General features: G+C 68.0%; 112 protein-coding genes (1 of these 112 running past the window's edge). 60 read left to right on the forward strand and 52 right to left on the reverse strand.

What is annotated here, in order from left to right; translation table 11 throughout:
• From ACJMKX_RS11965 to ACJMKX_RS11975, 3 genes are all read left to right on the forward strand, one after another.
• A protein-coding gene (locus tag ACJMKX_RS11965) for a BrnT family toxin (RefSeq protein WP_405225488.1) crosses the window boundary here: on the forward strand, positions 1-306 show its 3' portion. It extends 3 nt beyond the left edge of the window; the window shows 306 of its 309 coding nt (coding positions 4-309); its start codon lies beyond the left edge, outside the window; its stop codon occupies positions 304-306.
• Positions 303-593: a helix-turn-helix domain-containing protein gene (locus ACJMKX_RS11970; protein WP_405225491.1), complete on the forward strand. Its 291-nt coding sequence runs from the start codon at positions 303-305 to the stop codon at positions 591-593. Before ACJMKX_RS11965 ends, ACJMKX_RS11970 begins: the two co-directional genes overlap by 4 nt.
• Before the next feature lie 91 nt (positions 594-684).
• Entirely contained in the window at positions 685-1089 is a 405-nt protein-coding gene (locus ACJMKX_RS11975; protein ID WP_405225493.1) for a DUF3052 domain-containing protein, read from the forward strand.
• 18 nt (positions 1090-1107) lie between these two features.
• On the opposite strand, the gene ACJMKX_RS17980 is transcribed toward ACJMKX_RS11975, so the two are convergent.
• Entirely contained in the window at positions 1108-1545 is a 438-nt protein-coding gene (locus ACJMKX_RS17980) for a helix-turn-helix domain-containing protein (RefSeq protein ID WP_452233334.1), read from the reverse strand.
• Between the two features lie 372 nt (positions 1546-1917).
• Positions 1918-4152, reverse strand: coding sequence for a tetratricopeptide repeat protein (locus ACJMKX_RS11985; protein WP_405225498.1), 2235 nt, complete (start codon positions 4150-4152; stop codon positions 1918-1920).
• A gap of 179 nt (positions 4153-4331) precedes the next feature.
• Between ACJMKX_RS11985 and ACJMKX_RS11990 the strand changes: the two genes are divergently transcribed.
• Positions 4332-5117, forward strand: a complete 786-nt coding sequence (locus ACJMKX_RS11990) for a type 1 glutamine amidotransferase domain-containing protein (RefSeq protein ID WP_405225501.1) — start codon at positions 4332-4334, stop codon at positions 5115-5117.
• 217 nt (positions 5118-5334) lie between these two features.
• Here ACJMKX_RS11990 and ACJMKX_RS11995 read toward each other — a convergent pair whose 3' ends face one another.
• The gene (locus ACJMKX_RS11995; RefSeq protein ID WP_405225503.1) at positions 5335-6033 is read right to left on the reverse strand and encodes a hypothetical protein; all 699 of its coding nucleotides are present in this window, start codon (positions 6031-6033) and stop codon (positions 5335-5337) included.
• A gap of 315 nt (positions 6034-6348) precedes the next feature.
• Between ACJMKX_RS11995 and ACJMKX_RS12000 the strand changes: the two genes are divergently transcribed.
• The gene (locus ACJMKX_RS12000) at positions 6349-6471 is read left to right on the forward strand and encodes a hypothetical protein (protein WP_405225506.1); all 123 of its coding nucleotides are present in this window, start codon (positions 6349-6351) and stop codon (positions 6469-6471) included.
• 18 nt (positions 6472-6489) lie between these two features.
• Here ACJMKX_RS12000 and ACJMKX_RS12005 read toward each other — a convergent pair whose 3' ends face one another.
• Positions 6490-8337, reverse strand: a complete 1848-nt coding sequence (locus ACJMKX_RS12005; RefSeq protein ID WP_405225508.1) for a sigma 54-interacting transcriptional regulator — start codon at positions 8335-8337, stop codon at positions 6490-6492.
• A 182-nt stretch (positions 8338-8519) separates the two neighbouring features.
• Here ACJMKX_RS12005 and ACJMKX_RS12010 point away from each other — a divergent pair, with 182 nt between their 5' ends.
• From ACJMKX_RS12010 to ACJMKX_RS12020, 3 genes are read left to right on the forward strand one after another with little or no spacing between them, the layout of a single operon-like run.
• Positions 8520-8942 carry a nuclear transport factor 2 family protein gene (locus ACJMKX_RS12010; RefSeq protein ID WP_405225511.1) on the forward strand — a complete coding sequence of 141 codons (423 nt, stop codon included), beginning with the start codon at positions 8520-8522 and terminating at the stop codon, positions 8940-8942.
• 32 nt (positions 8943-8974) lie between these two features.
• Positions 8975-9730: a cysteine hydrolase gene (locus ACJMKX_RS12015; protein WP_405225514.1), complete on the forward strand. Its 756-nt coding sequence runs from the start codon at positions 8975-8977 to the stop codon at positions 9728-9730.
• 44 nt (positions 9731-9774) lie between these two features.
• Positions 9775-10260, forward strand: a complete 486-nt coding sequence (locus ACJMKX_RS12020) for a YHS domain-containing (seleno)protein (RefSeq protein WP_405225517.1) — start codon at positions 9775-9777, stop codon at positions 10258-10260.
• A 54-nt stretch (positions 10261-10314) separates the two neighbouring features.
• On the opposite strand, the gene ACJMKX_RS12025 is transcribed toward ACJMKX_RS12020, so the two are convergent.
• Together ACJMKX_RS12025 and ACJMKX_RS12030 are read right to left on the reverse strand one after the other, a co-directional pair.
• Positions 10315-11385 (reverse strand): PepSY-associated TM helix domain-containing protein, encoded by a 1071-nt coding sequence (locus ACJMKX_RS12025; RefSeq protein WP_405225520.1) that lies wholly within the window; start codon positions 11383-11385, stop codon positions 10315-10317.
• Positions 11386-11445: 60 nt separating this feature from the next.
• Positions 11446-13476 carry a TonB-dependent receptor gene (locus ACJMKX_RS12030; protein ID WP_405225522.1) on the reverse strand — a complete coding sequence of 677 codons (2031 nt, stop codon included), beginning with the start codon at positions 13474-13476 and terminating at the stop codon, positions 11446-11448.
• A 440-nt stretch (positions 13477-13916) separates the two neighbouring features.
• Between ACJMKX_RS12030 and ACJMKX_RS12035 the strand changes: the two genes are divergently transcribed.
• The 4 genes from ACJMKX_RS12035 to ACJMKX_RS12050 all read left to right on the forward strand — a co-directional run bounded on the left by ACJMKX_RS12035 (position 13917) and on the right by ACJMKX_RS12050 (position 16013).
• Entirely contained in the window at positions 13917-14216 is a 300-nt protein-coding gene (locus tag ACJMKX_RS12035) for a putative quinol monooxygenase (protein ID WP_405225525.1), read from the forward strand.
• Positions 14217-14583: 367 nt separating this feature from the next.
• Entirely contained in the window at positions 14584-15267 is a 684-nt protein-coding gene (gene gph, locus ACJMKX_RS12040) for a phosphoglycolate phosphatase (protein ID WP_405226638.1), read from the forward strand.
• 46 nt (positions 15268-15313) lie between these two features.
• The gene (locus tag ACJMKX_RS12045) at positions 15314-15703 is read left to right on the forward strand and encodes an MAPEG family protein (RefSeq protein WP_405225528.1); all 390 of its coding nucleotides are present in this window, start codon (positions 15314-15316) and stop codon (positions 15701-15703) included.
• Positions 15704-15719: 16 nt separating this feature from the next.
• The gene (locus ACJMKX_RS12050) at positions 15720-16013 is read left to right on the forward strand and encodes a hypothetical protein (protein WP_405225531.1); all 294 of its coding nucleotides are present in this window, start codon (positions 15720-15722) and stop codon (positions 16011-16013) included.
• Positions 16014-16025: 12 nt separating this feature from the next.
• Here the strand turns inward: ACJMKX_RS12050 and ACJMKX_RS12055 are convergent, their stop codons facing one another.
• From ACJMKX_RS12055 to ACJMKX_RS12070, 4 genes are all read right to left on the reverse strand, one after another.
• A complete protein-coding gene (locus ACJMKX_RS12055) occupies positions 16026-16595 on the reverse strand; it encodes an NnrU family protein (RefSeq protein WP_405225534.1) in 570 nt (189 codons plus the stop codon).
• Between the two features lie 94 nt (positions 16596-16689).
• Entirely contained in the window at positions 16690-16881 is a 192-nt protein-coding gene (locus tag ACJMKX_RS12060; RefSeq protein WP_405225537.1) for a YgaP family membrane protein, read from the reverse strand.
• A gap of 129 nt (positions 16882-17010) precedes the next feature.
• Positions 17011-17691 (reverse strand): Crp/Fnr family transcriptional regulator, encoded by a 681-nt coding sequence (locus tag ACJMKX_RS12065; protein ID WP_405225540.1) that lies wholly within the window; start codon positions 17689-17691, stop codon positions 17011-17013.
• A 36-nt stretch (positions 17692-17727) separates the two neighbouring features.
• Positions 17728-18060 carry a hypothetical protein gene (locus ACJMKX_RS12070; RefSeq protein ID WP_405225543.1) on the reverse strand — a complete coding sequence of 111 codons (333 nt, stop codon included), beginning with the start codon at positions 18058-18060 and terminating at the stop codon, positions 17728-17730.
• Between the two features lie 142 nt (positions 18061-18202).
• On the opposite strand from ACJMKX_RS12070, the gene ACJMKX_RS12075 reads away from it, so the two are divergent.
• The 5 genes from ACJMKX_RS12075 (at position 18203) to yaaA (ending at position 20817) form a co-directional block, all read left to right on the forward strand.
• Positions 18203-18781, forward strand: a complete 579-nt coding sequence (locus tag ACJMKX_RS12075) for a gamma-glutamylcyclotransferase family protein (RefSeq protein ID WP_405225546.1) — start codon at positions 18203-18205, stop codon at positions 18779-18781.
• Between the two features lie 2 nt (positions 18782-18783).
• The gene (locus tag ACJMKX_RS12080) at positions 18784-19104 is read left to right on the forward strand and encodes a heavy metal-binding domain-containing protein (protein WP_405225549.1); all 321 of its coding nucleotides are present in this window, start codon (positions 18784-18786) and stop codon (positions 19102-19104) included.
• A gap of 206 nt (positions 19105-19310) precedes the next feature.
• Positions 19311-19574 carry an RNA recognition motif domain-containing protein gene (locus tag ACJMKX_RS12085; RefSeq protein WP_405225552.1) on the forward strand — a complete coding sequence of 88 codons (264 nt, stop codon included), beginning with the start codon at positions 19311-19313 and terminating at the stop codon, positions 19572-19574.
• 23 nt (positions 19575-19597) lie between these two features.
• Positions 19598-19870 carry an MliC family protein gene (locus ACJMKX_RS12090; protein WP_405226641.1) on the forward strand — a complete coding sequence of 91 codons (273 nt, stop codon included), beginning with the start codon at positions 19598-19600 and terminating at the stop codon, positions 19868-19870.
• A gap of 170 nt (positions 19871-20040) precedes the next feature.
• Positions 20041-20817, forward strand: coding sequence for a peroxide stress protein YaaA (gene yaaA, locus ACJMKX_RS12095; protein WP_405225555.1), 777 nt, complete (start codon positions 20041-20043; stop codon positions 20815-20817).
• A gap of 36 nt (positions 20818-20853) precedes the next feature.
• Here the strand turns inward: yaaA and ACJMKX_RS12100 are convergent, their stop codons facing one another.
• The 3 genes from ACJMKX_RS12100 to ACJMKX_RS12110 all read right to left on the reverse strand — a co-directional run bounded on the left by ACJMKX_RS12100 (position 20854) and on the right by ACJMKX_RS12110 (position 24867).
• Positions 20854-21966: a hypothetical protein gene (locus ACJMKX_RS12100; RefSeq protein ID WP_405225558.1), complete on the reverse strand. Its 1113-nt coding sequence runs from the start codon at positions 21964-21966 to the stop codon at positions 20854-20856.
• Between the two features lie 112 nt (positions 21967-22078).
• Positions 22079-22846: an exodeoxyribonuclease III gene (gene xth / locus ACJMKX_RS12105; protein ID WP_405225561.1), complete on the reverse strand. Its 768-nt coding sequence runs from the start codon at positions 22844-22846 to the stop codon at positions 22079-22081.
• On the reverse strand, positions 22843-24867 hold the full coding sequence (locus ACJMKX_RS12110; protein WP_405225563.1) for a M3 family metallopeptidase: 2025 nt from the start codon (positions 24865-24867) through the stop codon (positions 22843-22845). The genes xth and ACJMKX_RS12110 overlap by 4 nt, the downstream gene beginning before the upstream one ends.
• A 111-nt stretch (positions 24868-24978) precedes the next feature.
• Here ACJMKX_RS12110 and gorA point away from each other — a divergent pair, with 111 nt between their 5' ends.
• Positions 24979-26352 (forward strand): glutathione-disulfide reductase, encoded by a 1374-nt coding sequence (gorA, locus tag ACJMKX_RS12115; protein ID WP_405225566.1) that lies wholly within the window; start codon positions 24979-24981, stop codon positions 26350-26352.
• 3 nt (positions 26353-26355) lie between these two features.
• Here the strand turns inward: gorA and aroE are convergent, their stop codons facing one another.
• Together aroE and hemB are read right to left on the reverse strand one after the other, a co-directional pair.
• Positions 26356-27186, reverse strand: a complete 831-nt coding sequence (gene aroE, locus ACJMKX_RS12120; RefSeq protein ID WP_405225568.1) for a shikimate dehydrogenase — start codon at positions 27184-27186, stop codon at positions 26356-26358.
• Positions 27187-27245: 59 nt separating this feature from the next.
• Positions 27246-28256 (reverse strand): porphobilinogen synthase, encoded by a 1011-nt coding sequence (gene hemB, locus ACJMKX_RS12125; RefSeq protein WP_405225571.1) that lies wholly within the window; start codon positions 28254-28256, stop codon positions 27246-27248.
• Between the two features lie 113 nt (positions 28257-28369).
• Between hemB and ACJMKX_RS12130 the strand changes: the two genes are divergently transcribed.
• The 4 genes from ACJMKX_RS12130 (at position 28370) to ACJMKX_RS12145 (ending at position 30882) form a co-directional block, all read left to right on the forward strand.
• Positions 28370-28894, forward strand: coding sequence for a sigma-70 family RNA polymerase sigma factor (locus ACJMKX_RS12130; RefSeq protein WP_405225574.1), 525 nt, complete (start codon positions 28370-28372; stop codon positions 28892-28894).
• A 16-nt stretch (positions 28895-28910) separates the two neighbouring features.
• Positions 28911-29675, forward strand: coding sequence for a DUF3379 family protein (locus tag ACJMKX_RS12135; RefSeq protein ID WP_405225576.1), 765 nt, complete (start codon positions 28911-28913; stop codon positions 29673-29675).
• 95 nt (positions 29676-29770) lie between these two features.
• Positions 29771-30154 (forward strand): hypothetical protein, encoded by a 384-nt coding sequence (locus tag ACJMKX_RS12140; protein ID WP_405225578.1) that lies wholly within the window; start codon positions 29771-29773, stop codon positions 30152-30154.
• Positions 30155-30294: 140 nt separating this feature from the next.
• Positions 30295-30882, forward strand: a complete 588-nt coding sequence (locus ACJMKX_RS12145; RefSeq protein ID WP_405225581.1) for a DNA-3-methyladenine glycosylase I — start codon at positions 30295-30297, stop codon at positions 30880-30882.
• Positions 30883-30929: 47 nt separating this feature from the next.
• On the opposite strand, the gene ACJMKX_RS12150 is transcribed toward ACJMKX_RS12145, so the two are convergent.
• The 7 genes from ACJMKX_RS12150 to ACJMKX_RS12180 form a co-directional block, all read right to left on the reverse strand.
• The gene (locus ACJMKX_RS12150; protein WP_405225583.1) at positions 30930-34130 is read right to left on the reverse strand and encodes a S8 family serine peptidase; all 3201 of its coding nucleotides are present in this window, start codon (positions 34128-34130) and stop codon (positions 30930-30932) included.
• Between the two features lie 130 nt (positions 34131-34260).
• Entirely contained in the window at positions 34261-34692 is a 432-nt protein-coding gene (locus tag ACJMKX_RS12155) for a VOC family protein (RefSeq protein ID WP_405225586.1), read from the reverse strand.
• Entirely contained in the window at positions 34689-35612 is a 924-nt protein-coding gene (hemF, locus tag ACJMKX_RS12160; protein WP_405226643.1) for an oxygen-dependent coproporphyrinogen oxidase, read from the reverse strand. The genes ACJMKX_RS12155 and hemF overlap by 4 nt, the downstream gene beginning before the upstream one ends.
• A gap of 85 nt (positions 35613-35697) precedes the next feature.
• Positions 35698-38166: a DNA topoisomerase I gene (locus ACJMKX_RS12165; protein WP_405225588.1), complete on the reverse strand. Its 2469-nt coding sequence runs from the start codon at positions 38164-38166 to the stop codon at positions 35698-35700.
• 122 nt (positions 38167-38288) lie between these two features.
• Entirely contained in the window at positions 38289-38765 is a 477-nt protein-coding gene (locus ACJMKX_RS12170) for a DUF494 family protein (protein WP_405225591.1), read from the reverse strand.
• A complete protein-coding gene (gene dprA / locus ACJMKX_RS12175; protein ID WP_405225594.1) occupies positions 38762-39901 on the reverse strand; it encodes a DNA-processing protein DprA in 1140 nt (379 codons plus the stop codon). The genes ACJMKX_RS12170 and dprA overlap by 4 nt, the downstream gene beginning before the upstream one ends.
• Before the next feature lie 78 nt (positions 39902-39979).
• A complete protein-coding gene (locus ACJMKX_RS12180) occupies positions 39980-41182 on the reverse strand; it encodes a LysM peptidoglycan-binding domain-containing protein (protein ID WP_405225597.1) in 1203 nt (400 codons plus the stop codon).
• A 254-nt stretch (positions 41183-41436) separates the two neighbouring features.
• Here ACJMKX_RS12180 and def point away from each other — a divergent pair, with 254 nt between their 5' ends.
• From def to ACJMKX_RS12210, 6 genes are read left to right on the forward strand one after another with little or no spacing between them, the layout of a single operon-like run.
• On the forward strand, positions 41437-41973 hold the full coding sequence (def, locus tag ACJMKX_RS12185; RefSeq protein WP_405225599.1) for a peptide deformylase: 537 nt from the start codon (positions 41437-41439) through the stop codon (positions 41971-41973).
• 17 nt (positions 41974-41990) lie between these two features.
• Complete coding sequence (gene fmt / locus ACJMKX_RS12190; protein ID WP_405225602.1) at positions 41991-42977, forward strand: methionyl-tRNA formyltransferase; 987 nt, start codon at positions 41991-41993, stop codon at positions 42975-42977.
• Positions 42970-44304, forward strand: coding sequence for a 16S rRNA (cytosine(967)-C(5))-methyltransferase RsmB (rsmB, locus tag ACJMKX_RS12195; protein ID WP_405225605.1), 1335 nt, complete (start codon positions 42970-42972; stop codon positions 44302-44304). Before fmt ends, rsmB begins: the two co-directional genes overlap by 8 nt.
• Positions 44301-44894, forward strand: a complete 594-nt coding sequence (locus ACJMKX_RS12200) for a DUF4390 domain-containing protein (protein WP_405225608.1) — start codon at positions 44301-44303, stop codon at positions 44892-44894. The genes rsmB and ACJMKX_RS12200 overlap by 4 nt, the downstream gene beginning before the upstream one ends.
• A complete protein-coding gene (locus ACJMKX_RS12205; protein WP_405225611.1) occupies positions 44876-47116 on the forward strand; it encodes a sensor histidine kinase in 2241 nt (746 codons plus the stop codon). The genes ACJMKX_RS12200 and ACJMKX_RS12205 overlap by 19 nt, the downstream gene beginning before the upstream one ends.
• Positions 47113-48486 (forward strand): sigma-54-dependent transcriptional regulator, encoded by a 1374-nt coding sequence (locus ACJMKX_RS12210; RefSeq protein WP_405225614.1) that lies wholly within the window; start codon positions 47113-47115, stop codon positions 48484-48486. The genes ACJMKX_RS12205 and ACJMKX_RS12210 overlap by 4 nt, the downstream gene beginning before the upstream one ends.
• A 3-nt stretch (positions 48487-48489) precedes the next feature.
• Here ACJMKX_RS12210 and ACJMKX_RS12215 read toward each other — a convergent pair whose 3' ends face one another.
• The 5 genes from ACJMKX_RS12215 to ACJMKX_RS12235 form a co-directional block, all read right to left on the reverse strand.
• On the reverse strand, positions 48490-49041 hold the full coding sequence (locus tag ACJMKX_RS12215; RefSeq protein WP_405225617.1) for an NADPH-dependent FMN reductase: 552 nt from the start codon (positions 49039-49041) through the stop codon (positions 48490-48492).
• Complete coding sequence (locus tag ACJMKX_RS12220) at positions 49029-50264, reverse strand: CapA family protein (protein WP_405225620.1); 1236 nt, start codon at positions 50262-50264, stop codon at positions 49029-49031. Before ACJMKX_RS12220 ends, ACJMKX_RS12215 begins: the two co-directional genes overlap by 13 nt.
• Positions 50261-50851 (reverse strand): SPOR domain-containing protein, encoded by a 591-nt coding sequence (locus ACJMKX_RS12225; RefSeq protein WP_405225622.1) that lies wholly within the window; start codon positions 50849-50851, stop codon positions 50261-50263. Before ACJMKX_RS12225 ends, ACJMKX_RS12220 begins: the two co-directional genes overlap by 4 nt.
• Positions 50852-50853: 2 nt before the next feature.
• Entirely contained in the window at positions 50854-52602 is a 1749-nt protein-coding gene (gene argS, locus ACJMKX_RS12230) for an arginine--tRNA ligase (protein WP_405225625.1), read from the reverse strand.
• A 78-nt stretch (positions 52603-52680) separates the two neighbouring features.
• Positions 52681-54927, reverse strand: coding sequence for a primosomal protein N' (locus ACJMKX_RS12235; RefSeq protein WP_405225628.1), 2247 nt, complete (start codon positions 54925-54927; stop codon positions 52681-52683).
• 323 nt (positions 54928-55250) lie between these two features.
• On the opposite strand from ACJMKX_RS12235, the gene ACJMKX_RS12240 reads away from it, so the two are divergent.
• The 7 genes from ACJMKX_RS12240 to ACJMKX_RS12270 all read left to right on the forward strand — a co-directional run bounded on the left by ACJMKX_RS12240 (position 55251) and on the right by ACJMKX_RS12270 (position 59775).
• Entirely contained in the window at positions 55251-55913 is a 663-nt protein-coding gene (locus ACJMKX_RS12240) for an RNA polymerase sigma factor (protein ID WP_405225630.1), read from the forward strand.
• The gene (locus tag ACJMKX_RS12245) at positions 55910-56362 is read left to right on the forward strand and encodes a hypothetical protein (RefSeq protein ID WP_405225633.1); all 453 of its coding nucleotides are present in this window, start codon (positions 55910-55912) and stop codon (positions 56360-56362) included. The genes ACJMKX_RS12240 and ACJMKX_RS12245 overlap by 4 nt, the downstream gene beginning before the upstream one ends.
• Positions 56355-56681, forward strand: coding sequence for a hypothetical protein (locus ACJMKX_RS12250; RefSeq protein WP_405225636.1), 327 nt, complete (start codon positions 56355-56357; stop codon positions 56679-56681). The genes ACJMKX_RS12245 and ACJMKX_RS12250 overlap by 8 nt, the downstream gene beginning before the upstream one ends.
• Positions 56665-57204, forward strand: a complete 540-nt coding sequence (locus ACJMKX_RS12255; RefSeq protein WP_405225639.1) for a DUF3106 domain-containing protein — start codon at positions 56665-56667, stop codon at positions 57202-57204. Before ACJMKX_RS12250 ends, ACJMKX_RS12255 begins: the two co-directional genes overlap by 17 nt.
• A gap of 140 nt (positions 57205-57344) precedes the next feature.
• Positions 57345-57992, forward strand: coding sequence for an HNH endonuclease (locus ACJMKX_RS12260; protein ID WP_405225642.1), 648 nt, complete (start codon positions 57345-57347; stop codon positions 57990-57992).
• A 16-nt stretch (positions 57993-58008) separates the two neighbouring features.
• Positions 58009-58902, forward strand: a complete 894-nt coding sequence (locus tag ACJMKX_RS12265) for a 5'-3' exonuclease (protein WP_405225645.1) — start codon at positions 58009-58011, stop codon at positions 58900-58902.
• A gap of 3 nt (positions 58903-58905) precedes the next feature.
• The gene (locus ACJMKX_RS12270) at positions 58906-59775 is read left to right on the forward strand and encodes a fructosamine kinase family protein (RefSeq protein ID WP_405225648.1); all 870 of its coding nucleotides are present in this window, start codon (positions 58906-58908) and stop codon (positions 59773-59775) included.
• 25 nt (positions 59776-59800) lie between these two features.
• On the opposite strand, the gene ACJMKX_RS12275 is transcribed toward ACJMKX_RS12270, so the two are convergent.
• Positions 59801-60520: a VOC family protein gene (locus ACJMKX_RS12275; protein WP_405225651.1), complete on the reverse strand. Its 720-nt coding sequence runs from the start codon at positions 60518-60520 to the stop codon at positions 59801-59803.
• A 2-nt stretch (positions 60521-60522) separates the two neighbouring features.
• A complete protein-coding gene (gene hemH, locus ACJMKX_RS12280; RefSeq protein WP_405225654.1) occupies positions 60523-61623 on the reverse strand; it encodes a ferrochelatase in 1101 nt (366 codons plus the stop codon).
• Between the two features lie 137 nt (positions 61624-61760).
• Between hemH and ACJMKX_RS12285 the strand changes: the two genes are divergently transcribed.
• Genes ACJMKX_RS12285 through ACJMKX_RS12295 form a run of 3 tightly spaced genes read left to right on the forward strand, consistent with a single transcriptional unit; the run spans position 61761 to position 63912 of the window.
• The gene (locus tag ACJMKX_RS12285; RefSeq protein WP_405225657.1) at positions 61761-62234 is read left to right on the forward strand and encodes a hypothetical protein; all 474 of its coding nucleotides are present in this window, start codon (positions 61761-61763) and stop codon (positions 62232-62234) included.
• The gene (locus ACJMKX_RS12290; protein ID WP_405225659.1) at positions 62197-62754 is read left to right on the forward strand and encodes a DUF427 domain-containing protein; all 558 of its coding nucleotides are present in this window, start codon (positions 62197-62199) and stop codon (positions 62752-62754) included. Before ACJMKX_RS12285 ends, ACJMKX_RS12290 begins: the two co-directional genes overlap by 38 nt.
• 18 nt (positions 62755-62772) lie before the next feature.
• Complete coding sequence (locus ACJMKX_RS12295) at positions 62773-63912, forward strand: epoxide hydrolase family protein (protein WP_405225662.1); 1140 nt, start codon at positions 62773-62775, stop codon at positions 63910-63912.
• Between the two features lie 12 nt (positions 63913-63924).
• Here the strand turns inward: ACJMKX_RS12295 and ACJMKX_RS12300 are convergent, their stop codons facing one another.
• Together ACJMKX_RS12300 and ACJMKX_RS12305 are read right to left on the reverse strand one after the other, a co-directional pair.
• Positions 63925-65655 carry an alanine/glycine:cation symporter family protein gene (locus ACJMKX_RS12300; protein ID WP_405225665.1) on the reverse strand — a complete coding sequence of 577 codons (1731 nt, stop codon included), beginning with the start codon at positions 65653-65655 and terminating at the stop codon, positions 63925-63927.
• 183 nt (positions 65656-65838) lie between these two features.
• Positions 65839-67125, reverse strand: a complete 1287-nt coding sequence (locus tag ACJMKX_RS12305) for an acetyl-CoA C-acetyltransferase (RefSeq protein ID WP_405225668.1) — start codon at positions 67123-67125, stop codon at positions 65839-65841.
• Between the two features lie 164 nt (positions 67126-67289).
• On the opposite strand from ACJMKX_RS12305, the gene ACJMKX_RS12310 reads away from it, so the two are divergent.
• Positions 67290-68666: an MATE family efflux transporter gene (locus ACJMKX_RS12310; protein WP_405225670.1), complete on the forward strand. Its 1377-nt coding sequence runs from the start codon at positions 67290-67292 to the stop codon at positions 68664-68666.
• Between the two features lie 416 nt (positions 68667-69082).
• Here the strand turns inward: ACJMKX_RS12310 and ACJMKX_RS12315 are convergent, their stop codons facing one another.
• Positions 69083-69721 carry a DUF924 family protein gene (locus ACJMKX_RS12315; protein ID WP_405225673.1) on the reverse strand — a complete coding sequence of 213 codons (639 nt, stop codon included), beginning with the start codon at positions 69719-69721 and terminating at the stop codon, positions 69083-69085.
• On the opposite strand from ACJMKX_RS12315, the gene ACJMKX_RS12320 reads away from it, so the two are divergent.
• The 5 genes from ACJMKX_RS12320 to ACJMKX_RS12340 all read left to right on the forward strand — a co-directional run bounded on the left by ACJMKX_RS12320 (position 69687) and on the right by ACJMKX_RS12340 (position 77538).
• Positions 69687-70232 (forward strand): hypothetical protein, encoded by a 546-nt coding sequence (locus ACJMKX_RS12320; protein ID WP_405225676.1) that lies wholly within the window; start codon positions 69687-69689, stop codon positions 70230-70232. The genes ACJMKX_RS12315 and ACJMKX_RS12320 overlap by 35 nt on opposite strands.
• 85 nt (positions 70233-70317) lie before the next feature.
• Positions 70318-70674, forward strand: coding sequence for a hypothetical protein (locus tag ACJMKX_RS12325; protein WP_405225679.1), 357 nt, complete (start codon positions 70318-70320; stop codon positions 70672-70674).
• 73 nt (positions 70675-70747) lie between these two features.
• Positions 70748-71248, forward strand: a complete 501-nt coding sequence (locus ACJMKX_RS12330; RefSeq protein ID WP_405225682.1) for an LEA type 2 family protein — start codon at positions 70748-70750, stop codon at positions 71246-71248.
• Between the two features lie 400 nt (positions 71249-71648).
• On the forward strand, positions 71649-76118 hold the full coding sequence (gene gltB / locus ACJMKX_RS12335) for a glutamate synthase large subunit (protein WP_405225685.1): 4470 nt from the start codon (positions 71649-71651) through the stop codon (positions 76116-76118).
• A 10-nt stretch (positions 76119-76128) separates the two neighbouring features.
• On the forward strand, positions 76129-77538 hold the full coding sequence (locus tag ACJMKX_RS12340; protein WP_405225688.1) for an FAD-dependent oxidoreductase: 1410 nt from the start codon (positions 76129-76131) through the stop codon (positions 77536-77538).
• Here the strand turns inward: ACJMKX_RS12340 and ACJMKX_RS12345 are convergent.
• Together ACJMKX_RS12345 and pdsR are read right to left on the reverse strand one after the other, a co-directional pair.
• Positions 77520-79496 carry an ATP-binding protein gene (locus tag ACJMKX_RS12345; protein ID WP_405225691.1) on the reverse strand — a complete coding sequence of 659 codons (1977 nt, stop codon included), beginning with the start codon at positions 79494-79496 and terminating at the stop codon, positions 77520-77522. The two genes, ACJMKX_RS12340 and ACJMKX_RS12345, sit on opposite strands and share 19 nt — an antisense overlap.
• Before the next feature lie 36 nt (positions 79497-79532).
• Positions 79533-80222 carry a proteobacterial dedicated sortase system response regulator gene (pdsR, locus tag ACJMKX_RS12350; RefSeq protein WP_405225694.1) on the reverse strand — a complete coding sequence of 230 codons (690 nt, stop codon included), beginning with the start codon at positions 80220-80222 and terminating at the stop codon, positions 79533-79535.
• A gap of 184 nt (positions 80223-80406) precedes the next feature.
• Here pdsR and ACJMKX_RS12355 point away from each other — a divergent pair, with 184 nt between their 5' ends.
• Together ACJMKX_RS12355 and ACJMKX_RS12360 are read left to right on the forward strand one after the other, a co-directional pair.
• Positions 80407-82539, forward strand: a complete 2133-nt coding sequence (locus tag ACJMKX_RS12355; RefSeq protein WP_405225697.1) for a marine proteobacterial sortase target protein — start codon at positions 80407-80409, stop codon at positions 82537-82539.
• The gene (locus tag ACJMKX_RS12360) at positions 82529-83131 is read left to right on the forward strand and encodes a class GN sortase (protein WP_405225700.1); all 603 of its coding nucleotides are present in this window, start codon (positions 82529-82531) and stop codon (positions 83129-83131) included. Before ACJMKX_RS12355 ends, ACJMKX_RS12360 begins: the two co-directional genes overlap by 11 nt.
• On the opposite strand, the gene ACJMKX_RS12365 is transcribed toward ACJMKX_RS12360, so the two are convergent.
• Together ACJMKX_RS12365 and ACJMKX_RS12370 are read right to left on the reverse strand one after the other, a co-directional pair.
• On the reverse strand, positions 83073-83615 hold the full coding sequence (locus ACJMKX_RS12365; protein WP_405225703.1) for an NUDIX domain-containing protein: 543 nt from the start codon (positions 83613-83615) through the stop codon (positions 83073-83075). The genes ACJMKX_RS12360 and ACJMKX_RS12365 overlap by 59 nt on opposite strands.
• Positions 83612-84058 carry an SRPBCC family protein gene (locus tag ACJMKX_RS12370; protein ID WP_405225706.1) on the reverse strand — a complete coding sequence of 149 codons (447 nt, stop codon included), beginning with the start codon at positions 84056-84058 and terminating at the stop codon, positions 83612-83614. The genes ACJMKX_RS12365 and ACJMKX_RS12370 overlap by 4 nt, the downstream gene beginning before the upstream one ends.
• A 233-nt stretch (positions 84059-84291) precedes the next feature.
• Here ACJMKX_RS12370 and ACJMKX_RS12375 point away from each other — a divergent pair, with 233 nt between their 5' ends.
• Entirely contained in the window at positions 84292-85656 is a 1365-nt protein-coding gene (locus ACJMKX_RS12375; RefSeq protein WP_405225709.1) for an MATE family efflux transporter, read from the forward strand.
• Positions 85657-85669: 13 nt separating this feature from the next.
• On the opposite strand, the gene ACJMKX_RS12380 is transcribed toward ACJMKX_RS12375, so the two are convergent.
• From ACJMKX_RS12380 to ACJMKX_RS12390, 3 genes are all read right to left on the reverse strand, one after another.
• Complete coding sequence (locus ACJMKX_RS12380) at positions 85670-87064, reverse strand: MATE family efflux transporter (RefSeq protein ID WP_405225712.1); 1395 nt, start codon at positions 87062-87064, stop codon at positions 85670-85672.
• On the reverse strand, positions 87054-88154 hold the full coding sequence (locus tag ACJMKX_RS12385; RefSeq protein WP_405226646.1) for an acyl-CoA dehydrogenase family protein: 1101 nt from the start codon (positions 88152-88154) through the stop codon (positions 87054-87056). The genes ACJMKX_RS12380 and ACJMKX_RS12385 overlap by 11 nt, the downstream gene beginning before the upstream one ends.
• Before the next feature lie 199 nt (positions 88155-88353).
• Positions 88354-88821 (reverse strand): Mpo1 family 2-hydroxy fatty acid dioxygenase, encoded by a 468-nt coding sequence (locus ACJMKX_RS12390; RefSeq protein ID WP_405225715.1) that lies wholly within the window; start codon positions 88819-88821, stop codon positions 88354-88356.
• Between the two features lie 198 nt (positions 88822-89019).
• Here ACJMKX_RS12390 and ACJMKX_RS12395 point away from each other — a divergent pair, with 198 nt between their 5' ends.
• Complete coding sequence (locus tag ACJMKX_RS12395; RefSeq protein ID WP_405225718.1) at positions 89020-89694, forward strand: OmpA family protein; 675 nt, start codon at positions 89020-89022, stop codon at positions 89692-89694.
• Between the two features lie 4 nt (positions 89695-89698).
• Positions 89699-90058 carry a DUF3465 domain-containing protein gene (locus ACJMKX_RS12400; protein WP_405225721.1) on the forward strand — a complete coding sequence of 120 codons (360 nt, stop codon included), beginning with the start codon at positions 89699-89701 and terminating at the stop codon, positions 90056-90058.
• 10 nt (positions 90059-90068) lie between these two features.
• Here the strand turns inward: ACJMKX_RS12400 and rpoH are convergent, their stop codons facing one another.
• The gene (gene rpoH, locus ACJMKX_RS12405) at positions 90069-90914 is read right to left on the reverse strand and encodes an RNA polymerase sigma factor RpoH (RefSeq protein ID WP_405225723.1); all 846 of its coding nucleotides are present in this window, start codon (positions 90912-90914) and stop codon (positions 90069-90071) included.
• A 272-nt stretch (positions 90915-91186) separates the two neighbouring features.
• Here rpoH and ACJMKX_RS12410 point away from each other — a divergent pair, with 272 nt between their 5' ends.
• Positions 91187-91804: a TetR/AcrR family transcriptional regulator gene (locus ACJMKX_RS12410; RefSeq protein ID WP_405225724.1), complete on the forward strand. Its 618-nt coding sequence runs from the start codon at positions 91187-91189 to the stop codon at positions 91802-91804.
• On the opposite strand, the gene ftsX is transcribed toward ACJMKX_RS12410, so the two are convergent.
• Genes ftsX through ftsY form a run of 3 tightly spaced genes read right to left on the reverse strand, consistent with a single transcriptional unit; the run spans position 91777 to position 94383 of the window.
• Positions 91777-92721 (reverse strand): permease-like cell division protein FtsX, encoded by a 945-nt coding sequence (gene ftsX, locus ACJMKX_RS12415; protein WP_405225726.1) that lies wholly within the window; start codon positions 92719-92721, stop codon positions 91777-91779. The two genes, ACJMKX_RS12410 and ftsX, sit on opposite strands and share 28 nt — an antisense overlap.
• Positions 92705-93424, reverse strand: coding sequence for a cell division ATP-binding protein FtsE (ftsE, locus tag ACJMKX_RS12420; protein ID WP_405225729.1), 720 nt, complete (start codon positions 93422-93424; stop codon positions 92705-92707). The genes ftsX and ftsE overlap by 17 nt, the downstream gene beginning before the upstream one ends.
• Positions 93421-94383: a signal recognition particle-docking protein FtsY gene (ftsY, locus tag ACJMKX_RS12425; RefSeq protein WP_405225732.1), complete on the reverse strand. Its 963-nt coding sequence runs from the start codon at positions 94381-94383 to the stop codon at positions 93421-93423. Before ftsY ends, ftsE begins: the two co-directional genes overlap by 4 nt.
• 110 nt (positions 94384-94493) lie before the next feature.
• Between ftsY and rsmD the strand changes: the two genes are divergently transcribed.
• Positions 94494-95111, forward strand: coding sequence for a 16S rRNA (guanine(966)-N(2))-methyltransferase RsmD (rsmD, locus tag ACJMKX_RS12430; protein ID WP_405225735.1), 618 nt, complete (start codon positions 94494-94496; stop codon positions 95109-95111).
• Positions 95108-95593: a pantetheine-phosphate adenylyltransferase gene (gene coaD, locus ACJMKX_RS12435; protein ID WP_405225738.1), complete on the forward strand. Its 486-nt coding sequence runs from the start codon at positions 95108-95110 to the stop codon at positions 95591-95593. Before rsmD ends, coaD begins: the two co-directional genes overlap by 4 nt.
• Before the next feature lie 30 nt (positions 95594-95623).
• On the opposite strand, the gene mutM is transcribed toward coaD, so the two are convergent.
• Positions 95624-96436 carry a bifunctional DNA-formamidopyrimidine glycosylase/DNA-(apurinic or apyrimidinic site) lyase gene (mutM, locus tag ACJMKX_RS12440; RefSeq protein WP_405225741.1) on the reverse strand — a complete coding sequence of 271 codons (813 nt, stop codon included), beginning with the start codon at positions 96434-96436 and terminating at the stop codon, positions 95624-95626.
• A gap of 218 nt (positions 96437-96654) precedes the next feature.
• Here mutM and ACJMKX_RS12445 point away from each other — a divergent pair, with 218 nt between their 5' ends.
• The gene (locus tag ACJMKX_RS12445) at positions 96655-97842 is read left to right on the forward strand and encodes a DesA family fatty acid desaturase (protein WP_405225744.1); all 1188 of its coding nucleotides are present in this window, start codon (positions 96655-96657) and stop codon (positions 97840-97842) included.
• An 86-nt stretch (positions 97843-97928) separates the two neighbouring features.
• Here ACJMKX_RS12445 and rpmG read toward each other — a convergent pair whose 3' ends face one another.
• From rpmG to radC, 3 genes are all read right to left on the reverse strand, one after another.
• Entirely contained in the window at positions 97929-98084 is a 156-nt protein-coding gene (gene rpmG / locus ACJMKX_RS12450) for a 50S ribosomal protein L33 (protein WP_405225747.1), read from the reverse strand.
• A 23-nt stretch (positions 98085-98107) separates the two neighbouring features.
• A complete protein-coding gene (gene rpmB, locus ACJMKX_RS12455; protein ID WP_405225749.1) occupies positions 98108-98344 on the reverse strand; it encodes a 50S ribosomal protein L28 in 237 nt (78 codons plus the stop codon).
• A 102-nt stretch (positions 98345-98446) separates the two neighbouring features.
• Entirely contained in the window at positions 98447-99121 is a 675-nt protein-coding gene (gene radC / locus ACJMKX_RS12460; RefSeq protein ID WP_405225751.1) for a RadC family protein, read from the reverse strand.
• Between the two features lie 164 nt (positions 99122-99285).
• On the opposite strand from radC, the gene coaBC reads away from it, so the two are divergent.
• Positions 99286-100518 (forward strand): bifunctional phosphopantothenoylcysteine decarboxylase/phosphopantothenate--cysteine ligase CoaBC, encoded by a 1233-nt coding sequence (coaBC, locus tag ACJMKX_RS12465; RefSeq protein WP_405225754.1) that lies wholly within the window; start codon positions 99286-99288, stop codon positions 100516-100518.
• Between the two features lie 24 nt (positions 100519-100542).
• Positions 100543-100998 carry a dUTP diphosphatase gene (gene dut / locus ACJMKX_RS12470; RefSeq protein ID WP_405225757.1) on the forward strand — a complete coding sequence of 152 codons (456 nt, stop codon included), beginning with the start codon at positions 100543-100545 and terminating at the stop codon, positions 100996-100998.
• 7 nt (positions 100999-101005) lie between these two features.
• On the opposite strand, the gene ACJMKX_RS12475 is transcribed toward dut, so the two are convergent.
• Positions 101006-101626, reverse strand: a complete 621-nt coding sequence (locus tag ACJMKX_RS12475) for a DUF4124 domain-containing protein (protein ID WP_405225759.1) — start codon at positions 101624-101626, stop codon at positions 101006-101008.
• 91 nt (positions 101627-101717) lie between these two features.
• The gene (pyrE, locus tag ACJMKX_RS12480; protein WP_405225762.1) at positions 101718-102374 is read right to left on the reverse strand and encodes an orotate phosphoribosyltransferase; all 657 of its coding nucleotides are present in this window, start codon (positions 102372-102374) and stop codon (positions 101718-101720) included.
• Between the two features lie 140 nt (positions 102375-102514).
• On the opposite strand from pyrE, the gene ACJMKX_RS12485 reads away from it, so the two are divergent.
• Positions 102515-103285 (forward strand): exodeoxyribonuclease III, encoded by a 771-nt coding sequence (locus ACJMKX_RS12485; RefSeq protein ID WP_405225765.1) that lies wholly within the window; start codon positions 102515-102517, stop codon positions 103283-103285.
• Entirely contained in the window at positions 103275-104654 is a 1380-nt protein-coding gene (locus tag ACJMKX_RS12490; RefSeq protein WP_405225768.1) for an AmpG family muropeptide MFS transporter, read from the forward strand. Before ACJMKX_RS12485 ends, ACJMKX_RS12490 begins: the two co-directional genes overlap by 11 nt.
• Before the next feature lie 348 nt (positions 104655-105002).
• On the opposite strand, the gene ACJMKX_RS12495 is transcribed toward ACJMKX_RS12490, so the two are convergent.
• Entirely contained in the window at positions 105003-105419 is a 417-nt protein-coding gene (locus ACJMKX_RS12495; RefSeq protein WP_405225771.1) for a nuclear transport factor 2 family protein, read from the reverse strand.
• Between the two features lie 45 nt (positions 105420-105464).
• On the opposite strand from ACJMKX_RS12495, the gene ACJMKX_RS12500 reads away from it, so the two are divergent.
• Entirely contained in the window at positions 105465-105836 is a 372-nt protein-coding gene (locus ACJMKX_RS12500) for a Rieske (2Fe-2S) protein (RefSeq protein WP_405225774.1), read from the forward strand.
• Here ACJMKX_RS12500 and ACJMKX_RS12505 read toward each other — a convergent pair.
• Positions 105824-106108 (reverse strand): DUF6763 family protein, encoded by a 285-nt coding sequence (locus ACJMKX_RS12505; protein WP_405225777.1) that lies wholly within the window; start codon positions 106106-106108, stop codon positions 105824-105826. The genes ACJMKX_RS12500 and ACJMKX_RS12505 overlap by 13 nt on opposite strands.
• A gap of 132 nt (positions 106109-106240) precedes the next feature.
• On the opposite strand from ACJMKX_RS12505, the gene ACJMKX_RS12510 reads away from it, so the two are divergent.
• Positions 106241-106861, forward strand: a complete 621-nt coding sequence (locus ACJMKX_RS12510; RefSeq protein ID WP_405225780.1) for a MarC family protein — start codon at positions 106241-106243, stop codon at positions 106859-106861.
• Between the two features lie 27 nt (positions 106862-106888).
• Here ACJMKX_RS12510 and trmB read toward each other — a convergent pair whose 3' ends face one another.
• The gene (gene trmB, locus ACJMKX_RS12515; RefSeq protein WP_405225783.1) at positions 106889-107578 is read right to left on the reverse strand and encodes a tRNA (guanosine(46)-N7)-methyltransferase TrmB; all 690 of its coding nucleotides are present in this window, start codon (positions 107576-107578) and stop codon (positions 106889-106891) included.
• Positions 107579-107699: 121 nt separating this feature from the next.
• Between trmB and ACJMKX_RS12520 the strand changes: the two genes are divergently transcribed.
• A complete protein-coding gene (locus ACJMKX_RS12520; RefSeq protein ID WP_405225786.1) occupies positions 107700-109286 on the forward strand; it encodes a DUF4397 domain-containing protein in 1587 nt (528 codons plus the stop codon).
• The last annotated feature ends 145 nt before the right edge of the window (positions 109287-109431 follow it).

A 109431-nucleotide genomic window follows, 5' to 3' on the forward strand; every position in this document is an offset into this window, starting at 1 on the left:
ACTTATAATCAATCCCTGAGATTCGAATGGGACGACGCGAAGAATCTTGCCAATCGCAAGAAGCACGGCCTGTCGCTTTCTGAGGCCTCGCAGCTTTTTCACAGCGGTGGCGACTACTTGGAAATCTTTGACGCCGACCATTCGGACGAGGAGGACCGATTCATCGGAATTGGCCCGGTTGACCGCGGAATCGTGGTCGTAGTCTATATGGAGCCGGAGGACGATCTCGTCCGCATCATAGGAGCGCGCTTCGCAACGAGGCGAGAGCAGAACCTGTACCGCAAGTATATGGATTCGTATCGATGACCGAGATTCCCAAGATTTTGGACGAACAATTCGAGAGGTCATTGCCGGCGAAGCTCAGGGCTCGCCTGATCCGAGGAGGCATTCTCACCGGAGAGGATATCGCCGCGCTGCGGCGTTTCGTCGGGCTGAGTCAGGCCGAGTTTGCTCGGGCCATGGAGATTAGCGTCCATACCTTGCGCAATTGGGAGCAGGGGCGCAGAAAGCCCGAAGGGCCAGCGCTTGCGCTGCTCAGGATCGCTGCGCGCCACCCGAGAATCATTCGGGAGAATCTCGTATCGGCGGCGTAAGCATCTGCTTACTGCTCAATCCGCGCACCCAAAAGACATAAGCACCAGCCAATGCCAAGCGGACGCAGCGGGACAACCAAGGACCTCAGCAATGGCCGGATACTCCGGTACCCCGCTCAGCAGGAAACTCGGCATCAAGCCGGGCACGCGCGTAAAAGCGAGAGGCGCTCCGGCCCACTATGCGGATCTGCTGGCACCACTGCCCGAGGGGGTCGTCGTATCGTCCAGGCTCCACCCTCCGTTCGACATCCTGCTCGTCTTCACCAAGTCTCGCGCGAATCTCCGTACCGAACTGGAACGCGGCCTGAATGAAATACCCCAGGACGGTGCTCTGTGGGTTTCCTGGCCAAAGAAGGCCTCCGCCGTCGAGACGGACGTGAGCGAGGACGTCGTGCGTGAACTCGCGCTGCCGATGGGGCTGGTAGAAAAGGTCTGTGCGGTCGCCGAGACGTGGTCCGGGCTGAAGCTGGTAATCAGGAAGGCCCTGCGGCAGTGATCGCGCGGCGAGTTCGCGCTACGGCGCCCCCGGTTTCTCGATCCCCAGCTGTTTCATCCGGTACTTCAGCGTCGACGGATTGAGCCCCAGCAGGTCGGCCGCGCCGTCCTCGCCCCAGACATGCCAGTCCGCGGCACGCTCGATGACATTCTTCAGCTCCCGGATGTTGCCCGGCCAGCCGTAGCGCTCCAACAGCCCGAGCTGCTTGCGGGTAAGCTTCAGGTTGTGGCGTCCAAGTTCCTCGCCGATCACCTTCAGGAAGTGTGCGGCCAGCGGCGCAAGAGGCGGGCATCCCCTACGTTGAGGTGTCCCAGACCCTGCAGCGGCTCCTCGTAACAGGGCCTGGCCTGTCGTGGCTCGCCGATGATGGCGTACATCCGGGGAAGCACCTCGCTCTTCTGAATGCAGTTGCGGTTTACCGAGCCCTCCACGAAACGTTACGGGAACCCGTCCCAGTGACCGTTACGGCTCCGATCTACGGCACCACGAGTGGCCTGACTGAAGAACTGAGGTCGGCTAAGGCTCCGCCGCCCCTGCCGGATACGCCGACCTGGATAAGTTACTCGATACCTTGAAACGCCTGTTGGCGTACGTCAGCAATGAAACCAGCAGCGACGATGTCCGCAGCGATTAGGCTGATGCGCGACGCTGACGCGATAGCCGGTCAGCCCGGCTACGCCTCCGCTGTCCGGCCGAACCACCGAAATCCTGGCCGCAGGAACCGCGATCTCATTAGACGGGATGACACAGACCGAACCGGCCACCATCACCATCGGTAATGTGTCCCGCCCGGGGCCATTCCCTTACCTTCAGACAACCATGCAGTGGTTACTGCCGGCCGTTGCGGCGGGTCAAGTCCCGTAGAGACTTCAGATCGTCCGTTGCGATCGCGTCCTCGAGCCGTGCTTTCATCAGCGTGTTAGCGGCAGCGATACCCGCCGTCACGTCACGAAACTCCGGCGTATCTCGAATCGAAACGAGGTAGGGGTCTTCCGCGAGCGACCAGTTGTCGAAATTCCTCACGCCGCGAAAACCCTCCTCGAATGCCCGTTGTAGCCGCGCCAGTGCTTGTGATTGCTTGCCCTGCAACGCGAGCACCTGCACATCTCGAATGCCATGCCCGGATGCGCCCATCCGAGGCCCGGACTCGAACTGGACCAGCAGATCGTCGAGGAGCGCAGCGGCGCGTGCGCTTCCGGGTTCGTCGCGCTGCAGCAGGAACGCGTACTTGAGAGCGTTGTGCGCGTTGAGCTCATCAACTTTGAATCGCGGCTCCGTCAACGTCGGCGTCAGCCGCAGACAGTAATCCAACGACGTCTCGTAATCCCCCATGACGGCCGCCGCATCCGAAATCGCGTCGATCACGACGTTCTGTATAGGGCTGGCGCCGGCGCTCACAATGGCCTTCCAACGTTCCATCGCTTCTACGAGATCGCCGGTGAAAAACGCCTGGTAGGCCAGCGCAGCCGGCTTCAACGGGTGCCGCTCGGGTATGGCATCGAGCATGGCGGCCGCCCGCCGGTTCTCACCGAACTGGAGCAGTACGGTGATACGCGTCTGGCCGCTCAGCGGATCGGTGCTGAGCCGGTGTGCCGCCTCCGCCCAGGCATAGCCTTCGTCCAAACGGCCGAGCCCGATCAGGTGTCGGGCGATGTTGCCGTAAGCCACAGGCCATTCGGGGTTGATGCGCGTGGCTTCCAGCCACTGTCCAAGCGCCTCGTCATTGCGGCCGAGCTGCGCATAAACGCCGGCCAGATTCGAACGCGGAATGCGTGCGAGCGGATCCAGTTCGAGCGACTTGCGAAACAGATCGATGGCAGCGTCGTATTCGAGTTTCGCGCTTTTCAGACTCGCGTACCAGGAATAGGCCTCCGCGTGATTGCCACTGATCTCGATGGCACGGGTGAACGCGGCCTCGGCCGGCGCGTAATCCGGATCGACGCTGGTTTGCTGCGCACGGTGCATCTCAAGCAAGCCGAGCGATGCCCAGGCATCCACATTGGTGTCGTCCAGTTCAAGCGACTTGTCCAGCGCCGCCTGCGCCTGGGCGAACGCTTCGTCGCGCGGAATCGCACTGTGGTTGATGAGCAGTAGCATGACGCTGTCGGCGAGACCGGAGTAGGCTTGCGCGTATTGGGGATCCAGGTCGATCGCCTTGAGGAACTGCTGCCGCGCAAGTTGCAATGTCTCGAGACGCCGCTCGTACACGTTGTTGCGGCCGGCAATGTAGAGGCGGTAAGCCTCGAGGTTCTCTGTAGGAACGGTTACCAGTCGGTCCTGCTCTGCCGGCGTCAATTGCTTCCTGAGTGCGCCGGTGATTGCTCTGGAGATTTCGCTCTGGATCCGGAAGATATTCTTCGCCGTGAGTTCCCGGTCGTAGGCTTTCGCCCAGATATGTTCGTCGGTCCGTGCATCGATGAGCTGCACGTTGATGCGCACGTTGTTGCCGGCGCGCTGCACCGAACCTTCCAGGACGTTGGCGACGCCCAGCTCGTTGCCAATCTCGCGGAGGTTTTTGGTCGTGTCGCGGTACTTCAGTACCGAGGTGCGAGAAATGACTTTCAGTGCACGCACGTTGGCCAGGCTCGTCAGCAGGTCGTCATGGATGCCGTCGGTAAACAACGCGTTCTCAGGATCGGTGCTGCGGCTCGTGAACGGCAGCACGGCGATGGATCCCTGGCGGGTAACGTCATCGGCCGGGGCATCGCCCTGGCGCACGCCGGTGACGTTGAGCGTGATCGAGATCGCCAGTGCGACGGCGAGCAGACCGATGATGCCGTAGTTGAGCCTGCGCCCCGTCTGCCCGGTGACCGATGTGGACCGATCAATGTCTTTATCCCGCTTGACGCCCTCAGGGGTGACTTCGTAAATCCAGGCGACGACCAGCGACACGACGAAGCCGGCGGCCACGATCAGCACGTAGACGCGGAAAAACCACTCCGGCGCCCCGAAGGTGGGCAGCAGAACGGAACCTGCCTCGATCAGGATCCAGCTAACCAGCGCATAGGCAGCGGCGACCTTGAGGACATTACGGCGTTGGAGTTCGGCGACAAATGATGGCATGCCAGCGAGTATGGCCGATCGTCGCCGTGCGATCTATCTGCCCAATCGCACGACCGCCTAAATTCGCCGCAACTGGTCAGCGTCAGGCGATGACACCCGGGAGTGGTCCGGGACGCAATTGCTGCGCGGGAATCGCCACATAAATATACTTGGGCAGCGGAAAGTGGAATCCATTGAACGTGAAGCACTTGATCAAGAAATCGTATGCCTTGGCGCTGACTTTTTGTTTAGTTGCATCAGCATTCGCCCCGGCTCCCACATTCGCTGCAGCGAAAGGCAAGGTTCTCTTTGTTGCTTCAAACGTGCTCGACATGGGCGACCCCGAGCAGCACGATGCGCGCAACAACCTGTGGGAATATGCACCTCCCTACCATATCTTCGTAATGCACGGTTACGAGGTCGATTTCGTCTCGCCTCAGGGAGGCCCCGTCGAGTTCATGATGGACCCCCTGGGCATCAGCAGCTATTCCATCAAGTACGAGAACTTTTTAGGCAAGGCTGGAAACACGCTGAAACCCGGTCAGATTGATGCTGCCCAGTATCAAGCCGTGTATGTCGGCGGTGGCTACGGCACCTTGTTCGACGTTGCATCCGACGAAGAACTGATGAACCTCATCGGTGGCATATACGAAAACGGCGGCGTCGTGGGTGGCTGCGGCCATGGTCCGGGCGGCTTTGCCAACGCCAGGCTAAAAGACGGTAGCTATCTGGTGAACGGCAAGCGTGTTGCCGGGTTCCCGAACTCGACGGAGCGTTCCAAGTCATGGGCGAAGCAAGGCAGCCTGTTGCCGTTTCTCGTCGAGGACCAACTGCGCAAGAATGGGGCAGGCGCCCAGAATAAAGAAACGCTGGCGGATAAACACACGGTCGTTGTCGATCAACGCATTGTTTCAAGTATGTTCCTGCCATCAGCTGCACTGGTGGCCGAGGAGATGGTGCGGTTGCTCGAGGGGAACGATCCGTAAGCTACCCTGAGCGGGGTAAGTTACTCTCTCGACACCCTGTAACGCCTGATAGCTGGCACCAGTCCAAAAGAACCGTGGCTCGCGTGATGTATGCGTAATGCAGTAGTCCCGAGCGCTCACTCGGCTTCCTGCAATTGCCGGTCCGTCCAGCTGAATGCGCGGTCGGGAGTAAGCCTTCTGTACGAGCGTCCTCCCGACCGCTTTTCAGTCGCGATTCCTAATTGCCCCAGCTCTTGATCCGGCTATACATGCTCACCGTCGTGATCTTGCGGATGTCGCCAACCTTGCCGACGAATTTCGCGTAGGCATCGCCTGCCAACAGCTTGTCCAGGTAATTGTTTAGCTTGGCGATATCGGGCGCCGTGATCAGCACCACGTGACTGTAGCCCGTGGCTCCCGCACGCGCTTCCATGAGGCGAACCGAGCCCGGATGACCCGCCTCTTTGATCATGGTTCCGAAAGCCTCGGCATAGCGGCGGGGGTCGGAGACGGACATCACGTAGGCAGCCACGGCTCCATGTTCACGCCAGTTACCGCCCTCACGCATACGCTCTATGTAGAGCGTCTCGCCGGTGAGATCCGCGATGTCGTTCACGGCAAGCAGATAGCGCGGCCAGGCATCAGTCGCCAGCCGTGTGCTCGTCATTTTCTGATAGGCATCGTGGCTCTGATGGTCGGTGACGATCAGATGGGTAGTGGGATTCGAGCCATTGAATTCAGTAGCCCAGAGAGAGACTTTCGCCGCTTTCAATTCGTCGGTCGCAAGCAAGCGGTCCAGTGCGGCGACGAATGCAGGCGGATTTCCCACCTCGAAGCCATAGACGGCCTCCACCGGCGCGGCCGAGCCGAGCGAACTCGCGCCGAGCAGTGCCATGGAAGTCGCGGTCAGTAACGATTTTCGTATCCAGGTTTTCATTGTTGTTCTCCCTTCATTTATCCCGCCGATGGCGGATAGCCCGACAGATTGTCGAACTATCTGACATAAGACCACGCCCGTTGTGTTGCCGCAACATACGGATGCGCTCCCGCCCACTACGCGGATCTGCTGGCACCGCTGCCGGAGGGCGCCATCGCATCTTCGAGGCTTCGCCCGCCCTCCGACATTCTTCGTGTCTTCACGAAGTCCCGCAGGAAGCTGCAAACCGAACTCGAGCGCGGCATACGCGAGATACGCCAGGACGGAGCCCTGTGGGTTTCCTGGCCAAAGAAGGCATCCGGTGTGGAGACGGACGTGATCGAGGACGTTGTCCGCGAACTCGCCCTGCCGATGGGGCTGGTGGATGTGAAGGTCTGTGCGGTCGACGAGGCGCGGTCCGGGCTGAAGCTGGTAATCAGGAAAGCGCTACGAAAGTGAGTGCACGCGAAGTTCGCGCTACGCCGCCCCCGGCTTCTCGATCCCCAGCTGCTTCATCCGGTACTTCAGCGTCGACGGATTGAGCCCCAGCAGATCCGCCGCCCCGTCCTCGCCCCAGACCCGCCAGTCCGCCGCGCGCAGCGCCGCGGTGATATTGGCTTTCTCCATCAGCCGGAACTCCGCCTCGGTGACGAAGTCGGTGTCATTCGACGTCGATACCGCCGCCGGCGGAACCTTTGCCGTCTCGGGCAACGCGACATCGATCCGCACCCGCTTCCCCTTCGATGAGATCGCCGCCCGCTCGATGACGTTCTTCAACTCCCGGATATTGCCGGGCCAGTCGTGGCGCTCCAGTAACCCGAGCTGTTCCCGGCTGAGCTTCAGGTTATGACGGCCGAGTTCCTCGCCGATCACCTTCAGGAAGTGTGCGGCCAGCGGCGCGATGTCGTCCACGCGCTCGCGCAGCGGCGGCACGTCGATGGGGAAGACGCTGAGCCGGTAGTAGAGGTCTTCCCGGAAGCGTCCCGCTTTCACCTCTTGCAGCAGCTCGCGGTTGGTGGCGGCGACCACACGCACGTCCACCTTCTTCGTCTGGTCGTCGCCTACGCGCTCGAATTCGTTCTCCTGCAGCGCCCGAAGAAGCTTGCCCTGCTGCGACAGCGGGATCTCTCCGACCTCATCGAGGAACAGGGTGCCGCCGTCGGCGAGCTGCAGGCGCCCTACCCGGTCCCGGTGCGCGCCGGTGAACGAGCCCTTCACGTGACCGAAGAACTCGCTCTCGAAGAGATCCTTGGGTATGGAGGCACAGTTCACCTTGACCAGTGGTTTGCCGGCACGGCCACTGTGGGCGTGGATGGCGCGGGCGATCATCTCCTTGCCCACGCCGGACTCGCCTAGGATGAGCACGTTCGCGGGCGTCGGCGCCACGGCCTCGAGCTGGGCGAGGGTGCGCTTCAGCGCCTCGCTCTGGCCGATGATCTCGCCGTAGTGGAAGGAGACGTTGACCTCGTCGCGCAGGTAGTCGCGTTCCTGCTCGAGCTGCTCCTTCAGCCGCTTGATCTCCTCGAAGGCCTCCCGTCGTTGTGCCTCCAGCGCCTTCCTCTCGGAGATGTCGCGGAAGATGACCACGGCGCCGGCCGGCTTGCCGTCCTTCACGATGGGCGTGCTGGTGTACTCCACCGGCACGGCGGAGCCGTCGGAGTGCCAGAAGACCTCGTCCTCCACATGGTGCACCTGCCCGTCCTTCAGCGCCGCGTAGATGGGGCATTCCTCGCGGGGGTAGTTACGGCCGTCCGGGTAAGTGTGGTGATGTATCTCGTGGGAGCGTTCGCCGAGTATGCGCTTCGTATCCCAGCCCACGATGCGTTCGGCCGCGGCGTTGCCAAAGGTGAGCCGGCCTTCCGCGTCCAGGCCGTACACGCCCTCGCCCGCGGACTCCAGGATGAGGGAATGGTGCGCCTCCATCTCGCTGAACTTCTGCCGTAGCTGCAGCTCGTCGGTCAGGTTCTGCGTGAGCGCGAGCACGTGGCTCACCTCACCGTCCTCCGTTACAGGCACCAGCGAGCTGGTGTACTGGGCGCCGGCGTCGTCGGCGTAGCGCAACTGCACCACCTCACCCTGCAGCGCCCTGGCCACCTCCGCCTCGACCCGGTCCCGGTCGTCCTCCGCGGTGAGGCCGGCGAAAGCCGTGCCGATGACGTCGTCAGGGTCATTCGCGCCCGCCCATTTCACGCCGACCCGGTTCGCGCCCCGAATCCGGCCCTCGCCATCGAGCTCGACGACGGCGTGGGGTGAATGATCGAAGAGCGCCTGATAGCGCTCTGCCAGCACCGGGCCGGATGATTCCCGGCTGGAACGGGTCGCCATCGGATTCCGCCTCTCTCCACCGCAAGGATTTACGGATTGAACCATCAAATCCTGCGTTCCGCAAATTCCTGCGGTCACTCCGAATCGCTAACTCTATGTTTTCCCGGGAATTCGCGAGTTGGCACGGACGCTGCAATGAGAAAGCCAGGAATCGACATCGTCAGTTTTACAGGAGACACAGCATGACCCGCCCACCGACACCGCCCTTCACCCGGGAGACGGCCCTCGCGAAGGTCCAGGCCGCCGAAGACGCCTGGAACACCCGCGACCCGAAGCTCGTGGCGCAGGCCTACACCCCGGACTCCGAGTGGCGGAACCGGGACGAGTTCTTCGCCGGCCGCGCGGCCATCGAGGCGTTCCTCACCCGCAAGTGGTCGCTGGAGCTGCACTACCGGCTGATGAAAGAGCTCTGGTGCTACACGGACAACCGCATCTCCGTGCGCTTCGAGTACGAGTGGCAGCACGCCGGCACCGGCCAGTGGTACCGCAGCCACGGCAACGAGCACTGGGAATTCGACGCCGCCGGCTACATGCGCCGGCGCGACATGAGCGCCAACGACGTCCCGATTCTCCCCGAACACCGACGCATCGGTGTGCAGCACTGACCCCCGCAACCCCGACAGAAGGAAACCAACCCATGAACCTGATGACCCGCACCCTGACCGCACTCGTGGCCTACCTCCTGGCCACGCTGGCCCTCTCCGCCACCGCGCACGCCCAGCTGCCGGACCCCGGCATGGACATCGTGCCCGGCGCCACCGCGCTGGTGATCACCGATCCGCAGAACGACTTCCTGAGCCCGGACGGGGTCACCTGGGGCGTCGTCGGCAAGAACGTGAAGGAGAACGGCACCGTCGAGAACATCGACCGGCTGTTCGCCACCGCGAAGGCGGTGGACATGCCCGTCTTCATCTCGCCGCACTACTACTACCCCCACGACCACCGCTGGCAGTTCGAGGGCGCGCTCGAGGCGCTCATGCATTCCATCGGCATGTTCGACCGCGAGGACGCATTGTCGCTGGTCCGCTTCGAAGGCTCGGGCGCCGACTGGCTGGCGCAGTACAAGAAGTACATCGAAGACGGCGAGACCGTAGTCACCAGCCCGCACAAGGTCTACGGCCCGGAGACCAACGACCTGGTGCTGCAGCTGCGCAAGGCGGGCATCCGCAAGGTCATCCTCGGCGGCATGTCCGCCAACCTCTGCACCGAGTCCCACATGCGCGAGCTGATCGAGCAGGGCTTCGAAGTGCTGGTGGTCCCCGACGCCACCGCCGCCGCGCAGCTGCCCGGCTGGGACGGCTACGCCGCCGCCCTCACCAACTTTCGCATGATCGCGAACCACATTGCCCCGACCGGTGAGACCGTGAAGGCCATCGAGGCCGCCTACCGGTAGGGACAAGACCGCCGACCTGTAATCAATCCATAAGGAGTACGACAATGTTTATCAATCTGAAATCTGCTGCCATCGTTACCGCTGCCGCCCTGATGCTCACCACCTCTGCCTGGGCCGCCGACGAGTACAATGTCTCGACCGGCGTCACCACCGCCGGTGTGCCCCTGGGCCTGCACGGCATCGACACGGTCGCACTGAGTACGCTCAATGCCCCGGCCGAAGGCGACGCCGCCCACATCGTCACCCACGACGGCGTGGCCTACTACTTCGCCTCCGAGGCCTCCGCCGAGCGGTTCAAGACGAACCCCGAGGGCTACCTGCCCCAGTACGGCGGCTTCTGCGCCTTCGCGGTGGCGAAGGGCAAGAAGTTCGACGGGGACCCGATGTTCGCGGACATCGTCGACGGCAAGCTCTATCTGTTCGTCAACGACGCCGTCTTCCAGCTGTATCTCGCGGACAAGGAGAACATCCTCAGGAAAGCCGAGGAGACCTGGCCGAAGATCCGCAGCACGGCTGTGGGCGACCTGTAATCCGAGCTGCCCCCTGGCGCGGTCGGGAGCCGATGCTCCCGACCGCATTTTTCGTTAGCGGGAGATAACCGCACGCCCTGGCTTCCTGGCGGATGGCCGCCGCGCACGGTTCCTCCGCTTGAGCCATAGCCAGACTCCGCTGATCACTCCGAACGTCAGCGTCAGGCCACATATCAGCACGATCCATTTCCCCGCTGTTCCCGCGATGTAGCCCTCGTGCAACGCGACCCCGAGTTCGCCCTTGAGCCGGGCCCAAAGGGACCCGTCGCGCCCGTCGGACCGGCGCAGAAGTCCTTCGCCGGCCGCACCGATCAGAAGTGTGGAGTCACCGCTGGCCGGGGAGGAGACATCGAACAGGTACCAGGGGCTTCGCTCGCTCGGGAAGCGGATCTGCCACACGGCGGCATCCGGCGCTTCGCGGCCGAGTATCGCCATGGCCTGCGGCAGCGATTCATTGACGGGCGGCGCCACTGTCAGCGCGACGTCGGGGGGAGGCGGCGCAGCATCGAAACGCCCGAGGATAAGCGTCACACCCGTGAGCGAAATGATCACCATCGGCAGCAGCAGGTAGAGTCCGAGGACGTTGTGCAGATCCACCATGGTGCTCCAGGCTCCCGCCTTCCAGCGGATACCGAACGCCAACTTCGGGCGCCGCAGCTTCGGCCACCAGAGGACAATGCCGACCAGGCTGGTGATGATCAGGATCACGCCGGACGCCAGGACCGTAAACGTACCGAACAACGGCACCAGAAGATGCACGTGCAGATCACGGAGGAAGTTCCAGAACGCTTCTCCGCCCCGCGCACGGATCAGCTCCCCCGTGTAGGGGTTAATGAAGACGTCCCGGTAGTGCTCGTCGGCGCCGACGAGCTGTGCCCGGAAAGGGTAGCCGCTCGTGCCCCGCTGACCGTAAAGGCCGGAAAGGGTGGAATCGGGGAATTCCCGCGTCAGCGAGGCGGCCATGGCGACCGGATCGACCCGCCCGTCCGCCGGTATTGCCAGATCGAACTCCTCCGGCGCCCAGTACTGCTGGAGCTCGTACTGAAAGGCGAGTAGCACGCCCGTAACCGCGACCGGCAGCAGCACCAGCGCGAAGGCGATCCCGGTCCATCGGTGCACCTGCATCCATCGGTTTCTGTTCACGATTCCGCCTCGGCCGGGCGTGGGCTCGTCGAGACCGGGCCGTCAGAACGAGGCCCGCGCCTCTACACCGATGACACGGGGCGCACCCACCTGGGCGAATCCGAAGCCGGCCGGCGCCCGGTTATCGTTGCGGTCGATACGGATGAAGTATTCCTCGTCGAGGATGTTCCTGCCGAACAGGGCGATGTCCCACTGCCGCCAGCGATAGCCGATTTTCGCGTTCATTACCGTATGCGAATCGAGCCGGTTCTCCGGCAGATTCAGCGAGCTGCTGTAGGCCTCACCGGAATGGCTGGCGTCTGCGGAACCGTAGAAGCCGCTCTCGTGCTCATAGTTGAAACCGAGCGCCCACTGGAAATCCGGTGCCCGGCCGAATTCGTTGCCAGCCAGATCGCCGGAAAAGAAATCCTCGTATTGCTCGAATTCCGTGTCGAGATAACCGAGTGCGCCGAACATCGCCAGTCGGGGAGACAGGGCTGCGGTGAAATCGATTTCCATACCGGAAACCGACGATTCGCCGGCGTTCTGTACCAGTCCGTCGAATTCGTTGTCCGGGTTGGTGACGAAGACCTGCTGATCCGTCCAGTCCATGAAGAACACATTGCCGTTGACGACAAGGCGATCGTCGAACCAGCTCGATCGCAGTGCGAGTTCGTAGTTGGTCGTGTATTCTGGGTCGTAGGTGTAGGCGTTATTGTCGCCGTCGATGGCCGCACCGCCTGCCCGGTATCCGCGCTGGATTACGAGGCTCCAGGTCATGCGGTCAGACATGTCCCACCGGATGCCCAGTTTCGGCAGGAACGCATCGAAGTCCGTATCGGTCTCGTTCGTGGAGAGTGATGCCGAGTCGATCGGGTTGGGCGATCCGGTCGGAACGAATGCGATGGCCGATGCGCCCACGTCGTCGTAGGTTTCCTCGTCGTAGCGGGCTCCGAAGAGTAGCGCCCACGCCGGGCTGATCTGGAACTCGCCGTCGAAGTAGACGGCGTAATTCTCCGACTCCTGCGCGACGTCCTGGAAGAAGAAGATGTCGGTGTCGGGTACCGGGAAGAACAGGTCCCGCGTGCGTGTACGCTCGCGGTTGAAGTAGTAGAGACCGGCAACGCCGCTCCAGCGGCCGCCGTCGAGGATCGCCCGGAGTTCGGTGGTCAGGATCTCTTCGTCATCCGTGGTCACGTCGAGCCCGGCGGCCGGGTCGAACTCGAAGCGCGGCCCGCCCAACTCGTTGGCTTCGCTCCAGGTGCTGATCCACTCGACGGTGATCTGGTCGGTGAACCGGTTGCGCAGGGTCAGCGCCCAGTTGTCGGTCTCTATGTCCAGCAGGGTATTGTTCGCCGCAAAACTCTTCCGCTCCAGGAAGTTCGGTCCGTCGATACCACCCGTGCCGAAGCCCGGCCCGGCGAGACCGGTCGATGAGGCGTAGGAAAGGAGGGCAGAGAAGGTGTCCAGCGCCTCCGGTTCCCAGAGGAGCTTCGCACGCAGGTTCTCGGTGTCGTCGGCGTTGTAATCGTCGATGCCGAGCACCGGGTTCTCGATGAAACCGTCGGTGCGGGCATCCTCATAGGCGATTCGGAACGCGAGTTCGTCCTCCAGAATGGGGCCGCCGACGGCCAGACCGATTCGCCTGGAGCCGTATTCGGCCGTCTGCAGGCGGGCTCTGGCATCCCACTCGAAGGTCGGATCCTGCGTGCGGACGATGATGGCCCCTGCGAGCGCGTTGCGACCCTGGATCGTCGACTGCGGGCCGCGATAGATCTCCACGGCGGCGAGGTCGAATATGGACTGCGGTCCTGCCTCCACCGCGAGATTGCTCTGGAATACACCGTCGATATATACGCTGGCCGTGTTACCACTCTCCGAGAAGTTTTCGCCGCGATAGAAGATGCCGCGGATGTTGAATTCCCCTTCGTCGCTCTCCGCGACATTCACGTTGGGCGTGAAGCGGTAGAGATCGGTGAGTTCCTGGAATGTCAGACTGTCGATCAGGTCGCCGGAATAGACTGCGACGCTGCTGTTTACATCCTTGAGCGCCTGCTCCCGCTTCTGACCTTTCACCACGATTTCCTCGATCACCGCACGGTCCTCGCCGCTCACTGATTGAGCTGATGCAGTGGACGGAACGGCTGACAGGGCTATCGCGAAAATGCAAAGAACGATCGCGGAATACTTGACGAACGAGGCGGCCGACATGCTCTTTCTCCGTATTATTCGTAATACGAATCATTCGCATGCCCGTATCAGTTGTCAACTGTGGTAAATACGGCCGGGTGGCCGAACTTCCGCAGCACCCTGTGTGTGACCTGCAGATCGAGGCGTCGCCCTGACATCGAGTGCTGCGGTGTGCCTGTTGCTGACCCTTGGTGACGTGGCCGACTGGCACCCGCTACAACTTCCTGCGACGGGCGGAGTTCGAGTCCGAGTACGGCACCCGGCGCGAAGACGAACTCTGACGCGTCCGCCGTTCTCCGGCCCGTTGCGCGTAGACTCGGCTCTCCGTATCAAGAGGACGCGCCATGCCGAAGATCGTAATCGCCGAGTTTCCCGCGAACCGGGACAAGGTCCCGGAGGTCGAAGCGACGTTAAAGGAGGCGTTGGTCGACACGCGCGCCTTCGACGGCTGCATCCGCATCGACACGTATTTCGAGGAGGCTACCGCCACCTTCCTCCTGATCGAGGAGTGGCAGTCGTTCGAGCACTACGACAGATACCTGCAGTGGCGGATGGAGACAGGTCTCGCCGACCTGCTCGATACGCTGCTCGAGGGCGGTTCGCAGAGCTTCCGCGTCAGGAAACTCGAGCCGCGGGAAGTCTGACACTCCCCGATGATCCCTCGTGGGGTCACCGGGGGTATCAGAACCGGCGATCAGACTCTGCGGTGGCGTATCCGCTTGCGCGGCTCTTCCTCAGAGCGGCGCCCGTTGCGCCCATTGCGACGATAGCGCCGGTGTGCGAGGTAGCAGGCGACTGCCATCGCGATCAGCAATCCTGCTAGCGCGATCCCGTCGAGTGTGAAATAGACGTCCGTGTAATCCATGGCTGTACGATACCTCAATGCTGCATTGCAGCAACTCAGGTATTATCCTCACTTGAATCCTCCGTGTCCATCCCCAAGGAAAAAGATTAATTCTTTGGAAACAAGCAATTAGCGACAGATCAGCGAACAAGGCGTATCCCCTGGCCATCGTCTGGGACCTCGACGGCACCCTCGTCGACAGCCTCTGCGACCTGGCGGCCGCGCTGAACGGCGTGCTCCGGCAGCACGGCCTGGCGCCGCGGACCGCAGATGCCGTCCGGGGGATGATCGGCGACGGGTTCGGCGAACTCCTGCGCCGGGGTTTCGCCGCGGCGGGCCGGCCGCTCGCGCAGGCCGAAGTGCCGCCGCTCCGGCGTGACTTCCTGGCCGTCTACGGCCGGTGCGCCACCCGGGAGACGCGGCCGATGCCCGGTGCGGCAGCGGTGCTGGCGGCCCTGTCGGCCGAGGGCTGGCGCCATGCCGTCTGCACCAACAAGCCGACCGCGATCGCCCGCGACATCCTCGACGCACTGGCACTGAGCGGTGACGTCGACACCGTCGTCGGCGGTGATGAGTCCCTGCCCCTGAAGCCGGATCCGGCCCCGGTACGCGCCTGCCTGGTGGCCCTGGACGTAGCCCCGGCGCGGGCGTTGATGGTGGGCGACTCGGCCAACGACGTGGCTGCCGGCCGGGCGGCCGGCGTCCCCGTGATCTTCGCCCGTTACGGCTATGGCCATGTGCCCGGCGGCGAAGCGGCCCCCGCCGGTCTTGCCGCCTCCGTTGACGCGCTGGACGAGATTCCCGCGATCGCACGCCGGCTCGTTGCCGCCGGCGGCCGTTCCCATCGGTGAGGCCGGGGCGTAGGATGGTCTCGTAGAAAAGAAAAAGGAGCACCCGATGCCGGTCGAACTGAAGGTCCTCGGCTATGCGGCCCTGCTGCAATTCGTCCAGTTCGTGTTGATGGCCGTCCCGGTCAACAAACAGCTGGGGCCCAGCTACACGGGCGGCAACCGGGACGAGCAGAAACAGCCCTGGGGCATGGCCGGGCGCCTGAAGCGCGCCCTCGACAACCACTTCGAGGGCCTGATCCTGTTCACCATCGCTGTGGTCGTGGTGGTGCTGGGCGAGGCGTCCACGCCGGCCACCGAGGCGGCCGCCTGGACGTATCTCGTGGCTCGCGTGGCCTACGTGCCGGCCTACGCGTCCGGCGTCTTCCTGATCCGCTCGCTCATCTGGTCGGTCGGCTTCGTCGCCACGCTGGTGATGCTGCTGGCCGCGCTGTTCTAGCCATGAAGTGTCAGCCATGAACCGCACGCTGCGACGAATCGACCCCTGGTCGGCGGCGAAGATCTCGGCCGCCACCGCCGCGGTCTTCATGTTTGTCTACGTGCTCATAGCTCTGCTGGTGATGACTTTCACAGAGATCCAGCTGGCTGCGCCGGATGGTGCGCTGGACGCGGCCTCCATCTGGCTGGTGCTTCTGATGCCGGTCGCCTACCTCTTCGTCATCTATTGGATGACGCTGCTCATCTGCCTGATCTTCAACACCGTGGCAGGCTGGCTGGGCGGCATCCGCATCGAGCTGAGCGACGACTGAAGGCGGCCGTTCTCAGCCGAAAGGCGCCACCCCGAACCAGGCCTCGTGCAGCCAGAGCGTGAAGATCACGTAGACGCCGAGTCCGGCGGCCACCACCAGCACGTCGTTGAGGCCCTTGGCCGGTGCCGCGGGCACCGGGCGCTCGACTCGCCGCTTGAAGGAGATGCGGTCGACCACCGCCCAGATCAGGAAGCTGCCGAACAGGATGACGTCCGCCAGCGTGCCGTTCACCAGCAGATGGGCCACCGCCCACAGCTTCACGGCCACCAGCTGCGGGTGTTTGGTGGCGGCCTTGATCTTGCCCGGGAAATAGGGCGCGAAGAACAGGATGAAGACGGGCAACAGCAGTAACGCCGCGAGATGCTTCATCCACACCGGCGGCACGTACAGTAGCGTCGGGTTCATGCGCGCGTCGGCATAGCCCTTGACGATGAGCACGATGCCGACGATGGAGACGATGCCGTAGAACGCCTTCCATCCCAGTTCGCTCTTGGCCGCCATCCGGTCGCGGAATCCTTCCGCCACAATGGAGGAGGAGTGGATGCCGAGGAAGAGTACGAGCCCCAGAATCAATAGCGCCATAGCCGGGTTCCCCTGTTCTGTGCGTTGTATGACAGGGCGCTAGTCTACCGGCTATGGCGCGCCGCGGCTAAATTACCGCCGCCGAATCCCGGTACTACTCGGTCTTGCAGGTCCTGATGCCGAACAGGGAGTAGGCCGGGCACCAGCCGATGAGGCCGGTGGCCAGCGGGACCAGCCCGATCCAGCCCCACGGGGTCTGTGGTCCGATGAATACCAGGCTGAGCAGTACCAGCCCCGCCGTCACGCGGACGCCCCGGTCGACGGTGCCTTCGTTACGGAATGCCATGACGAGCCTCCTTGAGGGGTTTGCGATGTCACGGGCACAGTGTGCTCCGCGCGGGCGTCGCGCTCAGTGACTTCGTCACAGAGGGCGGCAGAGGGGCGGCAGAGGACGGCGACTGGAGCGGCGCCGGGATCAGCCGCGGGGCTGCTCGTTCGCTATGGCACGGAGCCCGGCTTGATCGGAGAGCGTGACCACGCCGCGGCCGAGGGTGAGCAGCGCCGCACCTTCGAGGCGTTTCAGGTGGCGGGAGATCACCTCACGGGCCGTGCCGAGTTCCTCCGCAAGGCGCTGGTGGGTGATGCTCACCTCGCCGTCGCCGGGGTCGAGGGCCAGCAGGAGGGCGGCCAGCCGCGCCTCGACGGGCGTCAGCGCGACGGCCTCCATGCGCTCGATCACGCCGGCGAGGCGCCGCGAGAAGCTGTCCAGCACGAAACGGCGGAATGGCGCCGATTCCTCGAGGCCCCGGTCGAAGGTCGAACGCGCCATCGCCAGTGCCGTCACCGGCGTCTCGGTGTGCGCCTCGGCGGGGTAACGGCGGCTGCTCATCAGGCAGGAGGTGGTGAGCACGCAGGTGTCGCCGGGCTCCAGGCGATACAGGGTGACGGATCGGCCGGACAGCGCGTTCAGCGTGACCCGGACCGAGCCGTGCGTGATGATGAGGAAATGCCGGCACTCCGCGCCGGCATGGAACACGGTATCGCCCGCATCGAGGCGCAGAACGGCGGCGGCACCGAACAGCGTCTGTGCGTCACGGTCTCCGAGCCCGGCCAGACCCGGTACCCGCTGTAATGCCTCGGCAACGGTCGCTTGCATGGAACCCCGCCGCCGGGCCGGCCGGCGTCATGCGAGTCAGTGTGTGGCGTCTTCGACTGCCCGGATGCGCATCTCCGCCGCGGCGCCGGCCATGATCAGCCGCTGCACCAGCGACTTGTCGCAGCCGTGGCAGCCTCCGCGGCAATAGTCCGCCGGGAGGATGCCGGAATCAAGCACCTGACGCGCCACGTCTCCCTGCCAGCCCAGCAGCGGGCAGCCCCGCTCGTTGTCGTGGACCTCCAGGGCGGCAGCGCCGCCGGGCACGCGGGCGATGCTGAGACGGTAACGGGCCTCCCGGCCAGCCCCGGCGGTCGGCGCGGTGCCCCGGAGGTCCCGGGGAGCGGGTCGGTCAGCGGTGTCTGTCATCATGTCGTCCTCTCCCGGCATGTAAATGAGAATTATTCTCAATAACGAGTGTACTGACTGTAGCCCGGCCGCGCAAGCACTTGCCTGCACCTTGCCCGGCTGGCCGACTTGATGGGCCGAAGGGCGCCGGAGAGAATCGACGGCCATGGCTACCATCCGATATCTCGCCTACGGCTCGAATCTGCATCCCGAGCGCCTGCGGCGACGGACGCCCTCGGCGGTACTGCTGACCACCCGGGAGCTGACCGGCTGGCGGCTCAGCTTCGACAAGCGGGGCTTCGACGGTTCGGCCAAGGCCACGATTGCCGCGACGGACGACGGCAGGGACCTCGTCCATGCGGCCATCTTCGAGCTGTCTCTTAAGGAGAAACCGGCCCTGGACCGCATCGAGGGGCTGAACCGGGGCTATCATGCCCATGTGCTGTCACTGCCCGGCCTCGGCGAGGTACACACCTACAAGGCCGACACCGAGTTCCAGGACGGCTCGCTGGTGCCGTTCCGGTGGTACCGGGACCTGGTGCTGCACGGCGCCCGCTTCCACGGTTTCCCGCGGGCCTATGTCGACGACATCGCGGCGGTGCCCGTGATCGAGGACCCGGACGACGCCCGGCAGCGCGAGCACGACGACATCCTGGCGGCCATGCGCAGGGCCATGGCCGAGACTGCTGGCATGCCTGCGACTGACTGTCCCGTTACCCACCATCCCGCCACCGACAAGGAGTGACCATGATCGTGACCACCACCCCCACGCTGGAGGGGCAGAAGATCCGCGACTATCTGGGCGTCGTGACCGGTGAGGCGATCCTCGGCGCCAACCTCTTCCGCGACCTGTTCGCCGGGCTGCGCGACATCGTCGGCGGCCGTTCCGCCTCCTACGAGAAGGAGTTGCGCAAGGCGCGCGAGGTGGCCTTCGAGGAACTCGAGGCCGCCGCCCGCGAGAAGGGTGCCAACGCCGTCATCGGCGTGGACATCGACTACGAGGTGCTCGGCGAGTCCAACGGCATGCTGATGGTGAGCGTCAGCGGCACAGCGGTGCGCATCGCCTGACGGCCGCGGCCGTTACCGCACCGTAACAGGCGTTTTTCGCGCGTTTGAGTCGTCCCCCGGCGCCGGATACTATTGACCGCGGCGGGGCGGATCATCACTGACAGGCGGCCCCGCGCCCGGTACTCCCGGGGTCATCCGGCCGAGGTCCCACGCCGTTGATCCGGCCGATGCCAGCGTGTTGAAAACGGCGGTGTGTGGACGGATTGATGAACATCTATGTGGGTAACCTCCCTTACAGCATTACGGATGACGAACTGCGGGAGGCCTTCGCCGCCTTCGGCGACGTGAAGTCAGCCAAGGTCATCATGGACCGCGAGACGGGTCGCTCCAAGGGTTTCGGCTTCGTCGAGATGGACGATGCGAAAGAAGCCGAGGAAGCGATCCGGGTGATGAACGGTCAGGACCTGAATGGCCGGCCGGCGCGGGTCAGCGAGGCCCGGCCGCGCCAGGACCGCCCATTCCGCGGCTGAGCGCGAGCCTGCGTGCCGCCTGCCTGGCGGCTCTTGCGCTCGCCGGCACCGGCTGCGCCGGCGCACCCGTCGATACCCGGAGCTATGACTGCGAGCGGGGCGGGCTCCTGCGCGTGGAGATCGGCGATGATTTGGCGGGTGTGGAGTTCGACGGCCGCCGCTACACCCTGGCATCGGTGGAGACAGACGACGGCCGCCGCTGGCGCGACGGCGACGTCCTGCTCTGGATACGCGACGGCGAGGCATCCGTCACCGTCGGCGACCAGGTGGTGGCCTGGGGCTGCCGGCGGCGCTGATCGGCAGCGCGCAACGGGTAGCGACGGGCCGCACTGAGTAGCGGCGGGCGGCAAGGGGCTGCGACAGCACCTGCGCAGCGTCTTTACAAAGGCCGCCGTTTCACTAGGATGAGCGTTCGCCCCGCGGCCGACGGCGGCCGCCGCCAGCCGAGCAACACCGGAAGACCGACATGATCATCGTCCTTTCTCCCGCCAAGACCCTGGACTTCGACTCGCCGCTGGCGACGGACAAGCACACGAAGCCGCGCTTCCAGAGCGAGGCGCGCAAGCTGGTGGAAATCCTGCGCGGCAAGTCCGAAAAGGAAATCGCCTCGCTGATGAACCTGTCGCCGAAGCTCACGAAACTGAACGTCGAGCGCTACCGGGACTTCTCCGACCGCGCCACTGCGAAGAACGCGCGCCCGGCGCTGCTCGCGTTCAAGGGCGATGTGTATCAGGGACTGCAGGCGGAGCGCTTCGACGCCCGCGACCTGAACTACGCGCAGGATCATCTGCGTATCCTGTCCGGGCTCTACGGCGTGCTGCGCCCGCTCGACCTCATGCAGCCCTACCGGCTGGAGATGGGCACCTCGCTCGCCAACGACGCGGGCAAGGACCTCTACGCCTTCTGGGGCGACCGCATTACGCGCGCGCTGAACGAGGAACTGGACGGGCAGAAGCCGAAGGCGCTCGTCAATCTGGCCTCCAACGAGTACTTCGGCGCGGTGAACGAAGAGTTGCTGGACGGGCGCATCGTGACGCCGGTGTTCAAGGACCGCACGAAGAGCGGCGACTATCGGGTGCTGAGTTTCTTCGCCAAGCGGGCGCGGGGCATGATGGCCGCCTGGATCGTCCGCGAGCGGGTCGACACGCTGAAGGGCCTGAAGGACTTCCCGGAGGAAGGCTACCGCTACAGCGAAGCGCAGTCCGAGCCGGACCGGCCGGTGTTCCTGCGCGCGAAGGACTGATCCGCGCCCGCGCGGCCGCCCTGTGGCGCCGGCGGGTCAGCCCGTCGCGGTATTGTCCAGCCGTATCCGGGCGAGGCGCGTCCCGGTCTCCTCCACCATCTCGCGCATGGTGCGCAGACTGGACTGCTCGCCGACGAAGGCGGGCGGATTGCGCCGCAGCAGCTGCCAGCGACCGGTCTCCAGTATGTGTCCCAGAAAGGTAAAATTCGCCTCGATGGCGAGCATGTAGGGATTCTGGCCCTCGAACAGCGCCTCCACGTAGCGGTACACGCTGCCGAAGGTCGTCTCCAGCCGGGGCAGCGCCGCATACTCGAAGAACCCCGGCGTCTGCCGCAGCAGGTCTTCGCCGGATTCGTAGCGCACCATGAACTCGCCGGGCCGTGCGTTCTCGATGGCCACGCCGCCGACGACGAACTCGCTGTACAGGCGGTCGCGGCATTTCTCCAGGTAGCAGCGGTCGGCCATCTGGGCGACCAGGTCGGCGGTGCCGAGCAGGTGCCCCAGCAGGGTGTCCTTCGGATCCTCCATCTCGATCGCATCCGGCGCGATCTCGTAGCCGGTGAAGTGCACCAGCTTGCTCGCGGCCGGCGCCAGGTGGTCGAGCCCGATGCCGGGCAGGTAGCGGCGCAGGAAGTCGGCGCTGCGGCTGACGTGGTAGAGCGTGAACTCGGCGCCGTTGCGGTATTCCCGGTCGCGCAATTCGTGGCGGATATAGCCGGCGTCGTGGAACAGGGAAGTGATGATGCCGAGCAGTGCCCGCTCCGGGCCCAGGCCTTCGCCGACGTTGCGCGCCGCCTCATAGCCCGCGATGAGGCGCGCCATGGCCAGGGTCATGTCCAGCGTGTGCTGGATGTCGTGATAGCTGGTGTCGCAGCCCAGGTAACCCGGCATGCGGCCGGTGAACAGCCGCTCGAAGTCGTAGAACGCGAGCCAGATCTTGTCGAAGCCGGCGTCGGGGTAGGTCTGCTCGAGGAGTTGCCGCACGGCGTCACGCACGGCCGCGGGATTGCTTACCTGCACCGTATTGGTGACGTCGAAGTCGTTGCGCCGGTCCTGAAGCATCTTCTTGTACTTCTCGGCACCGTCCGCGCCCCCCGCGCTGCGGCCCGTCTGCGGCGTCCGACCGTGAGTCCCGGCATCCGGATTCACGAGTCTCCCCCCGTCCGCGGCAGCGGACCATCGATTCTTGTGCTGGCAGCATACACGCCGGCCCCGGACGCAAGCGGCCGGTTTGACCTAAGACGGCAGATCTTGCGCACCGTCATTGTTCGAACTCCGCCCACACGGGAGCGTGGTCAGAGGGGCGCTCCCAGCCGCGCGGCTCCGGGTCGATGGCGCTGGCGATGCAGCGCTCGGCCATGGCGTGGCTGCCGAGTATGAGGTCGATGCGCAGCCCGCGGTTGCGGCGGAATGCCGCCGCCCGGTAATCCCACCAGCTGAACGCAGCGTCCGGCTGGTCGAACTCACGAAACAGATCCACGAGCCCCAGTTCCGTGAGGCGGGCCAGCGCCGCGTGCTCGGGCTCGCTGAAGAGTACCCGCCCGCGCCACAGCTCCGGGTCGTGTACGTCCCGGTCCTCCGGCGCGATGTTGAAGTCACCGAGCACGACCAGCCGCTCGTGGGCCTTCAGCTCGTCGGTGAGATAGCTCCGCAGGCGCTCGAGCCACTCCAGCTTGTACTGGTACTTGTCCGAGTCGACGGCCTGGCCGTTCGGCACGTAGAGGTTGACGATGCGCACGCCGGCGATGGTGGCTGACAGCACCCGCCGCTGGGGATCTTCCGAGCCCGGCAATGCGCGTACCGGATCGGACGGCGGCTGGCGCGAGAGCAGGGCCACGCCGTTGTAGGTGCGCTGGCCGTTGGAGATGCCATGGTAGCCCGCCTCCTGCAGCGCCCCCGCCGGGAAGTCCTCGTCCGGTTGCTTGATCTCCTGCAGCGCCAGCACGTCGGGCTTCGCCTCTGCCAGCCACGCAAGCACCTGGGGCAGGCGGACCTTCAGGGAGTTCACATTCCAGGTGGCGACCTTCACGCTGCCCGGCTGATCCCGCTGCTCGCGAGCAGTGCCTCGAGACTCGGGCCCCTGCCGCGGAACTCAACGAACGCATCCATGATATCCCGGCTGCCGCCCACCTCCAGGATGCTGGTGCGGAAGTTCTGCGCCGTGCCGCGGTCGAAGATGCCCGCCTCCTCGAACGCGCTGAAGGCATCCGCCGCCAGCACCTCCGCCCACTTGTAGCTGTAGTAGCCCGCGGCATAGCCGCCGGCGAAGATGTGTGCGAATCCGTTCGCGAAGCGGTTCCAGGCCGGCGGCCGCACCAGCGTCACCCGATCGCGCACCTCTTCCAGAATCTGCGCCGCGCGCGAGCCTTGCCCGGGGGCGTACTCCGCGTGCAGGCGGAAATCGAACAGGGCGAACTCGAGCTGGCGCAGCATCTGCAGCCCGGCGTTGAAATTGCGGCTGCCGCGCAGGCGCTCGAACATCTCCGCCGGCAGCGGCTCGCCGGTGTCGACGTGTCCGGATGCGTGTGCCAGCACCTCGTAGTGCCAGGCGAAGTTCTCCATGAACTGGCTCGGCAGCTCCACCGCGTCCCAGGGCACGCCGTTGATGCCGGCGATGCTCGGGTAGTCCACCCGTGTGAGCAGGTGGTGCAGCATGTGGCCGAACTCGTGGAACAGGGTAACCACGTCGCTGTGGGTCAGCAGCGACGGCTCGTCGCCGTGGGGCGGCGTGAAGTTGCACACCAGGTAGCCCACCGGCGCAGCCTTCTCGCCGCCGATGCCCTTGCGCACGACGCACTCGTCTATCCAGGCGCCGCCGCGCTTGCCCGTGCGGGCGTAGAGGTCGGCGTAGAAGCCGCCAACGCTGGTGCCGTCGGCGTCGCGGACCTCGTAGTAGTTCACGCTGTCGTGCCAGACGGCGACGCCCTCGCGTGCCCGGATGTCCAGGCCGTAGAGTTCCCCGGCCAGGCGGAACAGCCCTTCGATGACCCTGGGCGCCGGCAGGTAGCGGCGGAGCTCCTCGTCGGAGATGGCGTGGCGCTCCTGCTTCAGTTTCTCGGAGTAGTAGGCGAGGTCCCAGGGCCGGATCGCGCGGCCCGCGAAGTCCTCCACCGCGGCCACTTCGTCCCTGGCCGCCGGCAGGCTGCGCTCGGCCAGCTCGGAGAGGAAATCCAGCACCTCGTCCACGCCCGGCGCCATCTTGCTGGCCAGCGAGTACTCCGCGTAGTTGTCGAAGCCGGTAAGCGCGGCCGCCTCGTGGCGCAGGGCCAGGATCTCCTCGATGAGCGGCGCGTTGTCGTGGCCGGGATCGTGGGGGCCGGTATCGGAGGCCCGGGTCACCCACGCCTCGTAATACGTGCGGCGCAGATCCTCGTCGTCGACGTGGGTCAGCACCGCCTGATAGGTCGGCTGATCCAGGTTGAACTTCCAGCCGTCGAGCCCGGCCTCCTCCGCCGCCGCCCGGGCGCGCTGGCGTGCGCCGGCGGGAAGGCCGGCCAGCCGCCCCTCGTCCTCGACGTGCAGACTCCAGGCGTCGGTCGAGTCCTGCAGGTTCTGCTCGAAGCGGGTTGCCGCTTTCGCCATGGCCTGGCGGATCTCACGGAAGCGCCGCTTGTCGTCCTCGGGGAGGCCGACGCCGGCGAGGCGGAAGTCGCGCAGCGCATGTTCCAGCAACTTGGCGAGCCCGGGCTCTGCTGCCGCCGGCAGGCGCTCGGCCAGGTCCTGGAAGCGGCGGTACAGGGTCTCGTTCTGGGCCAGCTCCGTGGCGTACTCGGTCAGCAGCGGCAGCGCCTCGCCGTAGGCCTCCCGCCAGTCGGCGTTGGCGGTGACCATGTGCAGGTGGCTCACCGGCGACCACAGCCGCGACAGCCGGTGGCTCATTTCTTCCAGGGGGACCACCAGCGAGTCCGGCGTGGGGGATTCGTCGGCCAGCAGTTCCTGCAGGCGCCGCCGGTTTTCCTCGAGTGCCGTTCTGACGGCCGGCAGCACGTGCGACGGCTCGAGCTCCGGGAATGGTGGAAGTTCCGTGTTTTCCAGCAGCGGATTGGACATAGCAGATCCGACCTCGGTCTTGCATTTCCCTGACCGGCCCGCATGTTAGCATGCGCGTCCCGTCCGGAGTCGCGCCGATAGCAGGCTTTCGCGCGGGGAAATGAACAAAGAATGGACGACGACAACCGGAGACTGAGGGTGGCACACCACTTCGATCTGATCGCGATAGGCGGCGGCAGCGGCGGACTGGCCCATGCACAACGCGCTGCGGAATACGGCGCGCGGGCGGCGGTGGTGGAGAGCGGGCGGCTGGGCGGCACCTGCGTCAACGTGGGCTGCGTGCCGAAGAAGGTAATGTGGTACGCGTCGGCCATGTCCCATCACGTGGACCAGGCCAGGGACTACGGCTTCGACGTCGCCGTCAACGGCCACGACTGGCCCCAACTGAAGACTGCCCGGGACGCCTACGTGGCCAGGCTGAACAAGATCTACGCGGGCAACCTCGACAAGCGCCACGTGACCCACATCGCCGGCCGCGCGAAGTTCCTCGACGAGCACACCGTGGAGGTGGACGGCGAGCGTTTCACCGCCGATCACATCACGATTGCCACGGGCGGCTACCCGATCGTGCCCGACCTGCCCGGCGCAGAGCTGGGCATTACCTCCGACGGCTTCTTCGAACTGGAGCAGAAACCGGAGCGGGTCGCCGTCGTCGGCAGCGGCTACATCGGCGTGGAACTCGCCGGCATGCTGAACTCCCTGGGCGCCGACGTGACCCAGTTCGTCCGCTACGACGGCGTGCTGCGCAGCTTCGACGAGATGCTGCGCAGCGAGGTCATGCAGGCGATGGACAATGACGGCATCATCATCGAGCGCCACTTCATCCCGAAGGGCCTGGAGAAGACCGACAACGGTCTGCGCCTGCTGAGCGAGGACGGCCGTCACTTCGACGGCTACGACTGCCTGATCTGGGCCGTGGGCCGGGCGCCGGCGACGGACGGCCTCGAGCCCTCGGCCGCTGGCGTGGAGACGGATGCGCGCGGCTTCATCCCGGTGGACGAGTACCAGGTCACCAACGTGCCGAATATCTACGCCATCGGCGACGTCACCGGCGCCGCGGCATTGACGCCTGTGGCCATCGCCGCCGGCCGCCGCCTGGCCGACCGGGTGTTCGGTGGCATGACCGACCGGTATCTGGACTACTCGAACATCCCCACGGTGGTGTTCAGCCATCCGCCCATGGGCACGGTCGGTCTGACCGAGCACGAGGCGATGGAGCGCTACGGAGGCGAGGTGGGCTGTTTCACCAGCCGGTTCAATCCGATGCTGTACGCCCTCAGCGAGTTCAAGCGGCCGAGTTCCATGAAACTGGTCACGGTGGGTGACGACGAGCGCATCGTGGGCTGCCACATCTTCGGCGACGGCGCCGACGAGATGCTGCAGGGCTTCGCGGTGGCGATCCGCATGGGAGCCAAGAAGAAGGACTTCGACGATACCGTGGCAATCCACCCGACCAGCGCGGAAGAGCTGGTCACCATGCGCTGAGTCTCAGCGCGGCAGGCGCTTGAGGACGCCGCGCGTATCCGGCCGGACGCCGCGCCAGATGTAGAACGACTCGGCGGCCTGCTCCACCAGCATGCCCCAGCCCACGATCGAGCGTCGTGCGCCCTGAACCCGCGCCCAGTGCGTGAACGGGGTGTCGCCGGTGCCGTAGGAGAGGTCGTAGCAGACCGTCTCCGCGCTGACGATGCCGGCCGGGAATGGCAGCGCCTCGCCGCGCAGGCCGGCCGACGTGGCGTTGATCACCAGGTCGTAGTCGACGTCCTCGACGATGTCGTCGAAGCGACAGGCCTGGACGGCCCCCATGCTGCCGAAATGGTTCGCCAGTGCCTGCGCTTTGGACACCGTCCGGTTGGCCAGGGTAACGGTGGTGGGCTGCTCCTCCAGCAGCGGCGCCATGATGCCGCGGGTGGCGCCTCCGGCGCCCAGGATCAGTATGCGCGCACCCTCGATGGCCACCCGGTGATTCTTGCGCAGGTCGCGCACCAGGCCGACGCCGTCGGTGTTGTCGCCGCGGATGGCATCACTGCTGATGCTCAGGGTATTCACGGCGCCGGCCATGCTGGCCGCATCGGACAGCTCGTCCACCACTCGGACCGCCTCGCTCTTGTGGGGCACGGTGATATTCAGCCCGCGTCCGCCCTGGCGCTGGAAGCTGCGGATGGCGCTCTCCAGCTCGGCCGGCGGCACCTCCAGCAGCTCGTAGGTGAGGTGCTGGCCGGTCTGCTGCGCGAAGACCCGGTGGATAACCGGCGACCGGCTGTGGCTGACCGGATAACCCACTACGCCGTAGCGGTCCGGCTTGTTCTGTTCGCTCACTTCCCTGTACTCCCCGCTCGGTCCCGGACTATTGGATTATCGATTGTCGTGTTATCGGCTCACCCGTCGGCCAGCCAGCGCGCCGCCTCCGGCGCGAAATAGGTGAGGATGGCGCTGGCACCGGCCCGCTTTATCGACAGCAGCGCCTCCATGACGGTCTCGCGCTCGTCGAGCCAGCCGTTGGCGGACGCCGCTTTCAGCATGGCGTATTCGCCGCTCACCTGATAGGCCATGGTCGGCACGCCGTACTCGTCGTGCACGCGGCGGATGATGTCGAGATACGGCAGCGCCGGTTTCACCATAACCATGTCGGCGCCCTCGGCGATGTCCATGCCCACCTCGCGCAGGGCCTCGTCGCTGTTGGCCGGATCCATCTGGTAGCTGTGCTTGCCGCCGCCGCCCAGGTTGGCCGCGGAGCGAACCGCGTCGCGGAAGGGACCGTAATAGCTGGAGGCGTACTTGGCCGCATAGGCCAGGATCATGGTGTGCACGTGGCCGCCGTCCTCCAGCGCCGTGCGGATGGCGCCGATGCGCCCGTCCATCATGTCCGACGGGGCCACCACGTCCGCGCCCGCCTCCGCGTGGGAGATGGCCTGCCGCACCAGCATGTCGACGGTCTCGTCGTTCAGCACGTAGCCGGCATCGTCGATGATGCCGTCCTGGCCGTGGGTGGTGTAGGGGTCCAGCGCGACGTCGGTCATGACGCCGAGGTCCGGATAGCGCTCTCTGATGGCCCGTACCGCCTGCTGGGCGAGGCCGTCAGGATCGGCGCAGACCGCGCCGTCCGGCGTCTTGGTCGCCGGGTCGATGATGGGGAACAGCGCTACCATCGGGATGCCCAGCGCGTGCACCACGGAGAGGTGCTCCAGCAGCAGATCGACGGAGCGGCGCTCGATGCCAGGCATGGACGGAACGGTCTCGCGGCGGCCTTCGCCCTCGAGCACGAACACCGGATAGATGAAGTCGCTCGGCGCCAGCCGGTTCTCGGCCACCAGCGAGCGCACCCAGCCGGTACGGCGGGTGCGGCGGAGTCGGGTGGCGGGGAACCTTGTGTCCGGGCGGCTGCTCATATGTACTCTCGGGTCACTCGGGAAAAAACGGATTCTCCCCCGATTCGGTTTTCGTGTCCAAGGAGGCGGCGGGGAGTGGTGAAATAAATGCCGAGGACCGCAGGTCTGTATCCATGACGGGAACATCAGAGGACAGCCGGCGCCGCCACCGCTTCGAGCGGCTGGTGGGCGAACTCCGCCGGGACATGTACCGCTACGCATTCTGGCTCAGCCGGGACGGCGCGCTCGCGGAGGACGTGGTCCAGGAGGCAATGGTGAGAGCCTGGCGAAACCTGGACAGCCTGCGCGAAGACGGCTCGGCCAAGCAATGGCTGCTGACGATAGTGAGGCGCGAGAACGCGCGGCATTTCGAGAGGAAACGGCTGGAGACGGTGGATGTGGATGATCTCAGCGGCAGGGACGAAGGCATGCTCGCGGACTCGCACGACACTGACCTGGACGATCTGCGGGCCGGGCTGCTCGAGCTGCCCGACGAGTACCGTGAGCCGCTCGTGCTGCAGGTGCTGATGGGCTACACCACGGGCGAGATCGCCGAGGTGATGGAGCTGAAGCAGGCCACCGTGCTCACCCGGCTGCACCGGGCGCGCAACCAGTTGAAGGAAAGATTGGCGGCCGATGGGCCGGATTTTGACGGGTAATAACCGGGTAATAACCATGCGGTGTGAGGAATTCAGAGAGCGGCTAGACGGCGACCCCGGGGCGGATTTCCCCGGCCGTTCCGCGCATGCCGCCGGCTGCGCGGACTGCGCCCGCTACGCCGCCGAGGCCGCCGTGTTCGAGCGGCGTCTCGCGGCGGCCCTCGCCGTCGACGTACCGGATTTTCCCGTCGACCTGCCCGAAGACGATCATGAGGGCGACGTCGGAGGCCGGGGCGACAAGGTGGTCTCCCTGGACGGGCGGCGCCATGGACGTGGCGCCCGCTGGCGCGGGCTGCCCGCCTGGGTCGGCGTGGCCGCCGCGCTGGCGCTGGCCGTGACTCTGACGCTGCAGTTCGGCAGCGGTCCGCAGGAGCTCGACTCCTCCGCGCTCGCCGCCGAGGTGATCGCTCACATGGACCACGAACCGTATTCCCGCGTCGTCACGGACGAGGCGGTGGCGGGCAACGAGCTCAGGCGGGTGCTGACGCCCGCCGTGTCACGCCTTGACGCCGGCCGGGTCGGACTGGTGACCTACGCGAAGACCTGCCCCATCAACGGGCGCGACGTCCCGCACTTGGTGGTCCAGGGTGCGGACGGGCCGGTCACGCTGCTGCTGATGGCCGGCGAGAAGCTCGACGCCCCGGTCCCGCTCGAAGGGGACGGTTTCCACGGCGTGATCCTGCCGGTCGGCGAAGGCAGCATCGCCGTCGTCGGCCAGAAGGGCCAGTCGGTGGACGACGTGACGGAGAACATCCGCAACGCCGTGGATTGGCAGATCTGAGCAGACAACACGTTTTCATCCTGCCGGGGCGGCTGTAACGCCTCCAGGGAATCAAGGGCCCGCTTCGGGCCGTTACAACAGCGAGGAGAGAGACCATGAATGACAAGCACGTGAAAAGGCCTATTGCTATTGCGGTCGGTGCGGCACTCGCCGCGACTTTCGGCGCCGTGGGCGTGGCCCAGGCGCAGAGTGAGCAGGGCGCCGGCAGCCCGTTCGAGATGACCTCCCTGTCCAGCGGCTACGAGGCCACTGGCGGTCACGGCGAAGGCGGCTGCGGCGAAGGCAAGTGCGGCGGCGACAAGGAAGGAGACAAGGAAGGCGACAAGGGCGGCGAAGGCGCCTGCGGCGAAGGCAAGTGCGGCGGCGACAAGGGCGGTGAAGGCTCTTGCGGTGGCGACAAAGGCGGCGAAGGGTCCTGCGGCGGCGACAAGGGCGGCGAAGGCTCCTGCGGCGAGGGCAAGTGCGGCGGCTCCGTCTGATCGCATCCGCCAATCGACGGGACGAGGCTCGCGGCTCCGGCCGCGGGCCTTTTTTCGTTTGCACGGATCGATTCGCCGCTGGCCACCCTCCCCTTCGGTAGCGACAATGCCGGCACGGCCGACAGGAGGGAGATGACGCGATGAGCGAGGATCCGGTGCGCTGCGCCTGGTCACTGGGCGTGAATCAGGCCTACATCGATTATCACGACACCGAGTGGGGCGTGCCGGTGTGGGACGACCGGCGCCAGTTCGAGTTCCTGGTGCTGGAGGGCGCTCAGGCGGGGCTCTCCTGGTCCACGGTGCTGAACAAGCGGCAGGGTTACCGACGCGCCTTCGCGGATTTCGATGCGGAGAAAGTCGCCCGTTTCAGCGATGCCAGGATCGCGAAGATCCTGGCCGACCCCTCGGTGATCCGCAACCGCCTGAAGGTGCGCTCGGCCGTGACCAATGCGCGCGCCTTCCTGGCCGTGCAGGAGGAGTTCGACGGCTTCTGCAATTACATCTGGCGTTTCGTGGACGGAGCGCCGAAGCAGAACCGCTGGCAGAGCGACGCCGACGTGCCGGCCACCTCTCCCGAGTCCGAGGCGCTGTCGAAAGACCTGAAGCGGCGGGGTTTTCGCTTCGTCGGCTCCACCATCATGTACGCCCATATGCAGGCGACCGGTATGGTGAACGACCATGTGACCGGCTGCTTCCGCCACGCCGAGTGCGCGCGGCTCGCCGGGTGATCCGCCCCCGGGTATCGAACCCCGTCAGTTCCGGATATTCACTCCGGTCAGTTCCGGATATTGACAATAGTCAGCGCGGTCAGCCCGCTCGGCGTCACATGTGAGATGGCGCCGAGATAGCGCCGGTCGGCGGCCAGCCCGGACCAGTTCACCTGCAGCGTCTCGGTGCTGCCGGCGGTAACGCTGGAGGGCGCCGAGACGCTCATGTTGCCGGCGTCGTCCACCAGACCGAACGCCCAGGCGAAGAGCTGGTAGTTCGCGCCGGGCCCGCCCGCCACCTGATCGGTCTCGAAGCCGTGGATCAGCACCGCGTAGCGGCCGGCCGGTGGCGTCACCAGACTGAATTCCTCCGCCGAGGTCTCCGAGCCGCTCTCGCCGATGCTGGTGCAGATGTCGTTCGGGCAATAGTAGACGTAGAGGTCCAGGTCGTCGTTGCCGTCCGTGGCCTCGTCGAACAGCGCGAAGCGGAGATACGCCTGATTCGACGGCACGTCGATCACGTGGGTGGTGACGCCGTTGCCATCGCGGAAGGTGAAGGTCTTGGTGGGGTCGTTGTCCACGAAGCCGTCGATCACCAGCGCCTCGTTCAGCCCGTGCACGCCGGCCCGGTAGCTGCCGGTGTAGCCGAAATCCACGTCGAAGCTGAGCGTGCCGCTGCCGCCGGCATCCCGCACTTCCTCCGGCGCCGACAGCGATACCGGTCGTATTGCCACCGGGGTCCGCACGGCGGTCTCGCCGGCCCGCCAGGTGATGGCGCCGAAGTACCAGAGGTCCAGCCCGGTGCCGATGAACTCCATCTGCACCGTGTAGGTGGCGGTCTCGCCGGGATTCAGCGACAGCGTCGCGGGAGACACGGTCACCACGGTGCCCGGCGGCGGTTCGATCTCCACCTGCCAGGTGCCCGCCGCGTCGCCGGTGGCCGTCACGGTGCGGGTGATGCTGCGCCGGCCGGTCAGCTGCTCGATGGCGATGGAGGCCTGGTTGAACTGGGTCGCGTCGAAGCTCCTGCCGGCGGCGGCCAGCTCGTCGCAGCGCGACCGATCCGGTACGGGCTCCTCCAGGCCGCAGCCGAAGGCGTCGTAGTCGTCGGCACCCGCGTCGAACAGCAGCCCCGGCCGGCCCGCGGCGTTCGGCTGCAGATGACCCGCACCGAAGTCGAACGGATTGGCCGGGGTCTCGCCGTCCTGCTGCACCACGTCCTGGTAGGCGCTGGTCATCATGGCCGAGCGCAGCGCCGCCGGGGACCAGTCCGGGTTGGCCTCCAGCAGCAGCGCGGCGACGCCGGCCACGTGCGGCGTCGACATGGAGGTACCGGAGAGGTAGCCGAAAAACTCGCCCTGCTCTGCGTTGGCGGCATCCGGGGTAAAGCCCCCGAGTATGCTCACCCCCGGTGCGGTCAGGTCCGGCTTCAGTATGTCCGGCGCGCCGCTGGACGGTCCCCGGGACGAGAAGCCGGCCATGATGTTGCCGGCCTCGGTCTCGGTGAGGAACAGCCCCGCCGCCAGCCGCACGTCGACGATCTCCTCGTCCACGTTGATGGCGTCGAACAGGAGCCGCCCGTCGGCCTGGCCGATCATGACGGCCGGGATGTCCACCGAATCGGCCGTGCCGGTCATGACGAAGGGTTCGCCGGCGTTGTTGAAGACGAGGGCGCCGATGCCGCCGGCGTCCTCGATGTTGCGTATCTTGGTCTCGAAGCTGCAGCCGCCGCGTGCGAGCAGTGCGATCTTGTCGGCGAGCTCATCCCCGTTAACGGGTGCCTGGCAGGCATCATAGGTGGTGCCGTTACCGTCGCCCGTGTCGGTGGCGAGGCTGTCGTCGTCCACGATCACGAGCTCCTCTTCCACGCTGCCCGTCTCTTCCAGCTGCGGGGTGAAGCTCGCCTCCCGGGAGCCGTACTTGCCGGCGAGCGATGGCGGCGAAATCACCTCCATGGCCTCGCGGAAGTTCGCGCCGGGGCGGGTCGAGGCCGCCACGGTGGTGACCCAGGGCGAGCTGCCCGGCGAGCCGATGGTGCGCAGGCCCGGCCCCTCGTTGCCGGCGGCCACTGCCGTGAAGATGCCGGCCTTTGCGGCGGCGAGCAGGGCGATGTCGTCCGGGCCGCTCACCGTCGCCAGCGAGTTGCCCACCGAGTAATTGATGATATCCACGCCGTCCGCCACGGCCGCGTCGACCGCCCGGGCGAGGTCCGAGGTGTTGCAGCTCGCCCGGGTGTCGCCGGGCCTGAGCCAGCAGGCCTTGTACACGGCCACGCGGGCCTTTGGCGCCATGCCGCGGATGCGCGCCAGCTCGGTGCCGGCCACCGAAGCGGTCACCGGGTTGCCGGCGGCGATGGTCGCGATATGGGTGCCGTGGCCGTCGGCGTCCCGGGGCGAGAGGAACTCGCCCGGGTCCAGATCACCGGTCTCCAGGGCGCCGTCGACGAAGAAGCGGGCGCCGATCAGCTTGTTGTTGCACACCGTCTCCGCGAACTGCTCCCCGGACTGGCAGATGCCGTTCCAGCCCTCCGGCGGGTCGAACAGCTGCACGTCGTCGCGGACCTCGAAGCGGCGGCACAGCCAGAGGCCGAGGAAGGTATCCGCGAAGGAGGTGCGGCACAGCCGCGGCCTGTCCGCTTCCCGGGTGTCCTTCAGGCTCGGGTGGTCGGGCGTGATACCGCTGTCGATGACGCCGATGACCACGCCCTCGCCCTCCAGTCCCAGCGCGCCGGTGAGTCCGTCCGTGCTGTCGAACAGGCCGAGGAAACTCGGCGTCTCGTTGGTGGCCAGCGGCCGGATCTCGTCCTCCCAGACGCCGGCCACCTCCGGCATGTGGCGCAGCCGATCGGCCTGCGCCGGCGTCAGGGCGGCGGCGAAACCGCTGAAGCCGTAGCGATAATCGTAGACGGTCTGTGCGCCGGGGGCCGACTTCGCCAGCAGGCTCGTCTGCGCGGCGTCGCTGCCGGCCACCCAGGACTTCACCGTGGCCGACTCCCGGCTGAAGCCGGTGGATTGCATCACCTTCATGGAGGCGGGGCGGCCGGGCGCGGCCGTCTTCGCGTAATGCTCCGCGGCGCCGGGCCGGCGCAGCTGCACGATGTACACCTTGCGGCCGTCGGCGCGGGTGCCGATCTCGTCGGCCAGTACCAGGCTGCCCGCGGCGCCTTCGGCGTGGCGCAGCGAGGCGGCCTCCGCCGTCGTCCCGAGGCAGAGCAGGGTCAAAAGCAGCCAGGTCAATGGCAGCCAGGCCGGATGCAGGTTTCTGTTCACCGCTCGCTCGTCCCAAGGGATCGATGGTCTGTGGGATCGATAGTCTGTCGCCACAGTGAGGAGGCTCGGACGACGTTAGCATAGCGCCGATTCGGCGGGCCAGCACGCCCGCGGCCGCCGCCGACGGTGACTAGTCCCGGGCGAAGATCCGGGACGGGTCGGCGAAGCTCTTGAACTCCAGCGCGTTGCCGGCAGGGTCGCGCAGGAACATCGTGCGCTGCTCGCCCGGCTGGCCGCGGAATCGCACCCGCGGCTCGATCAGGAAGTCGACGCCGGCGGCGGTGAGCCGGTCGGCCAGGTTCTGCCAGTCCGGCGGTGCCAGGATGACGCCGAAATGGCGTACGGGGACTTCGTCGCCATCCACGGCATTGGCTGACTCCTCCCCGACGGTTGCCGCGAGATGCAGGGTGACCTGGTGGCCGAAGAAGTCGAGGTCGAGCCAGCGTTCGTCCTCCCGGCCGGTGGTGCAGCCGAGCAGTTCCAGGTAGAAGCCGCGGGCGCGCTCCAGGTCGTCGACCGGCACGGCAAGGTGGAAGGGCGCGGGGCCGGCTGCCGAGGTCACGCCGCGCCCAGCCAGTCGGTGGGTTTCAGAAAGCGCTCGGTCAGCTCCGCTTCCGGGCTGCCGGGCTCGGGCCGGTAGTCGTACTGCCAGCGCACCAGCGGCGGCAGGGACATCAGGATGGACTCGGTGCGGCCGCCGGACTGCAGCCCGAACAGCGTGCCCCGGTCGTAGACCAGGTTGAATTCCACGTAGCGGCCGCGCCGATAGAGCTGGAACTGGCGCTCGCGTTCGCCCCAGGCGCTGTCCCGGCGCCGCTCGACGATGGGCAGGTAGGCCGGCAGGAAGTGGTCGCCGACGCTTCTCATGAAGTCGAAGCAGCGCTCGAAGCCCCAGTCGTTCAGGTCGTCGAAGAACAGGCCGCCCACGCCGCGGGTCTCGCCCCGGTGGCGGAGATAGAAATACTCGTCGCACCAGTCCTTGAAGCGCGGATAGGTGCCCTCGGGGAAGCCCTCGCAGGCGTCACGGGCCGTGCGATGCCAGTGCTCCACGTCCTCCAGGTACGGATAATAGGGCGTGAGGTCGAAGCCGCCGCCGAACCACCAGACCGGTTCGCTGTCCGGCTTCTCCGCCGCGAACACCCGCACGTTGGCGTGGGTGGTGGGCACGTAGGGATTCTCGGGATGCAGCACCAGCGAGACGCCCATTGCCTGAAATCCCCGGCCGGCCAGCTCCGGTCGGCTCTTCGAGGCGCTGGGTGGAAGGTTGTCGCCGTAGACGTGGGAGAAGTTGACGCCGGCCTGCTCCAGCAGGCTGCCGCCGGCGGTTACCCGGGTCTCGCCGCCCCCGCCGCCTTCCCGCTCCCAGGAGTCGCGGTGGAAACGGGCGGTCCCGTCCACTTCCTCCAGGGTATCGGTGATGTGCCGCTGCAGGCCGAGCAGGTACTCCTTGACGGCCGCCAGTTTGTCGCCGAAGTCGTTCATCGCCATGTGCGCGGGCTGCCTCATCGTCGCGGAGCGACGCATTGTACGGGATGGCCGCGCGCCATGGGTACGGGAGGCGGGCGTCTCAGTCGGCTGACTTCTTCTTCGCCGATTTCTTCTTCGCCGCCTTCTTTTTCGTCTTCTTCCGGCCCGAGGTCTTCTTGCGGGCGGTGCTCTTCTTCTTGGCCGCCTTCTTCGTGTCGGCGGCGGCCGTCGCCGTCTTCTTTTTCGCCTTCTTGCGGCCGCGGCCACGGGCCGGCGCCGCCGCCAGCAGTTCCTTGCATTCCTCCAGCGTCAGCGACGCCGGTTCCCGGTCCTTCGGCACCTTGGCATTCTTGTTCTTGTCCGTCACGTACGGGCCGTAGCGACCCTTGAGTACCTGGATGCCCTCGTCGGGGTAGTCCTGGATGATGCGCTCGGCATCCGCCTTCTTCTTCTCGCGGACGAGTTCCAGCGCGCGCTCCACGTTGATGGTGTAGGGGTCGTCGTCACCGCGGATGGAGACGAACTTGTTGCCGTAGCGCACGTACGGGCCGAAGCGCCCGATGCTGGCCGAGACCGGCTCGCCCTCCGGTGTTTCGCCCAGCTTGCGCGGCAGCTTGAACAGCTCCAGCGCCGCGTCCAGGTCCAGCTCGTTCATCTTCTGGCCCGGCCTGAGGCCGGCGAACTTCGGCTTCTCCTCGTCGTCCTTGGTGCCGATCTGGACGAACGGGCCGAAGCGGCCCATGCGCACGGTCACCGGCTTGCCGCTCTTGGGATCCGTGCCGAGCTCACGCGCCTGGGCCACCTGCTCACGGGTGACGTTCTGGTCCTTCTCCTCCACCAGCTCGTGGAAGGGCGTCCAGAATTCCTCCAGCAGCGGCACCCACTCCCGGTCGCCGCGGGAGATGGCGTCGAGGTCGTCCTCCATGCGCGCCGTGAAGTCGTAGTCCACGTACTGAGTGAAGTGCTCGGTGAGGAAGTGATTGACGATGCGGCCGATGTCCGTGGGCGCGAACTGGCGGCCCTCCATCTCCACGTACTCACGGTTCTTCAGCGTCGTGATGATGTTGGCGTAGGTCGAGGGCCGGCCGATGCCGAGCTCCTCCAGCGATTTCACGAGGCTCGCCTCCGTGTAGCGTGGCGGCGGCTCGGTGAAGTGCTGTTCGGGACGGATCTCCTCCAATTTCAAACGGTCGCCCTCGGCCAGGTCGGGCAGGCGCCGGTCGCTGTCGTCGGGACCGGCGTCGTCGCGGCCTTCCTGGTAGACGGCGATGAAGCCGGGCTTGACCAGCACCGAGCCCGTTGCGCGGAAGCGCCCGGTGGCCTCACCCTCCGGCTCGTTGGCGGGCACCATCTCGGCGCTCACCGTATCGAACACCGCGGGCACCATCTGGCTCGCCACCGTGCGCGTCCAGATCAGCCGGTAGAGCTTCAGCTGGTCGGCCTCCAGCTTGCCCTCCAGCTCGTCCGGCGTGCGGCTCACCGATGTGGGGCGGATGGCCTCGTGAGCCTCCTGGGCGTTCTTGGACTTGTTCTTGTACTGGCGCGGGCTGTCCGGCACGTTGTCCTTGCCGTAGCGCTCGGCGATCACGCTGCGGGTCTCGTCAACCGCCACCTGGGCCAGCGTGACCGAGTCGGTGCGCATGTAGGTGATCAGGCCGACGTTGCCGTCGGCGCTGCCGATGTCCACGCCCTCGTAGAGCCGCTGGGCGACGCGCATGGTGCGCTGGGTGTTGAAGCCGAGCTTGCGCGAGGCCTCCTGCTGCAGCGTCGAGGTGGTGAACGGCGCGGCCGGGTTACGGCGCCGCTGCTTGCGCTCCACCTTGACCGTGCGCAGCACGCCGTCGGCGGCCTGACGCAGCGCGGCGTCCACGGCCATGGCCGTGTCCTCGTCGCCGAAGCTGAACTGCTCCACCTTCTCGCCCTTGTAGACCACCAGCCGCGCGGGGAAGGCCTGGCCTTCCTTGCTGACGTCGGCCTCGATGGTCCAGTATTCCCGTGACACGAAGCGCTCGCGTTCCTCCTCGCGCTCGACGATGAGTCTGAGCGCCGGGCTCTGCACCCGGCCGGCGGAGAGGTTCGGCTGTACCTTCTTCCACAGCAGCGGAGACAGGTTGAAACCCACCAGGTAGTCCAGTGCGCGCCGTGCCTGCTGCGCGTTCACCAGCTCGCTGGAGAGGCCGCGGGGATGCTGGATGGCGTCCTGGATGGCCTGCTTCGTGATCTCGTAGAAGACGACGCGATGGACCTCCTTGTTGTCCAGGGCGCCCTTGTCCTTCAGCAGCTCGTACAGGTGCCAGGCGATCGCCTCGCCCTCACGGTCCGGGTCCGTCGCGAGTATCAGGGAGTCCGCCTTCTTCAGCGCACGGACGATGGCGTTGACGTGCTTCTCGTTGCGCTCGATCACCCGGTACTTCATCTCGAAGCCGTGTTCCGGATCCACGGCACCTTCCTTTGGCACGAGGTCGCGGACGTGCCCGTAGGAGGCCAGGACGTCGTAGTCCTTGCCCAGGTACTTTTCGATGGTCTTCGCCTTGGCCGGCGATTCCACGATGACGAGGTTCTTGCTCATCCGTTCCCGTGCGTCCCTTGTCGCCGGGCGCGTTCCTGTCGCCCGGCCAGAAATGAAAAACCGCGGACTCTGCCGCGGCGTGCTGTCTGACGCGGCCAGTCTGCCGCCTCAGATTCCCCCGATCAATGGATCGTCCCCGACTCCTCGTCGAAGACCAGATCTTCCATGCGCGCGTAGGCGAGTTCCTGGCCGGGCTGGCTGAACAGCACCATCAGCACCACCCACTTGATCTGCTCCACGTCGATGTCGGCGGACTCCAGCGCGAGCAGGCGGTCGATCACCAGTTCGCGCTGGGGCGGCGAGAGAATGCCCACCTGCTCCAGATACACGAGGTAACCGCGGCAGGCCGCATCCAGGCGGGAGAGCTCGACCCCGTTGAAGATGCGGGTGCCATTCTCCGTCTGCGGGTTCGGGGACAGGAGGTCGTTGTTCGTTCCGAGACCGTCCAGCCAGTCGAGGGCGTGCTCGATTTCGGCGTCGTGGAAGCCGGCCCGGGCGAGTTCCTCGCGGAGTTCATTCTGATCCGCTTCGGGTTCTTCCTCCGTATCGATGTAGGTCTCGAACAGGTACATCAATACGTCGAGGACGTTCTCTTTCATTCGGGTAGGCGCTCCTGTCTGACCCTCGAGAACTTCCCGCCAGGCAGCGATTCGACTTCGCCCTCGAGTTCCAGGATCAGGAGCATGGAGGAAAGCTGATCGATCGTCAATCCGGACCGTTCGATCAACGTATCCATGTCCGCGGGTTCCCACGCGAGGGCCTCCAGCAGTTTGTCGTAATCCCCGTCGCGTCCCGCTCCGGCAGCGCCGGCGGCCGCGGAATCGGTGTCCGACGGCGGCTCCCCGAGGCGTGTGCCGAGCGCGCCCGCGAGCGGTGCGAGCTCGGCGAAGATGTCGTCCGCGGACTCCACCAGGCGGGCGCCGTCGCGGATCAGTCGGTGACAGCCGCGGGCGAGCGCGTTGTGTATGGAGCCCGGTATGGCGAAGACCTCGCGCCCCTGCTCGGCGGCCAGGCGGGCGGTGATGAGCGAGCCGCTGCGCTGCGCCGCCTCCACCACGAGCGTGCCCAGGCTCATGCCGCTGATGATCCGGTTGCGTCGCGGGAAGTGCCACGCCTCAGGCGGCGAGCCCAGCGGGAACTCGCTCACCAGGGCGCCCCGTTCCGCGATGCGGTGGGCGAGGTGGCGGTTTGCGGCGGGATAAACGCGGTCGATGCCCGTGCCCAGCACGGCGATGGTGCTGCCGCCCGCCGACAGGGCGCCTTCGTGGGCGGAGGCGTCGATGCCGGTTGCAAGTCCACTGGTGATGGTGAGACCGCTGGCGGCGAGATGGGCGGCGAACTCGAAGGCGGTGCGCTCGCCGCCGCGGGTAGGGTTGCGGCTGCCGACCACGGCGAGCTGGGGCATGGACAGGAGTCCGGGCTCGCCGTTGACGTACAGAACGAGCGGCGCGCCGGCGGCCTCCGCGAGCAGTGCGGGATAGTCCGCCGAATGCCGGCTGACGAGATGATGTCCCGGCTCGGCGAGCCAGCCGGCAATGTGCGCCATCCGCTCCGCCGGAGGCGCGAGCAGCGCCTCGACTGTATCCGCGTCGAGACCGCGGGAGGCGAGCGCGCCGCGTCCCGCCCCCGCCACCCGGGCGGCCGAGCCGAAGCTCTCGACCAGCGCGGCAGCCTCGGCCGCGCCCAGCCCCGGGGCCTCGGCGAGACGTACCCAGGCTTCTGTCTCTTCGTCCATGTCCGGCTCCGCTGTGCCGGCACGCCGAAAAGAAACGGCCGGCGCCCTCGCGGACGCCGGCCGTTGCGTTGTCTGGCGTCAGGAGGGGTTACGTACTATATCGTGCACGCGCATCTCGCTCTCCGCCGTCATGACGAGGGCGTAAGCGATGCGGTCGTACACCTTGAACACCATCACGGTGCCCGCCGGCTCGTCCGGCAGCTTCACCTTCTCGCCGCCGAGCAGGCCGAAGCCGCCCGTCTTCGCGTAGCGGTCACGCACCGTCTCGCCGGCCGTCAGGACGCTGAGCACGTCGCCGGGGGCCAGGCCGTTACGGGCGCCGCGGTTGATCACGATGACCTGGTACTGCCCGATCAGCGAGATACCATCTACTACCGAAATGATGCGGCCGTCTATGTCCGTTTCCGGCGGCTTCGGGAAGAAATTCAGCGGGATCTCGATCTCCTGGCGCATCAGCCGGTCGCCGGCCAGCGCCTCCCGGCTGGTTTTCAGGAGATGCACGGTAGAGGGATCGCCGGTGCGGTCCACCTGCCCCTGGCCCACGTAGATGGCCTGGTAGCCGACCACCTTGTCGTCGTCGGGATCCACCAGCGGCTCGTCGACGTGCAGCACGCTGTAGCGCGAGCCCACGCCCTCGATGTCGCCCCGCACGTAGACGTCGTTCCCGGCACCGGCGATCAGGTGCTGGCCGCGGCTGGTCAGGATGTAGGGCAGCGCATCGGCCTGTTCTTTCTCGAGTACCGCGCCGCGGGTGAGGAAGGCCGCGATCTGCTCGTAGGGGATGGTGGTGATGGCCTGATCCAGCGGCGTGGCGCGGATCTGCGGGCTCAGCCGCTCGGCCTGGATGCCCCGTTCCAGCATGATGCGGGGACGGCCGTCGATGTAGACCAGCGACAGCACGTCGCCGGGATAGATGAGGTGCGGGTTCTCGACCTGCGGATTCACCTGCCAGATCTCCGGCCAGAACCAGGGGTCGCGCAGGAACATCTCGGAGATGTCCCACAGGGTGTCACCCTTCTTCACCACGTAGCGTTCGGGCGCGTTCGGCGCCAGCGGCACTTCCTGCGGCGGCGGCGGCGCGGGTTCGGCCCGCCGTTCGGCCACCTCTGCGTCCGCGCTGCGGCGCGGCTCCAGCGAGACGGGCCCGGAAGACTCCGCACTCGCCGCCGGGGTCACCGGGTCGGGCGGCGCGTCGGCGTCGTCGGCGAAGGGGTTCAGGCTGCAACCGGCTGTTGTCGCAAGAGTCGATGCAACAAAAAGCACTCCGCACAGTCTCACCATGGACTGGGTATTCCGCTCTGCAAGGGGCATGGTTGGGCTTGCTCCATCCTGTGGGAATCGGGGCTGCCGGCTGTCACGGCGCTGGTATACTATGGCGTTCCGACGCGCGACCAACTGCCAAGTGCGTCACAGAATCGCCCCGGGCCGCCGTGCCCGCCTGACATAACGTCTTGATTGTCCGTTATGTATCCCAATAAAGTCAAAACACTAGATGGTTTTTGTGGCAGTTCACGCGAGATATTGAGAAGGCACCGATGGCTATCCTGAACATACTCGAATTCCCCGATCCGCGCCTGCGCACGAAGGCGCAGCCCGTCGAATACGTGGACGACGAACTCAGGCAGCTGATCGACGACATGTTCGAGACCATGTATGCGGCGCCCGGCATCGGCCTGGCGGCGACCCAGGTGGACGTGCACAAGCGCCTGCTGGTGGCCGACGTCTCCGCAGAGAAGGATCAGCCCCACGTCTTCATCAACCCCGAGATCCTGGAGAAGGACGGCGTCGAGATGACCGAGGAGGGCTGCCTGTCGGTGCCCGGTTTCTACGAGCCGGTGGAGCGGGCCGAGCGCATCCGCGTGCGCGCGCTGAACCGTGACGGGGAGAGCTTCGAGATGGAGGCGGAGGGATTGCTCGCCGTCTGCATCCAGCACGAGATGGACCATCTGGAAGGCAAGCTGTTCGTGGACTACCTGTCGGAGATGAAGCGTCAGCGCATCCGCAAGCGGTTGCTGAAAGGGCGTCGCAACGCCGCGCAGCCTGCCGGGGAGCGGGCTGCCAGCCCCGTCTGAGCACCGGGCCTTCTCCCGTGACCGGTGAGGGCGTTGCGGGAGAGGCGGCCAGTGCGCCCCGCCTGATCTTCGCCGGCACCCCCGAATTCGCCCTGGCCTCGCTGCAGGCGCTCTGCGGCGCCGGCCACCGCCCCGTGGCGGTGCTGACCCAGCCGGACCGCCCGGCGGGCCGGGGCCGCCGCCTCACCGCAAGTCCCGTCAAGTCCTGGGCCGTCGAGGAAGGGCTGACCGTGCTGCAGCCCGTCACGCTGAAGGACGCCGCGACCGTCGCCGAGCTCGCGGCCCTGGAGCCGGACGCGCTGATCGTGGCCGCCTACGGGCTCCTTCTGCCGCCCGACGTGCTCGAACTTCCGCCGTCCGGCTGCATCAACGTGCATGCCTCCCTGCTGCCCCGCTGGCGCGGCGCGTCGCCGATCCAGGCGGCGGTACTGGCCGGCGACCCGGTCTCCGGCATCAGCCTGATGCGCATGGAGGCCGGCCTCGACACCGGTCCGGTGTACGCCCGGGCCGAGACGCCCGTGGGCCCCCGGGAGACCGGGGGCGAGCTGCACGACCGTCTGGCCGCGCTCGGTGCCGGACTGCTGGCCGAGCGGCTGCCGGACATCCTCGCGGGCCGGCTGCAGGCCGAGCCCCAGGATGACACGGCGGCAACGTACGCGCCGCGCATCCGCCGGGAGGACGCGCTCATCGACTGGTCCTGGCCGGCGGCACGCATCGACCGCGCCGTGCGGGCCTATGATCCCTGGCCGGTGTGCCATACCCGGCTGGAGGGCGAATTGCTGCGCTGCTGGCGGGCCGAGCCGTTACCCGCCGGGGACCCGGCGCCGGCCGCGCCCGGTGTCGTCCTCGCTGCCGGCGCCGACGGCATCGACGTGGCCACAGGCGAGGGCGTGCTGCGCTTGCTGGAAGTCCAGCTTGCGGGCCGCCGCCGCATCGCCGCCCGGGATTTCGCGAACCAGCGCCTTGCCAGCCGGCGCGGGCTCGCCGGCCTGAGACTTGGCTAGCCGCGCCAGCCCCAGGGCGGCCGCGGCGAGGGCGCTCGCCGCCGTCGCGGATCGAGGCTGCTCCCTGGATGATGCGCTGTCCGTGGAGATTGCCGCCTGTCGCGAGGGCGACCGTGCGCTGGCGGCGGAGATGGCCTACGGTGCCGTCCGCTGGCACTTCACGCTGCGCGCGCTCACCGGGCGCCTGCTGGAGCGGGCGTTGCCGCAGCGGGAGCGTCCGGTCGCCGCGCTGATTGAGGTCGGCCTTTATCAGCTCTGGCGCATGCGGGTGCCGGACCACGCGGCGGTGGGCGAGACGGTGGCCGCCTGCCGCGAGCTGGGCCGGCCGCGAATGCGCGGACTGGTCAACGCGGTGCTGCGCCGTTTCCAGCGCGAGCAGGACAGCCTGCTCGAGGCCGTCATGGCAGACCCCGAGGCAGACCCCGAGGCAGCCTGGTCCCACCCCCGCTGGCTGCTGGACGCGCTGGCCGCCGACTGGCCCGACAAGTGGGAAGCGATAGCGCGGGCGAACAACGAGAGGGCGCCGATGTGGGTGCGGGTCAATCTGCATCGCACCGACGCTGCCGGCTGGTGCCACCGGCTGCCGGACGGCGTGGAGGCCGCGCCGCTGCCGGGCGTGCCGTCGGCGCTGCGGCTGTCGCGGCCACTCCCGGTCGAGGAGCTGCCGGGCTTTGCCGACGGCGAGGTCGGCGTGCAGGACGGCGCAGCCCAGCTCGCCGCGCCGTTGCTGGGCGCCGCTCCCGGCATGCGCGTTCTGGACGCCTGTGCCGCCCCCGGCGGCAAGACATTGCATATCCTGGAGAGCGTGGGCGGGGACGCAGCGGTCACGGCCCTCGACGCGGACGCCGGCCGGCTGGAGCGGGTGCGCGAAGCGCTGGCACGGGGCGGCTACCGCGCCGGGCTCCTCTGCGGCGATGCCGCGGAACCGGCCGCGTGGTGGGACGGCGAGCCCTACGACCGGATACTCGTCGACGCACCCTGCAGCGCCACCGGCGTCATCCGACGCCATCCGGACATCAAATTGTTGCGCCGCCCCGCCGACGTCGAGCGGCTGGCGGCGCGCCAGCTGGCCATGCTCCGCGCCCTCTGGCCGCTGCTGGCGCCCGGCGGCCGGCTGGTCTACGCGACCTGCTCCGTGCTGCGCGCCGAGAACTCGGAGGCGGTCGCCGCGTTCGCCGTCGCGGAACCCGGCGCGGGCGTCGGAAAACCGTTGCCCGATGACAACATACGCGATCTAATGCAAGCTGACGGGGCCGGATTTCAGCTGTTTCCGGGACGAAACGGTCTGGATGGATTCTTTTACTGTTGTATCGAAAAGCCGACATGAGCCTGCCGAGCGCACCAGCGGAAGGGACTGCGGGCCGTCTCTGGGCGCTGCTCGTCCTCCTCGCGTGCCTGGCCTGGCAGCCGGCATCCGGGCAGGAAGGCGGCACGGTCGCCGTGCGTTCGGCGGATTCGAACCTGGTGGACGGCGTCTACCGGGTGGGCGCCCGCCTCCAGTACGTCCTGTCCGACGAGGCGCTGGACGCGCTGGACAGCGGCGTCCCGATCAACGTGGAGCTGCAGTTCCAGGTGATCCAGAAACGGCGTTTCTGGCTGGACGACGTCACTGCGGAGCTGGCGGTGAATTACCAGCTGCTCTACAACGCGCTCAGCCGCCGCTACGTTGTCCGTAATCTGAACACCGGCGAGCAGGACTCCTATGCCACGCTGTATTCGGCGCTGAACAACCTGGGGCGCATCACGTCGCTGCCCGTGATCGACGCGGCCCTGCTCCGCGACGACAGGGACTATCGCATCCGGATGCGGGCCGTGGTGGACGTCAAGGACTATCCCGCCGCGCTGCGGCTGATCGTGTTCTGGCGGGAAGACTGGCGGATCACCAGCGACTGGTACGAATGGCAGCTCGAACGCTGAGGAGATTCCTCTTCACCCTGCTGGCGGGCGTCGGTCTGCTGCTGGCGCTCACTGCCCTGCTGTTGCTTACCCAGACCTCCCAGAGCTCGGAGCAGTTCGATCGGCTCTCCGGCATCACCCTGCTGGTGAACGCAGTGGGCGTCGTCATTCTGATCGTGCTGTTGATCGGCAACCTGGCGCGCCTGGTGCAGGACCTGCGACATCACGTGCCGGGCGCCAAACTGAAGGGCCGCATGGTGGCGATGTTCATCGGCCTGGCCGTCCTGCCACTGCTGCTGGTCTACTACTTCTCCGCCCAGTTCCTGAACCGAGGCATCGACAGCTGGTTCACCGAGGACGTGGAGCAGGGGCTGGAGGACGCGCTGGATCTCTCCCGTGCCGCCCTCAGCATACAGATGCGCACGAATCTCGATCTCACCCTGCGCTATGCGGAGCGGGCGGAGCTCGTGAGCGAGGCCGCACTGGTCAGCGAGCTCGCCCGCATGCGCCGGGACACCGGCGCGCTGGAGGTGACGATGTTCGGCCCCAACAGCCGCATCGTCGCCACCAGCTTCGACCGCTCCCGCCTCGCCGTGCCCGCGCCGCCGTCCGACGAGATGCTGCTGCAGATCAGTCAGGACCGGCCTTACGTGAGTCTCGATCCGCTGGAGGAAGGCGGCTACCAGATCCGCACCGCGGCGCCGGTGACCGGCGATGCCCGCACCGGCGAGCGCTACGTGCTGCAGGCCCTCTACCCGGTGACCCAGCGGCTGTCCGCCATGGCCGACAACGTCGGCGATTCGTACACCGACTACAAGCGCCAGCTCTACCTGCGCGAACCCCTGAAGCGCACACTGACCCTGACCCTGACGGTGGTGCTGCTGGTCTCCCTGCTCGCCTCGATCTACGGCGCCTTCTTCTTCTCCCGCCGCCTGGTGGCGCCCATCCAGCAGCTGGTGGCCGGCACCCGGGCCGTGGCGGCCGGAGACTTCGACACCCAGCTGCCGACCCCGTCCCGGGACGAGATCGGCTTTCTCGTCAATTCCTTCAACGACATGACCCGGAGGCTGGCCGCGGCCCGGGAGACGGCCCGCGACAGTCAGGCCCAGGTGGAGGCCGAGCGCGCCAACCTCGAGGTCATCCTGGCGCGGCTGTCCACCGGCGTGGTGTCGCTGGAGCCGGACCTGCGCATCCGCACGGCCAACCAGGCCGCCGGCGCGATCCTGGGCGTGGATCTCGAGAGCCGCATCGGCGAACTGCTGTCGGAGGTGGCCGAAGGGCGCCCGCTGCTGGAGCAGTTCGTGGACGTGGCCCGGGTGCATCTCGCCGCCGCAGAGACCGAGTGGCGCGAGCAGATCGTGCTGCGCGGCGAAGTCGGCCGACGCGTCCTCACCTGTGCCTGCACGGCGCTGCCGGCCGAGGACGGCCACACTGCCGGTTTCGTCGTCGTGTTCGACGACATCACGGCGTTGCTGCAGGCCCAGCGCGACGCGGCCTGGGGCGAGGTGGCGCGTCGCCTCGCCCACGAGATCAAGAATCCGCTGACCCCCATCCAGCTTTCCGCCGAGCGGCTGCGGCAGAAGTACCTCAGGGAGATGCCGCCGGGCGAGGCGCAGATACTCGACCGCGCGACCCACACGATCGTGCAGCAGGTGGAGGCGATGAAGGAGATGGTGAACGCCTTCTCCGAGTATGCCCGCGCGCCGGACATGGACATGACCCGGTTCGACCTCAACCAGCTGGTGCGCGAGGTGATCGATCTCTACCGCGCCCAGGACAGGGCCGTGGACATCACGCTGGACCTCGACACCGGGCTGCCCCTCATCGATGCGGATGCGGGTCGGGTGCGCCAGATCCTGCACAATCTCGCCCGCAACGCCGTCGAGGCACTGGAAGGGCAGGAAAACGGCAGAATCGATATCATTACCCGCGCGGAGGAGGATAATGGGGCGAAGCTGGCCACCATCACGGTCGAGGATAACGGTCCGGGATTCCAGGCGGGGCCGGTGGAACAGGTCTTCGATCCCTACGTCACGTCCAAACCGAAAGGCACGGGTCTCGGACTCGCCATCGTGAAGAAACTGGTGGAGGAACACGCAGGCAGCATCCGGGCGGAAAACCGCCACCGCGGCGGGGCGAGGATACGCATCTCGCTGCCGGCCGACGAGGCGAGTCGGGAGCTGATGCTGTCGTCCATGCCGCGGCGGGGCGAGCGGGGTGACAAACGGAGAGAGAGGGCATGAGTGGCGAACACATACTCGTCGTCGACGACGAGTCGGACATCCGGACACTGATCCGGGAGATCCTCTCGGACGAAGGTTACGAGGTCACCGCGGCCGCAGACGCCGCCGAGGCGCGAGAGGCGCGCAAGGCGGGCCACCATGACCTGGTGTTGCTGGATGTCTGGATGCCGGACACCGACGGCATCACCCTGCTGAAGGAGTGGACCCAGCAGCCCGACACCCGGCAGTGCCCGGTGGTGATCATGTCCGGGCACGGTACGGTGGACACGGCCGTGGAGGCTACCCGGCTCGGCGCGTTCGATTACATCGAGAAGCCGCTGTCGCTGTCGAAGCTGCTGCACACCGTGGAGCGCGCGCTGGAGTCCGGCAGGAAGAGCGAGCCGCAGCAGATGCGCCGGCTGCTCTCGCCGCTGGCGCCGGTGGGAAAGAGCGAAGCGATGCGAGGTCTGCGCGAACAGGCCCGCAAGCTCGCCGCGCACGATGCGCCGATGCTGCTGATCGGCGAGTCCGGTTCCGGCCGGGAGGCGTTTGCCCGCTACGTCCACTCCGTCGGTCCCCGCGCCGCCGCCGAGTACGTGAGCGTGCCCGGCGGCTCGCTGACCGACGACAACGCCGAGGTGCGGCTCTACGGCAGCGAGGAGAATGGCGAGGTCCGCGAGGGACTGCTGGACCGTGCGGCGGGCGGCATCCTGTTCGTGAACGAACTCGGTGATGCCAGCCCCGCTGCACAGACCCTGCTGGCGAGCGCGCTGGAGCAGGGCAGCTACCTGCGCAGGGGCGGTCAGACGACGGTGCCGGTGACCGCCCGCATCATGGCGTCGCTGCCGCAGGACTACGAGCGGCTGCTGGACCGCGGTACGCTGCGCCGCGACCTGCTGACCCACGTGAACGTGCTCACCCTGCGGGTGCCGCCGCTGCGCGAGTACGCCGAGGACGTGCCGGAGCTGTTGCGCTACTACGCGGAGAAGCTGGTCGACGCGGAGGGCCTGCCGTTCCGGCGCTTCGGCGTCGCGGCACAGAATCGGCTGCGCAACTATCCGTGGCCGGACAACGTGCGTGAGCTCAAGAATCTCGTGCACCGGGTGCTCATCAGCGGCGGCGACGAGGAAGTGTCGCTGTCCGAGATCGAGAGCGAGCTGAAGGCCGAGGCGCCAGACGACGAGCCGCTGGTGAAGCAGGACCTGCTGGCGCTGCCGTTGCGTGAGGCGCGGGAGGCCTTCGAGCGCGCCTATCTCACCCAGCAGCTGATCCTGTGCAACGGCAAGGTGGGCAAGCTCGCCCAGCGCGTCGGCATGGAGCGCACCCATCTCTATCGCAAGCTGCGCGCGCTGGGGGTGGACTTCCGCCAGGCCGGCGGCGGCGACGACTGAGCGTCAGGGTCCTTCCGCGAATTCCACGAATCCCTGCATGAATTCCCGCAGGCGCTCGCGGGTCTTCTCGTCCTCGAGCCGGCCGTCTTCGATCAGGTCGTGAATCCGTGACACCATGATGCGCGGCCCCGGCCAGATCTGCATGCCGAGTGTTCGCAGCACCGGCAGCCAGGCGGCCTGGCCCAGCACCGTGCCGAAACCGCCTGGCGAGGCGCCGATGAGCGCCACCGGACGGCCGCCGAAGATGCGGCCGATCTCCTGCGGCGGACGCGACAGCCAGTCCAGGGCGTTCTTGGCCACCCCGGGTATGGAGTTGTTGTACTCGGGACTCGCGATGACGAGGCCGTCCGAGTCCGCGATGCGCTCCTGCAGCCGGGTGACCGCTTCCGGTATGCCCTCCTCCGCCTCCCGGTCGGCGTCGTAGAGCGGGATGTCCGCGATGGACTGCACGTCCAGGCTGCTGCCCGCGGGACCGAGTTCCGCGGCCGCTTCCAGCAGCGTCCGGTTGAACGAATCGCGCCGCAGGCTGCCGGCGAATCCTGTCAGTCTTGCCATGCTCTCTCCTCCTGGCCGTCCTCGTCGACGACGGGCGGCGGTTCGGCGGGATGGACTTTCGGCGCCGGCCGTGCGACCGGCAGCAGGCGTCCGTCCGTCTCGAAGCGCACGCCCGGATTGCCGAAGTCCTGCCGCGACAGGCGCGCCATCAGTGCCAGCGCCTCACCCGCCGGATCGATGGTGGGGCCCGACGGCCGGATCTGGCGCGTGGACACCACGCTGCCCTCGACGAACTCGCCGTTGCCGTCCAGGGTGGTCAAGAGTATCGGTGCGACGCCCTTCAGGCCGGCGACGCTGATGCCGTAGTAGGTGGCGAAGTTGCCGAGGCTGTAGGCGATGATGCGTCCCCGGTAGCGCTCCAGCGCGCGCACGACGTGCGGGCCGTGGCCGAAGACGAGGTCGGCGCCTGCATCCACCATCGCCCGCCCGAAGGCCACAACGTCGCCGCGGGGCTCGCCGTAGTATTCCTCTTCCGCGAACGGCAGGCGCAGCGCGTCGATACCCTCGGCACCGCCGTGAAAGGACACGATGACGACGTCGTGCCCGGCAGCGAGGTCGGCCACCATGGCCGTTGCCGTCTCCTCGTTCAGCATGGGATTCGCGCCGCGGGTGCCGGAGAAGGCGACGAAGCCCACCCGGATGCCGCCCACGTCCATGCTGGCGGTGCTGCCCTCCCGGCCGGAGTGGCGGATGCCCGCCGCATCCAGCGCGGCCATGCTCGCGTCCCGGCCTTCCTCGCCGAAGTCCCGGGTGTGGTTGTTGGCGAGGCTGAGTGCATCGAAGCCCGCGTCCCGGTACACGCCGGCGTAGCGGGTGGGGGAGCGGAACAGCCAGCAGGCCGACGGGTTCTTGCACTGCTTGGCGGGCTCGCCGCCGTCGAGCAGCACGCCCTCCAGGTTGCCGATGGCGAGGTCGGCCTGCCGGAGCACCGCCGCCACGCCGTCGAAAAAGCCGAGGGCGTCGTCGTCGGGCAGCCGGTTGTCGGGATAGTCGGTGCCGATCATCATGTCGCCGACGGTTGCCACCGTGATGCGCAGCGCCGAGAGATCGGGTTCGGCTGGTGGCTCGGGCGGCGTCGGCACGGCGGGTGCGGCCGGCGCGTCGGCAGGCGATGGCGCTTCGGCCGGGGCGCCGGATTGCGGTGCCGTCGCACAGCCGGCCAGGGAGGCGCACGACAGCGCCGCAACCAGCAGCGAACTGAAGATAGCCGGGCGGGCCTTCATTGCTGCGGTACGCGGATCATGAGCACCTCGATCTTCGCCTCGCGCAACCGGCGGCGCAGGTCGTCGAGCTCGTCCATGTCGGAGACCGGGCCGATGCGCACCCGGTGATAGGTGCGATCGTCGATGGCGACGCGCTGGATGCGCGAGGGGATGCCCTGCAGCGCGAGCCGCGCCTTCATGCGGTCGGCGTCCTCGAAGGCACTGAACGAGCCGGCCTGGAGAACGTAGGTGCCGGGCTCGGTGGGGAGATCCGGCCGGTTGTCCGGACGGGCGTGGGGCTCCTCTTCGGGCACCACCACCTCGAAGCGCGGCAGCATCTCGTAGAAATCGAAACGGGACTCGCTGGCCGCCGGCGTCTCCACCCGCTTCGGTTCCGGCCGCGGCGCCTGCTCTTCCTCCCTGAGGCTTGCGGCCTCCCGCGGCCGTGGTTCGCCCGCAGGCTCGTCCCGGTCGCTCATCCAGACTGCGGCCGCCACCGAGAGGCCGATGGCCAGGCCGAACAGCATCCACAGCCAGCCGGGCGCCTGCCGGCTGCGGCTGCTGCTGCGGGAGCTGCGGCGCTTCGTCTTCCGGCGTCGCTGTGCCATGGCTACATCGATTCGGGGGCGGAGACGCCCAGCAGAGCGAGACCGTTGGCGATGACCTGCCGCGCGGCGAGCACCAGCGTGAGCCGCGCGTTCCGCAGCGCCTCGTCGTCGACGATGAAGGTATGGGCGTTGTAATAAGTGTGGAACTCGTTGGCCAGGTCCCGCAGGTAGAACACCAGCGTCTGCGGCGCGCGCTTGTCCGCGGCCGCCTCGATCACCTCGGGAAAACGGGTGAGTGTGGCGATGAGCGCGCTCTCCTGCTCCTCGGTAAGCTGATCCAGAGAGGCGAGCCCCTGCTCGCGGTCCCAGGCGAGTCCCTTGTCTTCCAGCTGGCGCATGACGCTCGCCACGCGGGCGTGCGCGTACTGGATGTAGTAGACCGGATTCTCGTTGGAGCGCGATTTCGCCAGCTCCAGGTCGAAGTCCAGGTGCTGGTCGTTGGAGCGCATGACGTAGAACAGGCGCGCGGCATCGTTGCCCACCTCCTCGCGCAGCTCGCGCAGCGTTACGAACTCGCCGGAGCGGGTGGACATCTGCATCTTCTCGCCGCCCCGGTAGAGCGTGACGAACTGCACCAGGCGCACCTCCAGCGAGTCGCCGGGCTCGCCCATCGCCTCCAGGCCGGCACGCACCCGCGCGATGTAGCCGTGGTGGTCGGCGCCGAGCACGTCCAGCAGCAGGTCGTTGCCGCGCTGGCGCTTGCCGTAGTGGTAGGCGATGTCGCTCGCGAAATAGGTCTTCTTGCCGTTGTCGCGGACCACCACCCGGTCCTTTTCGTCGCCGTAGTCGGTGGCGCGGAACCAGACGGCGCCGTCGCGCTCGTAGAGCATGCCGCGATCGCGCAGCCGCTGGAGTGCCTCGTCGATGACACTTTGCTCGGTGAGGCTGGCCTCGGAGAACCAGGTGTCGAATTCCACGCCGAAGCCGGCGAGGTCGTCACGGATGTCGTCCAGGATGCTCGCGAGCGCATGCCGCCGGACGGTGTCGAAGCCCTCGTCGCCGAGCAGGGTCTGGGCGCGGGCGATCAGCCCATCGATGCGCGCCTCCTTGTCGCCGTCCGGCGCGTCTTCGGGGAGGTCGCGCAGCACCTCCGCGGCGCCCGCCATGTAGCGGTCGGCCGGCAGCTCCCGGGCGATGTCGATGATGTAGTCGCCGCGATAGCCAGCGGCCGGGAACGGCAGCGTCTCGCCGTGCAGGCCCAGATAGCGCAGCCAGACGCTGAGGGCGAGGATCTCCATCTGCCGGCCGGCGTCGTTCACGTAGTACTCGCGGTGCACCGGGTAGCCCGCAGCCTCCAGCAGGTTTGCCACCGTGGCGCCGTAGCTCGCGTGGCGGCCGTGGCCGACGTGCAGCGGGCCGGTGGGGTTGGCGGAGACGAATTCCACCATCACCCGGGGTGCGTCGCGCTTCTCCCGGCGACCGTAGCAGCGGGCCTCGGCGAGCACGCGGCCGATCTCGCGCCTGAGCGCCGTCCGGCTCAGGCGGAAGTTGATGAAGCCCGGGCCGGCCACGGAGACCTCCTCCACCAGCTCGGACTTGGGCAGGCCGGCGATGATGTCGGCGGCGAGTTCCCGGGGGTTGCGGCCCAGACTCTTGGCGAGCCGCAGCGCGACGTTGGTGGCGAAGTCGCCATGGCGCGGATCGCGGGCGCGCTCGACGTCTGCGCTCACGCTCGCGAGCTCCACCTCGTCGGCGATTTCCGGCCGCGAGGCGAGTGCCGCTTCGACCAGTCTGGCGATGGTTTCTTTCAAGTCCGGTCCCCGGGAATCAGGCGAGAGAGCAATGCGCAATACTACCCGTTCACAGTGCCGTCCCGCATCCGGCGGCGCTCAGAAAAGCTCGATGGGATCGACGTCCAGCGACCACCGCACGCGGCTCGCGCCGGGCGCCTGCTCGGCCTGCTCGCGCAGCCGGGCCAGCAGCCGGTGCAACGGTGCCCGTTCCGCGCTCTGCAGCAGCAGCTGGCAGCGATAGCGGCCGGCCCGGCGCGCCAGCGGCGCCGTCACCGGCCCCAGCAGGCGGACCTCTGCGCCGGCGACGGCCGCGAGCGCGGACTTCATCTCGCGCAGGAATGCCATCGCTGCCTCCGGCCGGGTGGCCGAGGCCCGCAGCAGCGCGATGCGAGAATAGGGCGGCCAACCGCTGTCCCTGCGTTCCGCCAGTGCGGCCCGCGCGAAGTCGGCATAACCCTGCCGTACGAGCCGCTGCAGCAGGGGGTGCTGCGGGAAGTCGGTCTGTATCAGTACCTCGCCCGGCCGGTCGGCGCGGCCGGCCCGGCCGGCCACCTGCAGCAGGGTCTGCGCCAGCCGCTCGGCGCTGCGGAAGTCGCTGCCGAACAGCCCCTGGTCGGCGTTCAGCACGCCCACGAGCGTCAGGCGCGGGAAATGGTGGCCCTTCGAGAGCATCTGGGTGCCTACCAGGATCTGCGCGCGGCCGCTGCGGGCATCGTCCAGCGCGCTCTCCATGCTGCCCTTGCGCTGGGTGCTGTCGCTGTCGATGCGGCTTACCCGGTAGCCCGCAAACCGGCTGTGCACCGCCTCTTCCACCCGCTCGGTGCCCCGCCCCAGCGCCGCTACCGTGCCGCCGCACGCCGGGCAGCTCGTGTCCACCGGTCGTTCGCTGCCGCAGTGGTGGCAGCGCAGGCGCTGGTCGCCCGCATGCAGCGTCATGCGCGCATCGCAGCGGCGGCAATCGGCGACGTGGCCGCAGTCGCGGCAGAGCAGCGTCGGCGCATAGCCGCGGCGGTTCAGATAGAGCAGCACCTGGCCCTCCTCGGCGAGGTGGCGCTCGATGGCGTCGATCAGCGGTGCCGACAGGCCGTCGATGGGTGGATGACGCCCCAGGTCCACCAGGCGCAGCGCCGGCGGCGCCGCTCCGCCGGCACGGCGCGGCAGCTCCACCCGCCGGTACAGGCCCCGCTCCACGTTGGCGAGAGAGTCCAGCGAGGGCGTCGCCGAACCGAGCACCACGGGCACGTCCTCGTGCCGCGCCCGCGCCACGGCCAGGTCCCGGGCCGAATAGCGGAACCCTTCCTGCTGCTTCAGGGACGGGTCGTGTTCCTCGTCGACGATGATCAGTCCCGGCCGCGCCAGCGGTGTGAATACCGCAGAGCGGGTGCCCACCACGACGCCGGCCGCGCCGGTGCGGGCATCGCGCCAGGCGGCCAGCCTGTCGGCATCGCCGAGGCCGCTGTGCAGAATCACCGGCCGTCGGCCCAGCCGCTCGGTGAAACGGTCCATCAGCTGGGGCGTCAGGCCGATCTCCGGCACCAGCACCAGCGCCTGGCGGCCGCGGGCCAGCGTGCGCTCGATCAGCGCCAGGTAGACCTCCGTCTTGCCGCTGCCGGTGACGCCGTCGACCAGCGTGGCCGAGTAACCGTCCGCCGCCGTTGCCGCCGCTACCGCCGCCAGCTGATCTTCGTTCAGGTCGACGGCGTTTGCCGACGCCGCGCGGGCCTGTCCGCTCTCGGCCGCTGCATCCACCCGCCGCTCGCTGCTCTCGATCAGGCCCTTGTTCTCCAGGGCCTTGCGCACGCGGCGCCAGGCCGGGCAGAGCCGGTCCAGCTCTGCGGCAGCGAGTCCGCCGGGCGGGGCCGTGGCCAGCGCCGCCAGCAGTTCCGCCTGCCGCGGTGCCCGCCGCGCTGCTGCGGCGGCGTCGGCCGCCGCTCCCGCCGCGGTCAGATGCCAGCGGGTCTCGGTGCGATGCAGGCTCCGGCCCTCGCGCAGCAGTGCCGGCAGCGACGCGGCCACGACCTCGCCCACCGGATGGTGGTAGTAGCCGGCGGCGAAGTCGATCAGCCAGGCCAGGCCGGCGTCCACCACCGGCTCCTCGTCCAGCACGGCGGCGACCCGGCGCAACCGGGAACGCGGCACCTCACTCTCCGCGGCCGTACCCCAGAGCAGCCCGATGCGATGGCGGCGGCCGAACGGCACCTTCAGCCGCACGCCGCGGTGCAGCGCTGCGGGGTCGACGCCGGCGGGCGGCAGGTAGTCGAACAGGCGGGACAATGGCGCCTTGATGGCGACTCTCAGGACCGCGGGGCCGGTCTCGGCGGGTTTCTGCTCGTTGCTTGACAAGTTGTGGATAAGTCTGTGGATGAAAGCCCGCCGGCCGGCCGGAAAGCGGCCCCGACGCCCGCCGGTGCGGATCTGGAGCGAGTGCTATCGGCCGACCGATCAGTCAATGAAATCAGACCCTTGAGCGGATCCGGCCGCGGTCAGGCCGACGCCGTCGGGTTGCCATGAAACTGCAATATCCCCTGTGCAAAGGAACAGCGTCCTGCTTGTCAACCGGAGCCCTGCCGGCGCGTTAGGAGACTGTACGCGAACATAGTGTAATGCTTACGGGAGTCAAGCATGGAGGCCGTACAGCGGACGGTGACCGTCGTGAGGGCGCTCGCATGAGCCGGGGCGCGAGCAGGGCGGTCGTCGGCGTCGCGGCGCTGGAGCGCCAATGGGATAGTCGATCGGATTGCACGGCGGATCGTCGGACAGTTTGCCGGGCGGAGCGAGGAGCGAGGGCACTGGAGCAGGAGCAACAACTGAATGCCTTCCTCGCCGGCGTGGAGCGGCGGGCCCTGCGCATCGCCGAGATCGGCATCGGCGACCGGGACGAGGCCATGGACCTCGTCCAGGACGCTATGATCCGGCTGGTGCGAAAGTACGCCCGACGCCCCGAGTCGGAATGGGCGCCGCTGTTCTTCCGCATCCTGACGAACCGGGTGCGCGACAGCCAGCGCCGCCGGGCCGTGCGCAACCGGGTCATCTCCTGGTTCGGCGGGGACGACGACGACGGCCGCCCCGACCCGGTGGCCGAAGCCCCGGACCGGACCTCCGGAGCGCCCGACGAACAGCTGGAGATGCGCGAGACGTTGGCCGTGCTGGAGACGGCCATCCGGGCGCTGCCGGCGCGGCAGCAGGAGGCATTCATGCTGCGCAACTTCGAGGGTCTGGACGTGGCGGCTACCGCGGCGGCGATGGGCTGCTCCGAGGGCAGCGTGAAGACACATTATTCGCGTGCCGTGCATTCGTTGCGGGCACGCCTGGGCGAGATCTGGAAATGAAACACGGGCGACACGACGACGGTGGTCATGACCATGGTCATGGCGATGGATACGAAGGCGGCGACGGTGCGCTCGAGGAGCGGACCCGGCGCGCGTTCGACGACAGCGTGGAGGCGCTGGATGCAGCGACGCTCTCGCGGCTGAACCGCGCCCGCCAGGCCGCGCTGGCCGGCGCCGGCGGCGGCCGCGTGGCGTCGGGCTGGAGGCCCGTTGCCACCGCGGCGGCGGTGGCGGTATTGGCCGTCGCGTTGTGGCTGGGACAGACACCGCAGGAACCGCTGGCGGAGCGTGAGACGGTCGTTGCGGTGGCGCCGGAGGAGGCGGAGGACCTCGAGATCGTGCTCCAGGACGAGAATCTCGACATGCTGGCCGAGCTCGAATTCTATGACTGGGTGGACTCGGAAGAGGGCTTCCGGGGCGAGCCGGTCGGGAGCGGCAACATTGGCTGACGCGGCAAAGCAACGGAGCCTGGCGGCCGCGGCCTGCGCGCGGCGACGCGGCGGCATTGCGGCAGGTGTGCTACCCATCCTGGCGTCGCTGACCATGGTACCGGTTGCGGCAATGACGCCGGCCCATGCCGGTGAGTCACCGGGCGACGCGGAGCAGCCGCACGACATGGCGTTCATCGAATACCTCGGCAGCTGGGAAGAGGATGACAGTGACTGGATTGCGCTCGCCGGCACGGCGCCGGAGGCATCGGAAGGCCGGCAGCCGTCGGCGGAGCGCGATAAGGGTGAGGAGAATGGGACCGATGAAGACACGTGTTGATAGGGCGACCAAGGCGCAACCGGCAGGCGCGGCGGGCACGGCAGCCGTGCTGCGCGTCCTGCTGCTGGCGGCACTGCTGCTTGCCGGGGCGGCGACGGCGCTGGCACAGGAGCAGCCGGAGGGACCGGCCTGGGATGCGCTCACCGGCGAGCAGCAGCGGGTGCTGGCCCGCTTCGAGGACCGCTGGGAGGAGATGCCCGCGGAGCGGCGGCACAGGCTGGCGAGCGGCACGGAGCGCTGGCTGGACATGAGCCCGGACGAGCGGGAGGCGGCGCGGGAGCGATTCATGCGCTGGCGCGATCTCAGCGAAGAACAGCGGGCACGCATCCGCGAGCGTTACGAGACCTTCCGCGAACTGCCGCCGGAAGAGCGTGAGCGTATCCGCCGCAACTTCGAGCGCTTCCGGGGCCTGCCGGAAGAACGCCGCCAGGAGCTGCGGGAGCGGTGGCGGTCGCTCAGCCCCGAGCAGCGCCAGAACGTCCGTGAGCGCATGCGTGACCGGCGTCCGCCCAGAGGACGATGACAGGGAACAATGACGAGGGACACTGAGGAGGGCCGCTCACCAGACGACGACCGCACCGTCATCCTGCTGTCACACCCCTCAGGTTGCATTTCCCCGGTCTTGGGGCAAACTAAGCCGGCGCCCCCGGGGGGACGTGACACATGCAGGCTATCAGCACAGAGAGTATCTTCCAGCAGGTCCTGCGCACGGACGTGGCAGGCATGCCGCTGGAATGGATCGACTACCGCGAGGCGGTCCGCCTCTATCACACGGGGCAGGTCGCCTATGCCTGCGGCACGCTCCTCTATACGCTCCACGGCGGCTACAACGCGCTGACCGGGCAACGCAGTGCGGTGGACGTGAACTCGATCATCGCCACCCACGGCACCCACCAGAGCCTCGCCGCCAATCGGGAGCATTACGTGCCGCCGCTCAACAACCGCACGCTGTTCCGGCGCGACGCGAACCTGTGTCTGTACTGCGGCCTGGTGTTCCAGACCCGCGAGCTGACCCGCGACCACGTCACGCCCATCTCCCAGGGCGGCAGGGATCTCTGGACCAACGTGGCCACCGCGTGCCGGCGCTGCAACAACCACAAGGGCGGGCGCACGCCGGAGCAGGCGGGCATGCAGCTCATCGCCATCCCCTTCACGCCGAGCTACGCGGAGTACATCTACCTGAAGGGCCGGCGGGTGCTGGCCGACCAGATGGAGTACCTGCTGGCGCACATCCCGCGTTCCAGCCCGCTGCACGCGCGCCTGCGCGACCACCTGCAGGCCAACGCCGCCGGCATGGCGATGCCTGCCTGAGGGCAGCGGCGGGCAAGTGCTCTATCTGATCGACGCCAGCGTCTACGTCTTCCGCGCCTGGTTCTCGCTGCCCGACGACATGGTCGACGGCGACGGCAATCCCGTGAACGCGCTGTTCGGTTTCGCCCGCTTCCTGGCGGACTTCGTGGAGGAGGTGCGGCCCGAGTACATCGCCGTGGCCTTCGACGAGAGTCTCGCCAGCTCCTTCCGCAACGAGATCTATCCCGCCTACAAGGCCAACCGGGATCCCGCGCCGCCGGAACTCGAACGTCAGTTCCGCCAGTGCCGGGCCTTCACCCGGGCGCTCGGGCTCGCCGAGTGCGCGAGCCCGCTGTACGAGGCCGACGACCTTATCGGCGCGCTGGTCGTCGACGGCCGCGCCCGCGGCCTGCCGGCGACCATCGTCAGCCGGGACAAGGACCTGGCCCAGCTCCTGTCGGCGAAGGACACGCTGTGGGACTACGCGGGCCGCCGCCGCCTCGGCTACGAGCAGATACCGGAGGCCTTCGGCGTGTGGCCGGAGCAGATCGCCGACTTCCTGGCGCTGGCGGGTGACGCGGTGGACAACATCCCCGGCGTGCCTGGCGTGGGCAAAAAGACGGCGGCGGCGCTGCTCGGCCACTTCGGCAGCCTGGACGTGATCTATGCCAACCTGGACCGGGTGTGCGACGTACCGGTGCGCGGCGCCGCGAAGCTGGCTGCCCGGCTGCAGGAGCACCGGGCGGCGGCGATGCTCGCTCGGCAGCTCACCGCGATCGCCTGCGATGCGCCGCTCGAGTTCCGCTCCGCCGAAGCGCGCCGGCGCACACCCGACATGGTTGCGCTGCACGGTGTCTGCGACGAGGCCGGTTTCGGCACGGCGCTCAGGCGCCAGTGCGAGCGCATCGCCTCGTTGAACGCCGCCCTCTGAGCCGTGACGGAGTCACTCGCCGACGCCATTGCCGCCGCCTGCGGCATCCGCATCGATGCTGCCAGTCTGCGGCCGCTGGGCGGCGGCAGCATCAACGCGGCGGCCCGGGTGGACAGCGACGCCGGTCCCCTGTTCCTGAAGAGCAACCGGGCCGACGGCTACGAGATGTTCGCCGCCGAGGCCGAGGGCCTGGCCGAACTGGACGCGGCGGGCGCCGTGCGCGTGCCCCGGGTCCACGGGCTGGGCGTCGACGGAGGGCGTGCCTGGCTGCTGCTCGAGTTTCTCGAACTCGGCCCGGCGGATACCGGCTGCCGGCGGCGGCTGGGGACGGCGCTGGCAGCATTGCATCGCCATACCGCCGAGCGCCACGGCTGGCACCGGGACAACACCATCGGCTCCACGCCACAGCCGAACGGGCGGGATGACGACTGGGTACGGTTCCTGGCGGAGAAGCGCATCGGCTTCCAGCTGGGGCTGGCCGAACGCAACGGCTACGGACGCGACCTCGGCGCGGATGGCGAGGCGCTGCTGGCCCGGCTCGCCGACTTCTTCGCCGACTACACGCCGGTGCCATCACTGCTGCACGGCGATCTCTGGGGAGGCAACTTCGCCGCGGCGGATGGCGAGCCGGTGATCTACGACCCGGCGGTCTACTACGGCGACCGGGAGACGGACATCGCCATGACCGAGCTGTTCGGCGGTTTCGGTGCCGAATTCCACGCGGCCTACGGCGCGGCCTGGCCGCTGGACGCCGGCTACGCGGTGCGCCGGGACCTCTATCAGCTCTACCACGTGCTGAACCACCTGAATCTCTTCGGCGGCGGTTATCTCTCCCAGGCCCGCGGGTTGCTCGGTCGCCTGCTCGCCGCCTGAGCCGGCCTTTCCCGGGCCGAGCCGTTCAGCTGGTCCAGTAGTCGGAATCGAGCAGCGCGATGTCGGTTCCTTCCGGCGCCCGGATCGTGCCCCGACTCTCGCCCGGCAGGTCCGGCCCGGCGCCGGGGAAGACGCCCAGCCGGTCCAGTGCCGCCTGCAGCGCCGCGGCATCGGTAATGCGGTAGACGAGCAGGGGCCGTGCGAGCGCGGGCCGCGTGCCCAGCGCCAGCACCAGGCCGTCCACGGCGAGTCGGAAGCGGGGTTCCGGTTCCTCCCGGTGCGCCGCCAGCCGGGGCGCGAGCGGCGCCCAGAAGTGGGCGGCGGCGAGCGCATCGCGCACGGGCAGGGCGAGTTCCAGGCACTCACCCAGCAGCGAGGGAGGGGGCATCTCCGGTGCCGGGGAATAGGTACGCGCCTCCACCAGCATGGCGGCGGTGCCGTCCGGGTCGCGCAGTACGGCACGGTTGAACTCGTCCTCGCCGAGCCGCGTGTCTTCGAACTCGGTGCCGGCATCCTGGAGCGTGAGCACGTATCGGCGCAGCGAAGGTTGCACGAGGGTGACGACCGGGCTTGCGACCGGGCCCTCGTGCAGCCCGATGAACACCGTACCGTCGGTCACCACCGCGTACTTGTGCGGCCAGACCTCGCCGACGGCCAGTTCCGTGAAACCCAGCGTGCGATAGAAATGCAGCGACTCCAGGATGTCCGGCGCAGCGAGGCCGAGCTCCAGGAAGCGTCCGGCCACCGTCAGTCCTCGGCCCCCATCGCCCGGGCCAGCTCGGCGCTCTTGCGCAGGTCGCGGCCGGCGAGTTCGCCTTCGGTCTCCGGCCAGCCGGAAGCGTGGCGGTAGACGAGGTCGGTGAGGCACTCGATGTGGTCGTCCCGGGCATTCAGGCAGGGGATGTAGGAGAGCCTGCCGCCGCCGGCCTCCTCGAACAGTTCCCGGTTCTGCATGGCGATCTCCTCCAGGGTCTCGAGACAGTCCGCCGAGAAGCCGGGGCAGACGACGTCCACGCTCTCGAGCCGCTCCTCGCCCCAGGCCTGCAGGGTCTCGTCGGTATAGGGCCTGAGCCATTCCTCCCGGCCCACCCGGGACTGGAAACTCAGCAGCCACTCGTCCGGCCCGAGGCCGAGCTCCTCGGCCACCAGCCGCGCCGTCTTCTGGGACTGGCAGTGATAGGGGTCGCCACTCAGAAAGTAACGCTGGGGGATGCCGTGGAAGGAGAACAGCAGCCGTTTACCGGCGCCGTGCTCCTCCCGGTGCTCGCGGATGGAGCGCGCCACCGCCTGTATGTAGGCCGGCTCGTCGTGATACTGGTTGATGAAGCGGAACTCGGGTATCCAACGGCGGTTTTGCAGCACCCGGGTGACGCGGTCGAATACGGTGGCGGTGGTGGTGCCCGAGTACTGGGGATACAGTGGCAGAACGATCAGCCGGCGCACGTTCTTCTCCCGCAAGCGCTCCAGGGCGTCCGGGATGCCGGGCGTGCCGTAGGACATGGCGAGTTCCACGGCCAGCTCGCCGTCGATGCGCCCGGAGAGTTTCTCGGCCAGCCCCTTGGCGATGAGCTCGCTGTTCAGCAGCAGCGGCGAGCCCGCCTCGGTCCAGATCTTCTCGTAGGCCTCGGCGGAACGTGCCGGCCGGATCCTCAGGATGACCAGGTTCAGCACCAGCCACCAGAACAGCCGCGGCGCCTCGACCACGCGGGAATCGCCGAGGAACTCGGCGAGGTAACGGCGCACGGCGGAGGTGCTCGGCTCGCCGGGCGTGCCCAGGTTGACGAGCAGCACACCGAGCGCGTCGGGTGTGGCGTGGCGGAATCCGGTCTCGCCCTGGAACTTCGGCATGGCTGCTGGCTGACTACTCTCGAACTGCGTGTGGACGCCCGGCGAACGGGCGGCAAGGCCGGCTAAAGTATCAAGCCCGGGTGCGGGAGGCTATAGTCGGCGCGGTTACTGCCGCTTTGCCGGGGGAGACCAGACCGATGCAAGAGACGCCGCAAGACGACACCACCGGCACCGCGACGGAGCCCCCGGACAGGCTGGAGCTGACCCGCGACGTGCTGGTGTTCCAGGCCAAGCTGGCGATGGACGGCCTGCTCGATTTCCTGCTGATACCCGTCTCCTTCCTGGCGGCCCTGGTCAGCTTCTTCGAGCCGCGCCGGGAGCGCGACGCCTTCTACCGGGTGGTGGCCGCCGGTGCCCGGGCCGACCGCTGGATCAACCTGTTCGGCGCCGGGGAGCGCCACACGCGGACCGCCGACGCCGCTGCCGAAGGGCAGGCCGGCATGGATGTGGTCGTCGCACGCATCGAGGACTACCTGAAGCGCGAATACGAGGAGGGCAGGCTGCCGGGACCGGCGCGGAGCACCATCGACCGGGTCGTCGCCCGCCTGCGCGAGGACAGCGACGGAGGAGCCGATGAAAAAAATACCGGAGGCGATCCGCCGCGCCCGTGAGCAGTGGAGCCACACCGGCCGCGGGCGCCCGCCCGGGGCGCCGGAGCCCGGCCCGGGCCAGGAGTCCGTCTGGGATTACCCGCGGCCGCCGGCGCTGCGGCCCTGCCCACGCCGGGTGCGGGTGGAATTCGGGGGCGTCGTCGTCGCCGACAGTACCGGCGCGATGAAGGTCTGCGAGACGGCGAGCCCGCCCACCTATTATCTGCCGCCGGCAGACGTGCGCGAGGACCTGCTCGTGCCGGTCGGCAAGCGCAGCCTGTGTGAATGGAAGGGCCAGGCCCGTTACTGGTCGCTGGCGGTCGGCGAGCGGGTGGCCGAGGCGGCGGTGTGGGCCTATGCGGACGCCTGGCCCGGCTTCGAGTCCGTTGCCGGCTGGTATGCGTTCATGCCAAGCGCCATGGACGCCTGCTACGTGGGCGATGATCGCGTAACGGCCCAGACCGGCGGCTTCTACGGCGGCTGGATCACCCCGGACATCGTCGGGCCGTTCAAGGGCGAGCCCGGCACCGGACACTGGTAGGCAGGCGAGCGAGGCGAGATGGAGGCATTCCGTATCCGCGTGGCGGACGAGGTCCTGGACGACCTCGGCGAGCGGCTCGGCCGCACTCGCTGGCCGGCCATGATCCCGGGCAGCGGCTGGGACTACGGCACCGATACGGACTACCTGCGCGGCCTGTGCGAGTACTGGCGCGACGGCTACGACTGGCGCGCCGGCGAAGCCGTACTGAACGGCTTCGATCAGCAGATGGTGGACGTGGACGGCCTCGCCATGCACTGCATCCACCAGCGCTCTCCCCATGCAGACGCAATGCCGCTTCTGCTCACCCACGGCTGGCCGGACACGGTCTGGCTGTTCCACCGCATCATCGGGCCCCTGACCCGGCCGGAGGAACACGGCGGCGAGGCGGCCGACGCCTTCCACGTGATCTGCCCGTCCATGCCGGGCTACGGCTGGTCGGAGGCGCCCGCGGAGCCGGGCTGGCACGTCCGCCGCATCGCCGAGGCCGAGGCCGCGCTCATGCGCGAGCTCGGCTACCAGCGCTACGGTGTGCAGGGCGGCGACTGGGGCTCGCTGATCTCGCCGTGGCTGGCGCTCGCGGATCCGGACGGGGTCTGCGGCGTGCACCTGAACATGGTGCCCGCCGCCCCGCCCCGGGACCGGGAGCCCACCGAGGAGGATCTCGCCGCGCTGAAACGGGGCCGCGCCCACCAGCGCTCGGGCATGGGCTATGCGCAGATCCAGGGCACACGGCCGCAGACACTCGGCGTGGCGCTGAACGACTCGCCGGCGGGGCTCGCCGCCTGGATTGTGGAGAAATACCGGGAATGGTCCGACTGCGGCGGCGACCTGGAGAGCGTCTTTCCCCGCGACGTACTGCTCACCGGCATCACGGCCTACTGGGTGACGGGCTCCATCACCTCGTCCATCCGCCTGTACTACGAGTCCATGCGCGCCGGCCTGTTCGGCCCGCCGACGGACTACGTGGCTGCGCCCACCGGCGTCGCCGTGTTCCCGAAGGAGATCTTCTCACCGCCGCGAAGCTGGGCGGAGCAGCACTACAACATCACGCGCTGGACCGAGTATCCGGCCGGCGGTCACTTCGCGGCCCTGGAGCGCCCGGACGACCTGGTAGCCGACATACGCGCCTTCTTCCGCGATCTGCGCCAGCTATCCTAGCGCGACTGGGGCCTAGCCCTCGTCCCGGTTCTTGCGCACCACGTCGCGGCCGCTGATCAGGTCCTCGATGGTGGGCGTCGGGTGATCCGGCCCCATGAGTCCCGCCTGCATACGATCCACGTAGTCGTGGTAGGCGCGCATGGCCTGGCGGCCGAATATCCACATGATGGGCAGGTTCGCCACCAGCATGACGCCGGTGCCCACGCCGGTCAGGTTGTCGAGCTGGGCATCGGTCTTGATGATGCCGAGCGTCGCCACGATGATCAGCGCGCAGAACACCACCTTGTACGCCAGCACGCTTTTCTCGCCGGCGAGATAGACCATGGCCTGCTCACCGTAGTAGCTCCAGGAGATCATGGTGGAGATGGCGAACAGCCACGCTGCCAGGCTGACCAGCCACTTGCCGAGGCCGGGCTGCACCTGGTCGAAGGCCTTGCCGGTGAGTACTGCGGCCATGAAGACCTGGTGGAAGCCGTTGTCGAGGATCTCGGGTTTCGTCGGGCCCTCGTAGGGGTTCCAGTCGATCACGAGGACGCCGCCCCGCTCGACGATGATGCCGGTGATCTCGTGCCGGTCGAAGCCGGTGACCGGGTTCTCGTCGGCGATCACCACCATGGTGACCGCATCGCCGGGCGTGAAGTCGTCGACGGGCGGCTGCCGGCTCTCGAACTCCCACACGTTGCCCGCCCGGGTCACCTCCAGCGGGGTGTCCCAGCTGACGTCCGGGGCCCGGTTCCACACGCCGGTGGAGAGGATGATCAGCGCCGTGAACGTGCACACGACGATGGTGTCGATGAACGGTTCCAGCCCCGCGACGATGCCCTCGCGCACCGGCTCGTCGGTCTTGGCGGCCGAGTGGGCGATGGGCGATGAGCCCTGGCCGGCTTCGTTCGAGAACAGCGCGCGCTTCATGCCGAACAGGAACGCCGCACCCGCGGTGCCGCCGATGAATGCGCCGCTGGCCTCCGTGGGCGCGAAGGCCGACTTCACGATGAGGCTGAACATGGCCGGTATCTCGCCGGCATTGACCACGAGGACGTAGGTGCCGCAGAGGAGATAGAGCACCACCATGAACGGCACCAGCAGGCCGGCCACCCGGCCGATGCGCTTGATGCCGCCGATGATCACCAGCGCGACGATGACCGCGAGGATCACGCCGGTGATCCAGCTGGGCACGCCGAAGTACTCGTAGGTGATCAGGCCCACGTTGAAGGCCTGGAACATGTTGCCGCCGGTGGCGGTGGAGATCAGCAGCGTCACGCAGAAGATGGTGCCGATGGTGCCGCCGAGCCAGGCGAGCTTCGGGTTCATGAGCGCGATGCCCTTGCTCGCCACCCACATCGGCCCGCCGTGGGGATTGTCCTCGTCTTCCGTGTTGCGGTAGAGCATGGACAGCGTGACTTCGGTGAGCTTGATGGCCATGCCGAAGAAGCCGACCACCCACATCCAGAACACCGCGCCCGGCCCGCCCAGGCTGATGGCCAGCGCGACGCCGCCGATGTTGCCGAGGCCTACGGTAGCCGACAGGGCGGCCGACAGGGCCTGAAAGTGGTTGATGGCGCCGGGGTCGTCCGGGTCGTCCCAGGCGCCGCGCACCACGGCGGTGCCGTGGGTCAGCGCACGATACTGGGAGAAGCCGCTCCAGATCGTGAACAGGATGCCGGTACCCAGCAGCGCGAACAGCGTCGTGTCGTGCCACAGGATGCCGTTCAGCGTACTCAACAGGTCGGTGAAGCCGCCCATGTTTTCTCTCTCCCAGTCCGAGTCAGCCGCGGGCGGGCCAGAGCCGGCCGGCCGCTCCCCCCAGGGCGCCGCGCTGCCCCCCGGCCGCGCAATCCTCCGCACCGCTGCGCAAAGAACCGCGGTCGGCGCGCAACAAGCGGCCGACTATAGCAGACGGGCGCTGCCCGGCCCGATCGCCCGGGTTCAGGCGGCTTCGAGAATGGCGGTCACGCCCATGCCGCCCGCGGTGCACACCGAGATCAGACCGCGACCGGAGCCTTTGCTTGCGAGCAGCTTCGCCAGCGTCCCGACGATGCGGGCCCCGGTGGCGGCAAACGGATGGCCGATGGCGATACTGCCGCCCACCACGTTCAGCTTGCTGCGGTCGATGGAGCCCAGCGGTTCGTCCCGACCCAGCCGTTCGCGGCAGAACTCCGTCGACTCCCAGGCCTTCAGCGTCGAGAGCGTCTGCGCCGCGAAGGCCTCGTGGATTTCGTAGAAGTCGAAGTCCTGCAGGCCGAGATCCGCCGCCGCCAGCATCTCCGAGACGGCGTAGGCGGGTGCCATCAGCAGCCCCTCCTTGTCCACGAAATCCACGGCGGCCACCCGGGAGTGGGTGAGCCAGGCCTGCACCGGCAGGCTCCGTTCCCGGGCCCACTCCTCCGAGGCCAGCAGCACGGACGCCGAGCCGTCGGTCAGCGGCGTGCTGTTGCCCGCGGTCATGGTCCCGCTGCCGGAGCGGTCGAAGGCCGGCTTCAGCTTGCCCAGTTTCTCCAGGCTGCTATCCGGGCGGATGTTGTTGTCCCGGTCGAGACCCTGGAACGGCACCACGAGGTCCTGGTAGAAGCCCTGCTCGTAGGCGGCGTGGGCCCGCTGGTGGCTCGCGAGCGCGAGTTCGTCCTGTTCCTCGCGGGTGAGATGCCACTCCTTCGCGGTCAGCTCGGTGCTCTGGCCCATGGAGAGACCGGTGCGCGGCTCCTCCACGCCGGGCAGCTGCGGCTTGAAGTGCCGCGGGCGCAGCCGCAGCCAGGGCTTCAGGCGCGCGCCCAGGGAGCGGCCGCGGAAGCTCTCCAGCAGGATCTGCCGGTACTCGTCCGGATAGACGATGGGTGCGTCGCTCACGGTGTCGACGCCGGCGCCGATGCCCGCCTCGATCTGGCCGAGCGCGATCTTGTTGGCGATCTGCACGCAGCCGGACAGGCTGGTACCGCAGGCGCGCTGCAGGTCGAAGGCCGGGGTCTCCGGTGCGAGTCCCGATCCGAGCACCGACTCCCGGGCCAGGTTGTAGTCACGGGAGTGCTTGATGACTGCGCCCAGTGAGACGTCGCCGAGACGCTGGCCGCCGAGTTCGTAGCGCTCCACGAGCGAGCGCAGCGTGGCCGTCATCATGTCCTGGTTGGAGCAGCGGGCGTAGGCACCGTGGGCCCGGGCGAAGGGGATGCGCACGCCGCCGATGATGGCGGCCCGGCGCGACAGTCCGTCGTTCAGCATGGTTTCCTCCCGTGCCTTTGTCCTGACTGACTCAGACGATACCCCAGCCGATGGTCTGGCGACAGGACGGCTGTGCTACGCTCGCACGCCTCGCCCACGGAATCCCGCCGGAGAGAATTCGGCAGGGAAGTTCGGCCTGGAAAATGAGCCAGGAAAACTCGGCCATGGAGACTCCAGTAGCAGCCCCGGGCCGCCTGCGGGCCGCCGTGCCCGAAGCAGGCAGGCTCATCCGCCTGGCCGGACCGCTGATTGGCAACAACCTCGCCATCGCGGGCATGCAGTTCGCCGACGCCGTCATGGCCGGCCGGCTCGGCTCCCGCGACCTGGCGGCGGTCGCGGTGGGCGGCAGCGTCTGGATGGTGGTGTTCCTGTTCGCCATGGGCACACTCATGGCCATCTCGCCGCTGGTGGCCGAACGCTACGGCGCGGGCAAGTATCGCCTGATCGGCCGTTACGTCCGCCAGGGCCTGACGCTGGCGCTGTTCTTCGGCCTGGGCATCGTCGCGCTGCTGTGGCTGATCGCGCGGCCTGCGCTGGAGCTGATCGGCATCGACCCCGGTTTCCGCAGCCTCACCGGCGACTACGTGGAGGCCATCGCGCTGGGCGCGCCGGGTCTCTGCCTGTACCTGGTGCTGCGCTTCACCTCCGAGGCGATCGGCTGGACCCGCCCCATCATGTACGTCTCGCTGCTGGCGCTGGTGGTGAACGTCATCGGCAACTACGCTCTGATGTGGGGCAACTTCGGCTTCCCGGCCATGGGCGCAAAGGGTTGCGGCCTCGCGAGTGCCATAGCCATGTGGTTTCTCCTCGTGGCGATGGCCGCCCACGTGCTCGTGAGCGAGCGCTATCGGCCGTTCGCCATCTTCGCCAAACTGCCCCGGCCGCGCTGGCGGCTGCAGCGTCAGGTGCTGCGGCTGGGTCTGCCCATCGCCGTGACCATAGTCGCCGAGGCGGGGCTGTTCGCGGCCATCTCGCTGCTGATGGGGACGCTGTCGGCCAACGTCGCCGCCGCCCACCAGATTGCCGTCAACTTCGCCTCCACCATGTTCATGATCCCGCTCGCGCTGAACTCGGCGACCACCGTGCGGGTGGGGCAGGCGCTGGGCCGGCGCGACCTCACGACGGCGCGCTTCCGCGGCTGGGTGGGCATCTGGCTCTGCGGCCTGTGCATGGGCGTCTCGGCGCTCGGCCTGCTGCTGTTCCGGGAATCCGTCGTGGATATCTACACCTCCGATCCGGAGGTCTCCGCCATCGCGGTCACGCTGCTGTTCGTCGCCGCGGTCTTCCAGGTCTCCGACGGGATCCAGGTGGGCGCCGCCGGCGCGCTGCGCGGCTATCAGGACACCCGCATCCCGATGTTCCTGACCACGCTGGCGTACTGGATCATCGCCTTCCCGCTGGCTCTGCTGGCGGCGAAGCGCTACGCCCTGCAGCCGGAGCTGATCTGGGGCGGTTTCGTGGTCGGGCTGACGCTGGCGGCCATCCTGCTGGTCTGGCGCTACAACGTCATCTCGCGCCGCGAGACCTGGCGCCGCGCCTGATTCCCATGTAGGAGGGCCTTCAGGCCCGACCCGGCTTTCTATCGGCGTTGGCCCGCCATCGGGTGGACCAGGGTCGCGCGGACGCTCAGTGTGGGAGGGGCTTCAGCCCCGATCTACGCCTGAGGTGGCCGAGCGCGGATCGGGGCTGAAGCCCCTCCTACACGCCCATCGAGGCTTGCAGCGCGTTCCGGACGACCCCCCAACCCTTACCCACCCGCTGACGGGCCCGTAGCCGAGAGGTCTGGCACCAGTCAGCAGGCGTCACTGACTGGCGGATCCTCTCGGCGACCGCGAGGCGGCCGTCATGCGGGGATATCCATCGCCGCGACCTTTTGTCGGGAGCAAGATGGATACCCCCGCAGGGCGGCCACAAGAGAACGGAGGTCTGGCAGGGCGGGTCGGGCCTGAAGGCCCTCCTACCCGGTGCTCTGGCCGAAGGTGGGAGCGTCGCCTTCCAGGTACTCCTGCTCCTCCGACGTGTTCTCCCGGCCGAGGATGGCGTTGCGGTGGGGGAAGCGGCCGAAGCGCTCGATGATGTCGTGATGCAGTTCCGCGAAGTCGGCAAACGTGCGGAAGGTCTCGCGCAGGGTCGGAGACACCTTGTTCGCCAGCGCCGTGAAGACCATGACCGATTTCTTCTGCACGCGCAGGCTCTCCGCATGCTGCATCGGCATGTACAGGAACACGCGCTCGATGTCCGTGAGCTGCCGGTCGGCCTGCTGCACGATGCCCTCCACGCAGAGCTTCAGGGCGAGCTTGTCGTGGGAGAACGCCCTGGCGGTGTTGCGATAGATGTTGCGGCGGAACTGGTCGATGGCGAGGATGAGCGCCAGCCGGCCGCGGGGTGTGGCGGCCCAGTGCATGAGCTCCATCTCCGACGCCTCGTGTATCTCGTCCGCGAATTCGTGGCGCAGGCGGATATCCAGCTCCGGGTCCTCGCCGAACCACACGTCGAGCCGGGCATCGATCTGGGGCGCCGTGAGTTCTCGCTCCTCGAACCACAGGTCCAGTATCCTGTCGATGCGCTCCTTGTCGTCGCTGGTCGGTTCCATCATCGTGCTCACCCCGAACGCTTTACATAACAGAGAATACTGCATTCCGGCAGCAGCGTGGCCGTCGCGGCTGTGCTCCGCCGCCGTGGTGCTGTGCTGCCTGCTGGCGGTCGCGGCCTGTGGCGGAGAGCCGTCCACCCCGGAGGCCGAGATCCGTGCCCTGATCGAGACGGCCTCGGCTGCCGGCGGAGATGGCGATGTGGGCGCCGTCGCCGACGCGGTGCATGCCGATTACCGGGACATGCGCGGCAACGACCGCGCCGGCATTGTCAGGCTGCTGCGCCTGCAGTTGCTGCGCGGCGGCAGCGTCGTGGTGCTGCCGGACGTCGAGCAGATCGACGTCCACGGCACGGATGCTGCCAGCGTCCGCATGACCGTCCGCTTCGCCGGCGCCGATCTGCGGCGCCTGTCGCTGGACGGTGGCGCGCGCCGGGTCGAACTGGAGCTGGTGCGGGACCCGGACTGGCGGGTCATCTCCGCCCGCTGGGCCCGGGTGGACGAGACGCCGCGCTGAACCGGCCGTGTCGCCCGGCGACCGGCATGTTGCTACAGTGGGCGCCGGCGGGCACTGCTGCCCGCCGCCACAAAGGGGAGAGATCATGAAGAGGAAAACGTTGTTGATGCTGATGGCCGCCGCGCCACTCGCGCTGGCTGCCTGCGGCGGTGGCGACGACGCCGAAGACGCCAGGGACGACGCCGCGGCGGCGATGGAGGAGGCCGCGGAGGAGACCGGGCAGGCCGTCGACGAGACCATGGATGCGGCCCGCGAGAAGGGCGAGCAGATGGTCGAGGACGCGAAGGCCGCCGGCGAGGAGGCGAAGGAAGCCGCGGGCGAGGCCTACGAGGATGCCAAGGCCGCGGGCGAGGAAGCCGTCGAGACGACCAAGGAGAAGACCGGCGAGATGATGGACAAGGCCGGCGACGAACTCGAGAAGGCCGAAGAATCCATGAATTGAGGGCACGCCTCCGCCTCATGCCGGCCGGCGATGCTGCGCCCGGACGGTCCCCAGGGATGAAGAGAACCCGTTCATGTTGAGACACGGGCTGCGCTTGACACCGGGGCTGTGCCAGGCGGCAGGCATCCTCGTGGTGGCCACCTGCCTGACGACGGGTGGCTGCGCCACGAGTCGTTTCGACGCCGAGCCGCCGACGGTGCGCCTGGACCATGTACGGCTGCTGGATGCGGACTGGTCCGGCCAGAGCTTCGTGCTGGTGTTCGCTGCGGAGAACCCGAACGGCTTCCCGTTGCCGGTGCGCTCGGTGGATTATGCCGTGCAGCTGGCGGGCCAGCGCTTCGCCACCGGCTCGGCCACCGAAGGCTTCACCCTGCCGGCCCGCGGCGCCGGCAAGTTCAGCATCGAGGTCCACACGGACCTGCTCGGCAGCGCCAGCATGCTCTCGGCACTGATCTTCCGCGAGGGACGGCGGGAGATCGACTACGAGCTGGCGGGCGAACTCGGCCTGGACATCCCGTTTGCCAGGCCGCTGCGGTTCCGGGAGAGCGGCCGGGTGGACCTGGCGCGCCAGTGAGTCGCAAAGCGGACAATTTGCGCTATCGGCCGTGCCATTGGTTGCGCGCGTAACCGATGGCCCCCTGGCTTTCTGACCGGCAGGGAAAGCAACGTCGGCCGCGAACCGCTATAATACGGGGTTGTCCGGGCACGGCTATTCGCCAGTAAAGTATTGATTCCCCGTGCCTGCCCATGGTGGTGTCCCGTGGTCGAACCGGCGTCCGCATTGCCGATTGACCGTCACCTCTCCGCCTGATGTAAATTAGTCGACTTCGACTGTCGAGATTGTCGATTCAGGGGCGTGACCCGGTCGCGGCGCCGGGACCGTCCGGCGCGGAACCGAGCCCCTACCACCAGAAACCCGGTCCGGAGCGCATCTACCACGGTGCCGGCTCCGGCCCCTTGCGCCAGGTGTAGCCATGACCAAGCCGACCGAAGGATCGCTCTACGATCCCGCCTTCGAGCGGGACAGCTGCGGATTCGGCCTCATCGCCAATCTCGACGACGAGCCGAGCGCCTGGGTCGTGGAGACTGCCGTCGGGGCGCTCAAGCGCCTCACCCACCGCGGCGCCGTGGCGGCGGACGGCAAGACCGGCGACGGCTGCGGCCTGTTGCTGAAGACGCCGGACCGGTTCCTGCGGGGCGTCGCCGCCGACGCCGGCATCGAGCTGTCCCCGCGTTATGCCGCAGGCACGGTCTTCCTGCACCGCGATGCCGATCTGCGCGAGCGCGGCCGGCGCCGGCTGCAAGAGGAACTGACGCGGGCCGGCCTGGAGCCCGCCGGCTGGCGCGACGTGCCGGTGGACACCTCCGTCTGTGGCGACGAAGCGCTGCGCACCCTGCCGCACATCGCCCAGCTGTTCGTCAACGCGCCCGCCGGCATGGCGCGGGCGGCGTTCAACCGCAAGCTGTTCATCGCCCGGCGGCGGGCGGAGAACGCGCTCGCCGACACCGACGACTGTTTCTACGTGGCGAGCCTCTGCGCCAACACCATTTCCTACAAGGGCATGGTGATGCCGGCGGCGCTGCCGGTGTTCTTCCCGGACCTGCGCGACCCCCGCATGGAGACCTCGGTGGCGGTATTCCACCAGCGCTTCTCCACCAACACCTGGCCCCAGTGGCGCCTCGCGCAGCCGTTCCGCCTGCTCGCCCACAATGGCGAGATCAACACCATCCGCGGCAATCGCAACTGGGCGCGTGCGCGGGCGGCCAACTTTACCTCCGAGAAGCTTCCCGACGTCTCCGACCTGATGCCGCTGGTCTCGCTGTCCGGCTCGGATTCTTCCAGCCTGGACAACATGCTGGAGGTGCTGCTGGCCGGCGGTATGGACGTGCTGCAGGCCATGCGCATCCTCATCCCGCCCGCCTGGCAGGGCATGGACGACATGGACCCGGACGTGCAGGCCTTCTACGAGTTCTTCGGCTGCCACATGGAAGCTTGGGACGGGCCGGCCGGTATCGTGCTGACCGACGGGCGCTATGCGGCCTGCACGCTGGACCGCAACGGACTCAGGCCGGCCCGCTACGTGCTCACCCGCGACCGCCACCTCACCGTTGCATCCGAGGTGGGCGTGTACGAATACGACGCGGCGAACGTGGTCAGGAAGGGCCGACTCGGTCCCGGCGAGATGCTGGCGGTGGACCTCGAGACCGGCGAGCTGCTCGACACCCACCGCATCCACGACATGCTGAAGAGCCGCGCACCCTACAAGCGCTGGCTGAAGCAGGGCGTGCGCTACCTGGACTCCGAGCTGGTGGACGTGCACATGGCGGCGGAGCCGTTCGACACCCGTACGCTGGCCCGCTACCAGAAGATGTTCAACCTCACCGCCGAGGAGCGGAACGAGGTCATCCGTGTGCTGGCCGAGGCCCAGGCGGAGGCGGTGGGCTCCATGGGCGACGACACGCCCATGCCCGTGCTGTCCCGGCAGGTGCGGCCGCTGTTCGATTTCTTCCGCCAGCAGTTCGCCCAGGTGACCAATCCGCCCATCGATTCCCTGCGCGAGCGCATCGTGATGTCGCTGCAGACGAACATCGGCCGGGAGTGCAACCTGTTCGAGCTCGGCCCCGACCACGGCCGCCAGGTCATCATGAACTCGCCGGTGCTGTCCCAGCGCAAGCTGCGCCAGCTCGTGAGCGAGGACATGTTCGCCGACTCCACCGAGTTCATCGACCTGAACTACCCCCAGGAGACACCGCTGTCCGAGGCGCTGGACGACATCTGCGCCCGGGCGGCCGACGCCGTGCGCCGCGGCAAGCTGCTGGTGATGCTGTCGGACCGCTACATCCAGCGCGACCACATGCCGGTGCACTCGCTGCTGGCCACCGGCGCGGTTCACCATCACCTGGTGCGCCTGGGGCTGCGCTGCGACTGCAACATCATCGTCGAGACCGGCTACGCCCGTGATCCGCATCACTTCGCCTGCCTCATCGGTTACGGTGCGACGGCGGTCTATCCCTATCTCGCCTACCAGTGCCTGCACGACATGGTGCGCCGGGGCCACGTGGACACCCGCCGCGAGAGTGCTCAGCAGCTCGGCCGCAGCTACCGGCGCGGCATCCGCAAGGGCCTGTTCAAGATCATGTCGAAGATGGGCATCTCGGCCATCTCGAGTTACCGGGGCGCTCAGCTGTTCGAGATCGTGGGTCTCGGCGACGACGTCGTGGAGCGCTGCTTCCGCGGCACGGTCAGCCGCGTGCAGGGCGCGAACTTCGCGGATCTGCACGAGGATCAGACCCGCCTCACCGAACTCGCTTTCAACGACCTCGCCCCGGTGAATCAGGGCGGCCTGCTGCGTTACGTGCATGGCGGCGAGTACCACGCCTACAACCCGGATGTGGTGGCCACGCTGCAGGCGGCCGTACGCACCGGCGACTACGAGCGCTACCGCAGGTATGCCCGCCTGGTGAACGAGCGGCCGGCGGCGGCATTCCGCGATCTCATGCGACTGAAGGCGACGGACAATCCGCTGAACGTGGACGAGGTGGAGCCGGAGGAGAAGATCCTGCCCCGCTTCGACAGCGCCGGCATGTCCCTCGGCGCGCTGTCGCCGGAGGCGCACGAGGCGCTTGCCATCGCGATGAACCGGCTCGGCGCCCGCTCGAACTCGGGCGAGGGCGGCGAGGACCCGGACCGCTACGGCACCGAGCGCATGTCCAAGATCAAGCAGGTGGCCTCGGGTCGCTTCGGCGTCACCGCGGAGTACCTGGTGAATGCCGAGGTGCTGCAGATCAAGATCGCCCAGGGCGCCAAGCCCGGCGAGGGCGGCCAGCTGCCCGGCCACAAGGTGAACGAGATGATCGCGCGGCTGCGCTACGCCAAGCCCGGCGTCGGTCTCATCTCGCCGCCGCCGCATCACGACATCTACTCCATCGAGGACCTGGCCCAGCTCATCTTCGACCTGAAGCAGGTGAACCCGCAGGCGCTGGTCTCCGTGAAGCTGGTGTCCGAGCCCGGCGTCGGCACGGTCGCCGCGGGCGTGGCCAAGGCCTATGCGGACCTGATCACCATCTCGGGCTACGACGGCGGCACCGGCGCCAGCCCGCTGACTTCCGTTAAATATGCGGGTAGCCCCTGGGAGCTCGGACTGTCCGAAACCCACCAGGTGCTGCGCGCCAACGACCTGCGTCACCGGGTGCGGCTGCAGACCGACGGCGGGCTGAAGACCGGTCTGGACGTGGTGAAGGCCGCCATCCTCGGCGCCGAAAGCTTCGGCTTCGGCACCGCGCCGATGGTGGCGCTGGGCTGCAAGTACCTGCGGGTCTGTCACCTGAACAACTGCGCCACCGGCGTGGCCACCCAGAACGAGACGCTGCGCTCGAAATACTTCATCGGTCTGCCCGAGATGGTCGAGAACTTCTTCCGCTTCGTCGCTCAGGAGACCCGGGAGGTGCTGGCCTCCATCGGTGCCCGCAGCCTGGACGAGGTGATCGGGCGCACGGAATTGCTGGAGCTGCTGCCGGGCGAGACGCCCCGCCAGCGCCGCCTCGACCTCTCCCCTATCCTCTCCGACGCCGGTCTGGCCGAGGACAAGCCGCGCTTCTGCATCGACCCGCGCAACGAGCCCTTCGACAAGGGCGAGCTGGCCGAGCAGATGGTGGCCGACGTGCTGCCGGCCATTGAGTCGCTCTCCGGCGGCACGTTCCGCTACGAGATACGCAACTTCAACCGCTCCATCGGCGCGCGGCTCGCCGGCGAGATCGCGCGGCGACACGGCAACCTGGGCATGGTGGATGCGCCCATCGAGATCGAGCTGGAGGGCACCGCGGGCCAGAGCTTCGGCTGCTGGAACGTGGCGGGCCTGAATCTCACGCTGCAGGGCGACGCCAACGACTACGTGGGCAAGGGTATGACCGGCGGGCGCATCGTGCTGCGGCCGGCTCCGGGCGCCGGCTTCGTCGCGCGCGATACCGTGATCATCGGCAACACCTGCCTGTACGGCGCCACCGGCGGTGGCCTGTACGCCGCCGGCGTCGCGGGCGAGCGTTTCGCGGTGCGCAACTCCGGCGCCACTGCCATCGTGGAGGGCTCCGGCGACCATTGCTGCGAGTACATGACCGGCGGCGTCGTCGTGGTGCTCGGGCGCACGGGCGTGAACTTCGGTGCCGGCATGACCGGCGGCTTCGCCTACGTGCTGGACGAGGAACGGGACTTCGTGGACCGCTACAACCACGAGCTGATCGACATCCATCGCATCACGCCGGAGAGCATGGAGGCGCACCTGCATCATCTGCGCGAACTCATCGAGCGGCACGTCCGCTACACGGGCAGCGAGTGGGGCCAGGAGCTGCTGGAGGACTTCCGCACCTGGCTGCCGAAGTTCTGGGTGGTGAAGCCGAAGGCCGCCGAGCTCGGCTCGCTGATCGAATCGCTGCGCGAGGCGGCCTGAGGGAAGGGTCATGGTAGAACGTCCGCTGCAATTCATGGAGATACCGCGCCGCGATCCGGACAAGCTGCCGGCCGAGGAGCGCATCACCAACTACCGGGAGATCTACGGCCAGTACACCGCCGAGGAGGCCGCCGACCAGGCCGGGCGCTGCATCAACTGCGGCAATCCCTACTGCGAGTGGAAGTGCCCGGTGCACAACTACATCCCGAACTGGCTGAAGCTGATCGACGAGGGCAACATCCTGGCGGCCGCCGAGCTCAGTCACCAGACCAACTCCCTGCCCGAGGTCTGCGGCCGGGTCTGTCCCCAGGACCGACTGTGCGAGGGCGCCTGTACGCTGAACGACGGCCTCGGCGCGGTCGCCATCGGCAACATCGAGAAGTACATCACCGACGAGGCGCTGAAACTCGGCTGGCGCCCGGACCTCTCCCACGTCGAGCCCACCGGCAAGCGCGTTGCCATCGTGGGCGCGGGGCCGGCGGGTCTCGCCGCCGCCGACGTGCTCGCCCGCAACGGCGTCGCGTCCGTGGTCTACGACGCCTACTCGGAGATCGGCGGACTGCTGACCTTCGGCATCCCGCCGTTCAAACTGGAGAAGGAGGTCGTGCGCAAGCGCCGCGAGATCCTGGAAGGCATGGGCGTCGAGTTCGTGCTGGAGACCCGCATCGGCGAGGACGTTGCGTTCGAGCAGCTGCTGGCGGACTACGACGCCGTATTCCTCGGCATGGGGGCCTACACCTACGTGCGCGGCGGCTTCCCGGGCGAGGATCTGCCCGGCGTCTACGAGGCGCTGCCCTACCTGGTGTCCAACGTGTACCGGGAGCTCGGCATGGGACGGCGTTCGGAACCGCGCATCAGCATGGCCGGCAAGCGCGTGGTGGTGCTCGGCGGCGGCGACACCGGTATGGACTGCAACCGCACCGCCATCCGCCAGGGCGCAGCCAGCGTCACCTGCGCCTACCGGCGCGACGAGGAGAACATGCCGGGCTCCCGCCGGGAGGTGGTAAACAGCCGCGAGGAAGGCGTGACCTTCCTGTTCAACCAGCAGCCCATCGAGATCGTGGGCGGCGACCAGGTCACCGGCGTGAAGCTGATCGAGACCCGGCTGGGCGAGCCCGGCCCGGGCGGGCGCAGGCGCCCCGAGCCGGTACCCGGCACGGAGCACATCCTGCCGGCGGACGCCGTGATCATCGCCTTCGGCTTCCGGCCGTCCCCGGCGGACTGGTTCGACGACTTCGAGATCCGCACCCGCCCCAATGGCCGCGTCTGGCTGAATGGCAGCCGCCATCCGTTCCAGACCTCCAACCCGAAGGTCTTCGCCGGCGGCGACATGGTGCGGGGCTCGGACCTGGTGGTCACCGCGGTGTTCGAGGGCCGCGAGGCGGCCAAGGGCATCGTCGACTACCTGTCTTCCGCCTGAGCCGCCAGCGGTATCTCCACGGAGAACACGACGCCGCTGCCGTCCGCCAGGTTGGCGGCGGTGATGCGACCACCGTGGGATTCGGCGATCAGGCGGGCGATATAGAGGCCCAGGCCAAGGTGGCTCGCCGCCCGGCCGGGCCGCACCGAGACCAGCGAGTCGAAGATGCTCTCGCGCATCTGTTGCGGCAGCGGCGGGCCCGGGTTCGCCACGGCCAGCGTGACGCTGCCGCCGCCGGTGGCGACGCGGATACCGATCGCCGCGCCGGGCTCGCTGAATTCCACGGCGTTGGCGACCAGCTTGTCCAGCATCTGCACCAGGAGTTCCGGCACGCCGGCCACCGGCGCGGCGTCGGCGTCCCGGCTCAGGCGGAACTCGCGCTCCGGGTAGGCCAGCGCATAGCCTTGCGTGGCGGAGGCGGCCACCTCGGCGAGGTCGAAGTGCTCCGACTCCGCGGCGGTTACCGCCTGCTCGGTGCGGCTGGCCTCGCTCATGGCGTTGAGGATGGCCTGCAGGCGGCGTGATCCCTCCCGCGCGCGCACGGCATAGTCCTCCTGCTCCGGTGCGAGGCCCACGTCTTCCAGATTGTCCAGCGACGACGTCACCACTGCCAGCGGAGTGCGCAGCTCGTGGGAAAGCCGGGCGCCGAGCGTGCGCAGATACTCGTTGGTCTCCTGCACGCGGGCGAGCAGCCGGGAGAAGCTGCGTGAGAGGTCGCCCAGTTCGTCGCGGGCGGAGGCGCTGGGCAGCCCGGCACGAATCTGCCCGCTCGCGCCCATGGCCCGGTCGGCCGCCCGGCTGAGCCGGGTGATGCGCACCGACAGCCAGGTGGCATAGCCGAGCAGGGCTGCGGCCACCGCCAGCGTGGCGATCAGGGTCAGCGAGGTCAGCCGGGCCAGCGCCCGGTTCGTCAGGGTGAGGATGGCAGCACTGGACTCTTTCATTATTACCGCGCCGATCACCCGGCCCTCGTGGCGCACCGGCGTCGCCGCGCTCACCACCGCCTGGCCGCTGCCCCGTGCCCGGCGCCACACGCTCTCCGGCGTGCCGTCCAGCGCGGTCGTGGCCCAGGGCAGGGCAATGCGGCCCGTGGCCGGCTCGGGCGGCAGCGGCGGTACCGTCTCCCCCAGCAGACGACGGTACAGTCGGGTGGCCGCCGTGGGTGCCTCCGCGCGCCGGTCGGCGGCCAGGCCGCCGGCTTCCGCGAGACGCCAGCCCGCTGCGTCGGCCACCGCCAGCTCCAGGCCCGGCCGGGCATAGTTGCGCAGGATCACGGCAAGGGCGGAGGACGGCGCCGCGAGCCGTCCCGGCCGCCCGGGCTCATGGGTGGCTGCGAGCAGCCGTGAGCCATCCGCGTCGAGCACGCGCACGCCCAGCCGGTCTCCCGCCAGCTCCCGCGGCAGGCGCACTTCCAGGTTGAAGCCGTCGGTGGTCGGCGTCCACCAGCCCTGCATGCGCGGCTCGGTCCGCACTCCGTCGCCGCGGACCTGCCGCGTTGCCGCCAGCGGGCCGGGCGCCACCGGCGAGAAGCGCCAGGCTGGCGCATCGGGCGCGAGGGCCAGTTCGATACGCTTGCCGGCAGCGTCGCCGGCGGCGCTCACGTCCAGGAAGACATACAAATGCCGGGCGTTACCCGCCACCAGCAGCCGTGCCGCATCGCCGACGGCCACCGGTTCCGCTCCGCCCGGCGTCACCCAGTCGTCGGCGAACCCGTCCAGCACCGCTGTGCCGTCGATCGGGTGCGCGTAGAGCGTGAGCGCGCCGGGCACCTCGGCCGAATCCGGGAACAGTGCGGGCCGATCGGCCAGCAGAGTGGCCAGGCTCTGCCCCGTGTCCAGCAGCAGCGTCTGCTGGCCCTGTCGCAGTGCCTCCTCGGTCTCGCGCAGATACTGGCAGCCGGCCCAGGGCAGGGTCAGGGTGATGAGCCCTATGAGAGCGAGCTGCGATCGGAGGCCCACGGCGGTTTCCTGGCTGGTCCTGGCGCTGCCCGGCCGTCAGTCCGCGAGCCAGCGGTAGCCAACGCCGTAGACCGTGTCGATGGCGCCGAACTCCGGATCCAGGGACTGGAATTTCCGCCGGATACGCTTGATGTGGGACGTGATCGTGTTGTCGTCCAGCACGACGCTGGCCGCATCCATGAGCTGCTGGCGATTGCGTACGTGGCCGGGATAACGGGCCAGCGCGTGCACCAGCCAGAACTCGGTGAGCGTGAGCGGCACGGGCCGGCCCCGCCAGCGCACGGCCAGCCGGTCCACGTCGATCTCCAGCTCGCCGCGGCGGATGACGGTCTCGTCGCCGCCGCCGCTCACCGCCGCCAGGCGGCGGAACAGCGCGGCCACCCGGGCCAGCAGGTGGGGCAGGCTGATGTCCTTGGTGAGGTAATCGTCGGCGCCGAGGCGCAGGCCCGATATCGCGTCCAGTTCGCTGTCCCGGGCCGTGAGGAACAGGATGGGGACGGCGGCGGACATGCCACGCAGCTCCCGGCACAGCTCGAAGCCGCCCTCGACGTCGTCGGCCAGGTTCACGTCGATGATGACCAGATCCGGCAGGCGCGCATGGAAGGACTCGAGCGCCGAGTGCCGGTCGCCCCAGCCCTCCACCTCATAGCCCTCCCGGCGGAAGGCGGCCGCGTAGTTCTCGCGGATGGCGGGCTCGTCCTCGACGATGGCGATGCGTCTCTTCACCGGCGGCTCCGTAGGCTGGCGACGGGGTCGCGACCGGCCTCGTAACGGCCATCGCGACGGGGGGAACGCCACAATTTGCCACATTCCGTCCGCGATGTGCCATGGAGCCGGCCGCGCCCTGCCCCGTTGCCCTGCTGCAATCGATGCCATGGGAACTGGACAGGTATCCGAAGGAGGCAGGCCGATGAGACGCTCGGACAGAGACACGGCGACGGTGCGGCGAAGGCAGGCGGCGGAGCCGGCGGCAGCGACGGCCATTGCCATGGCGCTGGCGGGCATGCTGGCAAGGGCGGTGGCGATGGCGGTGGCGACCGCGGCAGCGCTCGCCTGCCTGTTCCTGATCGCCGGTGTGGCCGCCGCCTCGTCCCTGGAGTGGCAGGGCGACGGTCGGGCGAGTGCCGCACCCCATCTGTCCTCGGCAGTGCATCTGGAGGTGAGCGGGATGGTGGCACGCGTGCGGCTCACCCAGCGCTTCCGCAATGACCGGGACCGCTGGGTGGAGGGCGTCTATACCTTCCCGCTGCCCGCCGGTGCCGCCGTCGACGAACTCACCATGCGTTACGGCAGCACCTTGATAGAGGGCGAGATCCGCGCGAAGGCCGAGGCCGAGCGCATGTATCGCGAGGCAAGGGAGGCCGGCCGCCGCACCGTGCTGGTGGACCGCCAGCGTCCGAATCTGTTCACCACCCGGTTGGCCAACGTGGGCCCGGGCGAGACCGTGGAGATCGAGATCGCCTGGCAGCAGACGGTGGGCTACGACGACGGCGAGTACGGCCTGCATCTGCCGCTGACGCTCACCCCGCGCTACATCCCGGGTCGTGCCCTCGAGGGCAATGAGGGCGACCGTGGCGCCGGCACGGATCAGGTGCCCGACGCCGGAGCGATTACCCCGCCCATCGCCGCGCCGACGACTACGCGCTCGGACGGTCACCGCCTAACGCTCGAGGGGGTCATCGACGCCGGGGTGGAACTGGCCGAGGTCACCGGCCGCTACCATCCGCTGCGGACGGCCCGGGAAGGCCGGGCATGGCGCATCGGCTTCGACGACCGCGACGTGCCCATGGACCGGGATCTGGAGATCGCCTGGCGTCCGCTGCCCGGCGCCATGCCTGCCGCGACGCTCTTTCGCGGCACCGGCGAAGCCGGCGCCCGGACCTGGCTGCTGTTCTTCCAGCCGCCCCACGGCGACGAGCCTCGCGGCGCTCTGGCTCCCCCACGGGAACTGGTCTTCGTCGTCGACACCTCGGGTTCCATGCACGGCGCCTCGCTGGAGCAGGCAAAGGCGGCCCTGTCGATGGCGCTGTCGCGGCTGCGGCCGGAGGACCGGTTCAACGTCATCGAGTTCAACAGCCGCACCCGGGCCTTCTTTCCGGCGCCGGTGCCCGGCGAACGGCTGTGGCGGGAGGAAGCGCTGGACCTCGTTGCGGACCTGGCGGCCGAGGGTGGCACCGAGATGGAGCCGGCGATCGCCGCTGCGCTGCGGCCGGGCAGCTCGGGTCGGCTGCGCCAGATCGTCTTCATCACGGACGGCAGCGTCGGCAACGAGTCGGCACTGCTGGAGCTCATCCGCGCGCGGCTGGGCGCGTCGCGCCTGTTCACGGTGGCCATTGGCTCCGCGCCGAACCGGTGGTTCATGCGCAAGGCCGCCGAGGCGGGCCGGGGCTCTGCGCTGGTGATCGGTGACGCCGGCGAGGTGAGCGGGCGCATGGAGCGGCTGTTCCGGCGGCTCGAACGTCCGGCCCTCACGGACATCACCGTGGACTGGCCGGCCGGCGCGGCCGCCGAGGTCTACCCCGCGCCGGTGCCCGACCTCTATCACGGCGAGCCGCTGATGGTGAGCGCGCGATTCGAGCGGCCGCCGCCGCCGGGCGCGGTCGTGACAGTGAGCGGCCGGCAGGGCGATGGCTACTGGATGCGCCAGCTGGTATTCGACGAGGCGCGGGCCTATCCGGGCGTCGGCAAGCTCTGGGCGCGGGCGCGCATCGAGTCGCTGGAGGATGCGCGCCGCGCCGGCGCGCCTGAGGACCGCATCCGCGCCGAGATCGTCAGGACCGCGCTCGATCATCACCTGGTCAGCGGCTACACCAGTCTGGTGGCGGTCGACCGCAGCCCGTCGCGGCCGCTCGGCGCCGGCCTCACCGAGGGGCGGGTCCCGTCCCTGCTGCCCCGCGGCCAGACGGCGGCCGTGTACAACCTGCCCGCCACCGGCACGCCGGCCCCGCTGCGCCGTACCATCGGCCTCGTCTGCCTGCTCCTCGGCCTCGGCCTGCTCGTCGGGCTGCGGGTGCAGGACGTCAGGCGCTGCCGTGCGGCCTGAGCGCCTCGCCGTGGCCGCGGTGCTCGCCATCGGACTCTGGCAGCTGGGCGCGGGTGCCTGGCTGCCGCTGAAGGCTTGGGCGGCCCAGAGCCTGCTGCGGGAGGCCTGGGAGGAGACCCGGGAAGGGGCGCAGGCGGTACGTCCCTGGCCCTGGGCCGATACCTTTCCGGTGGCCCGGCTGGCCGCGATCGGCGGTATGGTGGATCTGGTCGTGCTCTCCGGCGGCAGCGGGCGCACGCTCGCCTTCGGCCCCGGTCACCTGGAGGCCAGTGCGGCGCCCGGCTCGGCCGGCAACACCGTGCTGGTGGGTCACCGCGATACCCACTTCCGCTTCCTGGCCGAACTCGAGCCCGGTGACGAGCTGGATCTGGAGATCGCCGACGGCCGCCGGCTCCGTTACCGGGTGAGCGGCAGCGAGGTGCTGGATGCGCGCACGGACGGCATCGGTCTCGATGACCCGGACGACCGGCTGACGCTGGTGACCTGCTACCCGTTCGACGCCGTGCGCCCGGGCGGCCCGCTACGCTATCTCGTCACGGCAGAGCGGACGGCTGGCGACCCAGCCACACCCGCAGCAGCCCTGCAGCGCTGATGGCATCCGTGATCTCGCCGGCCATCACCATGCGCACGGCGTCGGCGAGCGGCAGCCGACGGATTGCGAGCTTCTCGGTCTCGTCGAAGGCGGGCTCCCCTGCCGAGAGTTCTTCGGCGAGGAACACGAAGCCGGACTCGTCGGTGATGGAGTTGCTGGTGTGCAGTCGCATCACCTCCTGCCAGCGCTCCGCGGTCAGGCCGGTCTCCTCCTGCAGCTCGCGCTGCGCCGCCTGCAGCGGGTCCTCGCCGCTGCAGCCGCCCATGGGAATCTCCCAGGACCACTCGCCCAGGGTGTAGCGCTGCTGGCCGACCAGCCATGTATCGCCCTCGACGGAGAGGGGCACGATGCCGATGGCCCGGTTCTTGAAATGCACGTGGCCGTAGCGGTTGTGCCCGCCGTTCGGGTTGACGACATCGTCCTCGAACACCGTGATCCAGTCGTTCTCGTACACCGTCCGCGAGGTCAGTCGTTTCCAGGTCAAGACGAATCCTCCTTCTCGAGGAGTGACTGGAGCCGCGCCATGTCGCCGTCGATGCGCCGGCGCAGCGGTCCCTTCACGAAGGGAGCCAGCAGTCTCGCCCAGAGTCCCTGGAAACGGAACCGGCAGTCCACCGTCCAGATAGTCTCGCCCGGTGCGGGACTCGCGAACCAGTGACGGATGCGGCTCACGGCCTGTCCGCCCCGGTAGGTGAACTCCAGCAATTCGCTGCCCCGCGCGTCCGTGACAGTCTCCTCCAGCCGCACCTCCCGTCCGTTCTCGTCGTAGACCAGTTCGCAGACGCTGCCCGCTTCGCCGCGGCGCCCGCTCAGCGAGCGCACGTCCTTCAGCGTAGGCTGCCACGCGGGCAGGCGGTCGGGATCGGCGACCGCGGCCCGGACGGCGGGCATGTCACGGCGGATACGGCGGCTCAGTTCGATGTTCACGGGGTTCTCGGGGCACCGGGAGGCGCGAGGATAACAGCCGCCGATGACGGCGGACACCGGCACGCCGGCGTCGCGCGGCCAGGCCGGGGCTGCCTGCCGCTGCCCGCGGTACGGCCATTGCCCGGGGGCATTACCAGAGCCATTGCCCGGGGCCATTACCAGGGCCATTGGCTAGCGCCATTGCTTGCTGCCATCGGTTACAGTAGCCGCCCCCGCGCATTGGCGATCCTCTCATGCGGCAGCAGACAGCGAAGCTCACCGAAGGCCCGGTCGGCCGCCACCTCGTGGCGATGACGCTGCCGATGATGATCGGCATCTCTGCCACCATGGGCGTCTACCTGGTGGATACGTGGTTCGTCGGCCAGCTCGGGCCGGACCCGCTGGCCGCTATCGCGTTCACGTTCCCGGTGGTCTTCACGCTGTCCTCGGTGGCCATCGGCCTCGGCGCCGGCACCTCCTCCGTGCTGGCCCGGGCCATCGGCGCCCACGACCCGGAACAGGCCCGGCGCATCGCCACCGACGCCCTGGTACTCGCTTTCCTGATCACGCTGGTGCTGGCGCTGATCGGGGCGTTCACCATCGAACCGCTGTTCCGCCTGCTGGGCGCACCGCCGGACATGATCCCGATGATCCGAGACTACATGCTGGTGTGGTACGCCGGGATGGTGTTCGTGGTGGTGCCGATGGTGGGCATGGCCTCGCTGCGGGCAACGGGCGATGCGCGCATACCGGGCATGCTGATGATCGCCTCGGCGCTGCTCACGGCGGCGTTCGATCCGCTGCTGATCTTCGGTATCGGTCCCTTTCCGCGGCTGGAGCTGACCGGTGCCGCGGTCGCGGGGCTGATCGGCCGCGCCGCCGCCTTCGTCGGCGCCATCTGGGTGCTGCACTTCCGCCTCGGGCTGCTGACGCTGGACTGGCCCGGGCTCGCCGCCGTCCGTGCCTCCTGGGGCCGTATCCTCCATGTCGGGCTGCCGGCCGCCGGCACCAACGCCATCATCCCCGTCAGCATCGGCGTGGTGACCGCCATGCTCGCCGACTACGGGCCGGAGGTGGTGGCGGGCTTCGGCGTGGCCAGCCGGGTCGAGGGCATGACGCTGATCACCTTCTTCGCCATGTCGGCCATCATCGGTCCCGTCGTCGGCCAGAACCTCTCCGCACAGAGGCCGGAGCGCATCGTCGAGGCGCTGTCGCTGTGCGCCCGGTTCTGCCTGGGGCTCGGCCTGGTTCTGGCGCTCGTGCTCGCCGTGTTCGGCCGGCCGCTGGCGGCGCTGTTCAGCGAGGAGACGCGGGTGGTGACGGTGGCGGCCACCTACTTCCTGATTGTGCCGATCAGCTACGGCACGGCCGGCATGGTCATGGTGATGAACGCCTCGTTCAACGGCATGGGGCGGCCGCTGCCAGCGGTGGTGGTCTCCGTCATGCGCATGGTGGTCATCTATCTGCCGCTGGCGTGGGCGGGCTCGGCCCTGGCCGGTTACGCCGGTATCTTCGCCGCCTATGCCGCCGCCAACGTCATCTGCGGCATCGGCGCCTGGCGCTGGGCGGTGCGGGAAGTCGAGCGGCAGAAGGCGGACATGCTGCGAACCCCGGCCTGAGGGCAGCGGGCGGTCAAGGGGCCGCCGACCGCTCGTCGTAGCGCTTGCGCGTCGGCCACGGCTCGGCCACCACGCGGCGGTAGTACCAGTGCATGCCGATCCCCCGCGCGCCCATGAATGCCAGGAAGGCGAACCACAGGCCGTGATTGCCCCAGGGCTGGCTGAGAAACCACACCGGGACGAAAACGCCGAAGGCGGAGAGCACCATGATGTTGCGCATCTCCCGTGCCCGGGTGGCGCCGACAAAGACGCCGTCGTAGAGGAAGCTCCACACCGAGACCACCGGGGATGCCACCATCCAGGGCAGGTAGGTCAGGGCCGCCCGCACCACCTCGGGCAACTCGGTGAGCAGCCGGATGATCGCGGGTCCGGCAAGCGCATAGAACAGGGAGAACACCACCGCCACGGCCAGCGACCAGAGCAGGCTGAGACGCACCGCCCGGCGCAGGTTCTCGCGGCTGCGCTCGCCCATGGCCTTGCCGACCAGGGCCTCCGCGGCGTGGGCCAGGCCGTCCAGCGCATAGGAGACCAGGTACTGCAGGTTCAGCAGGATGGCGTTGGCAGCCAGCAACACGTCCCCGAGCCGCGCGCTGCGGGCGGTCAGGAAGCCCAGCGCGAACATCAGCGCCATCGTGCGCAGGAACAGGTTGCCGTTCACCGAGAAGAACGGCCCGTACCTCTCGATGCGGGTGAGCGCGGCCCGGTCGAACTGTCCGGGCCAGCGTTTGAGCTCCCGGGCGACGAACGCGAGCCCTACGGCGAGGCCCGTGAACTCCGCCATCACGGAGGCCAGTGCCACGCCCTCGGTCTTCATGCCGAGACCGACCACGAACACCAGGTCGAGCACGATGTTGGTGAGATTGATCACCAGTACGATGACCAGAGGCACACGGGCATTCTGCAGGCCGATGAACCAGCCGACGATGGCGTAGTTGGCCAGCGTCGCCGGCGCGCTCCAGATGCGCACGTCGAAATACACGCGGGCGAACTCCGCCACCTCGGGCCCGGGTCCGAGCAGAGCGAGCGCGATACTGCCGGCCGGCTGTCGCAGGGCGATCAGGACGAACGCGATGGCCAGTGCGACGATGACCGCCTGGCCGATGCTGGTGCGCACGGCGGCACCGTCACGGGCACCGCAGGCCTGGGCCGCAAGTCCCGTCGTGCCCATGCGCAGGAAGTTCACGCCGGTGTAGAGGAAGCTGAAGATGGTGGCGCCCACCGCCACGGCGCCGAGATACCAGGGCTCGTCCAGGTGCCCCATCACGGCGGTATCCACCATGCCGAGCAGCGGCACGGAGATGTTCGACAGGATCAGCGGCGCGGCGATGCGCCAGACGTCCCCATGTGTGGGACCAGGGGTGGCAGGGCTTGCCGGGGGGCTGCCCGGCGGACGCCCCTCAGAAGGCATTGATGCCGGTGAGTTCCTTGCCGATGATGAGCTGGTGGACGGTCTCGGTGCCCTCGTAGGTGATCACGCTCTCGAGGTTCAGCATGTGGCGGATGGGCACGTACTCGGCACTGATACCGCTGCCGCCCAGGATGTCGCGGGCATCCCGGGCGATGTCCAGCGCCATGCGCACGTTGTTCCACTTGGCGAGCGACACCTGACTCGGCTGCAGCCGGCCGTCGTCCTTCAGCCGGCCGAGGCGCAGCGAGAGCAGCTGGGCAGTGGTGATGCGCCGGGCCATGTCGGCCATGCGGATCTGGATGGTCTGGGTATGGTTCAGCGGCCGGCCGAACATCTCGCGCTCGGCCGTGTAGGCGAGCACCTCGGCGAGACAGGCCTGCGCGGCGCCGATGGCTCCCCAGGTGATGCCGTAGCGCGCCTGGGTGAGGCAGGACAGCGGCCCCTTCAGGCCCTTGACGCCGGGCAGCATGGCGGAGGCCGGCACGCGAACGTCGTCCAGGTAGAGCGCGCCGGTGGAGGAGGCGCGCAGGGAGAACTTGTCGTGGATCTCCCGGGCTTCGAAGCCCGGCGTATCGGTCGCGACGATGAAACCGCGCACACCCTCCGGCGTCATGGCCCAGACTACGGCCACGTCGGCGATGGGCGCGTTGGTGATCCACATCTTGGCACCGTTCAGCACCCAGTCGTCGCCGTCGCGCTTCGCGTGGGTCTTCATATTGCCGGGATCCGAGCCGCCCTGGGGCTCGGTAAGGCCGAAGCAGCCGATGGCCTCGGCGGAGGCCAGCGCCGGCAGCCAGCGTTCCTTCTGCTCCTCGCTGCCGAAGGCGTGGATGGGGTACATCACCAGGCTGGACTGCACGGAGACGAAGCTCCTCAAGCCGCTGTCGCCCCGTTCCAGCTGCTGGCAGATCAGGCCGTAGGAGACGCCGTTCAGGCCGGCGCAGCCGTAACCTTCGATGGAGCTGCCGAGCAGCCCCAGTTCCGCTACCTCCGGGATCAGGTCCCGGGGGAAGACGTGCTTCTCGAAACACTCCCGGATGACGGGCAGCACCCGGTCGTCGACGAAACGGGCCACGGAGTCCCGCACCATGCGCTCCTCGTCGCCGAGCTCGGCGTCGACGCCGTAGAGATCGAGGGGGTCCAGCCTGTTGCGGCCGGCGCCTGAGCTCGCGGGTTGTGTGCTGGCCACTGCCGGGCCTCCTGGGTGTGGCGTTCGAACGGGCGAAGCGGCGGCGCTTCGGGGCAGCCTGCAAGTATAACAACGGCCACGGGCGCCCGCGCCGTCCGTCTCAGTAGGGTATACCCAGACGCCGGAAGGCGCCCGCCATCAGCCACACCGGGCCGATCATCAGGTAGTGCAGGTCCTCGAGCACCCGCAGCCGGCCGCCCTCCAGCAGGTGTCCGAGTGCCTGCAGTACCAGTGCGGCCAGAAACAGCGTGAGCGAAGTCTGCCAGAGCGCGGGCGCGAGGCCTTCGAGCCGCCCCAGAATGGCGGTGGCGGCCAGCACGAAGGGCAGCAGCCCGATCGCCAGCGGGATGGAGAGGATGAAGTAGTAGACCACCGCCGACAGCAGGAACGCGGTTCCCCAGTTCAGCGCCGGGGAGATATCGTTGAAAGCCGCCGGGACGGGCAGCGCCCACAGCAGGCCGGTGACACCGATGACTGCCAGCGGCACGGCGACGCCGTGCAGCACGCGGTTTAGTCGATGACGGTGATGACGGGAATAACGGTCCAGCCAGAAATCGGCCGTACGCATGGGCGTCTCCTCCTGCGCAGCATTCTACATCGCGTCCGGCGCGCAGGGCGCGGCGTTAATCCCGCGTTCAGGTTGAACGCGTATACTGTGGAACTGTCGGAAATCTCTGTCCGCCGGAGGTGGTCCCGGGCCGGGGATCGCGTCCCTGGTGCGGTCAAAGAGGACAGTCTAAAGAAGACAAGCAAAGAGAGGACAACCATGGAATCCAGGAAAATGCTGGTGCTCGCCGCCGTCACGATGACGACCTTCACACTGGGCGCCTGCACGACGCTCGATCCCTACACCCGCGAAGAGAAGACGGCCAGCGCCACCAAGGGCGCAGCCATCGGTGCGGCGGCCGGCGCGGTCATCGGCCTTATCTCCGGGGACGACGCGGTGGAGCGCCGTCAGCGCGCACTGATCGGCGCCGGTATCGGCGCGCTCGCTGGCGGCTCCGTCGGCTATTACATGGACCGCCAGGAGGCGGAACTGCGCGCCGAACTCGAAGGCACCGGCGTGAGCGTCACCCGCATGGGCGAGAACATCACGCTCAACATGCCGGGGAATGTGACCTTCGCCACCGACAGTGCCGATCTGAACCCCGCGTTCTTCGACGTTCTGAACTCGGTCGCCAAGGTCCTCGACAAGTACGAGCAGACGGTGGTGGAAGTTGCCGGCCACACGGACAGCACGGGTACGGACGAATACAACCAGCGGTTGTCCGAGCGGCGGGCCGCGTCGGTGGCGCGCTTCCTCCAGTCCCAGGGCGTGATGAATCAGCGCATCATCACGGTGGGCATGGGCGAGAGTCGGCCAATCGCCGACAACTCGACGCCGGAAGGCCGCCAGGCCAACCGGCGGGTGGAACTGACGCTGGTGCCCGTCACCGCCTGACGGAGTGCCGGCGAGGCGAAGGAAGAAGGGCCGGTCGGGCGCGGAGCCCGACCGGCCCTTCGACAAGCGGACGCAGGACGAATGGGTGGAGGGCACCGGCCGGGTGGTGCGCCTCCTCGGCGACGACGACGAGTACGGCCCCCACCAGCGCTTCGTCGTGAGGACGCCCGCGGGTCAGTCGCTGTTGATCGCGCACAATCTCGAGGTGGCCCCGAGGGTGCCGCTGGGCATGGCGGACCGGATACGTTTCCGTGGCCTCTACGAATGGAACGACTTGGGCGGCACCGTGCACTGGACCCATCACGATCCCCGCGGCCGCGAAGACGGCGGCTGGGTGGAGTACCGACAACGGCGGTATCGTTGAGAGCAGCGCCTCAGACGCCCATTCGGGTCTGCAGCTTCTTGATGGCCGCGCTCTCGATCTGACGGATGCGCTCAGCGGAGACGCCGTAGTGGTCCGCCAGATCCTGCAGGGTCATCTTCTCCTCGCTGAGCCAGCGGCTCTCGAGAATGTGCCGACTGCGTTCGTCGAGCGTGTTCAGCGCCTCCACAAGTCGGCCTGAGGTCTCCTGCTCCCAGTCCTCGCCTTCTGCCAGCACCGCCGGATCGGCATCCGGGCTCGGCAGATAGTGGGCGGGCGTGTAGGCCTCCTCGTCGTCCACCGGCAGGTCGAACGTGCTGTCACGGGCCGCCAGCCGTTTCTCCATCTCGGTGACTTCGGCGGTGCTGACGCCCAGGTCCTGCGCTACCGCTTCGGTCTCCTCCGGCGACAGCCAGGCGAGGCTCTTCTTGGAGCGGCGCAGATTGAAGAACAGCTTGCGCTGTGCCTTGGTCGTGGCCACCTTGACCACGCGCCAGTTGCGCAGCACGAATTCATGGATTTCAGCGCGGATCCAGTGCACGGCGAACGACACCAAGCGCACCCCCACATCGGGGTCGAAGCGTTTCACGGCCTTCATCAGGCCGACGTTGCCTTCCTGGATCAGGTCGTTGAGCGCCAAACCGTAGCCCATGTAGCCCTTTGCGATGTGCACCACGAAGCGCAGATGTGCGAGCACCAGCGAGCGAGCGGCGTCCAGGTCTTCATCGTCCCGGAAACGGCGCGCGAGGGCCTGCTCCTCGTCCTTGCTGAGCACAGGCACGGACCCCACCGCCTGGATGTAGGCGTCGAGGCTGCCCACCGGTCCGGCGAGCATCATTTCCTGTTCTCTGCGAGCCATAGCTGTGGTCATTTCCTTATTCCCTACCTCTCCCGTTCAGGACTTGCATTCAAAATATTAGCACTCACATCTTCAGAGTGCTAAAAGACTGGCGTCCCACCCTGCAGTGGCTCCCGGTCAGGGTATTCGCCTCCTTCCGGTCGCCGGATGCGGCGGCGCGTATTCCTCTGTCCGCCGACGCCATCTCACGACCCGAATAATAGCACATTATTGAATACTTATTCAAGAATGGGTAACATCATGACCCTACGGGGTTTCAAGGGCGGGAGGCCATGCCACGACCACCATCTTTCGACCGGGCGGAGGTCATCGAGCGTGCCACGGAGGTTTTCTGGCAACGCGGCTACCGGGGCACTTCAGTCAGCGACCTGGTCCAGGCTACCGGGCTGAAGCCGGGCAGCCTCTACGCCGCATTCGGCAGCAAGAAGGGCGTCTTCCTGGAAGTGCTGAGGGCCTACCAGGCCGACTCCGCCGAGCGCCTCCGCGAGTCGCTGCGCGAGGCCGATTCTCCACTGGAGGCGATCCGGCGCTTCTTCCTGGCGCTGGTCGACGAAACCCTGGACGACCCGAGGCATCGCGGCTGCCTGATGGTGAACGCGATGCTGGAGTATTCCCATCACGACCCGGACGTGCAGGGGGAGCTCGTGGGTGGTCTGAGCCGCATCGAGTCGCTGTTCGGCCGGGCGCTGCGGCGCGCGAGCGAGAATGGCGAGCTGGACCCCAGGCTCGATGCCGATGCCACCGCCGCATTCCTGGTCAACAATCTGTGGGGCATCCGCGTGATCTGCCGGGGCCGTCCCTCCCGCGAGGCGGTGGAGGGCATCGTGCGCACGGTGCTCGCGGCGCTGGCCGCCTCCGCCGATCAGCGGGGTTCGATGCGCCGCATGTGACGGGCGGCGGCGAACCAGGAGCCGAACCAGCCCAGGAACGCCCCCGTCCCGAGTACGGTCAGGCTCTCCCGCCAGTCCAGCCCGCTCAAACGGAAGCCGCTGTCGTACAGGCCGGCCAGCCGGGCGACCCCGTCCGAGGTGAGCCACAGCGAGAGCGCGATCAGGGCCAGCGCCAGCAGCCCCCCGCCGACGCCGTACCAGAGACCCGAGTACAGGAATGGCCGGCGGATGAATCCGGCGCTCGCGCCGATCAGCTTGGTCACCACGATCTCGTCCCGGCGGTTCTGGATGTCCAGCCGGATGGTATTGCCGATGACGATGATCACCGCCGCGCCCAGCAGCAGGGCGGTGATCAGAATCACCCGGCGGATCAGGTCCAGGGTTGCGTTGAAGCGCTGCACCCACGCGGTGTCGAGCTGCACCACGTCGGTCTCGGGCAGGTTCGCGAGCTCCTCGCGCAGCAACTCGATGAGGGCATCGTTGCCGGCGACGGCGGGACGCACCACCAGCGTGTGGGGTAGCGGGTTGTCGTCCAGCGCGTCGAGCGCGTCGCCGAAACCGGAGCCCGCCTTGAAATCCGCCAGCGCCTCGGCGGCGCTGATGAACTCCACGCGCTCCACGTCGGCCCGGCTTTCGATGATGCCCGCGAGCCGGCGGGCATCCTCCTCGGCGGTACCCATGTCCAGATAGACCGAGAAGTCCACCGCGCTCTCCCAGCCGCCGGACAGCCGGGCGGCGTTCTTCACGCCCAGGTGCAGACCGGCCGGCAGCGCCAGCGTGATGGCGATGACCAGCACGGTCAGCAGCGTCGACAGGGGCTGCGCGGCCAGGCGGCCGAGGGCGGCCACGGCCGTCTCCCCGTGCCGGGTCAGCCACGCGCCCGGGCCGCCGGTGCGCCGCTCAGCCATTGCCGCCATTGCCGCGCGTCTCCTTGATCCAGACCGGGCCGTCCGGTTCCTCGTCGCCGGTCTCGCCCGCCAGCATGCCGTTGTCCAGCACGATGCGGCGGTGACCCATGCCGCCGATCAGGTGCAGGTCGTGGGAGGCCACCATCAGGGTGACGCCGACGTCGTTGAAGCGTTCGAACAGGCGCATGATCTCCAGCGAGAGTTCCGGATCCAGGTTGCCGGTGGGTTCGTCGGCGATCAGCAGCGTGGGGCGGCCGACGATGGCCCGGGCGATGCCCACCCGCTGCTGCTCGCCGCTCGACAGCGTCTCGGGCATCTGCTTCTCACGGCGCAGCAGCCCTACCTGATCCAGCGCGGCACGCACCCGGCGGCCTATCTCGCGCTTGCCGGTGCCGGTGATGATCAGCGGCAGCGCCACGTTCTCGAACACGTTGCGGTCGAACAGCAGCTTGTGATCCTGGAACACCATGCCGATGTCGCGCCGGTACCGCGGGATGCGGCGGCGGCCGACCTTGGCGAGGTCCTGATTGTTGACGACGATGCGCCCGCGCGTAGGCCGCTCGATCAGTGCGATCAGCTTCAGCAGCGTGCTCTTGCCCGCCCCGGAATGCCCGGTGACGAAGACCATCTCCCCGGCGTCCACGTCCAGGGTGAGGCGCTGCAGCGCATCGTGGCCGGCATAGCGCTTGGTGATGTTCTCCAGGTGGATCACTGCGCCGCGCCCCCTCCCAGATCCAGCAGGGCGTCCACGAATTCCTCGGCATCGAACGGCTGCAGGTCGTCCACGCCCTCGCCGACGCCGATGTAGCGGATGGGGATGCCCAGACGGTTGGCGATGCCGAGTACCACACCCCCCTTGGCGCTGCCGTCGAGCTTGGTGACCGTGATCCCCGTGACCTTCACGGCCGCGCTGAATTTCTCCGCCTGGGACAGCGCGTTCTGACCCAGCCCGGCGTCCAGCACCAGCATCACCTCGTGAGGCGCGGTCTCGTCCTGGCGGCCCAGCACCCGGGCGATCTTGCCGAGCTCGTCCATGAGGCCGCCCTGACTCTGCAGCCGGCCGGCGGTATCGGCGATCAGCACGTCGGTGCCGCGGGCTTTCGCCGCCGCCCAGGCGTCGTAGGCCACGGCCGCCGGGTCGGCGCCGGTCTGCTGCGCCACCACCGGCACGCCGTTGCGCTCGCCCCAGGCCTGCAGCTGCTCGACGGCGGCGGCCCGGAAGGTATCGCCCGCCGCCAGCATCACGGCCAGACCCTGGTCGCCGAGGCGCTTCGCGATCTTGCCGATGCTGGTCGTCTTGCCGGCGCCGTTCACGCCGACCATCAGCAGCACCCACGGACGCGGCGCGTCCGGCACCTCGAGCGGCACCTCCACCGGACGCAGTATGTCCAGCATGGCATCGCGCAGGCCGCGCAGCAGCGCCTCAAGGTCTTTCAATTCCTTGCGGGCGAGCTTCTTCCGCAGGGACTCGATGATCTGCATGCTGGTCTCGACGCCGACGTCGGCCATCACCAGCCGGGTCTCGAGTTCGTCCAGCGCGTCCTCGTCGATCTTGCCGCCGGGGAACAGGTTCGCCAGATCGTAGGTGAGCCAGGAGTCGCCCCGGTTCAGCCGTGCCCGCAGCCGTTTGAAGAAGCCCTTGCGACCGGCCTTGTCTGCAGCGTCTTTCATGTGCCTCGTTGTCAGTGCGCGCCGCCGCGGTATCCTGTCCGCGGACCCCGGCCCGGAGCGCGACATCTTAGCAGCACACCCCCATCTCCGGATGCCCCGCAGCGGGCGGGATGATCGCGATGATGGCGCGGCGGCCTGAGCGCGGCGACCGGCGCCCGCCGGGCAGCGTCCGCATCATCGGCGGGCGCTGGCGTGGCCGTCGCCTGCCCGTGGCCGAGGCCGAAGGGCTGCGGCCGACCACCGACCGCATCCGCGAAACGCTGTTCAACTGGCTGCGGCCGTACCTCGCCGGCAGCCGGGTGGCGGATCTGTTCGCCGGCACCGGCATCCTCGGCATCGAGGCACTGTCCCGGGGCGCCGCCTCCGCGCTGTTCGTCGAGCAGGACCGTCGGCTTGCCCGCGGCATAGAACGGCGCCTCGAGACGCTGGGCGCCGGCGGCTGCCGGGTGCTGGCCGCGGATGCCTACCGTCTGCTGGCCGGCGGCGAGCCCGAGCCATTCGATGTCGTATTCCTCGACCCGCCCTACGGTCACGGCCGGCTCGACGAATTGTGTAAACTCCTCGCAGACCGCGGCTGGCTGGCGGACGACGCTCTGCTGTACCTGGAGCACGATCGCCGCTCGCCGCCCCGGCTGCCGCCGGGCCTCGAGCCCCGGCGGGAGAAGACCGCCGGCAATGTGAGATTCGTGCTGCTCGAAAGAACCGAGCCGACTGGGGGAGCGCTATGAGCATCGCCGCCATGTACCCGGGGACCTTCGATCCCGTCACCCGCGGCCACGAAGACCTGGTGCGCCGGGCGTCGCGGATATTCGACCGCATCGTGGTGGCCATCGCCGCCAATCCGGGCAAGCAGCCCATGTTCGACCTGAACGAGCGCGTGGCGCTGGCGGAGGCCGTCCTGGCTGACATCCCGGGGATCGAGGTAATGGGCTACCAGGGACTCACCATCGATTTCGCGCGCCAGCACGACCTGGGGGCCATCATCCGCGGGCTGCGCGCGGTCTCCGACTTCGAGTACGAGTTCCAGCTCGCGAATATGAACCGCCATCTCACCGACGAGGTGGAGACCGTGTTCCTGACGCCCACCGAGCGCTACACCTACATCTCCTCCAGCCTGGTCCGCGAGATCGCCATGCTGGGCGGCGACGTAGGCGAGTTCGTCTCGCCGCTGGTGGAAAAAGCCCTGCTCGAGCGCCGGCCGGCCAGCTAGCTAGCGCCTTCCGGGCGGTCGCCGTCGACGCTATCGCTGGCAGCGGGGGCAGTAGTAGCTGGAACGCTGGCCGATCACCCGCTGCCTGACCGGTTCGCCGCAGCCCGGGCAGGGCTCGCCGGCCCGCCCGTAGACCGACAGACTCTGGCGGAAATAGCCCGGCTGGCCGTCGCCACCGTAGAAATCCCTGAGCGTGGTGCCCCCCGCGGCGATGGCCTCGAACAACACGGACTTCACGGCATCGGCCAGGCGGTCCAGCCGCTGCCGGGAGATGCGGCCCGCCGGGCGGGTCGGGTGGATGCCGGCCCGGAACAGCGCCTCGCTCGCGTAGATGTTGCCGACGCCTACGACCACATGGGCGTCCATCAGCGCCGTCTTCACGGCGGTCCGCCTGCCGGCGAAAGCCCGCCGCAGCCAGGCACCGTCGAATGCCTCCTCCAGTGGTTCCGGCCCCAGCCGTGCCAGCAACGGGTGCTCCGCCCCGCATGGTACCCAGTGCAGGGAGCCGAACCGCCGCGGGTCGTGGAAGCGCAGCCGGTGGCCATCGTCCAGGATCAGTTCCAGGTGATCGTGGGTACGCAGCGGCGCCCCGGCGGGCACGATGCGCAGGCTCCCTGACATGCCCAGGTGCAGCATCAGACTGCCGGTCTCCAGCCGGATCAGCAGGTACTTGGCGCGCCGGTCCACGGCCGTTATGCGCTGCCCCTGCGCGCTGGCCGCGATGTCCGGTGCCACGGGCCAGCGCAGCCGGGGGTCGCGCACGTCGAGCGCGGCGATACGCCGGCCGGCCAGGTAGGGCTCCACGCCGCGTCGGGTGGTCTCGACTTCGGGCAATTCGGGCATGGCGTACGGAGCGCGGCCTGCGCTCGAGTGGTGCTCGACCGATGCTGGACTGGGGCCGCCATGGTATTGAATTTCGCCCGGGAGGGCACCAAATCTACCCATCGCGGTCGAAACCGTCTCCGCGTGTTTGCCCCGAGTGTGAACCGCTCCTTTTTCGCCGGCAGGGGGTCCGTTATAGTGGGCGCCCCGTCACGGCATTCCGACAGGTATACCGACGAATGGAATTACTACTGAATTACGCCTACGGCCTGCTGGGCCTCTCTTTCTGGGGCTACGTGCTCGCCGGTTTCGTCATGGTACAGATCACCATGATGGCGGTGACGCTGTATCTGCATCGCGACCAGGCCCACCGGTCGCTGGACCTGCATCCGGCCCTGCGGCATTTCTTCCGCTTCTGGATCTGGATGACCTCGGGAATGCTCACCCGGGAATGGGTGGCGGTGCACCGCAAGCACCACGCCTTCTGCGAGACGGAGGGAGACCCCCACAGCCCGAAGGTCTTCGGCCTGAAGAAGGTGCTGCTGGAAGGGGCGGAGCTCTACCGGGAAGAGACCGGCAACGAGGAGACCATCCGGAAATACGGGCGCGGCTGCCCCGACGACTGGATGGAGCGCAACGTCTACACGCGCTTCCCCTATGGCGGGATCATCCTGCTGATCGTGTTCGACCTGCTGCTGTTCGGCGTGCCGGGCATCATCCTGATCGCCACCTCGCTGGTCTCGATGCCGCTGTTCGCTGCCGGCGTCATCAACGGCGTGGGCCATCATTCCGGCTACCGCAATTTCGAGTGCGACGACGCGGCCACGAACATCGTGCCATGGGGACTGTTGCTCGGCGGCGAGGAGCTGCACAACAACCATCATGCCTTCCCCACCTCGGCCAAGTTCTCCGTGCAGCCGTGGGAGTTCGACATCGGCTGGATGTACATCACGATGTTCCGCTCCCTCGGGCTGGCGAAAGTGAAGAAGGTGGCACCGAAGCCGGTCGTGGCGGAGCCGGCGGAGAACGTGGACATCGAGACGCTGAGGGCCGTGATCGTCAACCGCATGCACGTGCTGCGGGACTACACCCGGCACGTGACCTTGCCCGAGTTCCGCCGCCAGAAGAGCGACGACCCGCTCTGGCGCCGCGCGAAGCGGCTGCTGGTGCGTCAGCCGGCGCTGCTGGACGAGGCCGCGCAGGACCGTCTGCAGTCGCTGCTCGAGCGCAATCCGCGGCTCGCCACGGTGTACCAGTTCCGTGAGCGTCTGCGCGAGCTCTGGAGCGGTGCGACCAACGTCAGCAACGACAAGCTGGTGGCGCAGCTGCGCCAGTGGTGCAACGAGGCCGAGGCTAGCGGCATCAAGGCCCTGCAGGACTTCGCCCGTATGCTCCGCGGCTATGCCATCGCGCCGCAGCCCGCCTGACCGCAGGCGCTGCAGACAGGCACAAAAAACCCGCCGATCGGCGGGTTTTTCGTATCCGGTCCGGGAAGCCGCCTATTTGATCGTATTCACTTGATCTTGGCTTCCTTGTACGTCACGTGCTTGCGCACGACCGGGTCGAATTTCTTCGTCTCCATCTTCTCCGGATGCAGGCGCTTGTTCTTCGTCGTGGTGTAGAAATGGCCCGTGCCGGCCGAAGAGACGAGGCGGATCTTCTCACGCATGGCTATAACCCTCCGGTCTGGCCCTAGACCTTCTGGCCCTGGGCGCGGAGCTCGGCGACCACGTCGTCGATGCCCCGCTTGTCGATGATGCGCATGCCCTTGTTGGAGACGCGCAGCTTCACGAACCGCTTCTCGCTTTCCAGCCAGAAGCGGTGGGTGTGCAGGTTCGGCAGAAAGCGCCGGCGGGTCTTGTTATGGGCATGGGAGACGTTGTTGCCGCTCATGGGCCGCTTCCCAGTCACCTGGCAAACCTTGGACATGGCCTCAAGTTCCTGAAATCACGAAAAATACGCCGGCGCGGGGCCGGCGGAAGGGCGGTATTTATACCAGCAGCCGTCGCTTTAGGCAAGAGAAACCGGGCCTTACAGCAGGCCGCGGCTCGCGAGAGAGGTGGCCAGGCCGTCGCCCACCACCAGGTGGTCGAGCATGCGGATGTCCACCAGGTCCAGAGCGGCTTTCAGCCGACGGGTGATGGACTCGTCCGCCCGACTCGGCTCGGCGACGCCGGAGGGGTGGTTGTGGGCCAGGATCACTGCGGCGGCGTTCAGGGTCAGCGCCCGCCGCACCACCTCCCGCGGATACACACTGGTGCCGTCCACCGTGCCGCGGAACATTTCCTCGAAGCGGATGACCCGGTGGCGGTTGTCTAGGAACAGGCAGCAGAACACTTCCTGGGGCTGGTCGCGCAGGCGGGCGATGAGGTATTCGCAGGTATCCGCCGGCCCGCTGATCGTGCGCCCGGGCTTCAACTTCTCACCGAAGTAGCGCCGGGCGAGTTCCGCGGCCGCCTTGAGCCGGGCCGTGCGGGCCGCGCCGAGCCCGGGCATCGTCGTCAGCGCGCCGCATTCCGTGTGGAGCAGTGCCCGCAGTCCGCCGTGGGCGCCGAGCAGCCGCCGGGCCAGCGCCACGGCGTCGACGCCGGGCCCGCCGCCGCCGAGTACGACGGCCAGCAGTTCCGCGTTGGTCAGCGTCTCAGCTCCGTCGGCCAGCAGTTTCTCCCTGGGCCGCTCTTCCTGCGGCCAGTCCCGGATCCCCAAGGCAGCTCTCCTCACTTCCCCGTCGCCGAGCGTCATCTTCGGTGGCGACGGCCGGCGCTGCGCGGCCCGTTTGTGGGCGCGGGCGGCAGTTAGGCGGACGGCGCCGGTAGCCACAAACCCGGACGGCAGGCTAAGCTCGGTCCGTCGACCGGAGGTTCTCGGCCATGAAGCACATCCTTTTGGGCGTCACCGGCGGTATCGCCGCCTACAAGTCGCCGGAGATCGTGCGCCGGCTCACCGCCCGCGGACTCGAGGTCCAGGTGGTGATGACGGCCGGCGCGCAACAGTTCGTCACACCGCTCACTTTCCAGGCGGTTTCCGGCAGGCCGGTGCGCACGGACCTGTGGGACCTGGAGGCCGAGGCGGCCATGGGGCACATCGAGCTCGCGCGCTGGGCCGATCTGGTGCTGGTGGCGCCGGCCACGGCGGACTTCATGGCGCGGCTCGCCCACGGCCAGGCGCCCGACCTGCTCTCCACCCTGTGCCTGGCCACCGAGGCTCCCATCGTGCTCGCGCCGGCGATGAACCGGCTGATGTGGGCGAACGATGCCACTCAGGAGAACCGCCAGACGTTGCTCGGCCGCGGCATCCGCCTGCTCGGTCCGGCAGAGGGCGACCAGGCCTGTGGCGAGACAGGGCCCGGGCGCATGCTCGAGCCGGCCGATATCGTGGCGGCGCTCCCGTTCGAACAGCCCGGCGGACCGCTGAGCGACGTCAGCATCCTGATCAGTGCCGGACCCACCAGGGAGCCGCTGGACCCGGTGCGGTTCCTGTCCAACCGCAGTTCCGGGAAGATGGGCTTCGCGCTGGCGGAGGCGGCGGCCGCGGCCGGCGCCCGGGTGCGGCTGGTGGCGGGGCCGGTGGCGCTGGACACGCCGCCCTGGGTGGAGCGCCACGACGTCGAGACGGCCGAGGAGATGCTCGGCAAGGTCCAGGAGCTGTTGCCGCAGACCGACATCTACGTGGGCGCGGCGGCCATCGCGGACTACCAGGCGCCCGAACGCAGCGAACACAAGATCAAGAAGACCGGTGAACGCATGCAGCTGGATCTCGTGCGCGCGCCGGACACGCTGGCTGCCGTGGCGCGGGCGGAGGGCCGGCCCTTCACCGTCGGCTTCGCCGCCGAGACCGAGAACCTGGAGGAGAACGCCCGCGGCAAGCTCACCGGCAAGGGGCTGGACATGATCGTGGCCAACCGGGTGGGCGGCGACCTGGGTTTCGACACGGACGAGAACGCGGTGACGGTGTTCTGGAACGGCGGTGAGCGGGAGTTCGCGCGCACCGACAAGAAACGGCTGGCGCGGGGACTGATGGCGCTGATCATGAATCGCTACCAGACCATGTTCGGCGAGACCCAGCCGGGCCGCATCACGCCCGTGCGCAAGGCCGGTTCGTGAGATCGGTTCTGTGAACCCGCTCCTGTGAAACGAGTCGAGCTGAAGATCCTGGACGATCGCCTCGGCGGCGAGTTCCCGCTGCCCCACTACGCCACCGGCGGCTCGGCCGGGCTGGACATGCGGGCCTGCCTCGACCAGCCGCTGACGCTGGGTCCGGGCGAGACGGAGCTGCTGCCGACCGGGCTGGCCATCCACATCGGCGACCCCGGCCTGGCCGCGGTTCTGCTGCCGCGCTCCGGCCTCGGCCACAAGTACGGCATCGTGCTCGGCAACCTCACCGGGCTGATCGATTCCGACTACCAGGGCCAGGTCTACGTCTCCTGCTGGAACCGGGGCAGCGAGCCCTACGTCATCGAGCCCGGCGACCGCATCGCCCAGATGGTATTCGTGCCCGTGGAGCAGGTGGCGTTCGACGTCGTGGACGAGTTCCACGAGAGCGAGAGAGGCGAGGGGGGATTCGGCCACTCGGGCCGGAACTGAACCGGCGTCAGTAATCCTTCAGGGCGCGGAAGCGCGAGATGTCCTGGGCGAACTTCTGCTCGAGCTGGTCCGCTTCCCGGCGGTGCTCGGCGAGTTGCTCTTCCTGGCGGTTGATGCGGTCCTTGGTGTCCGAGAGATCCTCGGCCAGGTCCGGCGGGATCATTTCGGCGTCGGGTTCGATCGTGTAGGGCTTGTAGTTGCTGGCCTCCTCCTGCAGCGAGACCATGCGCCGGCGCAGGTTGCGCAGGTAGAGTTCCGCCACCTTCTGCTGGGCGCGCAGCAACTCCAGCCTTCGGTCCCGGTGCATCTCCAGCTCTTCCACCGACAGATAGGTGGAGAGCAGCACCTTGTCCGCCCGCCGGCGCTTCTCCTTCTCGGCCTCCATCTCGCGCCGCTTGGCTTCGAGCGCCAGTTCCTCGGGCGTCTTCTTGCCTTCGATCACGCCGACCGTCACACCCTGCTCGTTGAGGATGCGCTTCTTCTGGTCACGATACTCCGGCGGCACCTTGTCCCCGTAATGGGTGACGCCCTCGTCGTCGGTCCAGCTGTACGTGCGCCGCTCCTCGCCGGCGCCGGTCAGCAGGACGACCGCAAGGACTGCGAGTGTGATGGGAGCTGCCTTGGTCATATCCGTATTACATATTATCGTGCCGATACCGGACCGGAACTGGTTCGCGGTTTTGGCACCTCCCCCGCCCGCCGCTGCGGCCGGTTCCCTGTCAGCTCTGCTCCGTTTCTACACCATACTGGCGCTGGTAGTCCATGACCGCGCGCAGGTGCTTGCGCTGTCCCGGCGTCTCCTCGAGATGGGTAATCAGGTCCGACAGCGTGATGAGGCTCAGCACCGGCACCTTCAGCACCCGCTCCACCTCCTGCACGGCGGAGCGCTCGCCGGTGCCGCGCTCCTGGCGGTCCAGCGAGATCACGACGCCCGCGAGCGTCGCCCCGCTGTCACGGATGATCTCGACTGCCTCGCGGATGGCGGTGCCCGCCGTGATGACGTCGTCCACGATGAGCACCCGGCCCTCCAGCGGCGCGCCGATGGTGTTGCCGCCCTCGCCGTGGGTCTTCGCTTCCTTGCGGTTGAAGCAGTAGGGCACGTCGATGTCGTGGTGCTCGGCCAGCGCTGCGGCCGCCAGCGTGGCCAGCGGGATGCCCTTGTAGGCAGGCCCGAACAGCAGGTCGAACTCCACGCTGGAGTTCGCGATGGCCGAGGCGTAGCAACGGCCGAGCTTGGCCGCGGCATAGCCGGTGTTGAACAGGCCGGCATTGAAGAAATACGGGCTCATTCGGCCGGACTTCAGCTTGAAAGAGCCGAATTTCAGCACTTCCAGCTCCAGCGCCAGCTCAAGGAATTCTCTCTGCCAGGACCGCATACTGCCTTCCCCGGAGGGGCTCTTGATATCATTCGCGCCGTGCCGGCGGGGTCTCCGCGACCCTGCCTCCAAGTATGACACAGCCGGGGCGGCCGCCGCCGCGCCGGCGTGCCGACGGGAGTGATGCATTGTTCCGGGTCATGAGTCTGAATGCCAACGGTATCCGCGCCGCCGCGAGGAAGGGTTTCTTCGACTGGCTGCCGGGGCGCAATCCGGACGTCGTCTGCATCCAGGAAACAAAGGCCCAGCTGCACCAGCTGGAAGACGAGGTGTTCCATCCCGCCGGCTACCACTGCTATTACGAGGACGCCGAGAAGAAAGGTTACAGCGGTGTTGCGATCTACTCGCGCCACGAGCCGAAGCGCATCGTCCGCGGCCTCGGCATCGAGGAGTTCGACCGCGAGGGCCGCTACCTCGAGGTGCAGCTCGAGGGTGTGGCCGTGGCCTCGGTGTACCTGCCGTCCGGTTCCTCAGGCGACGAACGCCAGGCGGCGAAGTACCGCTTCCTGGAACATTTCCTGCCCCATCTGCAGCGCCTCAGGCGGCGGCGCAGCGAGTACATCCTGTGCGGCGACTGGAACATCGCCCACCGGGAGATCGACCTCAGGAACTGGCGCTCCAACCGTAAGAACTCCGGCTTCCTGCCCGAGGAGCGGGCGTGGCTCGACCAGGTATTCGACCGGGTGAAGCTGGTCGACGCGTTCCGGGTGGTGAACCCGAACGAGGGCGAGTACACCTGGTGGTCGAACCGGGGGCGGGCGTGGGAGAAGAACGTGGGGTGGCGCATCGACTATCAGGTGATCACCCCCGGGCTCGCACCGCTGATCCGCCAGGCCGACGTCTACCGGGAGGAGCGCTTCTCCGACCACGCCCCGCTGACCATCGACTACGAGCTGGATCTTGCCGGCTGACCGCGAGTCAGCCGCCGACGTGCCGGGCCGCCATGCGCCGGGCACCGGCTGGCGTGACTCCGCGGCCGCCTACCTCAGGCCGCGGGTCGTGGCCATGCTGTTCCTCGGCTTCTCGGCCGGGCTGCCGTTCCTGCTGGTGTTCTCCACCCTGGGGGCCTGGCTGACCCAGGCGGGCACCAGCCGCACCGCCATCGGCTATTTCGCCTGGATCGGCATCACCTATTCGGTGAAATTCCTGTGGTCGCCGCTGATCGACCGGCTGTCCATCCCCGTCGCCACCCGGCTCCTCGGCAAGCGGCGCAGCTGGATGCTGGCCGGCCAGATCGGGATTGCTGCGGGCCTCGTCGGCATGGCCTTCACCGACCCCGCGGTGAACCTCACGCAGATGGCCTGGCTCGCCCTGCTGGTCGCCTTCTCCTCGGCCACCCAGGACGTCTCCATCGACGCCTGGCGCATCGAGGCCGTGGACGAGCGCATGCAGGGGCCGATGGCCGGCGCCTATCAGACCGGCTACCGGCTCGCCCTGCTGGCCTCCGGCGCCGGCGCGCTGTTCATCGCGAGTGACGCCTCCTGGCCGGCCGCCTACCTGACCATGGCCGCGCTGGTGGGAGTGGGTATCGTCACGGTGCTCGCCATCGGCGAGCCGGAGGTGGACCCGGAGGTGGTGCGTGCGCGCGAGCGGGATTACCTGGAGACCATCGCCCGGATGGTGCCGGAGACACGCAGCATGGGCGCGGCCGGGCGCTGGTTCTTCGGCGCCGTGGTCTGCCCGTTCCTCGACTTCTTCAGGAAGGCTGGTCTGTTCAGCCTGGTGATCCTCGCATTCATCTCCGTCTACCGCATCAGCGACCTCGTCATGGGCAGCATGGCCAACCCGTTCTACCTGGACCTGGGCTTCACGCTGGAGCAGATTGCCGCCATCGCCAAGGTCTTCGGCATCGGCATGACCATACTGGGTGCCGCCATCGGCGGAGTACTGGTCGTGCGCTACGGGGCGGTGAAGATGCTGCTGCCCGGCGCCGTGCTGGTCTCCGTGACCAACCTGCTGTTCGCCTGGCTCGCCACGCTCGGCCCGGAGCTCGGCATGCTCGTCGTCACGATCTCTGCAGATAACCTCTCGGCGGGTTTCGCGGGCTCGGTGTTCATCGCCTACCTGTCGAACCTCACCAGCCCGGGCTACACCGCCACGCAGTACGCCCTGTTCTCCTCGCTGATGACCCTGCTCGGCAAGTTCCTGAGCGGTTTCTCGGGCGTCGTCGTCGATACCTGGAACTACCCGGTGTTCTTCCTCTATGCGGCGGTGATGGGCGTACCGGCCATCGTACTGGCGATCGTGATAGCCCGCCGCGACCGAACAACCCCTTCCTGACCGCATCCCCGTTCTTTGTGGGAGGGGCTTCAGCCCCGATTTGGCTCTTTCTGGCCGGTATCACCTTCTCTGGACGTTGGCACACCATCGGGCGGATACGGGTTGCGGGGACGCTCAGTCGGACGTCCTGTCCTCCTTCGCTTCGGCTGGGCCTCCTTCCCGCCGTCATGGCTCCAGTCGGCCCGGACGACCCCGCAACCCGTATCCGCCCGATGGCGTGCCCGTCGCCGTGAGAGATGGCACCACTCAGTAACCGCTGCCGACTGGCAGCGCCTTAACGCCACCGCATGACGGCCATAATAGAAGGGGACCGGGCAGGAAGAGCCGGGCCTGAAGGCCCTCCCACAGTCAGTGGGTGCGGCGGCTGGCGGTGGGCGGAGTGCCGTTCGACGGGCGCTGGGTCGGCGAGCCGTGGTGCAGCACCATCCGCCAGCCGTCGGCCGTGAGGCGGTAGGCGTTGGTGGCGATCACCGGCGTCGTGCCGCCGCCCTGCACCTCGAAGTGCTCCTTCACGACGTGCAGTGCGGCCTCCTGCCAGTTGCTGCGATGCAGCTGCTCGCTCAGGATGCGGGTCGGTCCCATGTTGCGGAATATCTGCTCCCAGCTGCGGATGATGGCGTCGTAGCCGGTCAGCGGAGCGCTCAGCGGGTGGATGCAGGTGACGTCGGAGTCTCTGCACCAGATCTCGCGCATGGCCTCTAGGTCGCAGAATGAGAACGCGCGATAGAATGCGGCTTCGGCATCGTCGGCGGTAGGGAATCCCATGCAGACAGTCCGATGGATGGTTCAACGACGCAGCATAACGGCCCGATGAGCCCAAGAGAAGTCAGGAAGGAGGTGTGCCGGCTCGACGAACTCGCGGATCCGGACAGCCGCGGCTTCTCGGTGGGAGAGGGCGACTGGCCGTTCAGGGGGTTCGTGGTGCGCCGCGGCGACGAGGTCTGGGCCTACCGGAATTACTGCGTGCACGCGGGCCATCCGCTGGACTGGCAGCCGCACCGGTTTCTGACCCGGGACGGCGGTTACATCATCTGTGCGTCACACGGTGCGATGTTCGAGCTGGACAGCGGGGTATGCGTGGCGGGTCCGTGCCCGGGCAAGTCGCTGTACCGCCTGCCGGTGGAGGTGGAACAGGGGCGGGTCGTGGTCACCGTGCCGGACCCGGGCGCTCACTCCACGTAATCCAGGCTCTCCAGCCAGTCCCGCCGCCCGCCGCTCTCGCCTTCGGGCTCGTCGTCGTCGAAGTCCATATCCAGGGAGCCGGAGGTGTCTTCCGGCGGGTCGACGGGTTCCAGGATGAGATCCGGCCAGGTCTCCAGGTCGATCTCCCCCAGCGTGCCGTCGAAATACTGGATCTCCAGCGTGCCGTCGGCATCGTCGATGGCGACGATCTCGAACAGTCTGCCGTTCGGCCGGCGGTACCAGTGGCCGATGGCAGGGAACTCGGTAGCCATATCGTGCAACCTCCACCGCTGCCTTGTATGATCGCGCCTCTCCGGGGAAGGCGCCCTTTCACCCACTACCTGAATCATACTCAGACCATTCCGGCGGCGCTGCAATCAGGATGGTCCACAAGGCGCGCAGGCGTGATCGAGCAGCTGCTCAAGAATTTCGTGGTGATGTTCGTCGTCATCGAGCCGGTGACGCTGATACCCGTGTTCGGCGCGCTGACCCGCGGCGGCGCGCCCGGATTCCGGCGGCGTATGGCGGTGAAGGCGGTGAGCATCTCCGCGCTCATCTTCCTCGGTTTCGCACTGGCCGGCGAACAACTGTTGAAGATACTCGGCATCAGCGTCGATGCGTTCCGCATCGGCGGCGGCCTGCTGCTGTTCATGGTCTCGGTGGATATGGTGTTCGCGCGGGAATCCGGCCTGCGTTCGGCCACCATCCGGGAGCAGGAGGAGGCCCGCTACCGGGACGACATTTCCGTGTTTCCGCTGGCATTCCCTCTGATCGCCGGCCCCGGCGCGCTGGCCACCCTGCTGCTGCTCCTGGGTGACGCAGAAGACGACCTGGTGAGCGTCGCCCTGCTGCTGGCGGTGGTATTCGTGGTGCTGGCCATCACCCTGGTGATGATGCTGCTCACCAATCCCATCATGCGTGTCCTGGGCGTGACCGGCGCCAACGTGGTCAGCCGCCTGCTCGGCGTGGTGCTGGTGGCGCTCGCCGTGCAGTACGTCGTGGACGGGATACTGGCCTTCGTCTAGCGCCCCGCTGGCGCAGACCCTCGTCGACTACCGCAGTCGGTAGATCCAGTCGCAGATTCCGTGGCCGAGCCGCAGGCCGCGCTGCTCGAACTTCGTGTGCGGACGGGCGAGCGGTCGGTCGCCGTCGTGCTCGCGCCGCTCCACCCGCTCGAAACGCTCGTCCGCGGCCATCACCTCGTCGATGTGCTCGGTGTAGCTCGCCCAGTCCGTGGCGATGTGCAGCGTGCCGCCGGGCGCGAGTACGCGGGCGGCGAGATCGAGGAAGCGGGGCGCGATGATGCGGCGTTTGTGGTGGCGTTTCTTCGGCCAGGGGTCGGGAAAGTAGAGATTCAGCCGCGCGATGCTTCCGTGCGGTATCGCTGCCATGATCTCCAGCGCATCGCCGCACAGGAGCCTCAGGTTGTCGATGCCGCGGCGCTCGATGCCGAGCAGGCAATGGCCGATGCCCGGCTCGTGCACCTCGATGCCGTAGTAGCCGGCGTCCGGGTCGTCCTCCGCCTGGTCGAGCAGGCTCTCGCCATTGCCGAAGCCCACCTCCAGCACGCGGCGCCCGCCGCTGCCGAAGGCCGCGGCAACGGCGGCCGGGCCGTCCGCGTCGATGCCGTAGCGGGGCCAGAGCTCCCGCCAGGCCCGCTCCTGCGCCCGGGTCATGCGCCCGGCCCGCCGCACGAAACTGCGTACCTTCCGTTCCGGCTGCTTCTCTGCTCTGTCGCTCATCGCTTGCTACATCATGCCTGTGAATGTCCATATTTTGTCAAGCACGCAACGACATCGGCTTGTCCCGGTCGTGTCGAATCTCCCTGCGCAACTTATCTCACTCATCTCAGGGAGAGAAACAATGAGAAAGACTACTGCAACGGCCTCCTTGCTGGCGGCAGCGTTCCTGCTGGCCGGCTGCGAGGGAGATGACGGCGTAGACGGTACCGACGGCGCCGACGGCCAGGACGGGTTCAATTCCCTCGTGGCCACCCGGGAAATCGCAAAGGGCGACGCCGATTGCCCCGGCGGCGGTCTCGCGCTGGACAGCGGCCTCGATACGAACCGCAACGATGAGCTGGACCCCTCCGAGGTTACGGCCACCGAGCTGCTCGAGTGCGCCACCGCGCCTCAACTGCGGGCGCTGCACGCCTCGCCGGATGCGCCGGCAGTGAACATCCTCGTGAACGGTCAGGCCGCGCTCAGCGAGGTGGACTACACCGGGGGCTCGGGCTTCCTGCCGGTGGCAGAGACCACCACCGTCCAGGTGGAGGCGATCATCCCCGGCGGTAACGCGATCGTCATCGACGAGACGCTGGATCTCGACTTCAGCACCGACTACACGGTGATCGCCGTCGGCGACGTGGCCGCACCGATCGGGCCGCTGGTGATCGCGAATCCGACCGACCAGGCCCTGACCCCGGGCAGCTTTTTCGCCCAGGTCGTGCATGCCGCGCCGGATGCACCGCCGGTCGACGTCTACGTGACGACGCCGGGCGCCGACCTCGCCGCCAGCGCGCCGATCTCCATGGCGCCGCTGGCCTATCAGGACGTGAGCGACCGCCTGGAGGTGCCGGCCGGCACCTATCAGATCCGCGTCACGCTCGCCGGCGATACTTCGTCAGTGGTGTTCGACTCCGGTGAACTGGATCTCGCCGCTGATGCGGAGCTCCTGATCGCCGCGGTGGAGAACACGGGTCCGGGCGCCACGCCCATTCAGCTTGTCGTGCTCGACGGCACCGGTGCCGCCGACCTGCTGGATGCGAACACGCCGGCGGCGGTGACCGCCGTGCACGCATCCCCGGATGCGCCGCCGGTGGACATCCTGGCGGATGACACCTCCACGGCCAACGACGAGGCGCTGCCGCTCGCGGTGGACTATTCGTTCACCGAGTTCTGCGAGATCGGCGCGGTCCCGGCCCCGGGCGACTACACTGTGAGCGTGGTTGCGAACGCGGACAACTCCGTGGTGGCCACGGACTTCCCGTTCACCGCCGAGCAGGGCGCCGAGGCCACCGCCATCGTGACCGGCTTCCTGTCTTCCGGCACGCCGGCCATCCAGCCGCTGGCGCTCGCCACCGACACGCGCAGCGTGTTCACGGAGGCGAAGCTGCGGGTCATCCACGGCTCGCCGAGCACCGGCGACGTGGACCTGTATCTGCTGGCCGACGGCACCAACCTGAACGACGCCTCCGTCACACCGAGCTTCGCCGCCGTACCCTTCGGCGCGGACACCGGCATCCTGTCCATCGCGCCCGGCATCTACGACGTCTACGTGACGCCGGCCGGTGACAAGAGCGTGGTGGCCATCGAGATCGCCGACGCCACGTTCAACGGTGGCGAGGTGATCGACGTGATCGCCCGTGACCCCGCCACCGACGGCAGCGAAGGCGCGCTGCCGCTGCCGCTGGTCATCGACTACGCGGCGGTGCCGGCCTGCGCCACCTGAGGCACCACGGCAAGGGACGCTGACAGGTCAGGGACGACCCCGCGGCCCCCGGAGCTCTGCTCCGGGGGCCGTTTTCTTTTTCAGCGGCGGATGGCGCCGACGCGACGCGAACGATTTCAAAGCCCGCCCTGCGAATGCTATGGTG

It is taken from the genome of Lentisalinibacter sediminis (genome assembly GCF_040706615.1).
Classification (GTDB): domain Bacteria; phylum Pseudomonadota; class Gammaproteobacteria; order Steroidobacterales; family Woeseiaceae; genus Lentisalinibacter; species Lentisalinibacter sediminis.

What these genes read in the sequence shown, in the direction of transcription:
- ACJMKX_RS11970 (WP_405225491.1), top strand. Translation starts at nt 303, where the DNA reads ATGACCGAGATTCCCAAGATTTTGGACGAACAATTCGAGAGGTCATTG.
- ACJMKX_RS11975 (WP_405225493.1), top strand. Translation starts at nt 685, where the DNA reads ATGGCCGGATACTCCGGTACCCCGCTCAGCAGGAAACTCGGCATCAAG.
- ACJMKX_RS11985 (WP_405225498.1), bottom strand. Translation starts at nt 4,152, where the DNA reads ATGCCATCATTTGTCGCCGAACTCCAACGCCGTAATGTCCTCAAGGTC.
- ACJMKX_RS11995 (WP_405225503.1), bottom strand. Translation starts at nt 6,033, where the DNA reads ATGAAAACCTGGATACGAAAATCGTTACTGACCGCGACTTCCATGGCA.
- ACJMKX_RS12005 (WP_405225508.1), bottom strand. Translation starts at nt 8,337, where the DNA reads ATGGCGACCCGTTCCAGCCGGGAATCATCCGGCCCGGTGCTGGCAGAG.
- ACJMKX_RS12010 (WP_405225511.1), top strand. Translation starts at nt 8,520, where the DNA reads ATGACCCGCCCACCGACACCGCCCTTCACCCGGGAGACGGCCCTCGCG.
- ACJMKX_RS12015 (WP_405225514.1), top strand. Translation starts at nt 8,975, where the DNA reads ATGAACCTGATGACCCGCACCCTGACCGCACTCGTGGCCTACCTCCTG.
- ACJMKX_RS12020 (WP_405225517.1), top strand. Translation starts at nt 9,775, where the DNA reads ATGTTTATCAATCTGAAATCTGCTGCCATCGTTACCGCTGCCGCCCTG.
- ACJMKX_RS12025 (WP_405225520.1), bottom strand. Translation starts at nt 11,385, where the DNA reads ATGCAGGTGCACCGATGGACCGGGATCGCCTTCGCGCTGGTGCTGCTG.
- ACJMKX_RS12035 (WP_405225525.1), top strand. Translation starts at nt 13,917, where the DNA reads ATGCCGAAGATCGTAATCGCCGAGTTTCCCGCGAACCGGGACAAGGTC.
- ACJMKX_RS12045 (WP_405225528.1), top strand. Translation starts at nt 15,314, where the DNA reads ATGCCGGTCGAACTGAAGGTCCTCGGCTATGCGGCCCTGCTGCAATTC.
- ACJMKX_RS12050 (WP_405225531.1), top strand. Translation starts at nt 15,720, where the DNA reads ATGAACCGCACGCTGCGACGAATCGACCCCTGGTCGGCGGCGAAGATC.
- ACJMKX_RS12055 (WP_405225534.1), bottom strand. Translation starts at nt 16,595, where the DNA reads ATGGCGCTATTGATTCTGGGGCTCGTACTCTTCCTCGGCATCCACTCC.
- ACJMKX_RS12060 (WP_405225537.1), bottom strand. Translation starts at nt 16,881, where the DNA reads ATGGCATTCCGTAACGAAGGCACCGTCGACCGGGGCGTCCGCGTGACG.
- ACJMKX_RS12065 (WP_405225540.1), bottom strand. Translation starts at nt 17,691, where the DNA reads ATGCAAGCGACCGTTGCCGAGGCATTACAGCGGGTACCGGGTCTGGCC.
- ACJMKX_RS12070 (WP_405225543.1), bottom strand. Translation starts at nt 18,060, where the DNA reads ATGATGACAGACACCGCTGACCGACCCGCTCCCCGGGACCTCCGGGGC.
- ACJMKX_RS12075 (WP_405225546.1), top strand. Translation starts at nt 18,203, where the DNA reads ATGGCTACCATCCGATATCTCGCCTACGGCTCGAATCTGCATCCCGAG.
- ACJMKX_RS12080 (WP_405225549.1), top strand. Translation starts at nt 18,784, where the DNA reads ATGATCGTGACCACCACCCCCACGCTGGAGGGGCAGAAGATCCGCGAC.
- ACJMKX_RS12085 (WP_405225552.1), top strand. Translation starts at nt 19,311, where the DNA reads ATGAACATCTATGTGGGTAACCTCCCTTACAGCATTACGGATGACGAA.
- yaaA (WP_405225555.1), top strand. Translation starts at nt 20,041, where the DNA reads ATGATCATCGTCCTTTCTCCCGCCAAGACCCTGGACTTCGACTCGCCG.
- ACJMKX_RS12110 (WP_405225563.1), bottom strand. Translation starts at nt 24,867, where the DNA reads ATGTCCAATCCGCTGCTGGAAAACACGGAACTTCCACCATTCCCGGAG.
- gorA (WP_405225566.1), top strand. Translation starts at nt 24,979, where the DNA reads ATGGACGACGACAACCGGAGACTGAGGGTGGCACACCACTTCGATCTG.
- hemB (WP_405225571.1), bottom strand. Translation starts at nt 28,256, where the DNA reads ATGAGCAGCCGCCCGGACACAAGGTTCCCCGCCACCCGACTCCGCCGC.
- ACJMKX_RS12130 (WP_405225574.1), top strand. Translation starts at nt 28,370, where the DNA reads ATGACGGGAACATCAGAGGACAGCCGGCGCCGCCACCGCTTCGAGCGG.
- ACJMKX_RS12135 (WP_405225576.1), top strand. Translation starts at nt 28,911, where the DNA reads ATGCGGTGTGAGGAATTCAGAGAGCGGCTAGACGGCGACCCCGGGGCG.
- ACJMKX_RS12140 (WP_405225578.1), top strand. Translation starts at nt 29,771, where the DNA reads ATGAATGACAAGCACGTGAAAAGGCCTATTGCTATTGCGGTCGGTGCG.
- ACJMKX_RS12145 (WP_405225581.1), top strand. Translation starts at nt 30,295, where the DNA reads ATGAGCGAGGATCCGGTGCGCTGCGCCTGGTCACTGGGCGTGAATCAG.
- hemF (WP_405226643.1), bottom strand. Translation starts at nt 35,612, where the DNA reads ATGAACGACTTCGGCGACAAACTGGCGGCCGTCAAGGAGTACCTGCTC.
- ACJMKX_RS12165 (WP_405225588.1), bottom strand. Translation starts at nt 38,166, where the DNA reads ATGAGCAAGAACCTCGTCATCGTGGAATCGCCGGCCAAGGCGAAGACC.
- ACJMKX_RS12170 (WP_405225591.1), bottom strand. Translation starts at nt 38,765, where the DNA reads ATGAAAGAGAACGTCCTCGACGTATTGATGTACCTGTTCGAGACCTAC.
- dprA (WP_405225594.1), bottom strand. Translation starts at nt 39,901, where the DNA reads ATGGACGAAGAGACAGAAGCCTGGGTACGTCTCGCCGAGGCCCCGGGG.
- ACJMKX_RS12180 (WP_405225597.1), bottom strand. Translation starts at nt 41,182, where the DNA reads ATGGTGAGACTGTGCGGAGTGCTTTTTGTTGCATCGACTCTTGCGACA.
- def (WP_405225599.1), top strand. Translation starts at nt 41,437, where the DNA reads ATGGCTATCCTGAACATACTCGAATTCCCCGATCCGCGCCTGCGCACG.
- ACJMKX_RS12200 (WP_405225608.1), top strand. Translation starts at nt 44,301, where the DNA reads ATGAGCCTGCCGAGCGCACCAGCGGAAGGGACTGCGGGCCGTCTCTGG.
- ACJMKX_RS12205 (WP_405225611.1), top strand. Translation starts at nt 44,876, where the DNA reads ATGGCAGCTCGAACGCTGAGGAGATTCCTCTTCACCCTGCTGGCGGGC.
- ACJMKX_RS12210 (WP_405225614.1), top strand. Translation starts at nt 47,113, where the DNA reads ATGAGTGGCGAACACATACTCGTCGTCGACGACGAGTCGGACATCCGG.
- ACJMKX_RS12215 (WP_405225617.1), bottom strand. Translation starts at nt 49,041, where the DNA reads ATGGCAAGACTGACAGGATTCGCCGGCAGCCTGCGGCGCGATTCGTTC.
- ACJMKX_RS12220 (WP_405225620.1), bottom strand. Translation starts at nt 50,264, where the DNA reads ATGAAGGCCCGCCCGGCTATCTTCAGTTCGCTGCTGGTTGCGGCGCTG.
- ACJMKX_RS12225 (WP_405225622.1), bottom strand. Translation starts at nt 50,851, where the DNA reads ATGGCACAGCGACGCCGGAAGACGAAGCGCCGCAGCTCCCGCAGCAGC.
- ACJMKX_RS12240 (WP_405225630.1), top strand. Translation starts at nt 55,251, where the DNA reads ATGAGCCGGGGCGCGAGCAGGGCGGTCGTCGGCGTCGCGGCGCTGGAG.
- ACJMKX_RS12245 (WP_405225633.1), top strand. Translation starts at nt 55,910, where the DNA reads ATGAAACACGGGCGACACGACGACGGTGGTCATGACCATGGTCATGGC.
- ACJMKX_RS12255 (WP_405225639.1), top strand. Translation starts at nt 56,665, where the DNA reads ATGAAGACACGTGTTGATAGGGCGACCAAGGCGCAACCGGCAGGCGCG.
- ACJMKX_RS12260 (WP_405225642.1), top strand. Translation starts at nt 57,345, where the DNA reads ATGCAGGCTATCAGCACAGAGAGTATCTTCCAGCAGGTCCTGCGCACG.
- hemH (WP_405225654.1), bottom strand. Translation starts at nt 61,623, where the DNA reads ATGCCGAAGTTCCAGGGCGAGACCGGATTCCGCCACGCCACACCCGAC.
- ACJMKX_RS12285 (WP_405225657.1), top strand. Translation starts at nt 61,761, where the DNA reads ATGCAAGAGACGCCGCAAGACGACACCACCGGCACCGCGACGGAGCCC.
- ACJMKX_RS12290 (WP_405225659.1), top strand. Translation starts at nt 62,197, where the DNA reads ATGAAAAAAATACCGGAGGCGATCCGCCGCGCCCGTGAGCAGTGGAGC.
- ACJMKX_RS12295 (WP_405225662.1), top strand. Translation starts at nt 62,773, where the DNA reads ATGGAGGCATTCCGTATCCGCGTGGCGGACGAGGTCCTGGACGACCTC.
- ACJMKX_RS12300 (WP_405225665.1), bottom strand. Translation starts at nt 65,655, where the DNA reads ATGGGCGGCTTCACCGACCTGTTGAGTACGCTGAACGGCATCCTGTGG.
- ACJMKX_RS12305 (WP_405225668.1), bottom strand. Translation starts at nt 67,125, where the DNA reads ATGCTGAACGACGGACTGTCGCGCCGGGCCGCCATCATCGGCGGCGTG.
- ACJMKX_RS12310 (WP_405225670.1), top strand. Translation starts at nt 67,290, where the DNA reads ATGGAGACTCCAGTAGCAGCCCCGGGCCGCCTGCGGGCCGCCGTGCCC.
- ACJMKX_RS12320 (WP_405225676.1), top strand. Translation starts at nt 69,687, where the DNA reads ATGCGCTCCTTGTCGTCGCTGGTCGGTTCCATCATCGTGCTCACCCCG.
- ACJMKX_RS12315 (WP_405225673.1), bottom strand. Translation starts at nt 69,721, where the DNA reads ATGATGGAACCGACCAGCGACGACAAGGAGCGCATCGACAGGATACTG.
- ACJMKX_RS12325 (WP_405225679.1), top strand. Translation starts at nt 70,318, where the DNA reads ATGAAGAGGAAAACGTTGTTGATGCTGATGGCCGCCGCGCCACTCGCG.
- ACJMKX_RS12330 (WP_405225682.1), top strand. Translation starts at nt 70,748, where the DNA reads ATGTTGAGACACGGGCTGCGCTTGACACCGGGGCTGTGCCAGGCGGCA.
- gltB (WP_405225685.1), top strand. Translation starts at nt 71,649, where the DNA reads ATGACCAAGCCGACCGAAGGATCGCTCTACGATCCCGCCTTCGAGCGG.
- ACJMKX_RS12340 (WP_405225688.1), top strand. Translation starts at nt 76,129, where the DNA reads ATGGTAGAACGTCCGCTGCAATTCATGGAGATACCGCGCCGCGATCCG.
- ACJMKX_RS12355 (WP_405225697.1), top strand. Translation starts at nt 80,407, where the DNA reads ATGAGACGCTCGGACAGAGACACGGCGACGGTGCGGCGAAGGCAGGCG.
- ACJMKX_RS12375 (WP_405225709.1), top strand. Translation starts at nt 84,292, where the DNA reads ATGCGGCAGCAGACAGCGAAGCTCACCGAAGGCCCGGTCGGCCGCCAC.
- ACJMKX_RS12380 (WP_405225712.1), bottom strand. Translation starts at nt 87,064, where the DNA reads ATGCCTTCTGAGGGGCGTCCGCCGGGCAGCCCCCCGGCAAGCCCTGCC.
- ACJMKX_RS12385 (WP_405226646.1), bottom strand. Translation starts at nt 88,154, where the DNA reads ATGGTGCGGGACTCCGTGGCCCGTTTCGTCGACGACCGGGTGCTGCCC.
- ACJMKX_RS12390 (WP_405225715.1), bottom strand. Translation starts at nt 88,821, where the DNA reads ATGCGTACGGCCGATTTCTGGCTGGACCGTTATTCCCGTCATCACCGT.
- ACJMKX_RS12395 (WP_405225718.1), top strand. Translation starts at nt 89,020, where the DNA reads ATGGAATCCAGGAAAATGCTGGTGCTCGCCGCCGTCACGATGACGACC.
- rpoH (WP_405225723.1), bottom strand. Translation starts at nt 90,914, where the DNA reads ATGGCTCGCAGAGAACAGGAAATGATGCTCGCCGGACCGGTGGGCAGC.
- ACJMKX_RS12410 (WP_405225724.1), top strand. Translation starts at nt 91,187, where the DNA reads ATGCCACGACCACCATCTTTCGACCGGGCGGAGGTCATCGAGCGTGCC.
- ftsX (WP_405225726.1), bottom strand. Translation starts at nt 92,721, where the DNA reads ATGGCGGCAATGGCTGAGCGGCGCACCGGCGGCCCGGGCGCGTGGCTG.
- ftsY (WP_405225732.1), bottom strand. Translation starts at nt 94,383, where the DNA reads ATGAAAGACGCTGCAGACAAGGCCGGTCGCAAGGGCTTCTTCAAACGG.
- rsmD (WP_405225735.1), top strand. Translation starts at nt 94,494, where the DNA reads ATGATCGCGATGATGGCGCGGCGGCCTGAGCGCGGCGACCGGCGCCCG.
- coaD (WP_405225738.1), top strand. Translation starts at nt 95,108, where the DNA reads ATGAGCATCGCCGCCATGTACCCGGGGACCTTCGATCCCGTCACCCGC.
- mutM (WP_405225741.1), bottom strand. Translation starts at nt 96,436, where the DNA reads ATGCCCGAATTGCCCGAAGTCGAGACCACCCGACGCGGCGTGGAGCCC.
- ACJMKX_RS12445 (WP_405225744.1), top strand. Translation starts at nt 96,655, where the DNA reads ATGGAATTACTACTGAATTACGCCTACGGCCTGCTGGGCCTCTCTTTC.
- rpmG (WP_405225747.1), bottom strand. Translation starts at nt 98,084, where the DNA reads ATGCGTGAGAAGATCCGCCTCGTCTCTTCGGCCGGCACGGGCCATTTC.
- rpmB (WP_405225749.1), bottom strand. Translation starts at nt 98,344, where the DNA reads ATGTCCAAGGTTTGCCAGGTGACTGGGAAGCGGCCCATGAGCGGCAAC.
- coaBC (WP_405225754.1), top strand. Translation starts at nt 99,286, where the DNA reads ATGAAGCACATCCTTTTGGGCGTCACCGGCGGTATCGCCGCCTACAAG.
- ACJMKX_RS12475 (WP_405225759.1), bottom strand. Translation starts at nt 101,626, where the DNA reads ATGACCAAGGCAGCTCCCATCACACTCGCAGTCCTTGCGGTCGTCCTG.
- pyrE (WP_405225762.1), bottom strand. Translation starts at nt 102,374, where the DNA reads ATGCGGTCCTGGCAGAGAGAATTCCTTGAGCTGGCGCTGGAGCTGGAA.
- ACJMKX_RS12485 (WP_405225765.1), top strand. Translation starts at nt 102,515, where the DNA reads ATGAGTCTGAATGCCAACGGTATCCGCGCCGCCGCGAGGAAGGGTTTC.
- ACJMKX_RS12495 (WP_405225771.1), bottom strand. Translation starts at nt 105,419, where the DNA reads ATGGGATTCCCTACCGCCGACGATGCCGAAGCCGCATTCTATCGCGCG.
- ACJMKX_RS12500 (WP_405225774.1), top strand. Translation starts at nt 105,465, where the DNA reads ATGAGCCCAAGAGAAGTCAGGAAGGAGGTGTGCCGGCTCGACGAACTC.
- ACJMKX_RS12505 (WP_405225777.1), bottom strand. Translation starts at nt 106,108, where the DNA reads ATGGCTACCGAGTTCCCTGCCATCGGCCACTGGTACCGCCGGCCGAAC.
- trmB (WP_405225783.1), bottom strand. Translation starts at nt 107,578, where the DNA reads ATGAGCGACAGAGCAGAGAAGCAGCCGGAACGGAAGGTACGCAGTTTC.
- ACJMKX_RS12520 (WP_405225786.1), top strand. Translation starts at nt 107,700, where the DNA reads ATGAGAAAGACTACTGCAACGGCCTCCTTGCTGGCGGCAGCGTTCCTG.